The sequence below is a fragment of the Streptomyces canus genome, assembly GCF_030815415.1.
In the GTDB taxonomy this organism is placed as follows: Bacteria; Actinomycetota; Actinomycetes; order Streptomycetales; family Streptomycetaceae; genus Streptomyces; species Streptomyces canus_F.
On record NZ_JAUSWW010000001.1, the window covers coordinates 5,630,316 to 5,743,504 of the forward strand.

Genomic DNA, 113,189 nt, shown 5'->3' on the forward strand with positions numbered 1-113,189 from the left:
GCTCGACGGCCGGCGGCAGCGGTTCGGTGATCCGGTGCGCGAGCCCGCCGCGCAGATGCAGGGCCACCTCCCGCGGCAGTACGACCGTCCCGGGCGCCGTCGGCAGCAGCAGCCCCACGTCCAGGAGCCGCCGCAGCCGGACCGCGGGGTCCGCCGTGACCTGCCCGTACGGCGGCCCCCACACCAGGCGCCGCAGTACCTCCAGGGACTCCTCCGGGAGTTCGGCGAGCAGCGTCGCCATCCGCTCGCGGTCGGTGAACAGCCCGGTCAGCGCGGCGACGGCGGTCACCGAGTCGTGCGTCGACGGCAGCCCGGCCGCGGTCACGATCTCCTGGATCCGGCCCGGCGACATCCCTGCCGTGGCCTCCTGCACCGTCGGCCCGAGCCCTGTCGGCGACGGATGCTGCGGCGAGGGCGCCAGCAGCTCCCGCGCGGTCCGCACCAGCCGCAGCCGCTCGTCCTCGCCCCACACCAGCGCCTGCTCCCGCAGGGTCCCGAGGGCACGCGGCAGCGCTCCGGCGACGGCGGGCGCCCCGGCGTCCCCCGCCAGCAGCCCCAGCAACTCCGCGTACGACGCCGGTTCCCCCGCTACGGCCAGCGCCTCCGCGGTCTGCAACGCGAACCGGTCCAGGCGCTCCAGAGCACGCACGACCGAGGCACGGGTGCCGGCCCTCGTGGCGAGCTGGGTGAGGTCGGTGGGGACGGGGGTGACGAGATCGGGGCGGGCACGCAGGAGCGCGCCCAGTGAGGCGTCGTCCCGGACGCGGAGAGCCTCTGCGAGGGAGCGGGGCGGTGTGGCCGAGGTGCTCATCCGACCCACGTTAGCGGGTGGCTGCGACGGCGAGACCCGGGTCCGTGGGTCGGGAGCCGGCCGACGGCACGACCGCGCGTGGCTACGTCGGTCGCATCCCGCGCGATACGGTCATCCCCGGGGATTCAACGCGCCGCCCCCCGGAGGGACTTCGTGGGTATCGAGAGCGACCAGGTCGTCTACGAGTATCTGAGCCGCGTCGGGGACGTGGCCCAGCAGCGGCAGTTGCCGTCCGGCACCCGGATGCGCCTGGTCTCGGAGCTGCGCAACGAGATCGACCGGCGCCGGGCGAAGGTCCCCGTGGACAGTCCCGCGGCCGTGCGCCGGATCATCGCCCTTCTCGGCAGCCCCGACGACGTCGTCACCGCGGCCGGGGGCACCTCCTCCGGGGGAGACACGACCGGCACTGGTGCCCCGCAGGCCCGGACCGCCCCGGCCCCCACCGCCGTCCCCGCGCAGCGGGACCGGGACACCGGCATCCCCCGTCCCAAGGGGCTGCGCCGTATCGTCCCCGTGCCGAAGCCGCGTCCCGCCGAGACGGTGGACGAGGCACCTGTGCCGCCCCACCTCGCGAGCGAGGCCGAGATCGGGAACAGCGCGCTCCAGCCGGACTGGTGGCGCACGGACAGCACCCCGTTCGGGGTCGGGGAGAGCCTCCCGGCGGGGTTCGTGGGCGGTGTGGAGATCCCGGAGCTGCTCAAGCCCCCGCCGCGCGAGCAGGAGCCGAAGCCGGTCGTCGAGAAGGCGCCGGAAGCCGAGCCCGCGACCGACGCCGCCGTCGACGAGGTTCCCGTCACGCGCCGCCGCCGGCTGCCTTCCCTCCCCAAGGGCAAGTGGACCAACCCCCTCCTGCTGATCGCCGCGGGTCTCCTCGTCGTGGGGTCGGTCCTCGGAAACCTCGTCGTCCTTCTCCTCGGCTGGCTCATCGCCTACGCCTCACGGAGGCTGACCGAGGCGGAGACCAAGTGGGCGGTGATGTTCCTGCCCGGCCTGGCGCTCACCGCCGGGGTCGTGTGGCTGTGGGGCCGCACCGAGGGCCGCTGGGGCGACCCCATCGTCAAGGGGCACATGAGCGACGCGATCGCCGACACCTGGCCGTGGGTGATCAGGGGCGCGGCCGTCGCGTCGGCCCTCTTCCTCGTCTGGCGATCCCAGAGGCAGCGGTAGGACGGTCGTACCGGCTGGGCACAATGGCCCATATGGCCACTGCACCCATCTCCGCCCCGACCGTCGGCTTCGACCTCGACATGACCCTCATAGACTCCCGCCCCGGCATCCGCGCCTGCTACCTGGAGCTGTCCGAACGGACCGGGACGTACATCGACGCCGACCTCGCGGTCACCCGGCTCGGGCCCCCGCTGGCGGAGGAGCTGGCCCACTGGTTCCCGGCGGACGAGATCCCGGCCATGGCCGACCTCTACCGGTCGCTGTACCCGGCCATCGCGATCGCCGCGTCGCCCGCCATGGCCGGCGCCCGTGAGGCGATCGCCGCCGTGCGGGCGGCCGGTGGGCGGGCGATCGTCGTGACCGCGAAGTACGAGCCCAGCGCCAAGCTGCACGTGGAGCATCTCGGCCTCGCCCCCGACGCGGTGATCGGCGATCTGTGGGCCGAGCAGAAGGCGGTGGCGCTGCGCGAGCACGGCGCGAGCGTCTACGTCGGCGACCACCTCGGGGACGTACGCGGCGCCCGGACCGCCGAGGCGCTCTCGGTCGCCGTGGCCACCGGCCCGTGCAGCGCGGCGGAGTTGACCGCGGCCGGTGCGGACGTGGTCCTCGCCGACCTCACCGGGTTCCCGGACTGGCTCGCCGGCTACCGTCCGGCCCGCGCCTGACGCCGCCCCGCCGCGATCGACTGGAGCACGCCCGCGCCGGCGAGCAGGAAGCCGACGCCCATCAGCATGCTCAGTCCGAACATGTACGTCGGAAAGGGCGTCGTTCCGAGGAGCAGCGGGGCCACGGTGACGAGTGTGGCCACCGTACCGATGAAGAACACGATGGCTCCGGCACGGATCAGTCGGTCACCGGGCGCCGCGGAATTCGTTTGGGTTTTGTCACGCACCGGACCAGGGTAGTTCCCTGCCCGAAGGAACAACCGGGCGACGTCTTGTCACCGGCCTGAAGACCATTAGCCTTGGTACCGGCGGGTCCCGACGACCCGCCCCAGTGCTATCAAGAGCCGTTTCAGAAGCAGTTTTCCGACGAGTACGAGGACGAGGAACAGACGTGCCTACCGGCAAGGTCAAGTGGTTCAACAGCGAGAAGGGCTTCGGCTTTCTCTCCCGCGACGACGGCGGTGACGTCTTCGTCCATTCCTCGGTCCTCCCCGCCGGAGTCGAGGCCCTGAAGCCGGGCCAGCGAGTGGAGTTCGGGGTCGTCGCCGGGCAGCGCGGTGACCAGGCCCTTTCCGTGGTCGTCCTCGATCCGACCCCGTCGGTCGCGGCGGCGACCCGTAAGAAGCCGGACGAGCTGGCCTCCATCGTCCAGGATCTGACGACCCTTCTCGAGAACATCACGCCGATGCTCGAAAGGGGCCGTTACCCCGACAAGGCCGCCGGCGGGAAGATCGCGGGCCTGCTGCGGGCGGTCGCCGACCAGCTCGACGTATAGAACTGCTGGATTTCTAGGGGAAAGCCAGTGCATTCGGGCCGAGGGGCGGCACCAGCCCCTCGGCCGCCGCACGTGTGAGGAGCCCCCGCACCGCCGCATAGCCGTCGACGCCGAGATCATGGGTGAACTCGTTGACGTACAGCCCGATGTGCTGGTCGGCGACGGCAGGATCCATCTCCTGGGCGTGCTCCATGACGTACGGGCGGGAGATCTCGGGGTCGTCCCAGGCGGCGCGCACCGATGTACGAATGGAATCGGCCAGGTTCGTCAGCGTCCGCGCGCCCAGCGACCGCTTGGCGATGATGGCGCCCAGCGGGATCGGCAGCCCGGTGGTGTTCTCCCAGTGCTCGCCCATGTCCGCGAGCTTGTGCAACCCGTAGTTCTGGTACGTGAAGCGCGCCTCGTGGATGACGAGCCCCGCGTCGACCTTCCCGTCCCGCACGGCGGGCATGATCTCGTGGAACGGCATGACGACGATCTCGCCGACACCGCCGGGGATCGTGTCCGCGGCCCACAACCGGAACAGCAGATACGCCGTCGACCGCTCGCTGGGCACGGCGACGGTACGGCCCGTCAGATCCCCCGGTCCACGGGTCAGCACCAGCGGCCCGCAGCCCCGCCCCAGCGCGCCGCCGCACGGCAGCAGCGCGTACTCGTCGAGGACGTACGGCAGTACGGCGTAGGACACCTTCAGCACGTCGAACTCACCGCGTTCGGCCATGCCGTTGGTGATGTCGATGTCCGCGAACGTCACGTCGAGCGCGGGCGCGCCGGGGACGCGGCCGTGGGCGAGGGCGTCGAAGACGAAGGTGTCGTTGGGGCAGGGGGAGTACGCGATCTGCATCGGGTCACCGGTCATGTCGGTTCCAACTCTCCAGTACGGGCGCGAGCTTCCCGAAGCCGTCGGTCAGCGCGGCGAGGGCGTCCGGAATCCGCCAGGCGGCACGGTCACGGGGCCCCACCGGATTGGACACGGCCCGCACCTCCAGCACCGGCACCCCGTGCAGGGCGGCGGCCTCGGCGACCCCGAACCCCTCCATGGCCTCGGCGAGGGCGGTGGGGTGCCGCTCGCGGAGCGCGGCCGCGCGGGCGGCGGTGCCGGTCACGGTGGAGACGGTGAGCACGGCGCCGCGGCGGGCTCCGGTGGCGGCCACGGCGTCCCGTACGAGTGCTTCCGGGGGACGGTGGGTGACGGTCCCGAACCCCAGCTCGGTCACCGGCACAAAGCCCTCGGCGGTCTCGGCGCCCAGATCGGCCGCGGTGATCTCGTCGGCGACGACGAGAGAGCCCACGGGGGCCTCCGGTGGGAAACCGCCGGCGATCCCGGCGGAGACGACGAGGCCGTAGGGGGTGCCTGCCAGTGCGGTGGCCGTGGCGGCGGCGGCGCGGGCGGGACCGACCCCGACGGCGACGACGTCGACCGGCGCCCCCTCAAACGCCCGGGCCACCGCGTCCCGTTCGACCGGGACCGCGGTGGCCACCAGGATGCGCATCGACGTCGTAGCGCTTACGCGTTGTCGTTGACGAGCTTGAAGTTCCAGACGCCCTTGAAGTCCTTGCTGGCTCCCGCGGACCCGGGCTTGTCCTGCTGGACGACGCTGATGTACAGCTGCTTCGGCGCGGCCTGACCCTGCTGGCTGGCGAAGAGGTCGACGCCCTGGAAGGAGTAGTACGTCGACGTGTAGACGTCGGTGACCTGCTGGCCGTTGATCCACAGCGCCCAGCCGGTGTCCGCGATCTCCGGGTCGACACCGATGCGCAGGGTCTCGCTCTGCGGGACGTCGATCGAGTCGGACGCCTTCTTCAGGGCGCACTTGGTGGCCTTCTCCTGGCCCAGGTTGTCGCCGTCCTCCCAGCACTCGGCCTCGGCGCTCACCGAGTTCTTGCCGACCGTGACGGTGGCGCGCGGCGTCGGCTTGTCGCACGCCGACAGGACGAGCAGTCCGGCGGAAACGGCGCCGGCGGCGGCGACAACGCGGCGGCGTCGCACAGCGGATTGCATCGTGGTCATGGCGGAAGGCTATAGGGCGGTACCAGCCGTCCCGTTACGCGGGGTGCGGCGTGCCGTGCGTTAGGCCACGCGCGTGCGGGGAGCGCTGCCGTGGCGGGCCGAGCGCAGCAGGCCCTTCACCGTCGCCAGCCAGCCCACGGCGACGATCGCGGCGGCCACCGACAGGCCCAGGGAGCCGTTCAGGGGCATCACGATGCCGACGGCGCCGCCGAACACCCAGGACACCTGGAGCAGGGTCTCCGAGCGCGCGAAGGCCGATGTACGGACCTGCTCGGGCACGTCCCGCTGGATCAGCGCGTCCAGGCACAGCTTGGACAGCGCCTGCGCGAACCCGGCGACCGCGGCGAGGACCGCGACCAGGAACGCCCCGAAGAAGATCGCGGCGGTGATCGCGACACCCAGGACGAACGCGACGACCGTCACGATGATGATCTCCGGAGCCCGCTGGCGCAGCGCCGCCCCCACCGCCGTGCCGAGCGCGTTGCCCACACCGGCCGACACGACCACGATGCCCAGCGACACCGCGGCGCTCTCCCCGGACAGCGGGTGCTCGCGCAGCAGGAACGCCAGGAAGAAGGTCAGGAACCCGGACAGGAAGCGCAGACCGGCGTTGGCGCCCAGGGCGTGGGTGACGGCGATGCCGACCGTGCGCAGCCCGGGACGCTTGACCGGCTGCCGGTGCGGCCCGTGGAGGTGGTCCTCGTCGGCGGCGAGCAGGGCGATGTCCTCGCCCTTGGCCGAGTCGACCTTCGGCGGCAGGGTGAAGGACAGGAACGTCCCCGCGATGAAGATCACGAAGGCGCCGTAGAGAGGCCAGCGCGGGCCCAGCGACTGCAGTCCCGCGGCGATCGGCGCGGCGATGCCGGTCGCGAGGAGCCCGCCGAGGGTGACCCGGGAATTGGCCTTCACCAGGGAGAAGCCGGGTGGCAGGAGGCGGGGCACCACGGCACTTCTGACCACGCCGTACGCCTTGGAGGACACGAGGACCCCGAGCGCCGCCGGATACATCTCGATGCTGCCGGTGACGACCGCCCCGGACAGCACCAGCGCCAGCAGGGCCCGGGCGAGCATCGCGCCGGCCATCGCGGCGCGGCGGCCGTGCGGCAGGCGGTCCAGGAGCGGGCCGATCACCGGGGCGAGGACAGTGAAGGGCGCCATGGTGATCGCGAGGTAGAGCGCGACACGCCCGCGGGCCTCGTCCGTGGGAACCGAGAAGAAGACCGTGGAGGCGAGCGCGACCGTGATCATCACATCGCCCGCGCCGTTCACACCGTGCAGCTCGATCAGCTTGCCCAGACCGGACTCCCCGGCCCCGTGGGCGTGCGTGGCCTTGCGGATGCCCCGGGCGGGTCCGGTGACCGGGAAGTGCAGGGCGCGTCCGACCGAGCGGAAGGAGCCGCGCACCCGGCCCGTGCCGTTGCGTCGGCTGCTCCCCTTGATCCCTTTGGCCCCACCGATCCCGGTGGCTCCTTGGGGTGTCTTCGCGGCTGCCACGACGTCATAGTGCCCCGACTGAGGCGTTCGTAGTGCGGTTACCGCGCGTATGGCCGCGCATTCACGGACTTGCCGTGGCCATACCGAGACCGGTGCGGGGGTGCCAAACGTCCCGTCGGTGTAGGCCGAGCGCACGCGAGCAGGTAGCGTGCGTATCTCAGCCATCTTGCACAATGGATGGCACAGGTGCGCCCGAGCGTGAGCGGGCGCGGACGTTGACGCGGTCCCCGGGTCCGCTCCGTCCGCCACCCTCGCCCCCGGCGTACGCACCTACAGTGACGGCGTAGGAGAGAAGCGATACCTGTGAGCGCAGCGACCACGCGAAGCCGCACCCCCGACCGCCTGTGCGCCGAGGCCGTCGACCTCGCACGCACCGCAGCCGAGGAGGCGGCGGCGCCAGGCGTCGTCGGTGAGCACGCCGGACTCGAGTCCGAGGGCGACCGTGTCGTCACGCACTTCTTCGAGTGCAAGGAACTCGGCTACCGGGGCTGGCGCTGGGCCGTCACGGTGGCGCGGGCATCCCGCGCGAAGATCGTGACGCTCGACGAAGTCGTGCTGTTGCCGGGCCCGGACGCCCTGCTGGCCCCCGAGTGGGTGCCGTGGAGCGAGCGCCTGCGCCCGGGCGACATGGGCCCCGGCGACCTGCTCCCCACCGACGCCGAGGACCTCCGCCTGGAACCCGGCTACTCCGGCGAGGACGAGCCGGTCCCGAGTTCCGCCGTCTCCGAGGAGATGGCCGAGCTGGTGGAGGCGGAGGACGCGGAGGTCACGGCCGGCACGCCGTCGAGCCTCCCCATGGCACCGACCCGGGGTTCGATCGCCTCGGTCGCCGAGGAACTGGGCATGCGCCGGGCCCGGGTCCTGTCCCGCTACGGCCTGCACATCGCCGCGGACCGCTGGGACGAGTCCTACGGCGCCAAGACCCCGATGGCACAGGCGGCCCCCGCGACCTGCGTCAGCTGCGGCTTCCTCCAGCCGATCGGCGGCTCCCTCGGCCAGGCCTTCGGCGTCTGCGCCAACGAGTTCGCCCCGGCGGACGGCCGCGTGGTCTCCCTGTCGTACGGCTGCGGCGGCCACTCCGAGGCGGCGATCATGCCGAAGCCCCCGCGCCCGGCGGCCCCGGTGATCGACGAGACCAAGGTCGACCCCTTCCCCCTGCGCCCGGCACCGGACTCCGGCTCGGTCCCGGCGATCCCGGACGAGGAAACGGCGGAACTGGGCCACTCGTAAGGGGTGTGACGGGCTTCACTCGTCGGTTGGCTGGTCCTTGTACCGCGGGAGGTTGTCCGTCTGGATCGTCCAGTTGTCGATGGTCACGTCCTCGCCGTACACGAAGTCTTTGCGCGTGGCGTAGCGCGGGCCCTCAGGGGTGGAATGGATGTCAGTGAGGATGGCGCCGGTGCCGGTACGGGGGTCGAAGATCGCGTAGATGGGGATGCCCATCAGCGGGTAGTCGCGCACCTTGGCGACCCAGTCGTTGTCCGGGTTGGAGCGGGAGACGACCTCGATGGCGGCGATGAGCGATCGAGGATCGAAGGACCCTGGGACATCCATGTCCACCATGGCGATCACCATCACGTCAGGGCGGCGCATGATGCCTTCGGCCTCGTCCTCGACGTCGGGCTCGCCGGTGTGGGCCACCATCTCTTCCGGCATCACCTTTTCGAGGCGCCTCCGGAGGTGCACGGTGGTCAGCTCGTGCGGACCGACGGGCGCCACCATGTCGTGAACGATCCCTTCCTTGGTGACTTCGAGCTTGCCGGGCAGGGTGTCGTCCGTGGACTGAACGAAGTCCCGCATGGCGCGGTATCGATGGGAAGCGCCTTGTCGCGCGTTGTCCGGTGCGATGGTCATGGCGCTCGCTCCTCGTCTGTGCCCAGGGGCAAGGATCGTCGCTTTCATGCTAGGCGGCCTCCGGGACATCGGGTTCGGCAGTCGCGGCAGCGGCCGGGTGCGGGGGCGCGGAAGGGACGGTCGCAGCCGTCACAGGTCTGGAAGGGGTGTCTGGGCTCCGGGGCCGGTGGCGCCGGGGGCCGGAGCGGGGGCGGGGGTGGCAGCTGGTCGGCCAGGCGGTGGGCCAGCAGGGCCGCGGGGCGGCGTAGGCCTTCGGGCGGGAGGTCCTTGGTCAGGGCCTCTCGTACGAGGGTGGCGGGGACCTCGTATTGCAGCCAGACGGCGACCCCGGGCGCCAGGTGGGCCGTGTCGCAGGCCGACAGGAGGAGGCGCGGGTCGTCGCGGTGGAGGCGGGCGAGGAGATCTGTGGCCCGTTGGAGAAGCTCCGGGGTCGGGTACGACGGCTGCGGCACCGGCGGCAGCCGCGTCTTGCGGGGCGGCTGGATCTTCTGCCGCTGCCGCGGTGGGTGTGTCTCGCCGTCACCGGGGCGCCTGCCCGGCTGGTTGCAGGAGACCGTGCGCGTCACGAAGCGGCCCCTCTCGACCCGCTGACGCTCGCGGCGCAGATAGCCGTGGCTCTCCAGCTCGTTCAGGGCCGCCGCGATACGGGTCCTGCCCTCGGGGAAGCGGTTCGCCAGGGACTTGATGTCCACGTGGGCGTCCTGCGGCAGCGACTGGATGTGGGTGCCGAGTCCGATCGCGAGGAGCGACAACTCCGGGTGCTGCGCCAGGTGGTTGCCGATCACCACGAAGCGGGTGGTGTGGCGGGTGTTCTCGTGGACGAGACCACCGGATCGGGGGTGATTTTTGCCCGTCGCACGGGACCGGGCGCGCGAGGGCGCGCTAGGGTTTTGGGTATCCATCGGGAAGGTTGTTCTTCCTTGGTGGTCAGGCCCTCGCACTGGGATTGCCGTCCCGGCGAGGGCCGAAGCATGTGTGGGGTTGTGTTGCGCTGAGCGTAGAGCAAGCAACCTGGCGAAAAGCCAGCCGAGTTGGTGATGTTCACTCGCCGGAGTGAGTCGGGGCTCCGGGCGGGAGGGGCGGGCTTGGTGAGGGTCCTTTCACCTGAGTAGTTCTTGGGAAAGAGGGCCCACGTCACCGCGGTACCGCCCACCGGAGCCCGTTGGCCCGGGCTCCGGTGCGGGCAGGGCGACTTCGGCCCAGACCGTCTTGCGCGGGGCAGGCCCCTCGGCGACTCCCCAGCGCGACGCCAGCGCCGCTACGAGCGTCAGCCCGCGCCCCGACTCGGCCTCGGGGGAGGCGCGTTCGGGACGGGGTGGGCGGTCCGCGAGGGTGTCGGTGACCTCGATGCGCAGGGTGCCGCCGACGACGTAGAGCGTCAGCCGGAAGTCCCTGCCGGGGACGCGGCCGTGCGTTACGGCGTTCGCCGCCGGCTCCGCCACGATCTGCTCCGCCGGGTCCGACGGCAGTCCCCAGGAGCGGAGTTGCTCGGTGGCGAGCAGACGGGCGAGATGGGCACCCCGGGGTGTGGGGGAGAGCTGGATGCTGAGGCTGGGGATCACGTCACTCAGCGTGGTCGCGTGCGCTTACCGTGAACAGTGACGTCTCCGTTGCGTAGAGCGACTGTCCAGGACTTGTCCGGCGTTGTCCAGCGTCCAGCGGGGCGCAGAGGCGGGTGTCGACGAGTTGCTGGTCGACGAGTTCAGAGAGCTCCGCTCCGACCTCGGAAAATTCAAGGACCAGCTGTCCGACGGACAGCGGCCCCCGGGCGATGGCGTCGCGCAGTCGGAGCCCGAGCCGTCGGCGGGCGGCGACGTCAGGACGGCCGGTGAGCCGCCGCCCTGCGGCTACTGCATCTGGCGTTGCCCCCACGCGCCCGCCGGGACGGGTGCCCTTGGCGGATGACGTCCGCGTTGCGCGAGAAACGGTGACGGTGCGGCTCGGCTGACCCTGGGCCTGGCATGGCGGCGCTCCTGCCCTACCTCTGGTCAGCCCTTGGGTTGCCCAAGCGGTACCTTCGTCGCACGCCGACGAGGAGAGTGTTGAACGTGAGCAAGTTCGTGCGGCCCGCAGCCGAGGGAGCCGACCCGTTCGGGACCGCCCGTCTCAGGCGGGGAGTGCTCGACGCCTGGGCGACCAGCCCCGCCCGGTTCCGTGAGGACGCCAACGCCGAGGAGGACCTCGCCCTCGGCGGCTACCGGGACCGACTGGTCGTCGAGCTCGCCCAGAACGCCGCCGACGCCGCCGCCAGGGCCGGCGTGCCCGGCCGGCTCCGGCTCACCCTCCGCGACGGCGTCCTCGTCGCCGCCAACACCGGCGCCCCGCTGGACGCGACCGGCGTCGAGTCCCTCTCCACCCTGCGGGCCTCCGCGAAACGCGACACCGCCGCCATCGGCCGTTTCGGCGTCGGCTTCGCCGCCGTCCTCGCCGTCACCGACGAGCCCGCGGTCGTCGGCCGCCACGGCGGCGTCCGCTGGTCCCTCGCCGAGGGCCGGGAGCGGGCCGCCGACGTCGCCCGCCACAGCCCGGGACTCGGCGACGAGATCCGCCGGCGCGACGGTCACATCCCGCTCCTGCGTCTCCCGTTCGCCGCCGAGGGCACCGCCCCGGACCCGTACGACACGGCCGTCATCCTGCCCCTGCGCGACCCGGCCGCCGGCGACCTCGCCGAGCGCCTCCTGAACGCCGTCGACGACGCCCTGCTCCTCGCCCTGCCCGGGCTGGAGGAGGTGGTGATCGAGACGGACACCACCCGGACCCTGCGCCGCCGCACCGAGGACGCCTTCACCGTCGTGGAGGACTCGCGGGAGGGCGTGACCCGGTGGCGGGTCGCCGCCTCGAACGGGCCGCTGACCGCCGAGCTCCTCGCCGACCGTCCCGTCGAGGAGCGGCTGCGGCCGCACTGGTCGGTCACCTGGGCCGTCCCCGCCGACGCCGACGGCACGCCGGCCCGCCCCCGCACCACCCCTGTCGTGCACGCCCCCACGCCCAGTGACGAGCCGCTCGGTGTGCCCGCGCTGCTCATCGCCTCCTTCCCGCTGGACCCCACCCGCCGGCACGCGGCGCCCGGTCCGCTGACCGACTTCGTGGTGCAGCGCGCGGCGGACGCGTACGTCGAACTGCTCGCCGCGTGGCGGCCGGTGACCGTCGGCATCATCGACCTCGTGCCCGGCCCGCTCGGCAAGGGCGAGCTGGACGGGGCCCTGCGGCAGGCGATCCTGGAGCGGCTGCCCCGGACCGCCTTCCTGCCGCCGGCCCTGACCCCCGACCAGGACGACGACCTGCCCGAGGCCCTGCGCCCCAGGGACGCGGAGGTGGTGGAAGGCGCCGGCGCCGAGACCGTGCGCGTCCTCGCCGAGGTCCTCCCCACGCTCCTCCCCGCCGGTCTCGAACGCCGGGTCGAACTGCGCACCCTCGGCGTCGCCCGGCTCCCGCTCACCGACGCCGTCGACCGGCTGGCCGGGCTGGAGAAGGAGCCGGGCTGGTGGCGCAGCCTGTACGACAGCCTCGCGGGCGTGGACCCGGACCGGCTGTCCGGCCTTCCCGTCCCGCTCGCTGGGGGCACCTCCCAGGCTTTCGGCTCTGGGGGAGGCCGTACGACCATCGGCCCCCGGCAGGTCCTCCTCCCCACCGCCGACAGCGCCGTCATCGACCCGGAGGTGCTCGCCCGGCTCGGCCTCAAGGTCGCCCACCCGGACGCCGCGCACCCCCTGCTGGAGAAGCTCGGCGCGCTCCCCGCCTCCCCGCGTGCGGTGCTGACCACCCCGCAGGTGCGGGCCGCGGTCGCCGCGTCGCTCGACGACGACGGCGGGGCGTGGGAGGAGGACACCCTCGACGCGGAGGAGCTGGCCGACACCGTCCTCGCCCTGGTCCGCGACGCGGGCCTCGAGCCCGGCGACGAGCCCTGGCTCGGTGCGCTCGCCCTGCCCGACGAGGACGGCGAACCGGCGCCCGCCGGTGAACTCGTCCTCCCCGGCAGCCCGTTCGCGCAGATCATGCGCGAGGGCGAACTCGCCACCGTGGACGCCGAGCTGGCCGAGCGCTGGGGCGAACAGCCGCTGGCCGCCTGTGGCGTGCTCGCCACCTTCGCGCTGGTCCGCGCCACCGACGTGGTCCTGGACCCGGACGAACTGGAGCCGCGCGACGGGGACTTCGCCGAGCCGGACGACCCGGGCTTGCTGGACGCCGTGGACGTGTGGAGCGAGGACATCCTCGACCGCTTCCCCGACTCGCCGGTCCCGCCGGTCGCCACCGAACTGATCGCCGTACGCGATCTGGACCTGGTGGACGAGGAGTGCTGGCCGCAGGCGCTCGCCCTGCTCGCCCGGCCGCCGCTGCGGGACGCCCTCACCCAGCCGGTGCGGATCCTGCTGCCGGACGGCACCCATGAAGTCGTACGGCCCTACACCGCATGGTGGTTGCGGGGGCACCCGGTGCTCGACGGCCGCCGCCCGGCCGGTCTGCTCGCGGCCGGCGGGGACCCGCTGCTGCGAGGCCTGTACGAGGAGGCGGACGCGGCCGGATTCGACGACGAGCAGGTGCTGCGGGCGCTCGGCGTGCGGACATCGGTGGCCGCGCTGCTGGCGGAGCCGGGCGGGGCGGCGGAGCTGCTCGACCGCCTCGCCGACCCCTCGCGGGAGGTGACGGGGACCCAGCTGCACGCCCTCTACAGCGCGTTGGCCGACCTGGACCCCGAACAGGTGACCCTGCCCGACGAGCTGCGGGCCGTCGTCGACGGGCGGGTCCAGGTGGTGGAGGCGGCCGACGCCGTGGTCGTCGACTCACCCGACCTGCTGCCCTTCACCGCGGGCACGCCGCTGCTGCCGGTGCGTCCGGCGCGCGCCGCCGAGCTGGCGGAACTGTTCCAGGTGCGGCGGCTGAGCGAGTCGGTCACCGGGTCGGTGGACTCCGAGGGCGCCGAACACGACGTACCGGATCCGGTGCGGGTGCTGCTCGGGTCGCGGACGCCGACGACGTACGTCGAGCACGAGGAACTCGTCGTGGACGGAGTGGAGTTGGACTGGCGGCTGACCAACGACGGTGTCCTGCACGCCTCGACGCTCGAAGGCGTGGCCGCCGGTCTCGCCTGGGCGGCCGGGCAGTGGCCGCGTCGTTTCGAGGTCGCGGCGCTGCTGGAAGACCCGTCACGGACGGCGGAGTTGGCCCGCGACCGGTGGTTCGACTGACCTGTGCGGGTGATCTTTGAAAAGCTCGCACAAATTTCTCACCATCCGTACAACCATTCACTCCCGTCACGAATCTGATCACATGAGTCAACAGACTCCTTGATCACTTGGGCCCCGACGTGTAGGCGATCGCCGTGGGGGACGACGACCGTCGGGGCCCTTCTCCATACGGGGATCGCATGCGTATACGAGCCATCGGGGCTGCCGTCACCGGCGCCCTGGCCCTGTCCGCCTTCGCTGTGCCTGCCGCGCAGGCGGACGGCAGCCTGGGTGACACCAAGATCACCAAGGTTGTCGTCGACGGCGACAACAAGGTGTCTGTCGGCACCTCGGCCGCGAAGACCATCAAGGTCAGCGTGACGGCCACGGACAACTCGGGCATCGCCGGCGCCGAGGAGTTCGACCTGATCGGCCCCGGCACGGGCTACCTGTCGACCGGCAAGCCGACCTGCACGGCCGCCAGCGCCACCACCTCGACCTGCACCGCGTCGGTGACGGTGGACTCGCAGACGGACTACCTCAGCAACGCCAGCGCCGGCACGTGGTACGTCAACGCGTGGATCGACGCCAACGACGACGACTACGTCTGGAAGGACAAGGCCGGGTCCTTCAAGTTCCAGCGTGCCGCCAAGCTCACGGCGAACGCCTCGCCGGAGCCGGTGAAGAAGGGCAAGACCATCACGGTCACCGGCAAGCTGATCCGGGCCGACTGGGAGGCCTACCCGCTTCCCAAGTACGTCAACTACGCCAGTCAGTCGGTGAAGCTGCAGTTCCGTAAGAAGAGCTCCAGCACGTACACCACGGTCAAGACCATCAAGTCGAACGCGTCGGGCAACCTGAGCACCACGGTCAAGGCGTCGGTCGACGGCTACTTCCGCTACTCCTTCGCGGGCACGACGACCACCGTGGCGGTCAACGCCACCGGTGACCTCATCGACGTGAAGTAGGCGCAGCGGTCCCCGCACCATCCCACCGGGTCCCGGAGTGTCCGGGGCCTGGTACCTCCCACACTCTCTTCCTTGAGGAAACACATGCGTATTCGCGCCACCGTGGCCGCCGTCTCCGGCGCCCTGGCCCTGTCCGCCCTCGCTGTTCCGGCCGCGCAGGCGGACACGTCCCGGACCTCTGACGCCTCCGGCGTCCACGCCGTCGCCCAGGCCGCCTCGGGCAAGTCCACGTTCGCCGCCGCCGTGGACGGCACCCCCTACGCCCTCGACGCCTCCTTCTCCAACGTGAAGGTCAACAAGGGCAAGAACATCGTCGTCGGCACCACCAGCGTCGTGAAGGTGCCGGTCTCCTTCACGCTGACCCACGGCGCGGACGTCGACATCGACGCCGCGGACTTCTTCGCCGGCGTCGAGCTGTACAAGGGCGAGGACTTCTACACGTCCGAGTTCTGGTACGACAGCTCCGACGCGACCTGCACGGACTCCTCCGCCACGGTCGCCGCCTGCACGGCCACCATCGCCGTCGACCCGGCTCCGGGCGACCCGGAGTGGAGCCTGCTGAACTCGGACGCCGGCACCTGGAAGGCGGCCGGCTTCGCGGTCGCGTTCAACGGCGAGGACCCGGAGAACCCGAACCTGGACAACGTCGGTGTCGCCGTCACCGACAAGGCCGCCGCCCCCAAGGTGCAGCGCCTGTCGAAGCTGACGGTCAACGCCTCGCCGGAGCCGGTGAAGAAGGGCAAGACCATCACGGTCACCGGCAAGCTCTCCCGCGCCAACTGGGACACCGACAAGTACGCCGGCTACAGCAGCCAGTCGGTGAAGCTCCAGTTCCGCAAGAAGAGCTCCAGCACCTACACCACGGTCAAGACCATCAAGTCGAACTCGACCGGCAACCTGAGCACCACGGTCAAGGCCTCGGCCGACGGCTACTTCCGCTACTCCTTCGCGGGCACCACGACCACCCCGGCGGTCAACGCCACGGGTGACTTCGTCGACGTGAAGTAAGCAGAGCCCCTACGACACGCCGGTCCCGGAAGCCGTCCGGGGCCGGCGTTCGTGCTTGGTCATACGGAGCCCAACGGATTCCCTCGGAATCTCTCCAAGATTCAAGCATTGTGCAGGCTAGGACAAAATCCGGACCCACCCGTACAACCTCTCCCAGGGGTCACGGATCTGATCGCGTGAGTCAACAGACTCCTAGATCACTTCTCCCCCTGGGGAACGCACATGCGCAACAGAGCCACTCTGGCCGCCGTCTCCGCCGTGACCGGCGCCCTGGCGCTCACCGCCCTCGCCGTGCCGGCCGCGCAGGCCGCCACGACCGCCGGGCCCGCCGTCACCTTCTCCGAGCTCAAGGTGAACAGCGGAAAGAACATCGTGGTCGGCACCACGACCCAGGTCACGGTCTCCGCGACGTACACCGTGACCAAGCCCGCGGACCTGGCCGCCGACTCCTTCCAGACCGGTCCCGTCCTCTACCGTGGCGACACCCTCGGCCTGGACTCCGACGACCTCCTCCTCGGCGACGACCCCGGCACCTGCACGGCGTCCTCCTCGACGGTCCTGAAGTGCACGGCGAAGATCCAGTTCCGTCCCGACTCCACCGATGAGGAGGGCGACCTCGTCAACGCCGAGGCGGGCAGCTGGAAGCTGGGCGCCCTCGCGGCCGGCGACAACGGCGGGCTCACCTGGCAGGGAGGCCTCGGCACCACCAAGCTCCAGCGCAAGTCCACCCTCACCGTCAACGCCTCCCCTGAGCCGGTGAAGAAGGGCAAGACCATCACGGTCACCGGGAAGCTCTCCCGCGCCAACTGGGAGACCAACAAGTACGCGGGCTACGCGAGCCAGTACGTCAAGCTCCAGTTCCGCAAGGCGGGCACGACCACCTACACCACGGTCAAGACCATCAAGACCAGTTCCACCGGCACCCTCAGCACCACGGTCACGGCCTCGGCCGACGGCTACTACCGCTACAGCTTCGCGGGCACGACGACGACCCCGGCAGTGAGCGCAACGGGCGACTACATAGACGTCCAGTAGAGCGCCCCGTAAGGGGCGCGGGGCTGTATTCATTTGCGGCTACCGCCGCGCGGGCGCGACCAGCCACAACGGCGCCGCACCCGGCACACAACAGCAGCCCCCACCCATCCAGCCAAGCGCTAAGCGGGTACGCGGCGGTCGATCCACCTCCATGTGAACTCCAGGACGGCCGCCGCCACCACCGAGATGCCCACCGCGATCCACGGCATCGTCACCCCCACCAGCCGCAGCGCGAAGAAGTCCTGCAACGACGGCACCACCAGCACCAGCAGGAACCCCGCGCCCATCGACGCCACCAGCGCCACCCGCCACCACGTGTAGGGCCGGGCGATGATCGCCAGCACCCACATCGAGATCAGGAACAGGGTCAGCGTGGCGACGCTCGTCTCCGCGTCCAGCGCGTCCCTGCCCGTGTAGTAGTGACGGGCGATCAGATACGTCACGAAGGTCGCGATCCCGGCCAGCAGCCCGCCGGGGATGGCGTACCGCATGACCCGTCGCACGAAGTGGGGTTTCGCCCGTTCCGTGTTGGGCGCGAGGGCGAGGAAGAAGGCCGGGACACCGATCGTCAGGGTGGACAGCAGCGTCAGGTGCCTCGGCAGGAAGGGGTACTCCACCCGCCAGCACACCACCAGCACCGCCAGCAGTACCGAGTACACCGTCTTCACCAGGAACAGCGTCGCCACCCGCGTGATGTTCCCGATGACCCGGCGCCCCTCCGCGACCACCGAGGGCAGTGTCGCGAAGCTGTTGTTGAGCAGCACGATCTGCGCCACCGCCCGGGTCGCCTCGGAGCCGGAGCCCATCGACACCCCGATGTCGGCGTCCTTCAGCGCGAGGACGTCATTGACTCCGTCGCCCGTCATCGCGACCGTGTGTCCGTGGGACTGGAGCGCGCCCACCATGTCCCGCTTCTGCTGCGGGGTGACCCGCCCGAACACCGTGCCCTCGTCGAGGGCCTTCGCCATGCCCTCCTTGTCGGCGGGCAGGGCGCGCGCGTCGACGGTCGCCCCGGTCAGCCCGAGCTTCCCGGCCACCGCGCCCACCGACACCGCGTTGTCGCCGGAGATGACCTTGGCCCGCACGTTCTGCTCGGCGAAGTACCGCAGGGTGTCGGCAGCGTCGGGCCGCAGCCGCTGCTCCAAGGCGACGAGGGCGGTGGCCCGTGAGCCCTGGGCCACCTCCGCCTCGTCCAGGTTCCGCACGGCCCGTGTCAGGAGCAGTACCCGCAGGCCCTGCTCATTGAGCCGCTCGGTCTCGGCGAGGGCGGGGTCGTCCGCCGCGAGCAGCACGTCGGGCGCCCCCAGCAGCCATGTGCTCGACTCCCCGTTGCCCTCGCTGAGGGTCGCCCCGCTGAACTTGCGGGCGGAGGAGAAGGGCAGCGACTCGGTGCAGCGCCAGTCCTCGGCGTCCGGGTAGGCGTCGATGATCGCCTGGAGGGACGCGTTGGGCCGCGGATCCGATTCGCCGAGGGCGCCCAGCACCTTGCGCACATACGACTCGTCGCTGCCGTTCAGCGGCCGCAGCTCCGTGACGTCCATGCCGCCCTCGGTCAGCGTGCCCGTCTTGTCGAGGCAGACCGTGTCGACGCGGGCGAGACCCTCGATGGCCGGCAACTCCTGGACGAGGCACTGTTTTCGGCCAAGTCGGATGACCCCTATCGCGAAGGCGACGGACGTCAGCAGGACGAGCCCCTCGGGCACCATCGGGACGATGCCGCCGACCGTGCGGGCGATGGACTCCTTGAGGTCGTTGCTCTTGACGACGAGTTGGGTGATGACCAGGCCGGTCGCGGCCGGGATCATCATCCAGGTCACGTACTTGAGGATCGTGGAGATGCCGGAGCGCAGCTCGGAGTGGACGAGGGTGAACCGGGAGGCCTCCTCGGCGAGTTGGGCGGCGTACGCCTCGCGCCCCACCTTGGTCGCCCGGAACGCCCCGCCGCCCGCGACGACGAAGCTGCCGGACATGACCTTGTCCCCGGGCTGCTTGACCACGGGGTCGGCCTCGCCGGTGAGCAGTGACTCGTCGATCTCGAGACCGTCGGCCTCGACGCACACCCCGTCCACGACGGCCTTGTCGCCGGGCCCGATCTCGATGAGGTCGTCCAGCACGATGTCGGAGGTGCCGACCTCCAGGGCCACCCCGTCCCGCCGTACCGTCGGCCTGGCCTCGCCGATCACCGCGAGGGAGTCGAGGGTCTTCTTCGCCCGCCACTCCTGGATGATGCCGATACCGGTGTTGGCGATGATCACGTACCCGAACAGGCTGTCCTGGAACGGCGCGACGAACAGCATGACCAGCCAGAGCACGCCGATGATCGCGTTGAACCGGGTGAAGACATTGGCGCGGACGATGTCGGCCATCGACCGGCTGTTGCGCACCGGGACGTCGTTGACCTGACCGCTCGCGATCCGCTCGGCCACCTCGGCGGCGGAGAGCCCGGTCGCCGGCGTGGCGGGGACGGGAACGGGATGCACAGGATCGAGTTCGGCGCCCGCGTCGATGTGCGTCATGCGTTTGACGGTACGTGCGGATTTACGGCTTCACACGCCGAGTGGCCGGAAGATCCGACCTGGGGAGGACGGACCGGCGGGGGGAGTGGTGCCGTGGTCGTACGGGATGCCCCTCACTCCGCGGCAGGAGTCTCGGCGTCCTCGGCCGCTGCCGCCGCCCGCTTGATGGCGGTGTCGCGCTTCTTGACGAAGTAGACGCCGTACAGTCCCAGCCCGGTGCCGGCCAGGCAGGTCCACACCCACCAGGCGTGTCCGCGGTCGTCGAACCAGCCGTAGAAGGGGAGCTGGACGAGGAAGAGGACGAACCAGAGGATCGTGCCGCCGATGATGGTCGGCACGATGGGCCCCTCCAGGGGCTCGGGTGCCTCGTGCTTGGGGGTCCACTTCGCCATGGAGCACAGCTTACGAGGCGATCAGTTCTACGCGCGGAGATGGTGGAGCGGCGCCTTATATGTTCATACTGAAACGGTTTGCCTCTGACCACTTCTCATCGTAGGAAAAACCAAAACATGTCCACCTCGGCCCCCGCCAAGGTCCCCGCGCCCGATCAGCCGGGTGGTGCGCCCGCATACGGCGCCCTCGACCGTTTCTTCAAGATCTCCGAGCGGGGCAGCACGCTCCCCCGCGAGGTCCGCGGCGGTTTCGCCACCTTCTTCGCGATGGCCTACATCATCGTGCTGAACCCGATCATCCTGGGCAGCGCGAAGGACATGTACGGCAACCAGCTCGACAACGGTCAGCTGGTGACGGCCACCTGTGTGACGGCGGCGTTCACCACGCTCCTCATGGGCGTCATCGGCAACGTCCCGATCGCGCTGGCCGCCGGCCTCGGTGTGAACTCGGTCGTCGCGCTCCAGCTCGCGCCCCGGATGTCCTGGCCGGACGCCATGGGCATGGTGGTGCTCGCCGGCTTCATCGTGATGCTGCTGGTCGCCACGGGTCTGCGCGAGCGCGTCATGAACGCGGTCCCCTTCGGTCTGCGCAAGGCCATCAGCATCGGTATCGGCCTGTTCATCATGCTGATCGGTCTCGTCGACTCCGGCTTCGTCTCCCGCATCCCGGACGTCGCCCAGACCACCGTCCCGCTCCAGCTCGGCGGCGACGGCCACCTCGACGGCTGGCCGGTCCTGGTCTTCATCCTGGGCGCCCTGCTCACCCTGGCGCTCATCGTCCGCGAGGTCTCGGGCGCGATCCTCATCTCGATCGTCGCCATGACCGTCGTGGCGATGATCATCGAGGCCGTCGCCAAGGTCCCGTCCTGGGGTCTGACGACGCCGAAGTGGCCCGGCAACCCGGTCGCCACCCCCGACTTCGGGCTGCTGGGCAAGGTCAGTCTGTTCGGCGGCTTCGGCAAGGTCGGCGTGCTGACCGGCGTCCTGTTCGTCTTCACGGTCCTGCTGTCGTGCTTCTTCGACGCGATGGGCACGATCATGGGCGTCAGCGACGAGGCCAAGCTGACCGACGCCCAGGGCCAGATGCCGGGCATCAACAAGGTCCTGTTCGTCGACGGCCTCGCGGTCGCCGCGGGCGGTGCCAGCTCCTCCTCGGCCACCACCGCCTTCGTGGAGTCCACGGCGGGTGTCGGCGAGGGCGCGCGCACCGGATTCGCGAACGTCGTCACCGGCGGCCTCTTCACCGTGGCGCTGTTCCTGACGCCCGTGGCCACGATGGTCCCGTCCCAGGCGGCGACCCCGGCGCTGCTCGCGGTGGGCTTCCTGATCCTGTCCAACTCGGTCAGGGAGATCGACTGGGCGGACTACACGATCGCCATCCCGGCCTTCGTGACCATGGTGATGATGCCGTTCACGTACTCGATCACCAACGGCATCGGCATGGGCTTCATCACCTTCGTGGTGCTGCGGCTGGCCGCCGGGCGGGGCAAGGAGATCCCCGCCGCGATGTATGTCGTCGCCGCCGTCTTCGCCTTCTACTACCTGATGCCGGCCCTGGGCCTCACGTGACCCCGTAGAACTTCTCCGTCTCCTCGACGGCGGTCTGGAACCGCTCGTCGAAGTCATCCCGGATGAGCGTTCGGACGACATAGTCCTGGACGCTCATTCCCCTTTTCGCCGCATGGTCCCGGAGCCGTTCGAGCAGCTCCCCGTCTATCCGCAGGCTGAGCACGCTGGTCCCCATGAACACGAGGGTCGCGGGCGTCGGCGGACGGCGTTCACATTCCGCCGCCGTCTCACTCGTACGGGTGATGATCCTGTTTTAGTGGCCCGCCTCACGGGAATCCTCGCGCGCGCCATCTTGTTTAGCGAGAGTAATGAGTTACGCTAAAGAGATGCCGGACCTTACACATGGCGACGACGCTGCCGCCGTGAACTCCCTGCGCTCCGCCGTGATGCGACTGTCCCGTCGGCTCAAGCACCAGCGGGTCGACGAGTCGCTGAGCCCCACCGAGATGTCGGTCCTGGGCACCCTCTCCATCTGCGGCAAGGCCACCCCGGGCGAACTCGCCCGCAAGGAGCATGTGCAGCCGCCCTCGATGACCCGCATCGTGGCCCTGCTCGAGGGCAAGGGACTGGTCCGGCTCGAGCCGCACCCCGAGGACCGCCGCCAGAAGGTCGTCACGAAGACGGAACAGGCCGAGGCGATGCTCGCCGAGAGCCGCGCCAAGCGCAACGCCTTCCTGGCCACCCTGGTCGACGGCCTGGACGAGGACGAGTGGGCCAAACTGCGCGCCGCCGCCCCCGTGCTGGAGAAGCTCGCACACCTGTAATCCGTCTTGAGGAGGCGACCACTTTTGAGTACGGGATCCGGAGCAGACTCCGCCCCCGCACCGTCCACCTCTACCCCCGAGGATCCCGCCAGGTCCTCGAAGTCCTCGATGTTCAGCTCCCTGAAGAGCCGGAACTACCGGCTCTTCTTCGCCGGCCAGGTCGTCTCCAACACCGGCACCTGGATGCAGCGCATCGCCCAGGACTGGCTGGTCCTGAGCCTCACCGGCTCATCGACCGCCGTCGGCGTCACCACCGCACTCCAGTTCCTGCCGATGCTGCTCTTCGGGCTCTACGGCGGTGTCCTCGTCGACCGCCTCCCCAAGCGTCCGACGCTGCTGGTCACCCAGTCCGCGATGGCCGTCACCGGTCTCGCCCTCGCCTTCCTGACCCTCTCCGGGCACGTGGAGGTCTGGCACGTCTACCTGGCGGCCTTCGCCGTGGGTCTCGCCACGGTCGTCGACAACCCGGCCCGCCAGACCTTCGTCTCCGAGATGGTCGGACCCGACCAGCTGCAGAACGCGGTCAGCCTGAACTCCGCGAACTTCCAGTCCGCCCGTCTGATCGGCCCCGCCGTCGCGGGCCTGATGATCACCGGCGTCGGCACCGGCTGGGCGTTCCTCGCCAACGGCCTGTCCTTCGTCGCGCCCATCACCGGACTGCTGCTGATGCGGTCGCGCGAGTTGCACGCGGTCGAGCGGGCCCCGCGCGGCAAGGGCCAGCTGCGGGAGGGACTCCACTACGTCGCGGGCCGCCCGGACCTGATCTGGACCATCGTCCTGGTCGGGTTCGTCAGCACCTTCGGCTTCAACTTCCCGGTATACCTGTCGGCCTTCGCCGACGACGTCTTCCACGCGGGCGCCGGCTCCTACAGCCTCTTCAACACCCTGATGGCGGTCGGCTCCCTCGCAGGCGCCCTGCTCGCCGCCCGGCGCGGCACCGCCCGGATGCGGGTACTGGTCGCGGGTGCGGTGGCCTTCGGCACGCTGGAGATCGTGGCCGCGCTCGCCCCGTCCCTGTGGCTCTTCGCCCTGCTCATGGTCCCGATCGGCATGTTCGGCATGACGGTCAACGTCACCGCCAACAGCAGCGTCCAGCTGAGCACCGACCCGGCGATGCGGGGCCGGGTGATGTCCCTCTACATGATGGTGTTCATGGGCGGCGCCCCCCTGGGCGCCCCGATCGCCGGCTGGATCACCGACGCGTACGGCGTCCGGGCGGGCCTCGCGGCCGGCGGTGTGATCGCCGCCTCGGCGGCCGTGACGATCGGCCTGTTCCTGGCCCGGGTCGGCAACCTGCGCCTGTCGGTGGGCTGGCACCACGGGCACCCGCGGGTGGGCCTGGTCCCCCGGGAGCGGGAGCGGGAGCGGCTGGCGACGGCCGCGTAAGAAGTCCCGACCGGTCGGCCCGGAGGGCCGGAGCGCCTCGATACGGCTCCCTCCCTCCGGGCCGACGGCTGTCCGGGCCACCCCGGCTCCGCGTTCCCCGCCTGGTGACAGGCTGACCTCATGAGACTCTTCGCCGCCGTGCTGCCCCCGCGGGAAGTCGCTCGGGAACTCGCCGCGGAAGTGGACGAGCTGAGGAGACTCCCGGGCGCGGACGGACTGCGCTGGACGGGCCGGCCGGGATGGCACTTCACGCTCGCGTTCTACGGCGAGGTGGCGGACGACGTCGTCGCGGAACTGTCGGCGCGGCTGGAGCGGGCGGCCGCGCGCACCGCACCCTTCGAGCTGGCCGTGCGGGGCGGCGGGCAGTTCGGGCACGGGCGGGCGCTGTGGGTGGGCGCCTCGGGCGATGTGCCGGCGCTGCGGCTGCTGGCGGACCGTGCGGAGGCGGCGGCCCGGAAGGCGGGGGTGCCGATGGGGGAGCACCGGCGGTACAAGGCCCACCTGACGCTGGCGCGCAGCCGGTCGGACGTGGACGTACGGCCGTACGTCTCCGCCCTCGAGGGGTTCACGAGCCGTACGTGGACTGTGGGCGAGCTGGCGCTGGTCCGCAGCGACCTGCCGAAGTCGGGGGTGCCGGGGGAGCAGCCGCGGTACGAGGTGGTCGCCCGGTGGGCGCTCGGCGGGGCCGGTTAGGCTCGGGGGGTGGACCCGAAGACCCGGAACCGAATCATGGCCGTTGTGCTGGTGCTGATGTTCGTCGTCGTGGCGTTGGCATCGATGCTCGGGCGGTAGGGCCGGGGAGCTGCGGTCGGCTTTCGGCCGCGGGGCGAGTGCGGCTGGTCGCGCAGTTCCCCGCGCCCCTGACGGGACGCGCCCACCAGGCGAATGCCTCCGGCGACGGCTCCGGGCCCGGGAAGATCTCGCCAGGCCGGTCAGCAGCAGGTAGGGGAACTGCGCGCGGCTTTTCGGCTGCGGGCCGTATGCGGCTGGCCGCGCCCGCGGGGCGGAGTCGCGTATCGACTCCGCCCCGCGCCCCTGACGGGGGCTCCTACCAGGCGAATGCTTCAGGCGACGGGCCCGGGCCCGGGAAGATCTCGTCCAGGCCGGACAGCAGTTCCTCGCTCAGCTCCAGCTCCACGGCCCGGAGCGCCGACTCCAACTGCTCGGCCGTACGCGGTCCGACGATCGGGCCGGTCACGCCGGGGCGGGTGAGGAGCCAGGCCAGGGCGGCCTCGCCGGGGGCGAGACCGTGCTTCTCGAGGAGATCCTCGTACGACTGGATCTGGGCGCGGACGGCGGTGTTGGCGAGGGCGTCGGCGGCCCGGCCGCTCGCCCGGCGCCCGCCCTCGACCTCCTTCTTGATGACACCGCCGAGCAGCCCGCCGTGCAGCGGCGACCACGGGATGACGCCGAGCCCGTACTCCTGCGCGGCCGGGACGACCTCCATCTCGGCGCGGCGCTCGGCGAGGTTGTAGAGGCACTGCTCGCTGACGAGCCCGATGGTGCCGCCGCGCCGGGCGGCGATCTCGTTGGCCTGGGCGATCTTGTACCCGGGGAAGTTGCTGGACCCCACGTAGAGGATCTTGCCCTGCTGGACGAGGACGTCGATCGCCTGCCAGATCTCCTCGAAGGGGGTGTCGCGGTCGACGTGATGGAACTGGTAGACGTCGATGTAGTCGGTCTGCAGCCGCTTGAGGCTCGCGTCCACCGCCCGCCGGATGTTGAGGGCGGACAGCTTGTCGTGGTTCGGCCAGGAGGGGCCGTCGCCCGCCATGTTGCCGTAGACCTTGGTGGCGAGGACGGTCTTGTCGCGATGCGCGGGGCTCTTCGCGAACCAGTTGCCGATGATCTCCTCGGTACGGCCCTTGTTCTCGCCCCAGCCGTACACGTTGGCGGTGTCGAAGAAGTTGATGCCCGCGTCGAGGGCCGAATCCATGATCGCGTGGGAGTCGGCTTCATCGGTCTGCGGGCCGAAGTTCATGGTGCCGAGGACGAGTCGGCTGACCTTGAGTCCGGTGCGTCCGAGCTGCGTGTACTTCATGACTCCCTAGCCAACGGCGTGGAGCGCGCTCTAGGCAAGGGTGATCTTGAGTCTTGACGCTAACCAATGGTTAGTGCTTTCCTATGGAAAGTTAGAGCTTGAACTTTCAATATCTATCGCCTGGAGAGTCCTGTGTCCCCCACCACGCCTGTCCGCAAGGCAGTCGTCGCTTTCATGGCCGCCACCGCGGTACTGGCCGCGGCAGCCGCACCGGCCGTCGCGGCACCGCGCCCGGCGTCCCTCAGCCACCTCGACCCGGCCCGCCTCGGCTATCAGAAGGCGGTCGCCGAACGCGTCCTCAAGGGCGTCTTCGAGCGCGGCGACACCAAGGTCGTGGACCGTTTCGTCCGCCCCGACTACATCCAGCACAACCCCTTCGCGCCGGACGGGGCGGAGACGCTGAAGGGGCTGGCGACGTCGGTGCACGCCCAGTTCCCGGACGCGGTGTACGGCATCAAGCGGGTGCTCTCGGAGGGCGACCTGGTCCTGGTGCACTCGAACGTCGTCCTGACGCCGGGCGACCGCGGTCAGGCCGTCTTCGACATCTTCCGCTTCCAGGGCGGGAAGATCGCCGAGCACTGGGACGTGGGACAGGCCGTGCCGGAGTCGTCGGTGAACGGCAACGACATGTTCTCCACGGTGAGTTGGCCCCGGACGACCGAGCCGGGTCCCGGGTTCCTTACCGGGTACAACAAGAAGCTGGTGACGGCCGCCTTCGACCAACTGCTCGTGAAGAAGGACCTGTCGGCGATCGACCGCTACTGGGGTCCCGAGTACCACCAGCACAACCCCGGTATCGCGGATGGTGTGGCGGGCGTGAAGTCAGGGCTGGGCGGGTACTTCAAGGCCTTCCCCGAGCTGAAGGTGGAGCCCAAGCGGGTCATCGCCGAGGGGGATCTGGTCGCCGTCCACAGTCACTACATTCCGGCGCCGGGGGAGCGGGGGCAGGCGGTGGTGGATCTGTTCCGGGTGCGGGGCGGGAAGATCGTGGAGCACTGGGATGTGTTGCAGGATGTACCGGCCAGCTCCGCCAATGAGAACGGGATGTTCTAGGGGAGTGAGTTGAGGAAGGTCGTCCAGGTGGTGGGGGTGATCTGGACGGTCGGGGTGGTGGGGGTCTTGGAGTCGCGGATGTGGATGGTGGTGGGGGTGAGGGCGACCTCCAGGCATTCGCCGCCCTGGCCACTGCTGTAGCTGCTCTTGAACCAGTCCAGGTCCGTACTCATAGCCTGCCTGCCACCTCGCTGATCAACTGCGCCGACTCCTCGGGGTTGAGGGCCTGCGCCCGCAGAATGCCATACCGTGCGAACATCTGGCCCAACTCGGGCTGCTGGCTGACGAAGTAGCCGTTGTGCGGACCCTCGACATACGCGATGCGATCGGGGCTCTCGGTCTCCAGCAGGATCATGGGTCCGTCGAGGCCGGAGTGGTCCTGGCGGTCGGTGGGCATCACCTGGATCTCGATGTTGCGGCGCAGGCCAATGTCGAGGATGCGGCCGAGCTGCTCCTTGAGAGCCTGATCGCCCCCGAGCGGGCGATTGAGGATGTGCTCTTCCAGTACGAAGCCGACGACCGGCGCGGGTTTGCGCTCCAGGACCCGCTGCCGGTCCAGGCGGGCGGCCAGCCGGGTTTCGATCTCGTCGTCCTCCAGCGACGGGCGGTGGACTTCGAAGGTCGCCCGTGCGTAGGCCTCGGTCTGGAGCAGTCCCGGGATCACATGGGTGGTGTACATGTAGATCGCGGTGGCCCTTGCCTCCATCTCCGCATAGTCCTCGAACCACGACGGGAACCGGCTGCGCTTCAGCGTCCGCGCCGCCGCAATCAGTGCACCTTGTGCACCGAGCTGCTCGTCCGCGACCTCTACGAAGTGTCCCTTGGGTGCCCGCTCTCCCCGTTCCACCATGGCCACCTGGGACTTGGAGTACCCGACGCACTTGCCGAGCGCCTCCTGTGTCATCCCGGCCCGCTCCCGATAGAACCGCAGCAACGAGCCGAACATCTCCAGGTTCCCCGAACCCCGTTCACCGGAGTGCACACGAGCCTCCCCAAGTACACAGCCCCGCACGGACCTTGCGCCGCCCTGGTCACAGTATGTGAGCGTGCGGAAGCCTTTGCGTCATGAACGAGAGAATCGCCGCCCCCTGGATCCCCACCTGGATCCCCGCCTCCGGCCACGCCCTGCGCCACGCCGGTATCCACTTCGACGCCGTACGCATGAAGGAACCGCTGGCCGAGCGCGTCGCCTCGGAGCTGATGCGCTCTACGGACTTCGAGGCCGGCCCGATCGTGGTCGAGGCGACGGGCGACCGGAACATGTACTTCCTGTTGCCCCCGCAAACCGCTGCCTCCTTCCAATGGCCGCCCGGCGTGCGCGCCCTGACGCGGAGTGACCGGGGACTGGCGTACGTGGGCGTACCCGCGCTGACCGGAGTGACGTGGCCGCTGGGGTGGCGGTCGGTGCCGTCGGCCGGAGTGCCGTTCGTGGAAGGGGAGTTGCTGTGGGAGGTGGGGTGCCGGCTCAGTCCCGGGGGAACTCGTCGGTCTTGAGAGCCAGGCCGAGGGAGGGTCGTGGTCATGTCGATGGCTGATCCGAAAGCGACCGACAGCTCGGTGAGGTACTCGCCATCCTTCGGTTGGGTGTAGAGGTGGCACTTGCCCTGGTAGGGGTCGGCGATGAGGAGGACGGGTACCTCGGCGACCGCGTAGGCGGTCTTCTTCGGCCCGTAGTCGTTCGCGGCGGTGCCTTTCGAGATGACCTCGGCGACGAACTCGATGTCCTCGAAGCGCCAGAGTCCCTTGGGGTTCTTCTCGGCGTTCTCGGCCACGAGTGTGACGTCGGAGGCGAAGCCGTTCAGGTGGCCCGGGTAGTCGACACGCACGTCCGACTTCACGCGCTTGCGCGGGTACTTGGTGCGCAGTTGCTCGACGATGTCCAGGATGATCTCCCAGTGGGTGTCCCGCTGCGGCGACATGAAGATGGCCCCCTCGACGATCTCGACCTTGTATCCCTCGGGGGTGGTCCGCTCAATCGACTCGAACAGCTCGTCCAGAGTCAGCTCGCCGTCTGCGTCGGCCATCTCGATCCTGTCTTCAAGGACGGTCATCGTGGCGCTCCTCCCCGGCTGCCCCACGGACCGGTGCAGCCGCGCGGTACAACGATACGCACGGTGATCGAGGTACGCCGCTATTCGGTCAGTTTGTTCCAGCCGCGTACGTTTGTCCCCATCCCCACGCTTGGTGCATCGCCTCAGCGAACGCCTCCGCGATCTTGTGCTCACCGCTCGCGTTCGGATGCGTCCCGTCGTACGTGTCCACGGTGAAGTCGTACGACACCGGCGGCGACGCCAGCAGCAGCGGCGAGCGGGGCTCGTCCAGGTCGGCCACCGCCTTGGCGAGGAGTTCGTTGAAGAGGGTGACCTGCGCGCCGAAGGGGGCGTCGTCCTGGGCCCGGACGTTGGGGATGACCGGGAGGACGACCATGCGGACGCGGGGCTCCGCAGACCGCGCCTGCTCGACGAAGGCTCGTACGTTCTCCGCCGTCTGTTCCGCGTTCGTGTAGAAGCCCAGGTCGATGAGGCCCAGCGACACCAGCAGGACGTCGGCCCGGCAGGAGCGGACCGCGTCACCGATCAGCGGAGCCATGTGCAGCCACCCCTCGCCCCAGCCGGCGAGGTGGGCGCGGGGGAAGTCCGGGTCGGCGTACTCGTACGAGGTGGGTGTGTCCGTCGCCTTGTCGTGGAGCGTCTCGCGCGGGCCGACGAGGGCGAAGGGGCGGTCGTAGGTGTCGCGCAGGTGCTGCCACATCCGGTAACGCCATGTGTGTTCGCCCGCGCTTCCGATCGTCATGGAGTCGCCGACGGGCATGAACCTGAGCATCCGCTCATGATGAACGATCAGCGGGAGCGGTGGGGTGTGAGGCCGGACACGCGAACGCCCTTCCGGGGATGGCAAGCTTGGCCCCATGCGTGCGCTACTCGGTGTTGTCGGAGCCACTGCCCTGCTCGTTCTCACGGGCGCGAGCCCCGCGGCCGCCGCCGACGGGGACAACGGGTTCACCATCGAGGATCCGCGCATCACCGAGTCCAGCGGGCTCGCCGCGTCCCGTCAGCACCCGGGCATCTACTGGACCCACAACGACCAGGACACCGGCACGTACCTCTACGCCGTCGACAGCTCCACCGGGAAGACCGTCGCGAGGATCACCCTGAAGGGTGTCGGCACCCAGCGGGACGTCGAGGCCGTCGCCATCGGGCCCGACAACCAGATCTACGTCGGGGACATCGGCGACAACGACGGGGTGACCTGGCCCTACGTCTGGATCTACCAGCTGCCCGAGCCCAAGGAGCTCAAGGACCAGACGATCCGCGCCAAGCAGTACGTCGTGAAGTACTCCGACGGCTCCCGTGACGCGGAGTCGATGATCGTCCATCCGAAGACCGGGCGCGTCTACCTCATCGACAAGCAGGAGGACGGCGGGCATCTGTACGAGGGGCCCGCCAAGCTCTCCACCTCCGGCGCCAATGTCTTCAGGCCCGCCGCCGCCGTCGACCTCTGGGCCACCGACGCCGCCTTCTCGCCGAACGGCCGACAGCTCGCCGTACGCGGTTACTTCGGCGGCATCTGGTACGACTGGAACGGCGGCGACCTCAAGCGCGGCGGCCGGATCAGCGTGCCCATCGGGCAGGGGGAGTCCGTGAGTTACTCGCCGGACGGCACCAAGCTGATGCTCGGCAGCGAGGGCGCCGGCAGCGAGGTGGTGGCCGAGGACGCGCCCGGGGGCGACGGATCGTCCGACTCGCCGTCCGGCAGCGGGAGTTCGGGTCAGGCCGACGGCGACGGCGGCTCCGACAGCAAGAACGTCAAGGTCGGCGCCTTCGCCGTGGCCGTCGCCGCGGCCGTCGTGTTCGGGTTCCGGGTGCTGCGCCGCAGGTGAGCCGTCGGACCCGGATCACCGTTCCGTCCGGCGCCGCGACACGATGACTTGCAGGCCGTCCAGGATGCGTTGCAGGCCGAACTCGAAGTGGTCGAAGTCGGTGCCGAACGCGTCGTCCGAGAGGGCGGCGAGCACCGGGTAGCGGCCCGTCGCCATGACCTTCTCCAGCATCGGCACCTGTGCCTGCCAGAACTCCGCGTCCGTCAGGCCCGTTCGGCGCTCCACCTCCTGCTGGTACAGCTGGGTGCGGGCGGCGCCGACGACGTAACCGTCGATCATGATGATCGCCGAGACCAGCTCGGGGTCGGTCAGACCCATCGGCTTGATGAGGGTGAGGACCTTCTCCATGCCGTCCAGGGCGCTCGGGCCGAGGATCGGGCGGGACTGGTTGACCTGGAGCAGCCAGGGGTGCCGGCGGTAGAGGGCGAGGGTCGCGCGGCCCAGGGCCTCCAGGGCCGAGCGCCAGTCGCCGTCGCCCAGGTCCGCCGGGTTCTCGGACGGCCTCTGCACCCGGTCCAGCATCAGGTCGAGCAGCTCGGCCTTGCCGGGGACGTACCGGTACAGGGACATCGCGCCGGTGCCGAGCTCGCCGGCGACACGGCGCATCGACACCGCGTCCAGACCGTCGGCGTCCGCCACCTGGACGGCCGCTTCCACGATCCGGTCCAGGGTCAGGGCCGGTTTGGGCCCGCGGCTGGGGCGCCGGCCCGTGTCCCACAGCAGCTCGAGGGTGCGGACGATGTCCCCGCTGCCGCTGGTCTCCGAACTGCTCGTCATGGGTGCAGCTTAGTTCCCCGGAAATTAATTGGGTACGTCGTACGCGCAATCGAGTACGGTGTACTCAGTTACGGAGACCAAGGGGGAACCCATGACTGACGGATACGCGGTGCGCGCCGAGGCGCTGGAGAAGCGGTACGGCGAGAAGCGCGCCCTCGACGGCTTCGACCTGGCCGTCCGCGAAGGCACCGTGCACGGACTGCTCGGGCCGAACGGCGCCGGGAAGACCACGGCCGTCCGCATCCTGGCCACGCTGCTGCGGCTGGACGGCGGACAGGCGACCGTGGCCGGCCTGGACGTGGCCGGGCACGCGCGCGAGGTGCGCGCCCGCATCGGGCTGACCGGGCAGTACGCGGCCGTGGACGAGGTGCTCACCGGCCGGCAGAACCTGGAGATGTTCGGCCGGCTCTTCCACCTCGGCGGCCGGCGGGCCAAGGCGCGCGTCACCGACCTGCTGGAGCAGTTCGACCTCACCGACGCGGCGGACAAGGGCGTCGGCAAGTACAGCGGCGGCATGCGGCGCCGCCTCGACCTCGCCGCCTCGATGATCCTCGCCCCGGCTGTCCTCTTCCTGGACGAGCCGACCACCGGACTCGACCCCCGCAGCCGGGGCGAAGTCTGGGACTCCGTGCGGGCGTTGGTGGCGAGCGGCACCACCGTGCTGCTGACCACGCAGTACCTGGAGGAGGCCGACAAGCTGGCCTCCCGCATCACCGTCATCGACCAGGGGCGCTCCATCGCCGACGACACCCCGGACGGGCTGAAGAGCAGGGTCGGCGGCGACCGCATCGAGGTGGTGGTCGCCGAACGGGCCGACATCCCGCGGGTGGTGAAGGTCGTCGCACGCGTCTCGGACGGCGAACCCGAGGCGGAGGAGGGCGAGTTGCGCGTCCACGCCCCGGTCGTCGACCGCGTCTCGGCGCTCACCGAGGTGGCCCGCACCCTCCAGGACGAGGGCGTCCGCGTCGAGGACATCGGGCTGCGCAGGCCCAGCCTCGACGACGTGTTCCTGCGCCTGACCGGACACCGCACGGAGCAGGAGGAGACAGCCGCATGAGCACCGTCGACCTGACCGGCCAGTCCACCCACGGCCGCACCTACTGGATCCTCGCCGACGTCTGGAACATCGTCCGCCGAGGCCTCACCCACTACCAGCGCCAGCCCATCAACATCGCCTGGCAGCTGGGCTTCCCGATCCTCTCCGTCCTCCTCTACGGCTATGTCTTCGGCAGCGCCATGCAGGTGCCCGGCGGCGGGGACTACAAGGACTTCCTGATGCCCGGGATGTTCGTGATGACGATGGCGTTCGGCTTCATCAACACCGCGACGCTCGTGGTGTACGACGCCACGAAGGGCGTGATCGACCGGTTCCGTTCCATGCCGATGGCGTCCTCGGCGGTCGTGGCCGGGCGCGGGGTCACCGATCTGCTGGTCGCCTGCGCCGAGTTGGCCATCATGATGCTGACCGCGATCGCCATGGGCTGGCGGCCGGACGGGGGCCTGGGCTTCCTCGCCGCGTTCGGGCTGCTGCTGTGGCTGCGGTTCGCGCTGATCTGGATCGGTGTGTGGCTGGGGCTGATCGTGCCCAACCCGGAGGCGGCGGGCGGCCTGTTCGCGGTGGCCTTCCCCCTCACGATGATCTCCAGCATCTTCGTCGCACCCCAGCTGATGCCCGACTGGCTCGGCGCCGTGGCCTCCTGGAACCCGATCTCCTCCACGGCCGCCGCCACCCGCGACCTGTTCGGCACCCCGGTCGGCGGCGGGGACTCCTGGGTCGAGCAGCACGCGCTGCTCATGGCGTACGTGTGGCCGGTGATCCTGACGGCGATCTTCCTGCCCTTGGCGATACGCAGGTTTCAGAAGCTCAGCCGGTAGTGTCCAGCGTCTTGACGTGTCCATGTGACCTGACTTCCATGGGAGGTGCGGGTGTGGGAGCGCTCCCACCCAGTTCCGGGCCCGCGCCCCCTCCCCGAGAGGAAGCAGCTACATGTTCCGCAGCTTGCGAAGAGCGCTGTGCGCGGTGGCGGCGGCCCTGCTCCTACCGCTGGGCGCGCTGACGGCCCAGAGTGCCCAGGCCGCCGAGGCCGCGGCCGGCGCCGGCTACTGGCACACCAGCGGCCGCCAGATCCTGGACGAGGCCGGGCAGCCGGTCCGTATCGCCGGCATCAACTGGTTCGGCTTCGAGACCGGCAACTACGTCCTCCACGGCCTCTGGTCACGCGACTACAAGAGCATGATCGACCAGATGAAAACGCTGGGCTACAACACGATCCGCATCCCGTTCAGCGACGACATCTTCAAGTCGGGGACCGTCCCCAACAGCATCGACTTCTCCAGCGGCAAGAACGCCGACCTGCAAGGACTCAACTCCCTCCAGATCCTGGACAAGATCGTCTCGTACGCCGGTCAGGACGGCCTCAAGGTCATCCTCGACCGGCACCGCCCGGACTCCGGCGGCCAGTCGGCGCTCTGGTACACCTCGGCGGTCCCGGAGTCGACCTGGATCGCCAACCTCAAGAACCTGGCGACCCGTTACCTCGGCCAGGACACCGTCGTGGGCATCGACCTCCACAACGAGCCCCACGACCCGGCCTGCTGGGGCTGCGGCGACACGACGAGGGACTGGCGTCTGGCCGCCCAGCGGGCCGGCAACGCGGTCCTGGCCGTCAACCCCGAGCTGCTGATCTTCGTCGAGGGTGTCCAGACGTACAACGGTGTCTCCGGCTGGTGGGGCGGCAACCTGATGGGAGTGGCCGACCACCCGGTCCAGCTGAACGTGGCGAACCGGGTCGTCTACTCGGCGCACGACTACGCCACGTCCGTGGCCCAGCAGAGCTGGTTCAGCGATCCCACCTTCCCCGCCAACATGCCCGGCATCTGGGACAAGTACTGGGGCTACATCTTCAAGCAGAACATCGCGCCCGTGTGGGTGGGCGAGTTCGGCACGACCCTCCAGTCGACCGTGGACCAGCGGTGGCTGGCCGCGCTGGTGGACTATCTGCGGCCGACGTCGACGTACGGCTCGGACTCCTTCCACTGGACCTTCTGGTCCTGGAACCCCAACTCCGGTGACACGGGCGGGATCCTCAAGGACGACTGGCAGACCGTGGACACCGTGAAGGACGGCTACCTGGCGAGCGTCAAGGCGCCGGGCTTCCCGGCGGGCGGCGGCGACCCCGGTGATCCGGGCGACCCCGGCGGCGGCACGGCGGCCTGCACCGCCGCCTACACCGTCAGCAGCGACTGGGGCGGCGGCTTCAACGCCGAGGTGAAGGTGACCAACACCGGTACGACCGCGATCAGTTCGTGGAAGGTGACCTGGACCTGGAGCGGCTCACAGCGGGTGACGAGCATGTGGAACGCGTCGTACACGCAGAGCGGGTCGACCGTGACCGCGTCCAACGCCTCGCACAACGGCTCGGTCGCCGCGGGCGGTTCGGCGAGCTTCGGGTTCGGCGGCGCGCCCGGGGGCGGGGGTGTGCCGAGTGTGAGCTGTACGGCGGCCTAGGGGAGCGCCGTACGCGAGAAGGGCGTCCGGGTGTTCGCCCGGGCGCCCTTCATCGTCGTACGAACTTGGGCGACTACAGCTTCTCGATCACGTAGTCGACGCACTTCGTCAGCGCCTCGACGTCCGCCGGGTCGATCGCCGGGAACATGGCGACGCGGAGCTGGTTGCGGCCGAGCTTGCGGTAGGGCTCGGTGTCGACGATGCCGTTGGCGCGCAGGACCTTGGCGACCGCGGCGGCGTCGATCTCGTCGGAGAAGTCGATCGTGCCGATGACCTGCGAGCGCTTGGCGGCGTCGGCGACGAACGGGCTCGCGTACTTGCTCTCCTCGGCCCAGCCGTAGAGGCGGGTCGAGGAGTCCTTCGTACGGGCCGTGGACCAGGCCAGACCGCCCTGGCCGTTGAACCACTCCAGCTGCTGGTTGAGCAGGAAGAGGGTGGCGAGGGCCGGGGTGTTGTACGTCTGGTTCTTGCGGGAGTTGTCGATCGCCGTGGGGAGCGAGAAGAACTCCGGCACGTGGCGGCCGGACGCGTGGACGCGCTCGGCGCGCTCGATCGCGGCCGGGGAGAAGACGGCGATCCACAGGCCGCCGTCGGAGGCGAAGGACTTCTGCGGGGCGAAGTAGTAGACGTCCGTCTCGGCGATGTCGACGGGCAGACCGCCGGCGCCGCTCGTCGCGTCCACGAGGACGAGGGCGTCCTCGTCGGCACCGGCCACGCGCTTGATCGGGGCGGCGACACCGGTGGAGGTCTCGTTGTGGGTGAGGGCGTAGGTGTCGACGCCGAACACCGCCTCGGGCTCCGGGTGGGTGCCCGGCTCGGAGGAGATGACGACGGTCTCGGCGAGCCAGGGCGCGAGCTTGGCGGCCTTCGCGAACTTCGAGGAGAACTCGCCGAAGGTGAGGTGCTGCGACCGGTGCTCGATCAGGCCGTGGGTCGCCACGTCCCAGAACGCGGTCGAGCCGCCGTTGCCGAGGACGACCTCGTACCCCTCGGGCAGGGAGAACAGTGCACTGATGCCCTCACGGACCTGGCCGACTAGGTTCTTGACCGGGGCCTGGCGGTGTGAGGTGCCCAGCAGGGACGTACCGGTTGCGGCCAGCGCGTCCAGCGCTTCCGTCCGCACCTTGGAGGGGCCCGCGCCGAATCGACCGTCGGCGGGCTTGATGTCAGCGGGAATCTGGATCTCAGCCACGGAGTGAGGTTAGCCGGTACGGGAAACCTGGTCGAAACGCAGTCCGTCGGCTGAGACGCGGCGTTTGATTTGCTGGACACATGACGGATCTAGAGGCCGCTCTGCGTAAAGCCGTCCAGGGCGACGTCCGCTTCGACGTCACCTCCCGCGCGCTGACCACCATGGACGCGTCCAACTACCGGCGGGTCCCGCTCGGTGTCGTGGCCCCACGCGACGCCGACGACGTCGCCGCCGTCCTCGCCGTGTGCCGGGAGCACGCGGTACCGGTCGTCGCGCGGGGCGGCGGCACCTCCATCGCCGGCCAGGCGACCGGCACCGGGGTGGTGCTGGACTTCACCCGGCACATGAACCGGCTGCTGGCCCTCGACCCTGTGTCGCGCACCGCCGTCGTACAGCCCGGTCTCGTCCTCGACCGGCTCCAGGAGGCCGCCGCCCCGCACGGGCTGCGCTTCGGCCCCGACCCCTCCACCCACAGCCGCTGCACGCTCGGCGGGATGATCGGGAACAACTCGTGCGGCTCGCACTCGGTGGCGTGGGGAACGACCGCGGACAGTGTGCGGGAGCTGGACGTGGTCACCGCGCGCGGGCGGCGGTCGCGGCTGGGGCCGGGGTGGGCGGGCGCGCCGGAGGGGCTGCGGGAGCTGGTGGAGGGGGACCTGGCGCGGCTGCGGACCGGTTTCCCCGAGCTGCCCCGCCGGATCTCCGGGTATGCGCTGGACGCGCTGCTGCCGGAGCGGGGTGCGGATGTCGCCCGGTCCTTCTGCGGGAGCGAGGGCACGCTGGGGATCCTCACCGAAGCCGTCGTACGACTCGTCGCGTCACCACGCGCGCGTGCCCTCGCGGTGCTGGGATACCCGGACGAGGGCGCGGCCGCCGAGGCCGCGGCCGGACTGCTGCCGTACGGCCCCCTGACGGTGGAGGGCATGGCGGCCGACCTGGTGCCCGCGGCGGTGGCGCTGCCCCGTGGCGGGGCGTGGCTGTTCGTGGAGACGGGCGGCGACACCGAGGCCGAGGCACGCGCGCGTGCGGAGACGATCGTGCGGGCCGCCGATGTCATGGACGCGGTGGTCGTGACGGATCCGGCCGGCCAGCGCGCCCTGTGGCGCATCCGCGAGGACGCCAGCGGTACGGCGACCCGGATGCCGGACGGCTCCGAGGCCTGGCCCGGCTGGGAGGACTGCGCGGTGCCGCCCGCCCGGCTGGGCGCGTATCTGCGGGACTTCAGGGGGCTGCTGGGCGAGCACGGGCTGCGCGGGACGCCGTACGGCCATTTCGGGGACGGCTGCATCCACGTCCGTATCGACTTCGATCTGCTGACGGACGCGGGGGTCAGCCGCTTCCGGCGTTTCTCGCAGGAGCTCGCCGACCTGGTCGCGGCGCACGGCGGCTCGCTGTCCGGTGAGCACGGGGACGGGCAGGCGCGGGCGGAGCTGCTGCCCCGGATGTACGGCCCGGAGCTGGTGGGGCTCTTCGAGCGGGCGAAGGGCGTGTGGGACCCGGACGACCTGCTGAACCCCGGGATGCTGGTGCGCCCGGCGCCGCTGGACTCGAACCTCCGCTTCTCCGTCCTGCCCCGCGAGCCGGTCGACGTGGCCTTCGGCTACCCCGCCGACGGCGGTGACTTCTCCGCGGCGGTCCGCAGGTGCGTGGGCGTGGCGAAGTGCCGTACGACGTCCGCGCCCGGGTCCTCCGTCATGTGCCCGTCCTTCCGCGCGACCGGCGAGGAGGAGCACTCCACGCGCGGGCGGGCCCGGCTGCTGCACGAGATGCTCGCGGGTGAACTGGTCACCGACGGCTGGCGCTCCGAGGAGGTGCGGGACGCGCTGGATCTGTGCCTGTCCTGCAAGGGCTGCCGGTCGGACTGTCCGGTCGGGGTCGACATGGCCACGTACAAGGCGGAGTTCCTGCACCACCACTATGAGGGGCGGCGCCGCCCGGCCGCGCACTACGCGATGGGGTGGCTGCCGGTGTGGCTGCGGGCGGTGGCCCGTACGCGTGCGGCGCGGCTGGCCAATGCGCTGGCCGCGGTGCGCCCGCTGGCGGCCGTCGCGAAGAGGCTCGGCGGGCTCGCTCCCGAGCGGGACATTCCGCGGCTGGCGACCAGGACGTTCAGCCGGTCGTTCAGGCCGCGGGGCGAGGGGCCGCGCGGAAGGGTCGTGCTGTGGCCGGACACCTTCACCGAGCATCTGTCGCCCGAGGTGGGGCGGGCGGCGGTACGGGTCCTGGAGGCGGCGGGGATCGGGACCGTGCTGCCGCCGACCCTGCGCACGGCGTCCGGGGGCTTCCGTCCGCTCGCGGCGCGCCGCGGCCGGGTCTGCTGCGGTCTGACGTACGTCTCCACGGGCCAGCTCGACCGCGCCCGTACGGTCCTGCGCCGCACCCTCGACCTGATGGCACCGGTACTGGAGACGGACCTCCTGGTGGTGGTCCTGGAACCGAGCTGCGCGGCGGCGCTCCGCACGGACCTGCCGGAGCTGCTCCACGACGACGAGCGGGCCGCGCGTCTCGCCTCGCGGGTGGTGACCTTCGCGGAGGCGCTGGAGCGCCTGGCGCCGGACTGGCGGCCGCCTCGCGTGGACCGTCCGGCGGTCGGCCAGACCCACTGCCATCAGCACGCGGTCCTCGGAGACGCGGCCGAGCGGCGGCTGCGGGAAGCCGCGGGCCTGACCGGTGAGCTGGCGGGCGGCTGCTGCGGACTCGCGGGCAACTTCGGCTTCGAGAAGGGCCACTTCGAGGTGTCGCGGGCCTGCGCGGAGGAACAGCTCCTGCCGGCGGTGCGGGCGGCGGCCCACGGGGCGGTGGTCCTGGCGGACGGCTTCTCCTGCCGGACGCAGCTGGGGCAGCTGGCGGGGGTGCGGGGGCGGCATCTGGCGGAGGTGCTGGCGGAGGGGCTGGAGGGTCCTGGGGCGTGAGCCGAGTCATCCGGAAACAGTGGCAAAAAAGGTTCACGCGCCTGACGTAGTCCATTACTGTGGACTTGTAAGTCCATCAAGATGAACGAAATCCGCGCCAAGTCCTCTGGAAGGCCCCGTGAGCACGCCGACCCCGGTTTCCGAGACCCCCGTCGCCCAGACCGCTCCGGCAGGAGTCCCGCACCGCCGGGATTCCCTCGGTTCCATCGGTCTGGTGCTCTCCGCGGGCATCTCGGTGCAGTTCGGCGGCGCCCTCGCGGCGAGCCTGATGCCGCGGGCCGGGGCGTCCGGTGTGGTGACCCTGCGGCTGGTGGCGGCCGCGCTGGTCCTGCTCGTCGTCTGCCGGCCGAGGCTGCGCGGGTACACGCGTGCGGACTGGGGCACGGTCGTCGTCTTCGGCATCACGATGGCCGGGATGAACGGGCTCTTCTACCAGTCCATCGACCGCATCCCGCTGGGCCCGGCGGTCGCCCTGGAGGTGCTCGGCCCCCTGGCGCTCTCCGTCATCGCCTCCCGCCGGGCGGTCAACCTCGTCTGGGCCGCTCTCGCCCTCGGCGGCGTCTTCCTCCTCAGCGGCGGAGGCTTCGGCGGCCTCGACCCCGTCGGTGTCCTGTTCGCCCTGGGCGCCGGCGCCATGTGGGCGGCGTACATCGTCTTCAGCGCCCGTACGGGCCGCCGCTTCCCGCAGGCCGACGGGCTCGCCCTCGCCATGGTCGTCGCGGCGCTGGTGTTCCTCCCGCTGGGCGTCGCCGAATCCGGCGCGAAGCTCCTCGACCCCACGACGATCGCCCTCGGCTCGGCCGTGGCGATCCTCTCCTCGGTCCTGCCCTACACCCTCGAACTCGTCGCCCTGCGCCGCCTCCCCGCCTCCACCTTCGCGATCATGATGAGCCTCGAACCGGCCATCGCCGCGAGCGCCGGCTTCCTCATCCTGAACCAGGCTCTCTCCATGACCGAGGCCGCCGCGATCGCCCTGGTCATCGCGGCGAGCATGGGGGCGGTGCGGACCCAGGTGGGGCGGGGGAAGGCCAAGGTTCAGGAGGACGGTTCCTGAGGCCCGCGGGAAGCCCGGGCCGCCTTCCGGACAGCCGACTTCTCGTACATTCTGCGCATTGTCAGCAGCCGTCGGCAGCCTCACCCTGAGCTCTCATGGACAACGGAACACCGGGTGCGCCCGTCGGCGAACCACCCCCGCCGGAGCCGATCGAACTGATCGAACTGGTCATACCCGGCACCGGCGTCGTGGACCGCGAGGAGGTGCTCCGGCCGCCCGGTGTACGCCAGGTGAGCGGGGACGACAGCGCGGGGTGGTACCGGCCCGCCGAGGAGGACACGGACGGGCCGCGCCCCCTGCGGGAGGTGTACGACTGGCCCCGGCTGCTGATCGGCGGGGCCGGCCGGGCGGCCTGGCTCTTCCTGCTGCCCTTTCTCGTGATCAACCTGGTGACGTGGATGCAGCCACGCTTACCGGAACGCTCATGGCACGGCTCCCTGTACAGCTTCGGAGCGCGGCTGCTCGGACTCTCCCTGACGGTGATGCTGGTCGGCGTCTTCGGACAGGCGGCCATGGACCAGGTCGTCTGGCAGTGCGGAGCCGAGACCGCCGACTGCGTCTCGGGCAACTTCGCGGTGACCGCGGCCCGTGAGCCGGACACCGGGACGTGCCTGGCCCTCGCGGCCCTCGCGCCTCTGATCGTCGGCACCCTGATGGCGTTCAGCGCCCGGGACGCCAAACGCGAGTACCGCCCGGTGCTCAGGACCGCCGCGCGCGAGAACTACGAACGGGCCGAGGAGGAGGACCGGCACCGGCGCAACGGACACCGCACCCGTCGGCCCCTGGAGGTCCGCGGCTTCTGGGAGCACAACACGCGGGCGAAGGGCCTGACCACACGGCACCTGTGCGCGGGACTGCTCACGGTGGCCATGCTGCTCATCGTCCCGCCGCTCCAGTACGACCTGCGCGAGGGCGACGCCACCCTGGCCCTGACCCTGTTCGTGCTGATCCTGGTGATCGCCGTCCTCGTGGTGATCGACGGCCCGTACTTCCGCGCCAGCTACGTCCAGCGCGAGGGAACCATGGGCACTCCGCGGCACAGGCTCCGATGGCCCCTGCGGTACGCGAAAGGGGCTGTCGGCGGCTGCTTGGCGGTGACGGTCGGTGCCATGGTGTGCTGCGCGGTGCCGTCCCGGGACTGGGACGCCGCCCGCGAGCGCTCCACGATGCTGCCCGGCATGGGCGCGGAGGCGAACTACGTGGTCATCGCCCAGGGCGTCGGACTCGTGCTCATGGTCATCGCCTGTCTCGCGATGGTCCGCGGCGAGACCGGTTCGGCGTCGAGGACGACCCTGTACGGGCTGCTGGGACCCGTGGTGGGCGTGCTGGCCTGCTTCGTGGGCTGGCTGTACACCGCGGCGTTCTCCCTGTGGCTCCAGGGCTGGCTCACCCCCGACGGCGACCCGTACGCGGCCCTCATCCCGCGGGCCGTCCAGGTGGTCGCGGCGGCCTTCCCGCTGGTCGTGCTGCTCGGCGTGGCGGTGGGCGCGATCGCCGCCGCGTGCACGGCCCTGCGCCGGCCTTGGCTGCGGAACGTCTCGCCCCCCGCCCCCGATCCCGACGCGGACCCCGACGACATCCTCGACAACCAACGCCAGTGGAAAAGGCTGCGGTTCGCGGAGTACGCCGGAATCCGCGCCCTGATCTGGTACGACCGCGGCCTGGCCACCCTCGCGGTCCTGGTCGTCCTCCTGACCTGCGCCATGTACGGGGCCTACTGGGTCGGCGACGGCTCCTGGCTGGCCGGCGTACGGGACGTCATGGTCGATGTACTCCAGCAGCTGACGACGCTCGGGGCCGTCATCCTGGTGGGTCTCGTCGCGGTGGCCGTGTTCGCCGTACGCGCCATCGTGCTGCGGCCCGAGATGCGCCGGAACGCGGGGCTGGCCTGGGCGTTCGGCGCGTTCTGGCCGCGTGCGGCGCACCCGTTCACCCCGGCGGCCTGGGCGGTGCGCACCGTCCCCGAACTCGTGCACCGGATCGAGTACCTGCTGGACGAGAACGACCGCCGCCGCCTGCTGATCCAGGCACACTCCATGGGATCCGTGATCGCCGTGGCGGCCCTGTGGCAGGTACGGCCCGGACTGCGCCGGCGCATCGCCCTGCTGACCACGGGCAGCCCGGTCGGGGTGGTGTTCCGGCGCCACTACCCCGGCTACGCGCCCGCCGACTCGATCCACGCCCTGCGGAACCTGCACGCCTGGATCAACATCCACCGCACCACCGACGTACTGGCGGGACCCGTCGTCGAGGGCGCCGCGGAGAACGGCGCATTCGAGGACGTGGAATGGAAGGACGGGGTGGACCCAACAGCCGAACCCGCCACAACGGAACCAGGACGCACCGCGGGCCAGCCCGTCTTCTGGCCCCTGGAACGCCACCTCGGCTACCGACGCGCACCGCGGCTCCACCCGATCCGCAGGAACCTTCTCGACAGTCTGGCGGGGACGCGGCCGCCGTCGGCTCCGATCGTCCCGCCTTCACGCGCGCCGGACGGCGAGAACGGTGCGGCTGTGCTGCCCCGCGTCAGCGGATGACCTCCGACCGTGTCAGCCGCTCCACCCCAGGGACTGGACGTGCGCCGACTGCCCGCGCCTGGCGAGTGCCCACTGATCGTGCGTGGCCTTCGTGATGCTGCCCGCCCACCTGGACGACGCCTCGGCCGTCAGCTCCCGCTTCCGGGCCGCCCACGTCTCGCTGGAGTGCTCCAGGCCGTCAGCGCAACGCGCTTTGAGGTCCTTCGAGGCCAGCGAGCCCAGGTGCGCACCCACCAGGCGCAGAACCTTCTCATCCTCGGGCGTGAGGTGCTTGAGCCGGGTACGGATCGCCACACCAGAAGGGCCGAGAGCGACGAACGGCACCGACCACCTCGCGCAGCCCGCCCATTCCCCTCACCCCCCGCCCGATGCCGTAGCTCCCTCACCACGCCCAACGAACCCCTCCCGCAAAGGTCACGCATTCGATGCAAGAACTCCCGTTCCATCGAATTCGCGCACGGTAGCCGCAACGCTCACCCATACACGCTCAAACACACCCAAGCACCGTCAACTGACAGCAGTTCCCAACCCCGCCTTCGCCTCCATCTCCGCATACGGCTGGAACCAGTTCGGCAACTGACTCCGCAGCACCAGCCCCACCAGCCGCGAGAACATCCCGTCCGTCCCCATCGCCGCGTCCACCCGCTCGGAGAACTCGCGCTGCGGCACCTTCGTCGCCGTCTCGATCTGTCCGATCAGCGACCCGGTACAGAACACGATCGCCCCGAGCTGCGCCAGCGTCAGCCCCGCCTCCTCCCGTACGCGGCGCAGCTCGTAGCCGTAGTAGTCCAACGGCGATGCGCTGGGGTCGAGTTCACGGATCCGCATGCCGACCACCTCCCATGACTGAGAGTGGCCATGTGAATGCGCAGGGATCTCGGCTTGTGGAAAAGTCGGGCGTCGCCAGTGGCAGACAAAGGGGCCGCACATTTTCATGCAAGCACGCTTGCTTGTTTTTGTGGGCGCTGACATCCTCGCTCCATGGCAGACCCGACGCCCGTCATCGATGATCTGTGCGCCGAGAGCGAGGAGCTCGACCTGCTCGTGGCCGAGTTGAGCCCCGAGCAATGGCGGCTCGCGACGCCCGCCCCCGGCTGGAGCATCGCCCACCAGATCGCCCACCTCGCCTGGACCGACCACTCCTCCCTGCTGGCGGTGACCGATCAGGACGGCTTCTCCCGCGAGGTCGAGAAGGCGCTCGCCGCACCCGGGGACTTCGTGGACAACGGTGCCGAGGAGGGTGCCGGGAAGCCCCCGGCGCGGCTGCTCGCCTACTGGCGCGCGGGACGTGAGGACCTGGCCGACGCCCTGCGGGCCGCCCCCGACGGCGCCCGTTTCCCCTGGTACGGCCCGCCCATGTCCACCGCCTCCATGGCCACCGCCCGCCTCATGGAGACCTGGGCGCACGGCCTGGACGTGGCGGACGCACTGGGCGTGACCCGCGCCCCCACCGACCGGCTGAGCCATATCGCCCGGCTCGGTGTCCGCACCCGCGACTTCTCCTTCGGCGTGCACGGGCTCACCCCGCCGTTCGAGGAGTTCCGCATCGAACTCACCGCCCCTTCGGGCGAGTTGTGGATCTACGGCCCCGAGAACGCCACCGACCGCGTCACCGGCCCCGCCCTCGACTTCTGCCTCCTCGTCACCCACCGTGCCCACCGCGCCGACCTCGCCCTGCGCACCGAAGGCTCCGACGCCGACCGCTGGCTCGACATCGCCCAGGCCTTCGCGGGCCCACCGGGCGGTGGACGCCCGCCGAAGGGGGCGGCCGGGTGAGCACGCTGCGTATCGGCAACGCCTCCGGCTTCTACGGCGACCGGTTCGACGCCCTGCACGAGATGCTCACCGGCGGCGAACTCGACGTCCTCACCGGCGACTACCTCGCCGAACTGACCATGCTCATCCTCGGCCGCGACCGTCTGAAGGCCCCCGGCGCCGGTTACGCCCGCACCTTCCTGCGCCAACTCGAGGACTCGCTCGGTCTCGCCCATGAGCGGGGCGTCAAGCTCGTGGCCAATGCCGGCGGCCTCAACCCGGCCGGACTCGCCGACCGGGTGCGGGAGTTGGCGGGCCGGTTCGGCATCCCCGTCCGCGTCGCCCATGTCGAGGGCGACGACCTCACCGCACAGCACCCCGGCAGCCTCGCCGCCCACGCCTACCTCGGCGGCTTCGGTATCGCCGCCTGTCTGCGCGAGGGCGCCGACATCGTGGTCACCGGGCGTGTGACGGACGCGGCCCTGGTCACCGGGCCCGCCGCCGCGCACTTCGGGTGGGCGCCGGGGGAGTACGACCGGCTGGCGGGGGCCGTCGTCGCCGGGCATGTGCTGGAGTGCGGGACGCAGGCGACCGGCGGGAACTATTCCTTCTTCCGGGAGGGGGACGTCCGACGCCCCGGCTTCCCGCTCGCCGAGCTTCACGAGGACGGCTCGGCGGTCATCACCAAGCACCCCGGCACCGGCGGCTTCGTCGACGTCGGCACGGTGACCGCGCAGCTCCTGTACGAGACGGGCGGCGCCCGGTACGCGGGCCCCGATGTCACCGCCCGCCTCGACACGGTCCGCCTCACCCAGGACGGCCCCGACCGCGTCCGCGTCGACGGGGTCCACGGCGAACCCCCGCCCCCCGCCCTCAAGGTCGGCCTCAACCGGCTCGGCGGCTTCCGCAACGAGGTCTCCTTCGTGCTGACCGGGCTCGACATCGAGGCCAAGGCCGCGCTGGTGAAGGGGCAGTTGGAGGCGGCCCTCGGCAAGGTGAGCGAGGTGCGCTGGGACCTCGTCCGCACCGACCGCCCCGACGCCGACACCGAGGAGACCGCGAGCGCGCTGCTGCGGCTCGTCGTACGGGACCCGGACCAGGAGGCCGTGGGGCGGGCGCTCAGCGGGGCCGCCATCGAGCTCGCGCTGGCGAGCTACCCCGGCTTCCATGTGCTGGCACCACCTGGAAAGGGCGCGCCCTATGGGGTCTTCGAGGATGTGTACGTCCCCCATGGGGCCGTTCCCCATGTGGCGGTCCTCCATGACGGGCGGCGGGTGTCCGTGGCACCGGCCCAGGTCACCGTCGTACTGGAAGACGTGCCGGAGCCGCCGCTGCCCGAGCCCCTTCCGTCGGGGCCCACGCGCCGCGCTCCTCTCGGGCTCGTCGTCGGCGCCCGCAGCGGTGACAAGGGCGGGAACGCCAACGTGGGTGTCTGGGCCCGGACCGACGAGGCCTGGAGCTGGCTCGCGCACGCGCTGAGCGTCGACCGATTCCGCGAACTCCTCCCGGAGACCGCCGGCCTGCCCGTCACCCGCCACGCCCTCCCGGGCCTGCGCGCCCTCAACTTCGTCGTCGAGGGCATCCTCGGCGCCGGCGTCGCCGCCCAGCACCGCTTCGACCCGCAGGCCAAAGCCCTCGGCGAATGGCTGCGCTCCCGCCACCTGGACATCCCGGAGGAGCTGCTGTGACCGTCCTGTCGTCGGCGCTGGACCCCAACGGCCCCGACTACCGCGCCCACCGCGAGACCATGCTCGCCAAGCTCACCGCACTGGACGCCGAGCACGCCAAGGCCCTCGCGGGCGGCGGCGAGAAGTACGTCCAACGGCACCGCAAGCGCGGCAAGCTGCTCGCCCGTGAGCGCATCGAGCTGCTCCTCGACCCCGACACGCCGTTCCTGGAACTGTCCCCGCTCGCCGCCTGGGGCAGCGACTACACCGTCGGCGCCTCCCTGGTCACCGGGATCGGGGTCGTCGAGGGCGTGGAGTGCCTGATCACCGCGAACGACCCGACCGTGCGCGGAGGCGCCAGCAACCCCTGGTCGCTGAAGAAGGCGTTGCGCGCGAACGACATCGCGCTCGCCAACCGGCTGCCCTGCATCAGCCTGGTCGAGTCCGGGGGCGCCGATCTGCCGTCACAGAAGGAGATCTTCATTCCCGGCGGGGCCATCTTCCGGGATCTGACCCGCCTCTCCGCCGCCGGGATCCCGACGGTCGCCGTCGTCTTCGGGAACTCCACCGCCGGAGGCGCGTACATCCCCGGCATGTCCGACCACGTGATCATGGTCAAGGAGCGCGCGAAGGTGTTCCTGGGCGGTCCGCCGCTGGTGAAGATGGCCACGGGGGAGGAGAGCGACGACGAGTCCCTCGGCGGCGCGGAGATGCACGCGCGCGTGTCGGGCCTCGCCGACTACTTCGCCGTCGACGAGCAGGACGCTCTACGGCAGGCACGCCGGGTCGTGGCACGCCTCAACCACCGCAAGGCGTACGACGATCCGGGCCCGGCCGAGCCGCCCAAGTACGACGCGGAGGAGCTGCTGGGGATCGTCCCCGGCGATCTGAAGGTGCCCTTCGACCCCCGCGAGGTCATCGCCCGGATCGTCGATGCCTCCGACTTCGACGAGTTCAAGCCGTTGTACGGGACCAGCCTGACCACGGGGTGGGCCTCGCTGCACGGCTATCCGGTCGGCGTGCTGGCGAACGCGCAGGGAGTCCTGTTCAGCGAGGAGTCCCAGAAGGCGGCCCAGTTCATCCAGCTGGCCAATCAGCGGGACATCCCGCTCCTCTTCCTGCACAACACCACCGGCTACATGGTCGGCAAGGAGTACGAGCAGGGCGGCATCATCAAGCACGGCGCGATGATGATCAACGCGGTCTCCAACTCCCGTGTCCCGCACCTGTCCGTGCTGATGGGAGCCTCGTACGGCGCCGGGCACTACGGCATGTGCGGGCGGGCCTACGAGCCCCGCTTCCTCTTCGCCTGGCCCAGCGCCAAGTCGGCCGTGATGGGCCCGCAGCAGCTCGCCGGCGTCCTCTCGATCGTGGCCCGGCAGTCGGCGGCGGCGAAGGGGCAGTCGTACGACGAGGAGGGCGACGCGGCTCTGCGGGCCCTGGTGGAGCAGCAGATCGAGTCCGAGTCGCTGCCGATGTTCCTGTCCGGGCGGCTCTACGACGACGGCGTCATCGACCCCCGCGACACCCGCACCGTCCTCGGCCTGTGCCTGTCGGCCATCCACACGGCGCCCTACGAGGGCGCGCGTGGCGGCTTCGGCATCTTCCGGATGTGAGGGCCCCCCTTTGCGGCTGAACCGCCGCCGCTCTCGCGGACCTGGTTGCTCGCCGTCGTGGTTCCTCGATTGATGGTTGCGGTGATCTAGTGGAAAGAGAATCTTTCGTGATCGGAACCGTTCTGGTCGCCAACCGCGGCGAGATCGCCTGCCGCGTCTTCCGCACCTGCCGTGAGCTGGGAATCCGGACGGTCGCCGTGCACTCGGACGCCGACGCGAACGCCCTCCACGCGCGCGTGGCCGACACGGCGGTACGGCTGCCGGGGGCGACCCCTGCGGAGACGTATCTGCGCGGCGACCTGATCGTGAAGGCGGCGGTCGCGGCGGGCGCGGACGCCGTGCACCCCGGCTACGGCTTCCTCTCCGAGAACGCGGACTTCGCCCGCGCCGTCCTGGACGCGGGACTGGTGTGGATCGGTCCGAGCCCCGCGTCGATCGAGGCGATGGCGTCCAAGACGCGCGCGAAGGAGCTGATGGGCCTCGCGCCGCTGGGGGAGCCCACCGAGGCCGATCTGCCCCTGCTGGTGAAGGCGGCCGCGGGCGGCGGGGGACGCGGGATGCGGATCGTGCGCCGCATGGAGGAGCTGAGCGCCGCGCTGGAGGGCGCCCGCGCCGAGGCCGCGAGCGCCTTCGGGGACGGCGAGGTCTTCCTGGAGCCGTATATCGAGAACGGCCGCCACGTAGAGGTCCAGGTCCTCGCCGACACCCACGGCACGGTCTGGGCGCTCGGCACCCGCGACTGCTCCCTCCAGCGCCGCCACCAGAAGGTCATCGAGGAGTCCCCGGCCCCCGGACTCTCCGAGGGACTCGTGGCCGAGCTGCACGCGCTGTCCGTACGCGCCGCCCGCGCGGTCGACTACGTGGGCGCCGGCACCGTCGAGTTCCTGGTCACCGACGACAAGGCGCAGTTCCTGGAGATGAACACCCGCCTCCAGGTCGAACACCCGGTGACGGAGGCGGTGTTCGACGTGGACCTGGTGGCTCTCCAGATCGCGGTTGCGGAGGGCCGCGCGCTGGACGCGGACCAACCTCCACGCGCGCGTGGCCACGCCATCGAGGCCCGCCTCTACGCCGAGGACCCGTCGACCGACTGGACCCCCCAGACGGGCACCCTCCACCGCCTGACCGTCCCGGAATCCGTCCGCCTCGACACCGGCTACGACGACGGCACCGAGATCGGCGTCCACTACGACCCCCTGCTCGCCAAGGTCATCGCCCACGCCCCCACCCGCACGGAGGCACTCCGCAAACTGGCGGGCGCGCTGCAACGGGCCACGATCCACGGCCCGACCACCAACAGGGACCTGCTGGTCCGCAGCCTGCGCCACGACGACTTCACGACGAAGGCGATGACCACGGCGTTCTACGACCGCCATCTCCCGTCCCTGACGGTGACGCTCCCCGACCCGTACGCCCCCCTGGCCGCAGCCCTCGCCGACGCCCGGAGCCGCCCGTCCCGCTTCGGCGGAGGCTGGCGCAACGTTCCTTCCCAGCCCCAGACCAAGCGCTACGAGCACGCGGGCGAGGAGCACGAGGTCCGCTACCGCCACACACGCGACGGCCTGGAAGCGGACGGCGTGCGGGTCGTGCACGCGGACGCGCGTCTGGTCGTACTCGAAGTGGAGGGCGTGCAGCGGAAGTTCGAGGTGACGAGGTACGCCGACGAGGTGCACGTCAACGCGACGAGGCTGCGGGCACTGCCCCGCTTCCCGGACCCCACGGCCCAGCTGGCCCCGGGTTCCCTGGTGGCCCCCATGCCGGGAACGGTGGTCAGGATCGCGGAGGGCTTGGCCGTAGGAGCGCCCGTGAAGGCCGGAGAGTCCCTCCTATGGCTGGAGGCGATGAAGATGGAACACAAGATCACGGCACCCGTCACAGGAGTACTGAGCGCTCTCCAGGTACTGCCCGGCCAACAGGTGACGGTCGGCTCTCTACTGGCGGTAGTGGAACCCACCTAAGGGGCGCGGGGAACTGCGCGACCACCCACAGACAACTCGCACCCGGGAGGAGCCCCATGCCATCCACGATCGAATCCGACGAACACGAAGCCCTCCGAGCAGCGGTAGCCGCCCTCGGCAAACGCCACGGCCGCACCTACGACCGCGAACAACTCTGGTCCGAGGCGGCCAAACTCGGCTACCTCGGCGTCAACCTCCCCGAGGAGTACGGAGGCGGAGGCGGCGGCATCTCCGAACTCTCCATCGTCCTCGAAGAACTCGGCGCCGCAGGATGCCCCCTGCTCATGATGGTCGTCTCCCCGGCCATCTGCGGCACAGTGATCGCCAGGTTCGGCACGGAAGCCCAGAAGCAGGATTGGCTCCCCGCCTTGGCGGACGGCACCCGCACCATGGCCTTCGGCATCACCGAACCCGACGCCGGCTCCAACAGCCACCGCATCACCACCACGGCCCGCAAAGACGGCACCGACTGGCTCCTCACCGGCCGCAAGGTCTTCATCTCCGGCGTCGACATAGCCGACGCCACCCTCATAGTCGGCCGCGCCGAAGACTCCCGTACCGGCCGCCTCAAGCCCTGCCTCTTCATCGTCCCCCGGGACGCGGAAGGCTTCACCCGCCGTCAGATCGACATGGAACTCCAGGCAGTGGAGAAGCAGTTCGAGCTGACCCTCGACGACGTACGCCTCCCCGCCGACGCACTCGTCGGTGGGGGCCCCTCCCACGCTTTCGGCAGTGGGGGAGAGGACGCGGGCCTGCTCCAGCTCTTCGCCGGCCTGAACCCCGAACGCGTCATGACGGCCGCCTTCGCGATCGGCATGGGCCGCTACGCGCTCTCCAAAGCCATCGAGTACGCCCGCGACCGCACCGTCTGGAACGCCCCCATCGGCGCCCACCAGGCCATAGCGCACCCCTTGGCGCAGGCGCACATCGACCTCGAACTGGCCCGCCTGATGATGCAGAAGGCGGCCCATCTCTACGACACCGGCGACGACGTCGGCGCGGGCGAGGCCGCCAACATGGCGAAGTACGCGGCGGGGGAGGCCTGCGTGAAGGCGGTCGACCAGGCCGTGCACACCCTCGGCGGAAACGGCCTCACCCGGGAGTTCGGGCTCGCCTCGTTGATAACGGCCTCGCGCGTGGCTCGTATTGCCCCGGTGAGCCGGGAGATGATTCTCAACTACGTCTCCCACCAGACCCTGGGCCTGCCCAAGTCGTACTAGGCCGTCTTGGAGGAACCGTGTTCCGCAGCGAGTACGCAGACGTCCCACCCGTCGAACTCCCCATCCACGAAGCCGTCCTGGGCCGGGCCGCCGAGTTCGGCGACACCCCCGCCCTCGTCGACGGCACGAACGGCACCACCCTCACCTACGCCCAACTGGACGTGTTCCACCGGCGCGTCGCCGCCGGGCTCGCCGAGGCGGGGGTGGCCAAGGGAGACGTCCTCGCGCTGCACAGCCCCAACACGATCGCGTTCCCCACGGCGTTCTACGCCGCCACGCGCGCGGGGGCCACCGTCACCACCGTGCACCCGCTCGCCACGCCGGAGGAGTTCGCCAAGCAGCTGGGGGACTCCGCCTCCCGCTGGATCGTCACCGTCTCCCCGCTGCTGGAGACGGCCCGCCGGGCGGCCGAACTCGCGGGCGGCGTCGAGGAGATCTTCGTCTGCGACAACGCGCCGGGACACCGCTCGCTCCTCGACATGCTGGGCTCGACCGCCCCGGAACCGGCCATCGACATCGACCCCGTGGAGGACGTGGCGGCACTGCCGTACTCCTCGGGCACGACCGGCATCCCCAAGGGCGTCATGCTCACCCACCGCCAGCTCGCCACCAACCTCGCACAGCTCTCACCCGCCCTCGCGGTGGGCCCCGGCGACCGCATCCTCGCCGTACTGCCCTTCTTCCACATCTACGGTCTGACGGCCCTCATGAACGGGCCCCTGCGCAACGGCGCCACCGTCGTCGTCCTGCCCCGCTTCGACCTGGAGACCTTCCTCGCGGCCATCCAGAACCATCGCATCACCGGCCTGTACGTCGCCCCGCCCATCGTCCTGGCCCTCGCCAAGCACCCGCTGGTCACCCAGTACGACCTGTCGACGCTGCGCTACATCATCAGCGCCGCCGCCCCCCTGGACGCCAAGCTCGCCGAGGCCTGCTCGCAACGCCTGAACCTGCCGCCCGTGGGCCAGGCGTACGGCATGACGGAACTCTCGCCCGGCACCCACGTCGTCCCCCTGGCCGCCATGCGCCACGCACCCCCCGGCACGGTCGGCCGCCTCATCGCCGGCACCGAGATGCGCATCGTCTCCCTCGACGACCCCGACAAGGACGTCGGCGTCGGCGAGGACGGCGAGATCCTCATCCGCGGCCCCCAGGTCATGAAGGGCTACCTGGGCCGCCCCGACGCCACCGCCGCCATGATCGACACCGACGGCTGGCTGCACACCGGCGACGTCGGCCACACCGACGCCGGCGGGTGGCTGTTCGTCGTCGACCGGGTCAAGGAACTCATCAAGTACAAGGGCTTCCAGGTCGCCCCGGCCGAACTCGAAGCCCTCCTCCTCACCCACCCCGGCATCGCCGACGCCGCCGTCATCGGCGTCTACAACGACGACGGCAACGAGGTCCCGCACGCGTACGTGGTCCGCGGGCCCACCGCCACCGACCTCTCCGAAGGAGAGGTCATGATGTACGTCGCCGAACGCGTCGCCCCCTACAAACGCGTCCGCCAGGTCACCTTCATCGACGGGGTACCGCGGGCCGCCTCCGGGAAGATCCTGCGCCGCCGACTGAAGGAGCTCCAGTGACACTGATCGGCCGCACGCGCGCGCGGGGAATCGAGACCCTCACCCTCGACTCGCCCCACAACCGCAACGCCCTGTCGGCCGCGCTGGTGGGCGAGCTGGCGACCGCCCTGGCCGAAGGGGAGAAGGACGGGGACGTACGCGCGATCGTCCTCACCCACACCGGGAACACGTTCAGCGCGGGCGCCGACCTGAAGGACCCTCCCGACCCGGACGCGCTGGTGGGGCTGCTGCGGCAGATCATCGAGCTGCCCAAACCGGTCCTGGCCCGGGTCACCGGCCACGTCCGCGCGGGCGGACTGGGCCTGCTGGCGACCTGCGACATCGGGGTGGCGGCCACCGGGTCGAGCTTCGCCTTCACCGAGGTACGGATCGGGGTCGCCCCCGCGGTGATCTCCCTGCCGCTGCTGCCCCGCACCGACCCCCGCGCCCTCGCCCGCTACTACCTCACCGGCGAACGCTTCGACGCCGCCGAGGCCGCCCGCATCGGCCTCCTGACGGCGACCGGCGACGCCGTGGACGACGTACTGGAACCCCTCCTGGACGGCCTGCGCAAGGCGGCCCCCGAAGCCCTGGCGGAGACGAAACGGCTGCTCACCGCTAGGGTGCTGGAAGCCTTCGACCGGGACGCGGCCGACCTCACCGCACTCTCGGCCCGCCTGTTCGCCTCCGCACAGGCCCGTGAGGGCATGACGGCCTTTCTGGAACGACGGGATCCCGCATGGGCGCTGTGAGCACGGTCGGCGACCGTGTGGAACGTACTCCCAAACAGGACCGCAGCCGGGCCACCCGGCAGCGGCTCCTGGAAGCCGCCGTGGCCTGCCTCGCCGAACACGGCTGGGCGGGCTCCACGGTGTCCGTCGTCGCCGAACGCGCGGGCGTCTCCCGAGGCGCCGCCCAGCACCACTTCCCGACCCGGGAGGACCTGTTCACGGCGGCGGTGGAGTACGTGGCGGAGGAACGCTCGACGGCTCTGCGGGCGCTCTTCCCGCAAGGCACGACGGCCGACCGGCGGACCGTGGTGGCAGCCCTCGTCGACCTCTACACCGGCCCCCTCTTCCGCGCCGCCCTGCACCTGTGGGTCGCCGCCTCCAACGAGGACCAGCTCCGCCCCAACGTGACGGAACTGGAGGCCCGCGTCGGCCGCGAGACCCACCGCATCGCCGTGGAGCTCCTGGGCGCGGACGAGTCCATGCCCGGGGTACGGGAGACGGTCCAGGGCCTGCTGGACATGGCCCGGGGCCTGGGGCTGGCCAACCTGCTCACGGACGACGCGGGGCGCCGGGAACGCGTCGTCGCCCAGTGGGCCGTACTGCTGGACGACGCACTGGGCTGAGCGCCCGTCGTCCTCAGGGGCTGAGCCGCTCCACCCGCCAGCTCCCGTCCGGCTCCGCCACGTACCGCAGCCGGTCGTGCAGCCGGTTCTCCCGGCCCTGCCAGAACTCCACCGCCTGCGGAGCCACCCGGAACCCACCCCAGTTCGGCGGCACCGGCACCTGCTCGCCCTCCGGATAGCGGGCCTCGAGCTCGGCGTACGCCGCCTCCAGGTCCGCCCGTGTCGCGATCACCGACGACTGGGCACTGGCCCACGCCCCGAGCTGCGAACCGTGCGGGCGGGTCCGGAAGTACGCGGCGGTCTCGTCCCGCCCCGTACGGCGCGCGACACCCGTGACGACGACCTGCCGGGCCATGGGATGCCACGGAAAGAGCAGCGAGACGTACGGATTCTCGGAGAGGTCACGCGCCTTGCGGGAGTCGTAGTTCGTGTAGAACACGAACCCCTGCTCGTCGAACTGCTTCAGCAGCACCGTACGAGAGGTGGGCCGGCCCTCCGCGCCCGCCGTGGAGACCACCATGGCGTTCGGCTCGAACAGCTGGGCCTCCGTCGCGGCCTGCTTGAACCAGCGCGCGAACTGCCCCACGGGCGTGGCGGCGAGGTCGCTCTCGGCGAGCCCCTCGGCCCGGTACTGCTTGCGCATGGCGGCGGGATCGGGGAACGGAACGGGGTCGCGGGAGACGGCGTCTGCGTCGGTCACGCCGTCATCTTGCCGTATGGAATCCGCCGGAGAGCCGGTCGGGGCCCACCGCACAAGGGTGGCACTCAGTGCCGCAAGGGCTCCCCAAAGGTGGCACTCGGGGATATGGTGCAGATGCCGCCGCGGTGGGGTGACCACCCGCCGTACGGGCATCACAGGGCCGACCGACCATCCGGAGCCGTCCCCTCCGCAGGTCGCCCCCACACCGCCCGACAGGACCTGTCGCACACATCATGAGGAGCCGCCTGATGTCCGACCTCGACCCCGGCTTTGTACCTGGCCTCGAAGGAGTCGTCGCGTTCGAGACGGAGATCGCCGAACCGGACAAGGAAGGCGGCGCCCTGCGATACCGGGGCGTCGACATCGAGGACCTGGTCGGCAACGTCTCGTTCGGCAACGTCTGGGGCCTGCTCGTCGACGGCGCCTTCCGCCCCGGCCTGCCGCCCGCCGAGCCCTTCCCGATCCCCGTGCACTCCGGCGACATCCGCGTGGACGTCCAGTCCGCACTCGCGATGCTCGCCCCCGTCTGGGGCCTGAAACCCCTCCTCGACATCGACGAGGCCCAGGCCCGCGACGACCTCGCCAGGGCGGCCGTCATGGCCCTGTCGTACGTCGCCCAGTCCGCCCGCGGCCAGGGCCGCCCGATGGTCCCCCAGAGCGAGATCGACAAGGCCCAGTCCGTCGTCGAACGCTTCATGATCCGCTGGCGCGGCGAACCCGACCCCAAGCACGTCGCCGCGGTCGACGCCTACTGGACGTCCGCCGCCGAGCACGGCATGAACGCGTCCACCTTCACGGCCCGCGTCATCGCCTCCACCGGCGCGGACGTCGCCGCCGCCCTCTCGGGCGCCGTGGGAGCCATGTCCGGCCCGCTGCACGGCGGCGCCCCCTCCCGCGTCCTGCACATGATCGAGGAGATCGAACGCACCGGCGACGCCGACGCGTACGTCAAGCAGGCCCTCGACAAGGGCGAGCGCCTGATGGGCTTCGGCCACCGCGTCTACCGCGCCGAGGACCCCCGCGCACGCGTGCTGCGGCGCACGGCCCGTGAGCTGGGCGCGCCCCGCTTCGAGGTCGCCGAAGCCCTGGAGAAGGCGGCCCTGGCCGAACTCCACGCGCGCCGCCCCGACCGGGTGCTCGCGACCAACGTCGAGTTCTGGGCGGCCATCGTCCTCGACTTCGCCGAGGTGCCGGCCCACATGTTCACGTCGATGTTCACGTGCGCGCGCACGGCAGGCTGGTCGGCGCACATCCTGGAACAGAAGCGGACGGGGCGGCTCGTGCGGCCCTCCGCGCGGTATGTGGGGCCGGGGTCGCGTACGCCGCAGGACGTCTCGGGGTACGAGGACATCGCCCACTGAGAGGGGTGCCTGGGGGGCGCGGGCGACTGCGGGCCGTATGCGGCCGGTCGCCCGCGCTCCTCGGGTGAGTGATCAGGCCGGAGTCAGCAAGTCGCCGTGATGGCGCTCCGCCACCAGCGGGTGCGCCCGCAGCTTGCCCTTGAGCTCGTTGTAGCCGTACTCCGCGAACAGCGGGTTGGTGGGGTCGTCGGAGACACCGGGTGCGGCCGAGGCGTACGGGAAGGTCAGGGGCTCCACGCGCGCGTCGAGGCGCGGGTTGTAGAAGAACGGGACGGAGAACCGCTCGGTCGCCCCGGGCGGGGAGACGACCCGGTGATGCGTGGCGACGAGATACCCGTTGGTGGCCACCTCCAGCAGCTCACCGAGATTCACCACGAACGCCCCGTCCAGCGGCGGCACATCATGGAACAGCCCGTCCTCGCGCTGCACCTGGAGCCCCCCGACCTGGTCCTGAAGCAGCAGGGTGAGGAACCCGTAGTCCTTGTGGGCACCGACTCCCTGATCGGCCCCGTCCCCCGCACTCCCCGGGTACCGCACGAGCTTCAGGTGCGGATGGGCGTGCGCCCCGAAGATCGGGTCGTAGAAGTCGGCGGGCGCCCCGATGGAGGCGAGCAGCTCGTGCAGCAGCCGCTCGGCGACCGAGCTGAGCCGCTCGACCCACCCCAGCGCGGCGGTCCGCAGCTCGGGCAGTGAGCCGGGCCACTGGTTGGGCCCCTGGAGCCACCAGTAGGCAGGCTCGTCAGCGCCCGGTGTGCGAGCCTCCCGCTCGGCCCCGATGTCGAGCTGATCCCGCCAGTCCCTGCTGCCCCCCGTCCGCTCGTCGCCGGTCCGCGTGTACCCACGGAAGTGCGGCGAGCGCACGTTGTCGATGGCGAGTCGCTCCGCTTCGGGAAGCGCGAAGAACTTCCGCATGGCGGAGAGCAGGGAGCTCACCTCCTCCCGGCTGACCCCATGCCCGACGAGCTGGAAGAACCCCACGTCATGGGCGGCGCTGTGCAGCTGGGCATGAAGCAGCGCACGGGCCTGGGGACCGCGATCGGCGGCGGAGAGATCGATGATCGGGAGCTGCTGGTACGACGGATGCGTCGACACGTTCGTCATGGAGTTCGTCCACAGAAAGAGGAGGGGGAGCAAAGCAGGGAACGGCAGCGGGTGGCTGCGTCAGAAAGGGGCCGGAAGCTCAGATGGAGCGTCGACAGCCCATGCTCGTGACGCGGACGTAGTCCACGTGGCGTCGTCGAACGAGCGAAAGCATGAGGTCAGAGTACTGCGCGCCGCAAGAAACGCGGGTGTCGCAGATCACTCCCGAAAATCCTCCAGGAACGCAGACGACCCGCAAGCTCGGGTCCCACCGCCGGAGCGGGGGAGCCGGCCGGACGTACCGGCGAGCTTGCGGGTCGGGTGACTGCTTGGGATTGGGCCGGCTGCACGCTTCTTTCGCGTACTGGTCCGGCACCGCACTGAATGTGGTGTCGGGCTGCTAGCCCGCAGCCACCTCTTCTGTCCGGTTCGAATACATCTGCCGAACCACCTCCCTTCTGAAGTAGCAGCAGCCTAAGAACTCATCGGCGTCCGATCAACCGCTTTTTCGGAAAGGAAGAGCAAGGCGAGTAGCGGCAGCCGTCGCCGCATCTCGTCATCGTCGTCGAAGTCGAAGTCCTCGCCCATGTCGGTCTCGGCGCGGGTAGCGGGACGATCCGCCGCGTACTGCCTCCAGGCCTCGTAGAAGGCCTCGCAGTCCCCGGTGATCCGCTCGTACGCGTCCGAGGCGCAGTAGTTGGCGTCCTCGTAGAAGACCGTCCGGTCCGCGAAGTCGGCGGCCGCGCCGACGACCTCGGCATGATCCGCGAGGCTGTCCGGTACGGCGGCCGCCCGCTCGTACCATTCGCGCCCCTGGGCGATCAGCCCCGCACGGAAGTCCGTGAAGCTGTCGTCGGAGCAGCCCCCACCGATGAGGTAGGCGGCGGCCCACACGTCCCAGCGGTAGATGGCACCGTGGAGCACGTCGAAGCGCTCCTGGTACCGCAGGATGTCCTGCGGCGAGCGGCGGGCCAGCAGGTCGACCAGTGCCTCGTGGAAGGGCAGGTCTTCCGTCGTCTTCGAGCGCGCTGTCTCGACGATGCTCCAGAACTCGTTCGTGTCCATGGCGGGAACTGTGCCAGGAGGGACTGACAACGGCTCCTCAGAGCTTGCTCGTCCGCCCGTCCTCGAAGTAGTGCCCCTCCGCCAGGTCCGCGAGCAGCCCCGGCTCCTCCGGCTTCCAGCCCAGCCGCTGCCGTGTCAGTGCGCTGGACGCCTGGAGGTTCAGGGAGACGAAGTGGCTGATCCAGCCGAAGTGGGCGGCGGCTTCGGCGGGGGGTATCCGGACGACCGGGAGGTCCAGTCCGTGACCTATGGCGGTCGCGACAGCGTGGAGGGGCACGCCCTCGTCGTCGATCGCGTGCAGGCGGACGCCCGCCGGGGCCTTCTCCAGGGCCAGCCGGAACAGACGGGCGGCGTCGAGGCGGTGGACGGCGGGCCAGTGGTTCGTGCCGTCGCCGACCATGGCCGACACGCCCCGGTCGCGGGCGATGTCGATCAGCTGGGGGACGAACGCCCCGTCGCCGCGGCCGTGGACGGACGGGGGGAGGCGGACGAGCGTGGCGCGTACGCCGCGTTCGGCGAGGGCGAGGGTGGCTTCCTCGGAGGGCACGCGGAAGGGTGCCACGGACACCGGGTCGGCCGGGTCCTCCTCCGTGGCGAACACACCAGGCGGGACCAGGAACACCGAGGTCGTCACGAGGGGCTTGCCGGTGCCTTCGAGTGCCGCGCCCATCGCCTCGATGGCGTGCAGGTCGATCGCGCCCGAGGCGGCGATGTCGGAGAAGTCGTGCTTGAAGGCCGTGTGGATGACCCCGTCCGCCGCCGCTGCGCCACGGCGGAGGCTGTCGAGATCGTCGAGGTCGCCGCGGTGCACCTCGGCCCCCGCGGCCGTCAGCGCCGCGGCGGAGGAGTCGGAGCGGGCGAGGCCGACGACCTGGTGCCCGGCGCCGAGGAGCTCGCGTACGACGGCGGAACCGACGAACCCGCTGGCGCCGGTGACGAAAACGCGCATGGTGATGCCTCCGAACAGAGGGATGGTGTCTGGGGTGCCCTCATCGTCCGGAGCAGGTGCCGTCCGCGTCCAAAGCCTGTTTCTCATCGGGCAATACGGTTTGAGCATCACCACAGCTCAAGCGTCGATAGGCTCCCCGTATGACCGACCTCGACCTCCGCCTGGTCCGGTACTTCACGGTCGTCGCCGAGCACCGGCACTTCGGCCGTGCCGCCGCGGCCCTGCACATCACGCAGCCGTCACTGAGCCGGCAGGTGCAGCGGCTGGAGCAGCAGTTGGGCACCCGACTCCTCGACCGGACCCCGCAGGGGACGAGGCTGACGGAGGCCGGGGAGACCTTCCTGCCCCATGCCGAAGCGCTGCTCCGCGCGGCGGCGCAGGCGGCCGCACACACGCGTGCCGCCGCCCGTCCGAACCGCATGACGGTCGGCTTCACCTCGGGCCTCATCGTCACTCCGGCGGTACGGGCGGTTCGTCACCGCTACCCGGACGCCGACGTGCAGACCGCACACCTGAACTGGGACGACGTATGCCCGGCCCTCCTCGACCACCGGGTCGACGCGGTCGTGACCCGGCTGCCGTTCCCCACCGACGGCCTGCATGTGACGGTCCTCTACGACGAGCCGCGCGTCCTCGTCGTCCCGCTGGACCACCGGCTGGCCGGCAAGGACTCCGTCACCCTCGACGACATCGCCGACGAGCCGCTGCCCCGGACCGCGGATCCGGTGCGCAGCGCCTTCTGGCGGTTCGAGCCCCGGCCGGACGGCCGCCCGGCACCCGACGGGCCGCTCATCGGGGCGATCGAGGACAAACTGGAACTCGTCGCCGCCGGCGAGACCCTGGCGGTCTCCGTCGTCTCCGTCGGAAGGGCCCTGCGCCACGACCTCACCACGGTCCCCCTGGACGGCGTCGAGCCGAGCCATGTCGTCGTCGCGACCCGGGCCGGGGACCGAGGCCGCGTGCTGACAGCCTTCCGCAAGGCCGCGAGAGAGCGCCTCACGGCCCCGGAATTCTCGTATGAAGATCGAGATTGCGGTGTCCGCGCGGCGGGGAGGTGGACCTCGTGCCTGATGTCCGAATAGAGCCCGCCGTGGGCGACGCCATGCTCGAGCAGTGGCGATACGTCCACAACGTGATCATCCCGGCCGACGAGCTGGACCTCGCCACGGTGCGGGAGCGCGGCGCGCGGTACCGGCTGGAGAACGCGTACGTCGGTGACGTGCTCGTCGGCTGCTCGACGGTACGGCCCCCGGAGGGCGGGGCGGCGACGGTCATCGCGCGCGTGCTGCCCGAGCACCGGCGGCAGGGGTTCGGAACGGCGCTGTACGAGAACGGGCTCGCCCACGCGCGCGTGCTGGGCGCCACCACGATCGAGACCTGTGTCCTGGCCGTCAACGAGGACGGTCTGCGCTTCGCCGAGAAGCACGGATTCACCGAGGTCGAACGCTATGTGCTGCCGCCCGAGACCGACCTGTGGGTCGACCTCAGGCTGGATCGGGCACCGTAGAGACAGAAGCGGCGTACAACGATTCCCCCAACTTGCGGGAACCCGGTGTGTGCTGCGTCACGTTCCAGTTAGATGATTGCAAGTGAGCGAACCGACGTGCCGTACGGACGGACGCAGCCTGCAGGGGGTCCAGGTGAGTGCTTCGCGGCGTAGTGGGACCACCGACGAGCTGGGGCCGAACGAGCCCGAACAGCCCGACGGTGCGGATCTGCTCGCCGCCCTGCTCGACGGCATGGACGCGGCACTGTGCGCCTTCGACGCCGACGGCGTCGTCACCCACTGGAACCGCGAGGCCGAACGGATCCTGGGCTGGACCGCGGCGGAGGCGGTGGGACGGCAGGGATTCGCCGGGTGGGCAGTGCGCAGCGCGGACGCCCAGGAGGTCGAGGGGTGGCTGCGGTCCGCCATGCGGGCCCCCGGACGGCAGGTGCACGAGTTCGCCCTGCTGACCAAGGAGGGCGGGCGGGTCCTCGTACGGACCCAGTCGGCCGCCGTACACGGACCCGACGGGAAGCCGGCCGGGGTGTACTGCGCCTTCAGCGAGGTGCACGCGCAGATCGACCTGGAGCGGTCCATCGCACTGAGCGAGGCCCTGTTCGACGACGCCAGCTGGGGTGTCGTGCTGGTCGACGCCGATCTACGGCCCGCGGTGGTGAACGCGCACGCGGCCCGGGCCCTCGGTGTCGGCCGTACCTCCGTCCTGGGACGGCCCCTCGGGGAACTGCTCGCACAGGGCGTCGAGGAACTGGAGAGCGCGCTCACCCATGTGCTGGCTGAGGGCGCGCCGCCCGCACCCGCCGAGATCTGGGTGAGCGTACGCACGCCCGAGGGCGAACAGCGGCGCTGCTGGCGCTGCGGCTTCGTACGCCTGGCCTCGCCGCTCGCCGAGGAGCCGGTGCCGCTGGGCGTCGGATGGCTCTTCAACGACGTCACCGAGGCCAAGCAGGCCGAGCAGGAGGCGTCGATGCTGCGCTTCCGCACCAACCAGCTGCACCGGGCGGCCCGGGCGGGCGCCGAGTGCGAGGACCCGGCCGAGGCCGCGACGATCCACCTGGACTTCGCGCTCGCCGGCTTCGCCGACCACGCGCTGATCGACCGGGTGGCGGGGGAACCGGCCGCCGAGTCGGACACACCGGTACGGCTGGTACGGGTCGCCTCGACGCCTTCCGGGGCGCCCGGCCCGAGCCTGCTGACCGGACAGGCCGGGCTGCCCGTGCGCTACGCCGAGGGACATCCGGCGCTCCAGTGCGTGGACCGGACGGGCGCCGTACGGGCCAGCGTGGGGGCCGTGCCGCCCGAGAAGGCACGCGAGTGGGCCCTGGCCCGGCAGTGGCCGGGAGACGCGGTACACGCGCTGTGCGCGGTCCTGCGGAGCCGGGGACGGACGCTGGGGGTCGTGACGTTCCTGCGGGGCGCCGGGCGGAGCCAGTTCGAGCGGTCCGACGCGGTGTACGCGGAGGACGTGGCGGTGCGGATCGCTTCGGCGCTCGATCTGGCGGCGGTTCTGCGGCGGTGAGGTGACGGGCCGTCCTCCAGCCGCCCGCTAGTGCCGGTAGAAGATCCGGTCCCCGTACTCCTCGAACACCCGCGCGTTCCACGCCAGCCCCCCGTCCACGTTCCCCGACCGCAGCATCGGGGGTTCGATGCCGCGTGCCGCCAGGTCGGCCGCCGCCGTTGCCACCGTGGCCTGGAGGAGGGCCGAGGTGACGACCGTGGAGGCGGGGGCGAAGGGAGCGGGGACGGTGTCGAGGGTGAGTTCCGCGTCGCCGATGGCGATCTTGGAGTCGAGGACGACGTCGCAGTGGTCCTTGAGGTAGGTGCCGGAGGAATGGCGGGGGGTCGTCTCCGAGGCGTACGCCACCGAGGTCACGCCGATGACCTTCACGCCACGCGCGCGTGCGGTCATCGCCATCTCGACGGGGAGGGCGTTGCGGCCGGAGAGGGAGATGATCACGAGGGTGTCGCCCGCGCGGAGCGGGGAGGAGTCGAGGACGGCGGTCGCGAGGCCGTCGACGCGCTCCAGGGCGGAGCCGAGCGTGGCGGGCATGACGTCGACGCCGACGACACCGGGGACGGTGAGCAGGTTCATCAGTGCGAGTCCGCCGGCGCGGTAGACGACGTCCTGCGCGGCGAGCGAGGAGTGCCCGGCGCCGAAGGCGAACAGCCTGCCGCCGGCGGCGACGGTGTCGGCGAGGAGTGCCCCGGCCGCGTCGATGTGCTCGGCCTCCTCCTCGCGGACCCGCTGCAGCAGGCCGATCGCAGCGTCGAAGAAACGGTCGGCGGGCGTGCCGTCGCTCATACGGGCCCCTTCGGGTCGGCTGTGTCGCGGATCACCGTGCGGTCTGGACCAGTGCGGTGTCAATACGGCGGGGCCGAGCCGTGGCGGCCGTGTGCGAACCCGCCTCCGTCCGGTGTCGAAGCCACCGCATCGCCGGCGCCAAGGGCGCCGCACCGTCGTACGGCCTCCCGCGCGGCCCCCGGACAGCCCCTCGGATCGCTGGCGAAACCAGCTCGTTTCACCGGCGCGGCACGGTTGTCAGTGCTATGCGTCAGAATTGAGGCCAGGGCCAGCGCACGCGCCGCGAAGTCGTTGCGCTTCCGGCAGATCTCATCGAGGGGCACGTATGTCCGGACTGATCGACACCACGGAGATGTATCTCCGCACCATCCTCGAGCTGGAGGAGGAAGGTGTGGTCCCCATGCGCGCCCGGATCGCCGAGCGGCTCGACCAGAGCGGGCCGACCGTCAGCCAGACGGTGGCGCGGATGGAGCGCGACGGGCTGGTGTCCGTGGCGAGCGACCGGCACCTGGAGTTCACCGACGAGGGGCGCCGGCTGGCGACGCGCGTGATGCGCAAGCACCGGCTGGCGGAGTGTCTGCTCGTCGACGTCATCGGGCTGGAGTGGGAGCAGGTGCACGCCGAGGCGTGTCGCTGGGAGCACGTGATGAGCGAGGCCGTGGAGCGGCGGGTGCTCGAGCTGCTGCGCCACCCCACCGAGTCGCCGTACGGCAACCCGATCCCCGGTCTGGAGGAGCTCGGCGAGAAGGACGGCGCCGACCCGTTCCTGGACGAGGGCATGGTGTCGCTGGCCGACCTGGACCCGGGCCCGGAGGGCAAGACGGTCGTCGTCCGGCGTATCGGCGAGCCGATCCAGACGGACGCGCAGCTGATGTACACGTTGCGCCGGGCGGGCGTGCAGCCCGGTTCGGTGGTGAGCGTGACGGAGTCGGCCGGTGGTGTGCTGGTGGGCAGCGGGGGTGAGGCGGCCGAGCTGGAGGCGGACGTCGCGTCGCATGTGTTCGTCGCCAAGCGCTGACTGTCGTACGCCTTCTGTCGAGTGTTCAACTGCCGGGACAGCAGAGGCAGTTGCGGCATCTCGATGATCTCGTCGATTCCAAGATTCACTGTGCCGAATCGCAGCGCTCGGACGCCCCGCGTGCAAGGCTGTCGCGTGAGGCATATGACCTGAGGGGGGCGGGGAGGATGCGCCGCAGACGTGTGGAGGGCCCCGGCGCCGTGTGGCGCCGGGGCCTGTCCTCCCCTGTGCTGACCCGGAGCCCCGAGCTCCCAGGGTCAATCCCCTCGGACCGGTTTCCCCGACCGGTCCGCCTCCCGCTGAAGATCTCCCCTCAGCGGCGACGATCAATCCTCGAGCAAGGTCACTCAAACGAGGGGTGTTGTCGGCGGAAACCGCATACTCGAATGGGCTTTCGATAGCCTTCGGGTGACACGTCGGGCGGAACGTGCGCTTCAGGGAGGGGGCGCACGACAGCAGGCACGTCAGGCAGGGGCAGGCAGCACACGGTTCACAGGACCGGCCGGCTCGGCGTCCTTCGGGGTGCGGTGCCGGATCGGACTTCGACGAACCCGTTGAGGGGGGTGCCAGGACCAATGGCGCGGCGCATCGACGTGACCGGGGCGGGCGGCGTACGTCTCGCGGCCTGGGAGTTCGGCGACCCTCCCAAGCCCGACCCGGCGAGGGACGCGACGGAGCACGGCCTCCGCGAGAACGGTGAGACAGCCGGGCGGCGCGTCGGTCAGCGGGCCGCACAAGGCGCCCTGGACCCTTCGCCCGGCGTGCTCTTACTGCACGGCCTCATGGGCCGCGCCTCCCACTGGGCCTCCACCGCCCGCTGGCTCTCCGCACGCCACCGGGCCGTCGCCCTCGACCAGCGCGGCCACGGCCGCAGCGACAAGCCCCCGCACGCCTCCTTCACCCGCGAGGCCTACGTCGAGGACGCCGAAGCGGCCCTCGAACAGCTCGGCCTCGGCCCCGCCGTCCTCATCGGCCACGCCATGGGCGCGCTGACCGCCTGGCAGCTCGCCGCGAAACGGCCGGACCTGGTGTCCGGAGTGATCATCTGCGACATGCGGGCCTCCGCGCTCGGCGCGGCCTCGCAGCGGGAGTGGGCGGACTGGTTCAAGGCCTGGCCCGTCCCCTTCGCCACCCTCGCCGACGTACGCAAGTGGTTCGGGGAGGACGATCCGTGGGTGGAGCGGCCCAATCCGGCGCGGGGGGAGTTCTACGCCGAGGTGATGGCCGAGTCGCCGGACGGGTGGCGGCCGGTGTTCGAGCACGAGCAGATGCTGAAGTCCCGGGAGCCGTGGGTGTTCGACGCGCACTGGGAGGAGCTGGCGCAGGTGCGGTGCCCCGCGTTGGTCGTGCGGGGGCTCGACGGGGAGTTGGGGCGGGCGGAAGCGCAGGAGATGGTGCGGGTGCTGCCTCGGGGGGAGTACGCGGAGGTCGCTGACGCGGGGCATCTTGTTCATTACGATCAGCCGGATGCGTGGCGGGCGGCGATCGAGCCGTTCATCGACGGGCTGACGGGGTGATCGGTGCCTAAGAGCTCGGGGGGTTCTGCCGGGGGGCGGGTGCGGGTTCGTCGTGGCTGGTCGCGCAGTTCCCCGCGCCCCTGAGGGCGTTGCAGGCAGCCTGCGTCCACAGCGGTCGCCCGAACACCCCGGCCTGAAAGTACCTCAGCCCTTGCTCACCGCCGCCAGGATCTCCGGGAGCCGTGCCGCCGTCCTCGGTGCCGCCAGGCGAAGCCCCAGCAGGGTGATGCCCGCCCCGTACACCGCCCCCACCGGGAGCAGCACCCAGGTCCAGTCGTCCCCGTTCTCGCTGACGTTCAGCCAGATCGTCAGGACGATGACCGGGGCGCACAGCAGGGCCGCGCCCACCATGCCGCCGAAGATCGAGATCCAGGCGAGTCCGGCCTGGCCGGGGGCCACGTTCTTGTAGCCCTCCTGCGGGATGGAGTACGGGAAGCGGGCGGAGGCCCACGCGCCCGTGGCCAGCATCGCGCCGAGCAGGGCGAAGGACAGGCCGAGCGCCTCGGGCAGTCGCGCCCAGTCGCCGAGCATCGCGGTGGTCAGGACGGTCACGAGGGTGGCGTACGGCAGGGTGATCAGCAGCAGGGCAAGCGCACGGCCGCGCAGTTCGACGTAGGCGTCCCGGGTCGAGGAGATGGTCAGGGCGACGATCCAGAACGCGGAGGTGTCCTGGCCGAACTGGTTGTACATCTGGATGCCGAGCATCCCTGCGGCGAAGCAGGCGAAGTAGATCGAGCCGGTGCCCTGAAGCGCGTTGAACACGGGCACGATCAGGCCGATCGCGAGCGAGGTCACCCAGGCCGCCTTGGTCTTCGGGTCGCGCCAGATGTACCGCAGGCTGCGCTCCACGACCGTCCCCGTGCGCCCGGTGGGCAGCAGCCGCCCGAGCCCGGTCGACGTCCGCTCGCGCGAGGCCGACTCGCCGGCGGACTGCAGGGTGGAACCGTCGGGAGCGGTCATCAGCCGGGTCAGATGCCTGGCCCATACGGCGATCAGGCCCGCCAGCGCCCCCGCGCTCAGCGCGAGTTGGACGACCGCGGCCCCGTACGACCCCTCGCTCACCGACTCCACCGCCCCGATCGCGGAAGCCGGCGGCACCCACCTCAACACCTCGCCCGCCGGATCGAGCTCCGCGAGCCCGCTCGAACCCAGCCGCTGCGCACCGAAGTTGACGAGCTGCGCCCCGATCGCGATGACCAGTCCGCTCAGTACGGCCAGATCCCGGCCCTTACGGCTGGTCAGCAGCCGGACATTGGCGGCGGCGACGGCCCGCGCGAGTGCCACGCACACCAACAGCGCCAGCACGACGGCGACGACGCCGACGGCGTACGCGAGTCCGCCGTGCGCCACCGAGATCGCGGACCCGACGAGCAGGCAGAGGGTGAACAGCGGCCCGATCCCCACCAGCGAGGCCGCGAGGAGCGCCCGCACCAGTGGCCGGGGGCGCAGCGGGAGCATCACCAGGCGCGTCGGGTCGAGCGTCTCGTCCCCGCCGGGAAAGAAGAGCGGCATCACCGCCCACCCCAGCGCCAGCACCGCCACCAGCAGCACGACGACGGACACGGCGTGCTCGTTCCCGCGCAGGGCGATCAGCCCGAGGAGCTGGAGCGCGGCGAACAGCAGGGTGACGACCGCCGACGCGATGTACGCGGCCCGCCGCCCGCCGGACTGCTTCAGCCCGTTCCGCAACAGTGACAGCTTCAGCCGTACGACGACGGCGGTGACGTCGGCGCTCATCGTGCCGCCCCGCCGCCCAGCCAGTCGAGATCGGACCCGGTGTTCCGCCCGCCCGCCCCGACGAGTTCCAGGAAGGCCTGTTGGAGCGAGGGCGCGGCGCCGCGTACGTCGGCGAGGGGGCCGTGTGCCCGGATGCGTCCCGCGGCCATCACGGCCACCCAGTCGCACAGCGACTCGACGAGCTCCATGACGTGGGAGGAGAAGACGACGGTCGCGCCCGACGCCGTGTAGCGCTCCAGCACCCCGCGGATGGTCTGTGCGGACACCGGGTCGACGCCCTCGAACGGCTCGTCCAGGAACAGCACTTCGGGATTGTGGAGCAGGGCCGCCGCGAGCCCGATCTTCTTCCGCATCCCGGTCGAGTAGTCGACGACCAGTTTGTGCTGCGCGCCCGCCAGGTCGAGGACGTCGAGGAGCTGGGTGGCCCGCTTGTCGACCTCGGCGCCGGGCAGTCCGCGCAACCGCCCGGAGTAGGCGAGCAGTTCCCGCCCGGAGAGGCGTTCGAAGAGGCGCAGCCCTTCGGGGAGGACGCCGATCCGGGCCTTCACCTCGACGGGATCCCGCCAGACGTCGTGCCCGACGACCTCGACGGAGCCCTGGTCGGGCCGCAACAGCCCGGTGATCATGGAGAGGGTGGTGGTCTTCCCGGCCCCGTTGGGTCCGACGAGCCCGATGAACTTCCCGGCGGGCAACTCCAGATCGATCCCGGCAACGGCGACCTGCTGGCCGAACCGCTTCCAGAGTCCACGCACACTCACAGCCGACGTCATGGAAGCCAACCTAAGGGGCGCGGAGAGCTTTCAGCGGTCCCGCCCGCACGCGTAGGCGAGCGGAGAGATCAACTCCTCCGCGTCCGGCAGCCACCTGTTGGCGGGCGTGGGCCTGCACGCCCACTGCACGGCCCCGCTGGATCCGTACCGCGTGGGGGGCGCCGCCACGAACGCGCCCTCGCCCAGCGCGACCAGATCGAGCGACGACGGCGTCCAGCCGAGCTTGCGCACCAGGTCCGGCACCTTCACCGAAGCACCCGGCAGCACGAGGAAGTGCATCCGGCGATCCGGCGACAAGGTCACCGGCCCCAGCGTCAGCTCCATCCGCTCCATCCGCGCCAGCGCCAGGAACCCGGCGGTCTCCGGAACGGAGATCGCGTCGAAGGCCCGCCCGGTCGGCAGCAGGATCGACGCCCGCGGCTGCTTCGACCACAACCGGCGCGCGACGGTCGCACTGCCCGTGGCCTGCGTCGCCCAGTCCTCCCGCGAGGGGTGCGCGCCGGGAGCGGCGCACGCCGCGTCGCCGCAGGAGCAGTGCTGCACCCCGTCGACGGCTTCCAGCCAGGTGCCGGGGAACACGTCCCAGTGGCGCTCCTCGGCGTAGCGTACGGCGGTCTCCAGCAGCGATTCCCCGCGCTGCCTCGGAATCTGGGCGGTTTCGGTGCTCGCGATCGTCTCTTCCACGCCCAACACAACTCCCCCCGCCACCTCGGGTTACGGCCGTACCGCGCGCGGGGGAAGCGCATCGATTCCGCATCTGGGGCGCATGGATGCATGTGTGGGGGCGCGCAGGAGGATCTGCGGGGGGAGGTGGGTAGCCACATGCGGGGTGGCTTCCGTCTTTTACCCCGGCAATCCTCGCATGCCTCGCATTTTCGGTATCTCGTCGGGGCATTGATCTTCACGGCCGGAAATCTTCGCTCACCTCGGCGGGATCCGGTCGTGGAAGACACGTCAACTCGGTGCGTGGGCAGGCACCGCAGCCACAGGGGGTACGCCAATGGCCGCAAGGCCTCTCGTCGCGCGGCAGCCGAACGAACGGTTGCAGGCGCTCATCCAGGAAGCGGGTTGCTCGAACGCCGGGCTGGCCCGCCGGGTCAACATGTGCGGCGCCGAGCACGGTCTCGACCTGCGCTACGACAAGACGTCCGTGGCGCGTTGGCTGCGCGGACAGCAGCCGAGGGGACGCGCCCCGGCGATCATCGCGGAGGCGCTGGGCCGCAAACTCGGCCGGACGGTCACGATCGACGAGATCGGCATGGCCAACGGCAAGAACCTCGCGTCGGGCGTCGGCCTCCAGTTCTCGCCGACCGTGCTGGGGGCCATCGAGCAGGTCTGCGAGCTGTGGCGCAGTGACGTGGGGCGCCGGGACTTCCTGTCCGGCTCCTCGGTCGCCGCGTCCGCGCTCGTCGAACCGAGCCGCGACTGGCTGATCTCCTCGCCGGACTCGCAGGTGGCGCGGCAGGCGGGACCGCGGGTGGGCCAGTCCGACGTGGCGGCCGTGCGGGCGATGACCCAGGCCCTCGTGGAACTCGACCACCAGTACGGCAGCGGTCATGTGCGGCCGGTCGTCGTGCACTACCTCAACAGTGTCGTCAGCGGGCTGCTCGCCGGGTCGTACCGCGAGGCCGTGGGGCGGGAACTGTTCGCGACGGTCGCGCGGTTGACGGAGCTCGCCGGGTACATGGCGATCGACACCGGACAACCGGGGCTGGCGCAGCGGTACTACATCCAGGCGCTGCGGCTCGCGCAGGCGGCGGGGGACCGTGGCTACGGCGGGTACGTGCTCGCCGCGTCCATGAGCCATCTCGCCGCGCAGCTCGGAAACCCGCGAGAGATCGCGCAGCTGGCGCGCGCGGCGCAGGAAGGGGCGCGGGGGCGCGTGACACCGCGGGCGGAGGCGATGTTCTACGCGGCCGAGGCGCGCGGGCACGCGTTGATGGGCGATGCGCGGGCGGCGCAGCTGGCGTCCGGGCGGGCGGTGGGCGCGCTGGAGGCGGCGGATCCTTCCGCCGGGGACGACCCGGCGTGGATCGCGCACTTCGACGAGGCCTATCTCGCCGACGAGCTGGCGCACTGCCACCGGGACCTCGGACAGGCCGAGGCGGCGGCACGGCGGGCCCAGGAGTCGCTGGACGGGCTTCCCGAGACGAAGGCGCGGCGCCGGGCCATCGGCTATGTGCTGCTCGCCACCGCGCAGGTGCAGCAGCGCGAGATCGAACAGGCCTGCCACACCGGGCTGAAGGCCGTGGAGTTGCTGGAGACCGTCCGCTCCAACCGGGGCGCCGACTACCTGGAGGACTTCCAGCAACGGCTGGAGCCGTTCCAGGACGAGGCCGTGGTAAGGGAGTTCGGGGCACGACTGGATTTGCAGGCGGCGGCGTGAAACCCCGGGGTACGGGGGCGTGAACACGCGGGAAACGAAGGCTCCGGAGGCGGAAGGAGCGTCTGTGTAGCGGATGCGGGCCCGGTTTGTTACCGCGGTCACAGGGACACCGGTCCAGTCCTGTGCTGCGTGGCGCCGGGCTCGGGGGACCCGGTAGCGTGAGCCGACGATTCACAAGGTCCCCCATTCGTAGGAGTCCCGGTGACGCAGAGTGGACAGGGCGAGGAGCCCTCGCCACGCGTGGCGCGCGAAGGCATCGTGCTGCCCTCCGACGGCGGCGAACCGCTGCTGCCGGGCCAGACGGGCGGACCCGGCGGCTACCAGTCCGCCCCGCACCCCCCGAACCCGACCCCCGCGCCGCCGCCCGGCGGTCAGGCCTGGGGCACCCCGTGGGGGCCCGAGCAGCAGGCGCCCGCCCCGCAGCAGGGCGAGGGCTGGGGTGCGCCGCAGGAGCAGCAGTGGAGTGCGCCGCCGTACCAGGCGCAGTCCCAGCAGTGGGGCGCCCAGGACGCGTCACAGCCGCTGCCGCAGCCCGGCGGCTACGACAACGACCAGCCCACCTCGTACTACCTGCCGCCGGTGAATCAGAACCCCCAGCAGGGCGCCGGCCACGACAGTGACCAGCCCACCTCGTACTACCTGCCGCCGGTGAACCAGAACACCGCGGGAGGGTACGGCGCTCCCGGCGCCCCGCTGCCGCCCGCCACCGACGGGTACGGCACGTCCGGCGGGCACGGCGGCGCCACCGGCATACCCCTGCCCCAGGCGGACGAGGGCGCCACGCAGTACATTCCGCCGGTCGCCGCGTCCCCGGACGAGGGTGTGACGCAGTACATCCCGCCCGTCGCGCCCGGCGCGCTGCCGCCCGAGGTGCCCGCGCCGGGGGGCTCGGAGCAGACGCAGTTCCTGGGGCGTGCCCCGCAGGGCGGCGGGCCGCTGCCGCCCGTGTCCGGGCCCGATGCCGAGGCCACGCAGTACATCGCGCCCGTGCCCGGGCAGCACGGTGGGGAGCGGCAGCCGCCCGCCGAGTTCGACAACCTCTTCCGCAGCGGGCCGGGCGCAGAGAGCCCGGCCGGGGCCACGCAGCAGCTCCCGCGCTTCGAGCAGGCGCCGCCGCCGCACACGGGCCACCAGCAGCCGTCGTACGGACACCGTGACCGCCACCACGACGGTGGCGGCCGCGGCGGCCGTAACCGCTCGCGCGTGCCGGTCATCGCCGCCGTCGGTATCGGTATCGCCGTCCTCGGCATCGGCGCGGGCGCGCTGCTGGCCGGTGGGGGCGGGGACGACGGTGACGGCAACAAGACCGTCGCCGCGACCGCGCCGGCGAGCGAGTCCGCCTCGCCGTCCGCCGACCCGGCCGAGGCGCAGGCCGTCGAGCTGGACAAGCTGCTGGCCGACAGCGGTGACAGCCGGGCCTCGGTGATCAGCGCGGTGGAGAACGTGAAGGCCTGCAAGAACCTCGGCCAGGCGGCCAAGGACCTGCGGGACGCGGCCGCCCAGCGCAACGACCTGGTGACCCGGCTGTCCGCCCTCTCCGTCGACCAGCTGCCGAACCACGCCCAGCTGACCACCGCCCTCACCAAGGCGTGGCAGGCGTCCGCGTCGGCCGACAACCACTACGCGGCGTGGGCCGACCAGACCGCAGGCAAGAAGGGCTGCAAGAAGGGCCAGGCGCGCACCACCCCCCAGACCCAGGCCGGCAACACCGCGAGCGGCGAGGCCAGCACGCAGAAGATCACGGCGGCCAAGCTGTGGAACGCGATCGCGAAGACGTACGGCCTGACCGAACGCAACCGCACCCAGCTGTGACCGACGGGGGCCGCCCCTCGCGGCCCCCGCCGTCCGCTCCCGGGCACTAGGCCCTGTCGGGCCTAGTGCCGCGGCAGGCAACGTTTGCCCCGTCGCGACGCCCGGCACGCTCCCCCACTGCCTTGAGGGCGTGGGAGGGGCCCCCACTCGCCGCACCGGCCGAAAGCCCAAGTACGTCCAGTACGAGGGCTTCCGGCCGGCACGCCGAGAGCACGCTCCCCCACCCTCGAACCGCGCTTCGCACGGCTCGGGCGGGAGGGACCCCCACGACGCCGCTCCTTGACGGGCAAACGTTGCCTGCCGCGGCACTAGCTCACGTCGGCGTTCGCCAGCGTCTCGCGTACGTCCGTGAAGCCCTTGCGCGCCGCCACCAGCCGGCCCTTGCGTACGGCTTGCAGCGTCACCTCGGTGTTGACCAGGCGTGGCAGGCCGATGGCCCCGAGACCGTTCTTGTAGTCCCAGTCGAGGGTCGGGGTCAGTCCGCCCGTGTCGACCTTCAGACCGTCGTCGAGCGCCTTGCGCACGGCGGTCGAGGTGAGCTCGCCGTTGCCGAGCGAGTCGACGGCGGCCTTGAACACGGTGTACGCGAGCCAGGTGGTCTGCACTCCGGCGTCCGCGGGATCGATGCGGTTGTCGTCGAAGGCCTGCTCCTTGATGACCTTCTTCATCGGATCCCAGCGCCGATCGGTCACGACCGGGTACCACCCGGTGATGTACGAGCCCTCGTAGGGCCCCGACGTCCCGCCGGAGGCGTCTATCACCGTCTGGTCGACGCTGCCGAGGACCGTGCCGGTGCGTACGTCGGGAAAGTCCTCGCGGGCGCGCCGGAAGGAGTCCATGAAGGTGCTGGTGCGGTCCCCGAGCGCGGGCAGCACACACCCCTTCTTCACCGGGTCGCCGGTCGTGCGGGCGAGCGCGCGCTCGGACTGCGCCGAGTACTCGGTGGCGTCCTCCGCGGCCAGCTGGTCGTCCGCCACGGCGTGGCCGGAGGCCTTCAGGCCGGAATCCAGCATGACGTGGAGTTCGTCGCCCGCGATGCTGTCGGGGCGGACCAGCGCCACGGGCCCGCAGCTGCCGCCGAGTTCCTTGCCGAGGCCGGCGAGCAGGCTGGGCTGGCCGCCGTTGACGGGGAAGGAGGCCACGCTGTCGAACTCGGCGTTGGTGATGCCGTAGCCGCCTATGTAGGGGATGTCGGCGCCCTCGAGCGTCGGGAAGAACGCGTCGCCGTACTGGCTGTAGGAGCCGACCACCGCGACGACCCCCTCGTCGACCGCGCGCTGGGCGCACTTCGCGGCGGAGACGGCGTCGTTGTGGTCGTTGCAGACCAGGACGGAGAGCTTGCGGCCGGCGATGCCGCCGTGTGAGTTGATCCACCGGGCGTACGCCTGCGCGAAGGCGGGCATACCGGGCTTGTTGGTCGCGCCGGTGTTCATCGGGGCCCAGGTCATGACCTTGATCGGGTCGTCCCCGGAGCCCCCCGTGGCACCGGGGACGACCCCGCAACCGACGGTCAGCGACGCACACGCGGCCAGTGCCGTCGCCGCGAGGGCGGTGGCTCTGACGGGCGGGTGGAGCCTGGGGAGGAAGGTGCTGCGGATGCGTCGCCTGCCGGTCATGGGCACACACGCTTTCGCCACATGACCAACCCGGGAGTGACTTACGGTCAACAGTCGGTGACGCGAAGGTGAATTGCGGGGGGTTGGTGAGGCGGGTGTGACAAGGAACGTACGATCGATGACCGTGCAAGGTTCGGAGAACTCTTCCCGTCGCGGCCGTCGCTCATCCACCATGGGCGACATGCCACTGAATGACATGCCGTGGTGGCGCTGGCGCAGCAATGTGCGCTCCGCGCTGCACATGCTCTCCGACCCAGGGTTCCAGCGGGACGTCTGGCTGGCCGGTGTCGAGGGGTACGGGGACGTCACCGACGCCGTGTACCGCCTCGTCGAGGACACCTGGCTGGACAACTGGTCCGCCGAGAAATACGTCGGCACGATCTTCCGGGACTCCCAGGAGTCGGCCCTCGTCGACACCGCGGTCCTGCGGGTGTTGCGGATCATGCACCAGGTCGGCCCGGACGCACCCGTCTCCGCCTACGTCGACCACCCCGGGTGGCCGGAGGCGGTACGGGCCGCGCGCGACGCCCATGTGCGGATGGCGACGGCCGACGGGGACGACCCGGACCAGCCGCCGAGCTCGCTGCACGTGCTGCAGCTCATGACCCGGTCCGCGTGACGGACGCGTTCTCTGCGGTGCCGGCGGATATGGGACCCTGTCCCGCATGAACGAGCAGTCCACCCGAGCCGCGGCGCCCGCCGAGCAGTACGTCCTTATCCTGTCCTGCCCCGACAAGCAGGGCATCGTGCACGCCGTGTCGAGCTACCTCTTCATGACCGGCTGCAACATCGAGGACAGTCAGCAGTTCGGCGACCACGACACGGGTCTGTTCTTCATGCGCGTCCACTTCTCGGCGGAGGCTCCGGTGACGGTGGAGAAGCTGCGGGCCAGCTTCGCGGCGATCGGTGACGCCTTCCACATGGACTGGCAGATCCACCAGCCCGAGGAGAAGATGCGGGTCGTCCTCATGGTCAGCAAGTTCGGGCACTGCCTGAACGACCTGCTGTTCCGGGCCCGTATCGGCGCGCTGCCGGTGGAGATCGCCGCCGTGGTCTCCAACCACACCGACTTCGCGGAGCTCGTGGGGTCGTACGACGTTCCCTTCCACCACATTCCGGTGACGCGGGAGAACAAGGCGGAGGCGGAGGCGCGGCTGCTGGAGCTGGTGCGTGAGCAGGGCGTGGAGCTCGTGGTGCTCGCCCGGTACATGCAGGTGCTCTCGGACGACCTCTGCAAGCAGCTCAGCGGGCGGATCATCAACATCCACCACTCGTTCCTGCCGAGCTTCAAGGGCGCGAAGCCGTATCACCAGGCGCACGCCCGGGGGGTCAAGCTGATCGGTGCGACCGCGCACTATGTGACGGCCGACCTCGACGAGGGGCCGATCATCGAGCAGGAGGTCGAGCGGGTCGGGCATGACGTGACCCCGGACCAGCTGGTCGCGATCGGGCGGGATGTGGAGTGCCAGGCGCTGGCGCGGGCGGTGAAGTGGCATGCGGAGCGGCGGATTCTGCTGAACGGGCGCCGGACGGTCGTGTTCGCCTAGGAGCTCGGGGGGGGGTTCGGTCGCAGGGCGGCTGCGGGTGCGTGGGGGCCGTTCGCGCAGTTCCCCGCGCCCCTGAAAGCAGGCCGGTTCACTGGACGCACCTCTTAGGGGCGCGGGGAACTGCGCGACCAGCCACAACCGGCCCGCGGCCGCCGACGAATCCGCAACCCGCCCCTAGATCCGGCTCAACGACGCGACCGCGAACAGTACGTCCCTGATCGCCTCCCGGTCACCCACCTGCCCTGCCGCCGCTTCAGCCGGAGGCACATGGCCCGCGGCCAGCTGGCAGAACTCCACGTCGTCCAGCGCCACGTGCGCGACCTCGTAGTCCGCGGAGCCCACCGCCGCCGGGGAGTCCAGCGGGATCAGCCACTCGCCGCCACCCGAACCCTCGATCTCCAGCCGCAGACTGCGCCCCGGCTCGCCCGCGGGGACGAGGTGGCGCCCATGGGCCGGCCCGGCCAACCCGGTCCGGCGCCGCACGGCCAGCACCGCGGGGAGCATGCGGGCGGCCAGGTCGATCATGCGGTTCAGATGGCGGGGGGACGGAGGGCCGTACGGGTAGTCGACCGCCTCGGCGATGTCCTCCGCGTGGACCCAGCACTCGAAGGCCCGGTCCAGCATGGCGTCGTGCAGGGGGAGTTCGAAGTCGCCGTACGACACCGAGAGCTTGCCGGAACCGCCGCCGGTGAAGGAGACCGTGCGGACCAGGTCGTGGCTCTGTTCGCGCCAGGGGCCCCGGACGGAGCGGGTCGGCGGGAAGTGGGAGCCGCGCCAGAACGCCTCGGTGCGGGCCGCGGGGGTCTGTGAGCCCGTGGTGATGTCGCCGAGGGGGTCGTCCAGGCCGAGGGTGAGGGCGACGAGGCCGTCGACCGTGAGCAGGTGGGCGATGACGCCGGCGACCGTCGTGCGGCGGCTCGTCGCCTTGTCGGCCTCGAACCAGCGCAGCCGCACGGGCGCGTGCCACTCGGCGTCGCCCATGTCCCGCAGCAGCGCGTCCAGGCGTGCGGTCTCGGCGTCGTAGGGCGCCGCCCAGTCGGGTACCGGGATGCGCGGCGGGCGGCGGTCCAGGCAGCCCGCCAGGACGCGGGTGCGCAGTCCGGGGTCGAGGTCGAGGCTCTCCTGCGGGTGGAGCAGGCCGACGGCCCCGCGCAGCCGCAGCGCCTCGTCCGCGCAGGAGCCGCAGTCGCCGAGGTGCTCCTCGACGGCTGCTGTCTCCTCGGGCGAGCAGGCGGCCAGCGCCCAGGCGCCGAGGAGCGCCTTCAGTACGGGGTGCTCCAGGACGAGGGGCGGCGGGGGCGGTGGTGTCTCCAGCGGGGGCAGGGGGTGCCCGGTGTCCTCGACGGACGCGCGCGGGAGCGGTATGCGGGGCGGTTCGGCGGCGGGGCCGGGGGTGGGACCGTCGCCGTCGGCCGGGCCGCCGGTGCCGTCGTCGCCCGGCGGGGGCGGGGGCTCGCCCTGCCGGTCCGCGCCGCTGTGGGACTCGTACTCCTTGCCGTCCTGACCGTCCTGACCGTCCTGACCGTCCTGGCCGTTCTCCCCCTCCTGGCCTTCGTGCTCGTCGTACGCCTCGAAGCGGTTCGCCTCGTTCACGCCGCACCTCCGTAGCCGGGAGGCGCTCCGGGGGCGGCGCCGGTGTCATGGGCCGTGGCGAGGAGCTGCAGGCCCAGGCGGAGGCGGCGGCGGGCCTCGTCCTCGGTGACCCCGAGGTCGGCGGCGGTCTGGCGGTAGTCGCGGCGCTGGAAGTACGCCAGCTCGAGGGCGGCGCGCAGCGGGGACGGCATGGACTGGGCGATGTAGTCGGCGCGGGCGGCGACGGAGGCGTGGCGGACCTTGCGCTCCAGTTCCTCGGTGGAGCCGCGGCCGCCCTGGGCGAGGGCCTCGGTCTCGGTGGCATGCAGGCGCTGCACGGCGAGGCGGTGGGTCAGTGTGGCGACCCAGGAGCGCAGGGGGCCCTGTTTGGGGTCGTAGGCGTCGGGGTGCTCCCAGACGTGGGCGAAGACCTCGCGGGTGATGCCGTCGGCGGCGCGCTCGTCGCCGAGCACGCGGTGGGCGAGGCCGTGCACGAGTGAGGCGAACCGGTCGTAGAGCTCGCCGAGGGCGGCCGCCTCACCGCGTGCGAGCCGCTGCTGCATCTTGCGGTCCCAGCGGGGAGGTGCGTCCTTCTTCGCCATGCCGCCCCTTCGCTGTCGTTCGCGACTCGTCAAGCCTGGACCCACCGTCTCCCCGAATGTAGTCGGCACGTCTGACAGCGCACGCCCCTTTGCAGCAATGTGCGCCCCTGGGAGAGCGGTCGATGGTAGTGGACCTTCGTCTTCCTTCCACTCTGCGTCCATCCACGATCGAACAGGATCGAAAGCGGTTAAAACAAGCCTCTTCTGATCGGTTTCCGTTTCCTGGCTTGAGTTTCAGGGAACCGCCGCTGGGCAGCCGCGCTGCAAGGAAGCGTAGGAACGGCTTCCGTTTGCGGGCCGTTCCGGGAAGTCCCGGCGAGCGAAGGGCGTGGTGGTGGGGTTCAACGTGACCGGCGGCGAGCACGGCGACTGGGCCGTGCTCCATGTGTCGGGCGAACTGGATCTGGTGACGTCGCCGGTGCTGCGGCAGCGGGTGCACGACGTCGTGGCCGAGGGCCGCCACAGTCTTGTCCTCGATCTCTCCGAGGTCTTCTTCTGCGACTCCAGCGGCGTCGGCGTCCTCATCGCCTCCCGGCGCCTCATCCGCTCCTGCCAGGGGCAGCTGCGGCTGATACTGCCGGCCCAGGGCGCGGTGGACGGCTCCCACGTCAACAGGGTGCTGGGGGCGCTGGGGGTACGGCGGCTGTTCGACGTCCACGTGGACGTGGATTCGGCGACGGAGGACGAAGCGGGGCCGTTGTCGGCGTGAACCACAGCTGCCACCGCTTCTGCCACACCGTTGTCCCAAAATTCCCCCGGTCTTGGCACAACCGCCGCTTTCCCGCTCCCCGCCCCGCCCCGGCGTCGTACGCTCCGAACCAGATGCACCCCACGTGACGTAAGGCGGCACGAGAAGACATGGTCAGCAGCGAGTACGAGCGCAGGATCGCCGGCCGGTTCGCCACCTTCGACCAGGACGGCAACGGCTACATCGACCGGGCGGACTTCAACGTGGCGGCCAAGGCGCTGCTCGCGGAGTTCGGTACGGCGGCACGGTCCGACAAGGGACAGGCCCTGTATGTCGGCGCGGAGGCGTTCTGGCAGGGCATGGCGGGCATCGCGGACCGGGACGGCGACCAGCGGATCACCCGCGAGGAGTTCGTGAACGGCGCGGTGAAGCGGCTGCGCGACAATCCCGACCGGTTCGCCGAGATCGCCCGTCCCTTCCTGCACGCGGCCCTCGCCGTCGCCGATCCGGACGGCGACGGATCGGCCACCGTCGAGGACACCGCGCGCGTGCTCCGGAGCCTCGGCGCGGCGCAGGAGATCGCCGGCACCGCCGCCGCCGCGCTCGACACCGACGGTGACGGCAGGATCGGCGAGGAGGAGATCGTCGCCGCCTTCGCCCGTTACTTCACCGTCCCCGAATAGCGCTCCCGCAGCTTGTACTTGAGCACCTTCCGGAGCGTCTCGTTGCGCGGAAGGGCGTCCACCACCTCCAGCTGCTCCGGCAGCTTGTGGACCGAGAGCCCTTCCGCGCGGAGATAGGACGTCATCGCCGCCAGGGTCAGCTCCTCGGCCCCGGAGGGCTGTTCCACCACCGCGCACACCCGCTCCCCGCGATCCTCGTCCGGCAGCCCGATCACCGCCACGTCCCCGACCGCCGGGTGCGCGGCCAGCAGGTCCTCGATCTCCTTCGCCGAGATGTTCTCGCCCTTGCGGATGATCACGTCCTTGAGCCGCCCGGTGAGCACCAGATGCCCGGTGTCCGTGAGCGTCCCCAGGTCACCGGTGCGCAGGAACCCGTCCTCGTCGAAGGCGTCCGCCGTCTGCCCGGCGTCCAGATACCCCTGGCACACGGCCTCCCCGCGCAGCCGCACCTCCCCGTCCACGATCCGTATCTCCATCCCCTCCGGCGGCCGCCCCTCGGTCGTCGCGAGGTTCTCCACGGTGTCGTCCGGCGAGCCCATCGTGATCATCGGTACCTCGGTCATGCCGTACCCGTGCGTGAGCTGCACCCCCATCTCCCGCACGACCGCGTGGTACACCTCCGGCGGCTTGGGCGCACCGCCACCGGCCAGCAGCCGCAGGGTGGGTATCACCTTGGTCTCCGGCCGCTTGCGCTGCTCGGCCAGGAACATCGAGTAGAACGCGGTCGATCCGCCCGCCACCGTCACCCCGTGCCGGCGATACCCTTCCAGCGCGTCCGGCAGCGCGAACTGCTCGAACATCACCGCCGGGAAGCCGTACAGGAGCAGCATCACCGTGTAGTCGGGGCCGGCGATGTGGGCGTACGGGAAGGCCATCGAGCCCACGTCGTCGGGCCGCAGACAGAGCGCGTGGGCCAGGCACGAGCCGCCCGCGATCAGCGAACGGTCCGTGTGCAGCACGCCCTTGGGGTCGGAGGTCGTGCCCGAGGTCCAGTAGATCCAGCGGACCGCGGTGCCCGAGGAGGGCGGCGCGGGCAGCAGCCCGGGATCGCCGTCGGGCAGCCGGTCGTACGCCTCGAAGACGCCCTTCGCGCCGAGCCGCCGCGCCATCCCCGTGTAGTCGAAGCCCCGCCACTCGCCGGGCACCGCGAAGTACTCGGCCTTCGACTCCCGTAGCGCGAAGCCGACTTCGCGGTCCCGGTAGAACGGGATGACCGGCGACTGGACCGCGCCCAGGCGGGCCAGCGCGAAGGACAGCACCGCTGTCTCGATCCGCGTGGGCAGCTGCCAGGCGACCACCGTGCCGGGGCGTACGCCCATGTCGTACAGCCCCGCCGCCACCCGCTCGGCACGCGCGTGCAGCTCCCCGAAGCTCAGGGAGCGGTCGTCCTGGAGGAGGACCGGGCGGTCGGGGGTGAGGCCGGCGCGGCGGGTGACCAGTTCCCAGAGGGTGCGGGAGGAGCTCAGGGAGTGCGGGGTCTCGTTCATGGGTGCCCCCTGCTTGGCTGACGACTCGTCAGGTGACATGCTATCTGACGCTCCATCAGATCGTGCCTGTCACGTGAACACCGTCCGGCGGAGGAGATCATGCCGACCGAACTGCCCCGCATCATCAGCGTCGACGACCATGTGATCGAGCCCGCGCACCTGTTCAAGACCTGGCTGCCCGCCAAGTACCAGGACCGCGGACCGCAGCCGCTCACCGCCGGGATCGGTGAACTCGCCTACGTCGGCGGCAAGTACCAGATCACGATGGACCCGGATGGCCCGCCCACCGACTGGTGGATCTACGAGGACCTGAAGTTCCCGTACAAGCGCAACATCGCAGCCGTCGGCTTCGATCGCGACGAGATGACCCTGGAGGGCATCACGCGCGAGGAGATGCGACGCGGCTGCTGGGACCCCGTCGCACGGCTGAAGGACATGGATCTCAACCACGTCGAGGGCAGCCTGTGCTTCCCGACCTTCCCGCGCTTCTGCGGGCAGACCTTCGCCGAGGCGCACGACAAGGAAGTGGCGCTCGCGTGCGTGCGGGCCTACAACGACTGGATGGTCGAGGAGTGGTGCGGGGACAGCGGCGGACGGCTCATCCCGCTGTGCCTGATCCCGCTGTGGGACGTGGAGCTGGCGGTTGCGGAGATCCGGCGCAACGCCGCACGCGGGGTGCGGGCCGTGACCTTCTCCGAGATCCCCACCTACCTCGGCCTGCCCTCCATCCACTCCGGCCACTGGGACCCGTTCTTCGCGGTCTGCCAGGAGACCGGCACGGTCGTCAACATGCACATCGGCAGCAGCTCCCAGATGCCGGCCGCCTCACCCGACGCCCCGCCCGCCGTCCAGGCCGCCCTCAGCTTCAACAACGCCATGGCCTCGATGATGGACTTCCTCTTCAGCGGCGTGCTGGTGAAGTTCCCGCGCCTCAAACTCGCCTACAGCGAGGGCCAGATGGGCTGGATCCCGTACGCCCTCGAACGCGCCGACGACGTGTGGGAGGAGCACCGCGCCTGGGGCGGGGTGCGCGACATCGTCCCGGAGCCGCCGTCGACGTACTACTACCGGCAGATCTTCTGCTGCTTCTTCCGCGACAAGCACGGCGTCGCCTCGCTGGACGTGGTGGGCCGGGACAACGCCACCTTCGAGACCGACTACCCGCACGTCGACTCGACCTTCCCGCACACCAAGGAGGTCGCCCTCGACCATGTGAAGGGCCTCGACGACGAGACCGTCTACAAGCTGATGCGCGGCAACGCCATCCGCATGCTCGGTCTCGACCTGGACCGGGACCGGTAGGCGGGCCCGTGGACCTCTCCCACTCTCCCGAAGAGGAGGAGTTCCGGGCCCGGTTGAGGCAGTGGCTCGGCCGGGTGCTGCCCACGCTCCCGCCCAAGCCGTCCCCGGACGACTGGCCCGGGCGCCGCGCCTACGACATGGGCTGGCAGCGGATGCTGTACGACGCCGGGTACGCGGACGTGCACTGGGACGCCTCGCCGACCACGCGGCTGATCTTCCTGGAGGAGACCGAGAAGGCGGGGGCGCCCTACGTGGGCGCGGGGTTCGTCGGCCTGCTGCACGCCGGGCCCACGATCGCCGCGGAGGGCTCCGACGGGCAGCGGGCGCGGTGGCTGCCGCCGATCCTGCGCGGGGAGGAGGTCTGGTGCCAGGGCTTCAGCGAGCCCGACGCCGGGTCCGACCTCGCCGCGTTGCGGACACGGGCGCGCAGGGACGGCGACGAGTACGTGGTGAGCGGGTCCAAGATCTGGACCTCGCACGCCGAAGTCGCCGACTGGTGCGAACTGCTGGTGCGCACCGACCCCGCGGCCGCGAAGCACCGGGGCATCACCTGGCTCGCCCTGCCCATGGACGCTCCGGGGATCACCGTGCGGCCGCTGAAGACCCTCGCCGGGTCCGCCGAGTTCGCCGAGGTGTTCCTGGACGAGGTCCGGGTGCCGGTCGGCAACCGGGTCGGGGACGAGAACGACGGCTGGCGCGTGACCATGGTGACGCTGTCCTTCGAGCGCGGCACCGCCTTCGTGGGCGAAGTCGTCGCGTGCAGGCGGGTGTTGCGCGAACTCGCCGGTGAGGCGCGCAAGAACGGGCGGTGGGACGAGCCGGAACTCAGACGGCGGCTCGGGCGGCTGAATGCCGAGTTCCGGGCGCTGTGGCGACTGACGCAGTGGAACGTGAGCGAGGCGGAGGCATCCGGGGGCGTCCCCGGCGTCGGGGGTTCGGTTTTCAAACTGAGGTATTCGCAGGCGCGGCAGGAGCTCTACGACACCGCCGCCGAGGTCCTGGGGCCCGACGCCCTCGACCTCGACCGGCCATGGGTCCTGGACCGGCTGTCCTCGCTGTCGTACACCATCGCCGCCGGCACCTCGCAGATCCAGCAGAACATCGTGGCCGAACGGATCCTGGGGCTGCCGAAGGGGCGGTGACTGTTCCCGTGCGTTTCCAACTCACCGATGATCAACGTGCGTTGCGGGACGGCGTACGGGCGCTGCTGGCCCGGCGTTTCGACCGCGAGGCGCTGTGGGCCGCCGTCGACTCGCCCGGCCGCCTGGACCGGGCGCTGTGGCGGGAGCTGGGGGAGGCCGGGTTCTTCGCGCTCCGGGTGCCGGAGGGCGACGGAGGGGTCGGACTCGGGCTGCCCGAGGCCGTGTTGGCCTTCGAGGAGGCGGGGCGGGTACTGCTGCCCGGGCCGCTGGTGGCCACACATCTCGCGGCGGGCGCGGTGCCCGGGGCGGCCGACGGGTCGGTGGTCGTGGCGGGCGTGGACGGCGCACTGGTGGAGTGGCTGGACGCCGCCGACGTCGTACGGGGAGATGCCGCCGGCGCCGTGGCACTGCGGTCGGTCGATCCGCTGACGCCCCTGCATCGCACGCCCGCGGCCGCCGTGACCGATCCCGTCGCCGTGCTCCTCACCGCCGCCGAGCAGCTCGGCACCGCCACGCGCGCGTGCGAGCTGGCGGTGCAACACGCCCGGACGCGTGAGCAGTTCGGGCAGCCGATCGGGGCGTTCCAGGCCGTCAAGCATCTGTGCGCGCAGCTCCTGGTGCGGGCCGAGGTGGCCCGTGCGGCGGTCTACGCGGCCGCCGTCACCGGGGACCCGGCCGACATCGCCGCGGCCCGGCTGCTCGCCGACGAGGCCGCCGTACGCGGCGCCCGCGACTGCCTCCAGGTGCACGGCGGCATGGGCTTCACCTGGGAGTCCGAGGTGCATCTGCATCTGAAGCGGGCCTGGGTGCGGGCACAGCGTGGCGGCGGACGCACGGAGAGTGAGGAGCTGCTCGCGGCCGAGCTGACGGCCTGACAAGGGCGTGGGTCGCGGCACCGGCGGGAGCGCTCCCGTGAATGTCGCGGATTGTGGCATACCGGAATTACGGAGCGTTGATATCGGGTTGTGTCCTATGCGTGACCCGTCACGGCCTGGAGTCGGGGACCCGCTCCGGTACCTTCTGTGGGATGCGAGTGGTTCCGAGCACGAGCCGTGCCGGTGTTGCCTCTGTGGCGGCTCCGGATGCGGAGGTGCGCGCCGCTTCTCGCACGGTCGGTGGGCCTTTGGCCGCCACCTGTTCGACTCCCCGCAACGAGCGTCGCACAGTATGCCACCCGGGTACTCCTTCGCGCTGGAATATGCCCGAAGCGCTTGTTGAGGTGACTGTACGTCAACCATGCTGTCTCGTAAGGGATTCACGTTCTGTGATCCCGGCTGTGGCTGTTGTTCTGGCCATGCAAAAAATGGCTACGATCGTGGCCCTCGTGAGGCGCGAGGCTATGTGTCTGCCGGTTCGGATGGTGTGAGCGGTGCAGGTGCTTCAAGTGCAGCTGGAGATCCGACCCGACCCCGCCGAGGTGGGGCGAGCCCGGCGGTGGGCCCGCTCGCGGCTCGCCGGGTCCGGGATAGGGGCCGACGAGGGGCTTGCCGAGACGCTGATCCTGCTGGTGTCCGAACTGGTCACCAACGCCGTGGTGCACACCGGCTGTCCGGCCGTGGTGCGTCTGTCGCTGCCCTGTACCGCGGCCGAACAGGCAACGGTGCGTCTTGAGGTGGCCGACGCCAGCGGCCGCGCCCCCGTGCCGCGCTGTGTCGACGGTGACGCCACGGGCGGTCGCGGACTCGCCCTGGTCGACGGCCTCGCCGACCGGTGGGGCTGGAGCCCCGAAGGGGCCGGCAAGCGCATCTGGTGCGAACTCGACCGCTGTGCGGCGAAGGGCCGTGAAGGAGCGGCGTCCCTCGGAGGCGGTGCCTCGGCGTTCGAGGGGTACGAGGGGCTGGCGTACGAGGCGGTCTGAGGCCGCTGTCCCGAGGCGGTGCGATCGGCGCGGTCGGTGCGCGGTCGCGGCCGTGCCCCCTGTCCTCCCTGTCGCCGTAGGTGGTGCGCCGTGATGTGCTTCCGTGCGCGCCCATATCAAATGGTGCGTAAGTCATAAATCCCCGAGCAGGTGTTGACGCCGCGTGTCCGTTTGCTCACGCTTGTGGTCAGCGATTCGCCGCGAGGGGACGACGAGGGCTCCGGTGACGGGGGCCCTCGGCGAGTGTGGGTCGTGATTCGGCGCCGGGTTCCTTCAGGGCCAGGGGACACAGGGCGGGTGCGCCGGAGTCGGACGGCGGAGTGCGATGCCGTGCTCGGGGCGGGCGTTGGGGCGCCGCCGTCCGACCTTGCCCGGATCCGTGGTGTCAGAGAATGGCGACCGGAGCCACCGGAGTGCCCGTCGCGCCGACGAACGGCTCGGGCATCGCCGACAGCAGGAACGTGTAGCGGCCCGCTTCTCCACAGGCTGTGGACAACTTTTCGAGATTCCAGTTCTGGCCCTGGAGCATCCCCATCTCCACGAGGTCGAGCGCGTGCACGGGCAGCCACAGATCCTCGATCTCGGGCGGAAATATCTCGAAGGTCAGCGTGTCGTTCGCGACCGCGGCGACATCGTGTGCGTGGAACCACTCCGGCGTACGGATCGACAGTCCCGGCGACGGATAGCCGTACGCGTGCTTGTCGCCCGCCAGATACGCCTGGATCTGCCCCGTCCGTACGAGCACGATGTCCCCGGCCCGCACGCGCGTGCCCGCGAGTTCCTCGGCGGCCTCCAGGTCCTCCGGTGTGACGGCGTACCCGCCGTCCAGCCGGTCCGTGCCGCGTGCGCGGGCCACGTCCAGCAGGACCCCGCGCGAGACGATGTGCCGCACCTTGTCGATGCCGCTGAACCGGGCGCCGCCGTGCGCGGTGACGGTGTCGGCGGGGCGCCCGTTGTAGAGCACGCCCGAGTGCGAGACATGGGTGAGCGCGTCCCAGTGCGTGGCCGCCTGAAGGCCCATCGTCACGGTGTCGTCGCTGCACGCGACCGTGCCCGGGCCGAAGATCTCCTGGTTGATCTGCACCATCGCGTGCAAGGGGTTGACCCGGCCCGGTATCAGTCCCGTCTGCACGCCGTCCTCCTTGAGCGGGAGGGAGAGCGGGACGCGGTGACCGGACCTGACCTCCGCCGCGGCCCCGCGTACGACCTCGTCGGTGATCAGGTTCAGGGTGCCGATCTCGTCGTCGGCGCCCCAACGGCCCCAGTTGTTCACGCGCTTGGCGATGTCGTGAAACGCCGGATGCATCGCGGGCAGTGGCATCGGTGCTCCCCCGGGGCTTGTCTACAGGTGTCTGACGGGACATAAAATCTAACGGTCCGTCAGAAACCGCGGGAAGGGGCCGGGCATGGGGAACTTCTTGGCAGGCAAGGTGGTCGCCGTGACGGGGGCGGGACGCGGGATCGGGCGGGCGGTGGCGCTCTGCGCGGCGGCCGAAGGGGCGTCCGTCGTCGTCAACGACTACGGGGTCTCGGTGGACGGCGAGTCGCCGACCAGCGAGGTCGCCTCGGGCGTGGTCAAGGAGATCGAGGCGGCCGGCGGGGAGGCCGTCGCGGTCGCCGACGACGTGTCGACCATGGCGGGCGGACAGCGGGTCGTCGACGTGGCCCTGTCGTCGTACGGGCGGCTGGACGGCGTCGTGTGCGTCGCCGGGATCCTGCGCGAGCGGATGCTGTTCAACATGACCGAGGAGGAATGGGATCCGGTCGTCGCCACTCACCTCAAGGGCACGTTCACCGTGTTCCGGGCCGCCTCCGCCGTCATGCGGAAACAGCGGACCGGGACCCTGATCGGGTTCACCAGCGGCAACCATCAAGGGTCCGTCTCGCAGGCCAACTACAGCGCCGCGAAGGGCGGGATCATCTCGCTGGTCCGGAGTGCGGCGCTGGGGCTCAACAAGTACGGGGTGACCGCGAACGCGGTCGCGCCGGTGGCTCGTACGCGGATGTCCGCCGGGGTGCCCATGGAGCTGGCGGAGATCGGGGAGCCGGAGGATGTGGCCGCGCTCGTCGTGTATCTGCTGTCGGAGCGGGCCCGGGAGGTCACCGGGCAGGTCTACACGGTCGCCGGGCCGAAGATCGCGGTGTGGGCGCAGCCGCGGGAGCTGCGGGCGGCGTATGCCTCCGGCGGTTGGACGCCGGAAACGATCGCGGAGTTCTTGCCGGGGTCGGTGGGGGTGGATCCGATGCCGATGCTGGAGCGGCTTGCTGCCGTGGAAAGGGCCGCGCGTGAGGGGGAACGTCCTAACGCCTAATGGGGCGGACGGAACGGTGGGTTGGCGGTTGCGGGCTCGTTGTGGCTGGCCGCGCAGTTCCCCGCGCCCTTAGGTGACTCCAGTCAGCGGTGTTCAGAGGAGAGGTCCGTGGACTTTGGATTCAGCGCCCAGGATCAGGCTTTCCGGGCGGAGGCTCGGGCTTGGCTCACTGAACATGCCTCCGGTGGGCTCGATCGTCGGTCCTGGGAGCGTGCCCTGGGGAAAGGCGGGTGGATCGGGCTGGGATGGGCCGAGGGCGGGTACGGGAATCGGACCGCCACGCTCACGCAACAGGTCGCCTGGGCCGAGGAGTATGCGCGGTCCTGTGCGCCGCCGCGCTCCGGGCACATCGGGGAGAACCTGCTGGCGCCCACGCTGCTCGCGCACGGCACGCCCGAGCAGAAGGGGCGGTTTCTTCCCGCGATCGCGGCCGGGGACGAACTGTGGTGTCAGGGGTACAGCGAACCCGGGGCCGGCTCCGATCTCGCGGGGATCCGTACGAAGGCCGAGCGGGCCGGGGACGGTACGTATCGCGTCACCGGGCAGAAGATCTGGACGTCCCTGGCGCGGGAAGCGGACTGGTGTTTCGTCCTGGCCCGCACCGACCCCGGGTCCAGCCGCCATCGTGGCCTGTCCTTCCTGCTCGTTCCCATGGACCAGCCGGGGCGGATCGAGGTGCGGCCCATTCGGCAGATGACCGGCACCAGTGAGTTCAACGAGGTGTTCTTCGACGGTGCGCACGCGCGCGTGGAGCATGTCGTCGGAGGTGAGGGGGCCGGGTGGCGGGTCGCGATGAGTCTGCTCGGGTTCGAGCGGGGGGTGTCCACGCTCGCCCAGCAGATCGGGTTCGCCGCCGAGCTGGGGCGGGTGGTGCGGGCGGCCGTCGACAGCGGGGCGGTGGGTGATCCCGTCGTACGGGACCGGCTGGTCCGGCAGTGGGCCGAGCTGCGGGTGATGCGGTGGAACGCCCTGCGGACGCTGGGGAGTTCGGGCGACGCCGGCGCCTCCAGTGTCGCCAAGCTGCTGTGGGGCGGGTGGCATCAGCGGCTCGGGGAGCTGGCCCTGCAGGTGCGGGGTGCGGCGGCGGGGGTCGGGCCCGTCGACTGGTCGGTCACGGCGCCGTACGAACTCGACGCGTTTCAGAATCTGTTCCTGTTCTCCCGGGCCGACACGATCTACGGCGGCTCGGACCAGGTCCAGCGCACGATCATCGCCGAGCGGGTGCTCGGGCTGCCGAAGGAACCCAAGGGGGTTGTGTGATGCGCGGCGTGGTGTTCGACGGGAAGCGGGTCGAGGTCGTCGACGACCTGGAGGTACGGGGACCGGGGCCGGGGGAGGTGCTGGTCGCCATCGCGGCGGCGGGGTTGTGCCACAGCGATCTGTCCGTGGTGGACGGGACCATTCCCTTTCCGGTGCCCGTGGTGCTGGGGCATGAGGGGGCCGGGGTCGTCGAGGCCGTGGGGGAGGGGGTGTCGCATGTCTCGGCCGGGGACCATGTGTCCCTTTCCACGCTGGCCAACTGCGGTACCTGCGCGGACTGCGACCGGGGGCGGCCGACCATGTGCCGCAAGGCGATCGGGCGGCCGGGGCAGCCGTTTGCGAGGGGCGGGCGGCCGGTCTTCCAGTTCGCGTCCAACTCCGCCTTCGCCGAGCGGACCGTGGTGAAGGCCGTGCAGGTGGTGCGTATCCCCCGGGACATCCCGCTGCCCTCCGCCGCGCTCATCGGGTGCGGGGTGCTGACCGGCGTCGGAGCCGTGCTCAACCGGGCGAAGGTGGATCGCGGGGACAGCGTCGTCGTGATCGGCACCGGGGGCATCGGGCTCAACGTCCTCCAGGGGGCACGGATCGCGGGGGCGCTGCGGATCGTCGCCGTCGATGCGAACCCCGCAAAGGAGGCGGTGGCGCGGCAGTTCGGGGCGACCGACTTCCTGACCTCCACGGAGGGGGTGCGGGAGCTGTTGCCGACGGGGGCGGACCATGTCTTCGAGTGCGTCGGGCGGGTGGAACTCGTCCGGCAGGCCGTCGATCTGCTGGACCGGCACGGTCAGGCCGTGCTGCTCGGAATGCCGGCGGCGGGGGCCGAGGCGTCCTTCGTCGTGGCGTCCATGTTCCTGGACAAGTCGATCCTGGGATGCCGGTACGGGTCGTCCAGGCCGCAGCGGGACATCGCGCTGTACGCCCAGCTGTATCGCGAAGGGCGGCTGCTGCTCGACGAGCTGGTGACACAGACGTATCCGGTCGAGGAGTTCGAGCGGGCGGTGGCGGACGCGGAGGCGGGGAAGGTGGCCAGAGGGGTGCTGACCTTCTGAACGAAGGGCTCCTTGCCCGTGGTCACGGGGAGAGGGGCGGCTCTCCGTCCGGGTACTGGTATGCGTCGTGCTCGGCGTAGTGGATGACTGCCTCGCAGGCTTCTCGAGGGGAGGGAACGGCGCCGCCGCGGTGCGCCCGCCAGGTCTCCAGGACGTCGCGGATCAGGAAGACTTCCAGGAGGTAGGTGCGGCCCTCCGCGTCCGGCCGGCTCGAACCGCCCGGGTTGGGGACAGCCGTCGCGTCGCTCTGCGCCGTCCAGGGCTCGGCGGCGAAGACGGTCAGGCCGTCATCCGCCTCAGCCAGCCGGCTGACCAGTTCCTCGAGTGTCACGGGTTGCTCCCACCGGGCTCGTCTGCTGACGCAGAGTCCCATGTGCCGTCAGGGCTCAGCGCGTTGCCCGGCGTTCTGGACATGCCAGGGGTTTTCCACAGGCGCCGGAAAACTCCTGGGGCGCTGTCGGTGGCGGGCCGTAGCTTCGGCTCATGACCTACCGAGACGTCGCCACCAGACCGGTCCTCATCTGGGCCTGCACCGCCGTCGCCGCCCGTATGCCGGTCGCCATGGCCCCGTTGGCGCTGGTCTTCCTGGTGCGCGAGCGCCCCGGCGGCTACACGCTGGGGGCGGCGCTCGCGGCGGCGTATGTGATCGGCGAGATCATCGGGGCGCCGGTGCTCGGGATGCGGATGGACCCGGCGCGGGGCCGGCGGCACCTGGTGCTCGGACTCGCGGGCGGGGCGGCCGGGTTCGCGGGGCTCGGGGTGCTGGCCGGGGCGCATCCCGTGGTGCTGGGCGTGTTCGCGTTCCTGGCCGGGGCGGCTCCGGCCGCTGCCGCCGGAGGGCAGCGGGCGCTGCTGACCTCGCTGGTCCCGGAGAGGGCCGTGGCACAGGCGCTGTCCGCCGAGTCGATGCTGATGTCCGGGGTGTGGGCCGTCTCCCCGGTCGCGGTCGCCGGACTCGCCCTCGGGGTCGCGCCGCGCCTCCCGCTGCTGCTCGGGGCCGCGCTGATGGCGCTGTCGATCGCGGGGCACCGGTGGCTGCCGGCCCGTTGGGACACGGGCGAGCGGGGCGGGGAGTCGGGCCGGATCAGAGTGCTGCTGCGCGCCTGGCCGGTGTACGTCACGGGCGCGGCGAGCCTCACGCTGCTCGGTCTGGCGGAACTGACGTTGCCCGCGTTGCTGGAACAGCGCGGCATCGGGGTCGGCTGGTCCGGGCCGATGCTGGCGGGGCTGGCGGTCGGGGCGGGGCTCGGGGCGTTCGTGTACGGGCTGCGGTCGTGGCCCGGGCGGCTCCGGGGGCGCAGTGTCGTGCTGATGTGCGGGATGTCGGTCTTCGTGAGCCTCGCCGCGCTGATACCGGGGGCGGCCGGGATCGCGGTCGCCCTCGTCCTGGCGGGCACGCTCCAGTCGGGCGCGCTGATCACCCGCAACCTGTCCCTGCGGGAGGCGCTGCCGCCGGGCGCGCTGGCCGCGGGGTACTCCGTGATGTACGCGGCCGCGGGCGCGGGGTACGCGGCGACCGGGTCCCTCGCCGGTGGACTGCTCCAGGTGGTGACCCCGTCCACGGCGATCCTGGCGGGCGTGGCGCTGACGTTGCTGCTGACGGCGCTCGGGTGGTGGGGAGAGGTACGGCGGGAGGGCGCGGGGAGAGCAGGGACGCGGCGGGAGGACGCGGGGTCGGCCGCCGATGTCGCGAGCCCGGGTGCCGTGGCGGGCCTGACTGCCGCGACCGCCGAGTCGGCCGCTCCTGACGCTGCCGCGGGCTCAGGGGCCGTGGCGGACCTGACCGACGATGCCGCTGGGCCTGGCTGCTGCCGGTGATGGCGTCCTGCCGGGACCGTGTGGTGTCGTTGACCTGTCGGTCGGTGTCGGTCGGTGTCGGTCGGTGTCGGCTCGGGCTCTGCCGCTGGGCCGTCTGCCGCCGGTGATGCCGTCCTGCCGGGCCCGCGTGCCGCCGCTGAGCTGTCGGTCGATGCCGCCTGCGAGGGCTCGGGCTCTGCCGCGGGCCTGCCCGTCGCTGCCGCTGGGCCGGCTGCTGCCGCTGACGGCATCCTGCCGGAACCGCGTGACGCCGTTGACCTGTCGGTCGGTGTCGGCCGCGAGGGCTCGTGCCCTGCCGCGGGCCTGCCCGTCGCTGCCGCTGGGCCGGCTGCCGCCGATGACGGCGTCCTGCCGCGACCGCGTGGCGCCGCGAACCCGTCCCTCGGTGCCGTCGTGCCGGGCTCGCAGGGCGCCGCTGAGCTGTCCGTCGGTGTCGGCCGCGAGGGCTCGTGCCCTGCCGCGGGCCTGCCCGTCGCTGCCGCTGGGCCGGCTGCCGCCGATGACGGCGTCCTGCCGCGACCGCGTGGCGCCGCGAACCCGTCTCCCTCGATGCCGTCCGGCCGGGCTCGCGTGACGTCGCTGAGCTGTCCGTCGATGGCGTCCGCGAGGCTCGAGCGCCACCGCGGACCTAGCCGGTGATCCCGCTCCCCGTGCGGAAGGTGCGCCGGTAGCTGGTGGGTGTGACGCCGAGGGCCGCCTGTAGGTGCTGGCGCATGGACTGGGCCGTGCCGAAACCGGCGTCGCGGGCGATCTGGTCGACGGAGAGGTCGGTGGACTCCAGCAGGTGCCGGGCGTGTTCCACCCGCTGCTGGGTGAGCCACTGTCCGGGGCTGATGCCGACCTCCTCGCGGAAGCGGCGCGTGAAGGTCCGTACGGACATCGACTCCTGCTCGGCCATGTCCCGCAGCTGGATCGGCTCGTGGAGGCGGCCCAGGGCCCAGGCGCGGGCGGTGGTCGTGGTGGCCAGCTGGGGCTCCGGCACGGGGCGCCGGATGTACTGCGCCTGGCCGCCCTCGCGGTGCGGCGGTACGACCGTGCGCCGGGCCACCGCGTTGGCGACGGCGCTGCCGTGGTCGCGGCGGAGCATGTGCAGGCACAGGTCGATGCCGGCGGCGACGCCCGCGGAGGTGAGGACGTCGCCGTCGTCGACGTACAGGACGTTCGGGTCGACCGCGATCTGCGGGAAGAGCCGCTGGAGACGCTCGGCGTCAGCCCAGTGCGTGGTGGCGGGGCGGCCGTCGAGGTAGCCCGCGGCGGCGAGGACGTAGACGCCGGTGCAGATGGAGGCGAGCCGGGTGCCGGGCCGGATGTGGGCGAGCGCGGCGGCCAGCTCGGGGGTGAGGACACCGTCCTCGTAGACCGGGCCGAACTCGTAGGACGCCGGGACGATCACGGTGTCCGCGGTGGCCAGGGTCTCCGGGCCGTTGGTGACCATGACGTCGAAGTCGGAGTCCGTGCGGACCGGGCCCGGCGGCCGGATCGAGCAGGTGACGACCTCGTACAGACGCCGTCCCAGACGGTCCCTGGGGCGGCCGAAGATGCGGTGCGGGATGCCCAGCTCGAAGGGGAGCAGACCGTCCATGGCGAGGACGGCGACGCGGTGCGGGCGGAACGGTTCCTCGGACGTGGCCATGGCCCGATCCTAACGAATGCTGTCCTTCGGGCCAGTGGATCGGCGGGCGGCCAGGCCGGAAGCTCTATGTCGTGACCCAGACAACCGAAGCCGCCGCACAGGCACCCCGCACGGGAAAGAAGCGCACCCGCATCCATCGCGCCTGGTTCGTCGCCGCCGTCACGTTCGTGACGATCATCGGCGCGGCCGCTTTCCGCTCGCTGCCCGGACTGCTCATCGACCCGTTGCACGAGGACTTCGGCTGGTCACGCGGCACGATCGGCGCGGCCGTCTCGATCAACCTCGCGCTGTACGGGCTCACCGCCCCCTTCGCGGCCGCGCTGATGGACCGCTACGGCATCCGCCGGGTCGTCGCCGTGGCGCTGACCGTGATCGCGTTGGGCTCGGGGCTGACGGTGTGGATGACGGCGGCCTGGCAGCTGCTGCTGTGCTGGGGCCTGCTGGTCGGTCTGGGCTCCGGCTCGATGGCGCTGGCGTTCGCGGCGACGGTCACCAACCGCTGGTTCACCGAACGGCGCGGCCTGGTCACCGGCATCCTGACCGCCGCCTCCGCCTCCGGCCAGCTGATCTTCCTGCCCGTGCTGTCCTGGATGGTCGAGAAGCACGACTGGCGCCCGGCGGCCGTCACCGTGGCTCTGGCCGCCCTCGCGGTCGTCCCCTTCGTCTGGCTGCTGCTGCGCGACCACCCGGCCGACGTGGGCCTGAAGCCGTACGGCGCGAAGGAGTTCGTGCCCAAGCCGGAGCCCGTGTGCCGGGCGCCGCCCGCCGCGCGGTCACCGTGCTCTTCAAGGCCGCCCGCACCGGCCCGTTCTGGCTGCTCGCCGGCACCTTCGCGATCTGCGGCGCCTCCACCAACGGCCTGATCCAGACCCACTTCGTGCCGGCCGCCCACGACCACGGCATGCCCATCACGGCGGCGGCCTCGCTGCTCGCGGTCATCGGGGTGTTCGACGTGGTCGGCACCATCGCCTCGGGCTGGTTCACCGACCGTTTCGACGCGCGCCGGCTGCTCGCGGTGTACTACGCCCTGCGCGGCATCTCGCTGCTGTTCCTGCCCATGCTGCTCGGGCCGAGCGTCCACCCGCCGATGCTCTTCTTCATCGTCTTCTACGGCCTCGACTGGGTCGCCACCGTCCCGCCCACCGTCGCCCTGTGCCGTGAGCACTACGGCGACGACAGCGCGATCGTCTTCGGCTGGGTCCTCGCCTCGCACCAGGTGGGGGCGGCGCTCGTCGCGTTCGTCGGCGGTGTGGTGCGGGACGTCTTCGGTGAGTACGACATGACCTGGTACGCGTCCGGGGCGCTGTGCGCGGCGGCGGCGCTGATGGCGCTGGTGATCCGGCGCAGGCCGACAGCGCTGGTCCCGGCCGTGGTCTAGTGCCGCGGCAGGCAACGTTTGCCCCGTCGCGACGCCCGGCACGCACTCTCGCCGCACCGGCCGAAAGCCCAAGTACGTCCAGTACGAGGGCTTCCGGCCGGCACGCCGAGAGCACGCACCGGACGCCGCTCCTTGACGGGCAAACGTTGCCTGCCGCGGCACTAGCTAGACGAACCGTCCCTTGTGGAAGAGCAGGGGCGCCCGGTCCTCGTCGCCCGTCCCCAGCGCGTCCACCCGCCCCACCACGATGAGGTGGTCGCCGCCCGTGTGCACGGCGTGGATCGTGCAGTCGATCCACGCGAGCGTGTCCGCCAGCCGCGGTGAGCCGGACGCCGGTGCCGCGTCGAAGGCGATGCCCGCGAACTTGTCCGCACCGCTCACCGCGAAGCCACGGCACAGTTCGCCCTGGTGGGCGGCGAGGACGTTGACGCAGAACACCCCGGCGCGGGCGATACGGGGCCAGGTCGTCGACGTACGGCCGACCATGAAGGCGACGAGGGGCGGGTCGAGGGACAGGGCGGCGAAGGACTGGCAGGCGAAGCCGGCGGGGCTGTCCTCGCCCTCGGCGGCGGGTGCGGTGACGACGGCCACGCCGGAGGCGAAGCTCCCGAGCACCCGCCGGAACTCGGTCGGTCCGACCGGCGCTCGCTCGTCCTCGCGGACACAGCGCAGCTCGGGCCGCGGCAACGCGTCCACGGGCGCCGCGCCGGCCGACCGGAGATAGCGGACGGCGGCCTCGGCCATACCTGCTTGTCCCATCACACTCCCATTGAAGCTGACGGTTCGTCAGATAGGAAGGGGTGTGCGAAGGCGGCGAAGGCGGCTGCGTACGCTGCGCGCATGGGGTGGGGAGACATACGGCACGAGCTCGGGCGTGCCCGGCGGGCCGGGGATTCGGTCGCGGTCAACGCGGCCGCGGCGGTGGGGGCGGCACAGCTGCCGGCGGCCGTGCTGATCGCGTACGTCGACGTCACGACGGGCGACGACTACGGCGGCTCGGGCGCCGCGTACGGGCTGGCCTGTCTGCTTCTCCTCGCGCCGCTGTGGCTGCCGTTCTCGGGACTGCTGCACGCGTGCGCGCAGACCCTGCCGGCCGCTGTGCTCGCCCGGGCCACCGTCCGCCGCGTCCGCGGACCCGAGTGGGCGTGGCACCTGACGTGGGCGGCGGTGCTCGGGGTGATCTGGGCGGGCGCTGTCGCCGTGCCGGGCGGCCTGCCGTTCGCCGCCACGGCCGCCGTCTTCGTGGCCCTCGGGATCCTCCCGGTGCTCGGTGTGGCGTACTTCGGGCGCAGTGGCCGGTCCCGTGGGCGGGCGTGGGGGTGCGCGGGGACGTGGATCCTGTCGGCGGGGGTTTCCTTCGTGCTGTTCATGGTCGTCTTCGGGGGCGCCGTGCTGGCCACCGAGACCGGGATCGTCGAGGAGTACGAGCCCCCGAAGCTGTCCGCCGGGCAGCTCGCCGGCGTATGGCGTGGCGAGGACGGCTCGGTCCTGCGGCTGCACCCGGGCGGCCGGGCCGAACTCACCGCGCTGCCCACCGTGTCGGAGCACGACGACTGGTCCGCCGACCCGCCCTACACCGTGTGCGAGGGCACCGGCGCCTGGGAACCGGTGCGGGCGGACAAGGGCGAGGACGCGGACCGTGACGGCGTCGGACTGCGCGTCGACGGCGGATGCGGGGTGCCGACGCTCTGGACGATCGGCGGCACCGAGCGCGAGCCCGAGCTGTTCGTCCTGTTCGGCGACCCGGACGCGGGGGCCCTGCGGATCCTCACGCGGGACTGAGTCACCGCCCCCGGAACTCCGGGCTCCGCCGCTCGACGAAGCTCGCCACCCCCTCCTGGGCGTCCTCGGTCGTCATGTTGATCTCCTGCGCGGCCGCCTCCGCGGCGAACGCGGTGGCGCGGTCGCTGTCGAGGGAGGCGTTGACGAGCTGCTTGGTCAGGACGAGGGCACGGGTCGGCCCCGCGGCGAGGCGGGCCGCCCATTCACGGGCCGTCTTGTCCAGCTCCCCGTCCGGCACGACCCGGTTGACCAGGCCGAGGCGCTCGGCGTCGGCGGCGCTCAGCGCGTCGCCGAAGAACATCAGCTCCTTGGCGCGTTGCGGGCCGATCAGCCGGGTCAGCAGATAGGCGCCACCTCCGTCCGGTACGAGTCCCCGGCGCACGAACACCTCGATGAACCGGGCCGATTCGGCCGCGAGGACGAGGTCGCAGGCGAGCGCGAGGTGTGCGCCGATGCCCGCCGCCGTCCCGTTCACCGCGGCGATCACGGGTTTCTCGCAGTCGAGGACGGCCGTGATCAGCCGCTGGGCGCCGAGCCGGATCGTGCGGGCGACGTCACCGGGGACCCGGTCGCCTCCCGCGGGCGCCCCTCGCAGATCCGCGCCCGCACAGAACCCCCGCCCCGTGCCGGTCAGCACCACGGCCCGCACCTGAGGGTCGCCGGAGGCGTCGCCGAGCAGCCCGATGAGGTGGCCCCGCTGTGCGGGGGTGAGGGCGTTGAGGGCCTCGGGCCGGTCGAGCGTGATGTGCGAGACCTGGTCGCGTGTCTCCTGGCGCACCCCTGCCGACGGCATCAGCGGCACACCGCCAGCGCGTCCAGCGCCACGGCGCCCTGCCCGCGGGGCAGCACCATCAGCGGATTGATGTCCAGTTCGGCCAGTTCGTCCCCGAGCTCCAGCGCCATGCGCTGCACCCGCAGGATGACCTCGACGAGCGCGTCGAGGTCCGCCGGGGGGCGCCCCCGGACCCCGTCCAGCAGGGCTCGCCCGCGCAGCTCACCGCACATGTCCCGGGCCTGTTCCTCCCCGAAGGGGGGCACGCGTACGGCGGTGTCGCGCAGCACCTCGACCAGCACCCCGCCGAGCCCGACCGTGACGGTCGGTCCGAAGAGGTCGTCGTGGGTGACGCCGACGACCATCTCGACACCCCGCTCGACCATCTGGCAGACCAGGACGCCGTCCAGGCAGACGCCCTCGTAGCGGGCGATGTCGGTCAACTCCCGGTAGGCGTCCCGGACCTGGCTGGCGGAGGTGAGCTCGATCTTCACCAGGCCGAGTTCGGTCTTGTGGGCGATCTGCGCGCCGGACGCCTTCATCACCACCGGGTAGCCCACCTGACCCGCCGCCCGTACGGCCGCCGCCGCGCTGGTCACCAGCTGCTCGCGCGGTACGCGGATGCCGTACGCCCGCAGCAGTTGCTTCGCCGCGTGCTCGCTCAGCTGCTGGCCCGGCCGCATCAGGGCCTGTGCCTTGCGGAAGGACGGGGACGTGGTGCGCGGGGCCTCGTCGAGGGGGGAGCGGTAGGCGGCGACGAAGCGGTGGTGGTCGAGGTAGGCGCGGACCGCGGTGATGCAGTTCCCGACCGTGCGGAAGGTGGCCACCCGGGAGGAGCCGAGGAGGACCTCGCGGTAGGCCGGCTCGGTGCCGACCGGCGAGCCCCACACCACGCAGACCAGCTTGTCCGTCCGCTCGGCCGCGTCCACCAGGTCCTGGACGAGCTTGTCGCTCAGGGGCGGGAAGGGGCCGGTGACCGGGCAGATCAGCACCCCGACCGCCGGGTCGTCGAGGATCGCGTCGATGATCTTCCGGCCGCGCCAGTCGCCGACGGGATGGCCGCCGTTGTCCACGGGGTTGGCCACGTTCAGGTACTCGGGTATCCACTGGTGCAGCTCCACCTGCTTGGTGTCCGAGAGCGTGGGCAGCCTCAGCCCCGCCTCCGTCGCCAGGTCGGCGAAGTGCGCGCCCGTGCCGCCCGAGATCGAATAGACGACGACCCCCTCGGCGTGCGGTGGGCGGGCCCGGGCCAACAGGGCGGCGGTGTCCTGGAGTTCGTCGAGACCGTCGACCCGGATCACTCCGTACTGCCGCATCGCCGCGTCCACCACCGCGTCCGCGCCGGTCAGCTTGCCGGTGTGGGAGGCGGCCGTGCGGGCTCCGGTCTCGGTGCGGCCCACCTTGACCGCGACCACCGGCACCTTGCGGCGGGCGGCCCGGTCGGCGGCGAGCAGGAAGGAGCGGCCGTCCTTCAGTCCTTCGAGGTAGCAGGCGATCGCGCCGACCTCGGGCCGCTCGGCGAAGTAGGAGAGGAAGTCGGCGGTCTCCAGGTCGGCCTCGTTGCCGGTCGGCGCCCAGTGGGAGAGGCGGATGCCGAGCTCCTGGAGGGCGAAGACGGGGCGGCCCTGGTGGCCGGACTGGGTGATGAGGGCGATCGCCGGTCCGTCGAGGTCGTCACGGAACCGCTCGAAGGCGTTGAGGTTGGTGTTGGGCCCCAGCAGCCGGAGCCCCGACCGTCGCACGGCCGCGGCGAGCCGGGCCTGGGCGGCGGCGCCCTCCTCGCCGGTCTCCGCGAACCCGGAGGCGAAGACGACGGCGAACTTCACCTTGGCCTCGGCCAGTTCCTCGACCACGGGAAGCGGGTCGGCGACCAGCAGCACGGCGAGATCGACCTGTTCGGGCAGGTCGGCTACGGAAGGGGAGCAGGGGATGCCGAAGACGGACGGGCGGGTGGGATGCACCGGGTGCAGCCGGGCCCCGACCCGCTCGGCCCAGGCCACCAACTGCCGGGTGACACCGGTGTTCGGGCGCCCCTCGGTGTCGGAGGCGCCGATGACGGCGACCGACTCCGGCCGGAAGAACCGGTCCAGATCGGGGACGTCGCAGTACAGCGGCCGGCCGCTGACGTCGAGGTCGTCGACCTCGGCCGGCCTGCCGTGGACGGCGGGCCCGGGTTGCTCGCCGCAAGCGATGACCCGGGCCCGGCGGGAGTCGGTGGTGAGGGTGCCGTGGGTTGATCCAAGCATCGGTCCGCCCGCTCCTGTGTGACAGCGATTAACTGACGCAGTGTCAGATTAAAGGAACTGACGCTGTGTCAGGAATGGCTGTGCACACAAAGTTGGGCAGAGCACGCCGACGGAACCGCTCACACGGCGCCGCGAGCACCGCTCACAGCACCGCCAGCACCTCCTTCGCCACCCGCTCGCCCGACCGCACCGCACCGTCCATGAACCCCATCCAGTGGACGGAGGTCTCCGTGCCGGCCCAGTGGATGCCGCCGACGGGAGTACGCAGGGAGGGGCCGTACTGGGTCAGGACGCCCGGGGCGGCGATGGAGACGGGGCCGCCGCGGGTGTAGGTCTCGTTGTTCCAGCGTTGCAGGACGAAGGAGGTGGGGGAGGCCGCTTTCGCGCCGAAGTAGGTCGTGTAGTCCTTCAGGACGGCCGCCTTGACCTCCGCCTCGCTCGCCCCGTCGTACTTGCGGGCCTCGTCGGCCTCGATGAAGCCCATCAGGGCGCCGTAGGAGGCGTCGGGCGGGGAGTTGTCGAAGGTGGAGCTGACCACCCCGGTGTCGCTGACGACCTGGCCGTTGAGGCCGTCGGCACGCCAGAACGGCGTGTCGTAGATCGCGATGGCCTTGCCGACCGAGGCCATCGGCAGCCGCTGGGTGAGCTGGTCGCGGGAGGCCGGGAGCAGCGGGTCGTAGGTGATGCGGGCGGCAATCGGCGGGGGCACGGCGACGACGACCTTCTTGGCGGTGACGGTGGTGCCGTCGGCCGTCACGACGTACTTGCCGCCGGACTTGGCGATGGTGCGCACCGGGGCGTTCAGCACCACCCGGTCGCCGAGGGTGGCGGCGAGCTTGATCGGCACCAGCTGGGAGCCGCCGACGAAGCGCAGCTCCTGGGCGCCGTTCGCGGTCTCGGTGAGGCGCTCCAGGGTGCCGACGTTGGTCTCGTTGCCCGCGGCGGCGATGTAGAAGAGCACGAACAGGAAGGAGAGTTCACGGGGTTCGGCCGAGAAGATCGAGGTGCAGGCCACGTCGAAGAGGAACTTGGCCGACGGGATGACGGCGTTGGCGCGCAGCCAGGTCTCGAAGGTCTGCCGGTCCCATTCGTCGGCCTTCGCGGCGGTCCAGGGCGCGTCGACCGGTATCTGCTTGGCCAGGTCGTCCAGGGTGGCCTGCACGATCGCGGCGTTGGCGAGGCCGGCCGCGTCGATGGGCGGAACCGAGCCCAGGAGACCGTCGGTGGCGTACGCGGTCTTCTTGCCGTCCTTGTAGAGGAGGTTCTTGCCGGTGTTGTAGGTGGCGAAGGTGCCCACGCCGAGGGAGTCCGCGAGGGCCTTGATGCGGTCCTGGGTGGGGCCGATGAACTCGCCGCCGCCCTCGGTGACCCCGCCGTTCGCGAGCGGGAGGTTCACGACCCGGCCGCCGACGCGGTCACGGGCCTCCAGGACGATCACGGACTTGCCGGCCGCCACCAGGTCGCGGGCCGCGGTGAGGCCGGCGAGCCCGGCGCCGATGACGACCACGTCGGCCTCGCGGGTGGCCGCGGCGGCGGGCGAGGCCGCGGTGCCGGCGAGGGCGGCGGCACCGGCGGTGGCGGCGGCACCGCCCAGCAGGGTGCGGCGCGAGAGCCGGGAGGGCCGGGGGAGTTGGGCGGGCTGGGGGAGCTGTCTTTCACGTGCCACGTGCATCCTCCGTCGGGTGCGAGAGGTTGGAGTGGAGCCAGAACATGAACAGTGCTCACATTCTGGCCCCATGCGGTGGCGCCGTACAGCTCTCCGGGCACTTCTGACCCATGAGTAACGGAAGCGGTACGTCAGTGAGTTGAGGGATTCCGCGTCAGACGGGAAGTCTGGAGACCTGCCGGGCCCCGTCCTTGGCGACCGCCTTCGCGATCTTCACCGCGTCGATCGCCAGTTCCCGGAACGTGCCGCTGATCGGAGTGACGTAGCCGCTGAAGAAGAGGCCCGGGGCGTCGGCGGGGCAGCGGGCGCCGTTGACCACCGGCAGCCCCCGCGCGTCGAGGACGTCGAGGTGGCCGACGAGGTCCTCCAGGGAGCGGGCGTAGCCGGTGGCCGCGATCACGGTGTCCGGGGTGATGCGGGTGCCGTCGGCGAGGAGCACCTCGTCCTTCTCGAAGCCGTCGACGGCGGCCACGACCTCGACCTTGCCCTTGCGCACGGCGTCGATGAGGCCGACGTCCTGGACGGGGATGGCGCCCTGGCGGACCCGGGTGTAGAGGCCGGTGTCGGGGCGGGGCAGACCGTGCTCGGACAGGTCGGGCACGCTGAGCTTCGCCAGGGGCCGGGCGAGCCGGTCGACGAGCCCGACCGGCAGCCGTCGTACGAGCACCCCCGTGTACTGGGCGGCCCAGCCCGCCGTCGAGCGGCGGACGATGTGCGGGGCGGTGCGCACGGACAGCCGGACACGCCCGGCCCCGCCCTCCACCAGGTCCACGGCGATCTCGGCACCGGTGTTGCCGGCGCCGACGACCAGGACGTCCCGGCCGGCGTAGGGGTCGGCGTTGCGGTAGTCGGCGGCGTGCACGAGCTCACCGGCGTACGAGGTGAGGCCCGGCCAGTCCGGCACCAGCGGTGTGTGGTTGTAGCCGGTCGCCACGACCACCGCGGCGCCGGTCAGTTCGCGGCCGCCGGTGGCGTGCAGAAGCCAGCCGGTGCCGTCGGGGGAACGTTCGACGCGGGAGACCTCCACGCCGGTGACGATCTCCAGCTCATGGTGCTCGGCGTACTTCTCCAGGTAGCGGACGACGTCGTCGCGTGACACCCAGCGCCCGAACCGGCGCGGCATCGCGAGCCCCGGGAGCGCCGAGAGGCGGCGGGTGGTGTGCAGGTGGAGCCGGTCGTAGTGGCGCCGCCAGGACGCCCCGACACGGTCGGACTTCTCCAGCACCACGGCACGTATGCCCTGGGCCCGCAGCGCGTGGGCGACGGCGAGCCCGCCCGGACCGCCGCCGATGACGTACACGGGGCGGGCGGTGGAGGGCGCGGGGGGCGCTGCGGAGTCGGCCATGTGCGCGAGCGTAATCAGGGTTCCGGTTGATGGGTCTCGGTCAAGACCGGAATTGGTTTCGGATTGATCACGCCTGTAGGAGGAGTGGGTGGGGCTCGTGGCGTACGTCACCTGGTTGTGCGGGCGGAGTGCGCGAAAGCCGCGGCGCCGAGCGCCCGTACGTGGGGCTCGGCGCCGTGGTGGGCGGTGGCCGGGAACTCATGACGGGAAACCGGCACCGCATCCTGTGGACCTGTACGGCCGGGGGCTACCGCCTCGGGGTGGCTTAGCCGCGGTCTTCCCCGCGGGGCTTTATCTGACGTACCGTCAGATCCATGGACTCCATCTGGCTCACCGGCGCGCAATGGCTGGCCCTGCTGCGGATCGGGCTCGGGCTGTGGTGGCTGGAGAGCTGGCGGCACAAGGACAAGAAGGGCTGGTTCGAGCGGGGGACCGGCATCGCGTGGGCGGCGGACGTCGCCGCCAAGCACCGCTGGAACGCGGTCCGTTCGGGCTTCGAGACGGTGGTCGCGCCCCGGCCGCGAACGATGGCGTACATCGTCGTGTACGCGGAGTTGGCGGTGGGGCTGGGGCTGGTGGTGGGCCTGCTGACACCAGTGGCTCTGGTGGGCGGGCTGCTGCTCAACGTCCTCTACTTCACGCTGATGATCCATGACTGGGCCGAGCAGGGGCAGAACGCCATGATGGGGCTGATATCGGTGGTCGCGCTGTTCGCGATGTCCTGGCAGAAGTGGTCGCTGGACGCGGCGCTGGGCCTTTTCTGAGGGAGGGGGCTCCTGATGGACGCGCGCTTCGATGTGCCGGAGCCGGACGCTTTCACGCGCACCTACTGGGACGCGGCAGAAGAAGGACGGCTGCTCGTACGCCGCTGCGGGGCGTGCGGACGCACCCACCACTACCCCCGCGAGTTCTGCCCGCACTGCTGGAGCGAGGACGTGACGTGGGAGGCGGCGAGCGGCCGGGCCGAGCTCTACACCTGGTCCGTCGTCCACCGCAACGACCTGCCGCCCTTCGGTCAGCGCACGCCCTACGTCGCCGCGGTCGTCCAACTCGCCGAAGGACCACGGATGATGACGGAACTCGTGGACGCCCCGCCGCGGACACTGCGGGCCGGCATGGCGCTGGAGGTCGATTTCCGGCAGGGGATCCCGGTGTTCCGGCCGAGAGGATGAGATGTTCCGCCGGAGAGGGGTGATCGGCGGCCCTCCTTCCGTATTCAATGGCCCGATGGCCCATACACGTGAACGGTCCCCGAGCCACCCCGCTCCCGAACTGCTCGGCCACGGGCTGCGCCTGCGCCACTGGGACGCGGACTCCGACGCCGACGCCGAGACCTGGCTGCGCGGCCGCTCCGACCCCGAGTTCCGGCGCTGGAACACCCCCCTGAAGGCGATCGCCGACCTCGACGACGCCCGCGCCTCGCTCCGCGCGGCCGCAAAGGCCGCGGCGGACGGCGTCAGCGTCGCCTTCCGCGTCACGGACGCGAACAGCGACACGACACTGGGGCACGTCGGCGTCCACGAGATCGACCACGTCGTACGTGTCGCCCGCATCGGCTACTGGGTCCTCCCCGAGGCCCGCGGCCACCGCGTCACCGCCCGCGCCCTCACCCTCGTCGCCCGCTGGACCTTCACCGACCTCGGCCTCCACCGTCTCGAACTCGGCCACGCCCTCGGCCACGACGCGTCCTGCCGGATAGCGGAGCGCTGCGGCTTCCCCTACGAGGGGACGCTCCGGGGCGCGATGTTCGAGGCGGGACGGCAGGACGCCTTCCGGGATGTCCATCTGCACGCCCGGCTGGCCACGGATCCGGAGGTGGCGGGTCGATGAGGTGGGTGGTGATCGAGGATCTCGGTGAGTTCCTCGGCGTTGCCGGAACCTTCCTGCACTCGCGGCCGGTGCTGCACACCGTCCCGCTGACGGTGACCGAGACGCTGCGGGTGCGGGGGCCGCAGGCGTACGGGGCCGAGGCGCCGGTCTTCGGGGTGCTGGAGGGCGGGGGCGCGGTCCGGGGAGCGTGGTTCCGTACGCCGCCGTACCGGCTGACCCTCACGCCGCTCGCGGTGGCGGAGGCGGAGGAGGGGGCGATGCTGGAGGCGCTGGCCGAGCAGCTGGCGGGGCTCGGGCACGCCCTGCCGGGGATGTCCGCCGAGCAGGCGACGGCCGGTGCCTTCGCAGAGGCGTGGCAGCGGCGCACGGGCGCCAAGGCCGAGCTGCGTCAGCGCCAACAGCTCTACCGCCTGGGTGAGTTGACGCCACCGTCACCGATGCCCCAGGGGCGGGCCAGGGTCGCGGGGGCACGGGACCGCGAGCTGCTGGTGCGCTGGCACGAGGAGTTCGCGGAGGCCGTCGGGAATGTCGCCGCCGGTGACGCCGAGTCCTGGGCCGACGCCCGGATCCGCTCCGGGGGCGTGGTGCTCTGGGAGACCCCGGACGGGGCGCCCGTGTCCATGGCCGGAACGCATCCCATGGTCGCCGGGCAGGTACGGGTGGCGCCCGTCTACACGCCGGCCGGTTTCCGGGGGCAGGGGTACGCGGGAGCCGCGACGGTGGCGGCGAGCCGGGGGGCGCTGGCGGCCGGGGCCGAGGACGTACTGCTGTTCACGGACCTGGCGAACAGCACGAGCAACGGGCTGTACCGGAGGGTGGGGTACCGGGGGGTGGCCGAGTTCGAGGTGTACGACTTCCTGGGCTGACCCCGGCGCGTTCTCTCACGGCCAGAGCAGAGTCGACGTCCATCCCTGCTCTCCCGTACGGCGGTACGTCAGCCGCACATGGCGTCGCCGGGCGTCTCCCTGGAAGAACTCCACCTCCTGTGGGGCCAGGCGGTACAGGGTCCACGTCGGGACCGGGGCGTCCGGTCGGGACTGGGCCTCGGTCCAGGCTGTCTCGGAGGCCTCGGCCAACTCCTCCAGGGAGCCCAGGACCTCGCTCTGGTGGCCGGTGAGCGCGGCGGCCAGGGCGCCCGTCGAGCGGGCGTGGAGGTCGGCCTGGCCCTCCTGGGCGGGGGCCGCGGTGACCGGGCCGCGGACGCGGACCTGGCGGCCCAGAGTCGGCCAGTAGAAGCCGAGGGCGGCGTAGGGGCGGGCGGCGAGGTGGTGGCCCTTGCGGCTGGTGACGTGGGTGGCGAAGGTCCAGCCCGTGGTGTCGGCGCCGTGCAGCATCACCGTGCGCACGTCCGGGTGGCCGGCCTCGTCCGAGGTGGCCAGGGACATCGTGTGCGGTTCGGGCTGGCCCGCCGCCACCGCCTCCGCGAACCACTCCGTGAAGAGGGGGAGCGGTTCGGCGGGGGCGGTGGCCGGGTCGAAGGGGGGCAGGGTGGTGGCCTCGGGGGCCCATACCCGCAGTGATCTCAGGAGTGCGTGAAGATCTGTTCCCATAACCCGATTCTCACCCGGGGTGCCGTCTACAACGAACCGATGTCGGATGACACCCAGCGCTCCGGGCGCAGCCGGATGATCACCTGCTCGCCGTGGTTCTTCCAGGCGAAGTCGACGTACGCCTCCACCTTCTCGGGCGGCAGGTAGCGCGCGGAGATCTCCCGGAGCAGTTCGATCGTGGCGGGGGTGGTGTCGAGGACCGGGCCCTCCACCGACACGTACTTCAGCTTCGGCTCGACCGTGTCCACCATGAGGGAGAAGCGGCCCGCCGCCTCGATCAGCCGCTGCTTGCGGGAGCCGAGGCCGGTGAGGATCCAGATGTCGCCGCCGGGCTCGTACTGGTACCAGATCGGCACGGAGAGCGGCGCCCGTCCCTCTCCGGCGTCCACCGACAGCGCGGCCACATGGGGTTCGGCCAGGAATTGCTCGCGTTCCAACCGGGTCAGGGCGGTCATACGGTCTCCTCCAGAGGTGTGCGGCTGCCTCACGACGTCACCGTTCCGGTACGCCACAACACCGGCTGCGGGGGCGGATGTTCCCGTCCGGTGCGGGTACGTCGAAGGGCGCGGCGGCAGTACGTTGATCTCCGGACCGGAGAGGGAGAGCGGGAACGCTGTGCACACCGAACTGACGTGGTTCACGTCGAGCGACAGCGCCGACGAAGGCGCCGCCTGCCTCGGCACGGCCCCCGCCCCCACCGTCCGTTGAGGCGCCTGGCCGCGGCGGTCCTCCTCGCCGCCTCCCTCACCGCGTGCGCCGGCGACGGCGAAGAGCCGCCGTCCCTCACCGCACCCGCGGTCTTCTACCTCCGCCCTCAGGGCGACAAGGCCGGCGTGCAGGACAAGATGCCGTACGAGCTCAAGGCCGAGGACGGTGACGAGCCCGGCGTCCGGACGCTCGCCGCGGATGTGCCCAAGGACGCGCGGGACACGGTCGTGATCCGCAAGTACGGGGGGTGTAAAGGCAGTTCGGCACATGTGACGTGTGAGGTCGACGGCGACTACAGCAACTGGGCCGACGCGCCCCGCGCCAAGGTGGTGGCGGCCGAGGGGGCCGAGGTCGGGGACTCGGCGATCGTGACCTACACGTACACCACGAAGGACGGGAAGAAGCTCACCGCGAGGACCCGGTTCGTCGTGGGGGAGCCGGTGGTGGAGGCGCTGGCGCCCGAGTACGAGAAGGACGGGCCGCGGCCCGGGGCCGAGCTGACCGACTCCGTCGTCGTGCGGAACACCGGTGAGGTGCCGGTGCGCGGGCTGGGGCTGGAACTGTCCGCGAGTAACGGGGGGTTCGCGGAGAAGTACTCCAACTGCCGTTACCCGAGCTTCAGTCGTGGGTACCGTGCCGTCTGCGAATTCCCCGGGTTGACCATCGACCCCGGGCAGACCGTCACCCTCCGGCCCGCGATACGGCTGCGTACGAAGAAGTCGGACATGTACGTCTCCTACGGCAAGGATGTCTGGGCGCTGGACATGGGGCCGGGGCACTACAAGACCTCCCCGAAGGGCGGCGACTTCGGCGACGGCCCGGAGCTCCGGCCCGAGACGGTCGAGGCCGTCAAGGGGCCCTACGTCGGGGGCGGCGGGAGTACGTACGTCGTGCTCGACTCCTACGCCGACTACGAGGTCTCCGATGTGACCCTGGTCGGCGAACCCGGCGACCGGCGCACCTTCGAGATCACGGTCCGCAACAACGGCCCCGCCGACGCCGGTGCCGCGGCCGAGCTGGTGTTCAGCCCGCCCTTCGGGACGGCCATGGTGAAGCAGCCCATGGAGGAGATCGACGAAGACGTCTACCAGGAGTACTGCGAGAGCAACGGGTTCGCGTACACCTGCGCAGTCGGAGATCTCGACCCCGGCGACTCCCGCTCCTTCGAGTTCACCATGACCCTCGGCGAACCGGGCGAGGGCACCCTGTCCCTGGAGGAGCCGGACCCGACCGGCCCCTGGGACGTCGGCCGCCGGGACCCGGATCCGGACAACGACGAGGCCGTCATCAGGGTCCCGGGCGAGCGGTAGGCGGTGTCCGGCGCCCGGCTCACCCCCGGCCCAGGATCACCGTCCCCGACGAGCAGAACCAGCCTCCCGTGCCGGATGCCACGGCCAGCCGGGGCAAGCCGCCATCCCTGGCCCGTACTTGGCGTGCGCCTGTCTCGCCGCGCAGCTGTCGCACCGCCTCGACCAGGAGGAACAGGCCCCGCATCCCCGGGTGCTGGGCCGACAGGCCGCCCCCGTCCGTGTTCACCGGCAGCGTGCGGGACTGCACGAACGCCCCGCCTTCCCCCTTCTTGCAGAAGCCCAGGTCCTCCAGCGTCACCAGCGTCATGTAGGTGAAGGCGTCGTAGATCTCGGCGAGGTCGATCTCCTCCGGGCGCACCCCCGCCCTCTCGAACGCCAGACGTCCGCTCACCGCCGCCGGCGACACCGTGAAGTCGGGCCACTCCGACATCGTGGCGTGCGAGAGGTGTTCCCCGGTGCCGAGGACCCAGACGGGGGCGGTGCGGCAGTCGGGTACGTACTCCTCCGCCGCCAGCAGGACCGCCGCCCCGCCGTCCGAGCGGATGCAGCAGTGCAGCTTGGTGAAGGGGTCCGCGATCATCGGGCCGGACATCACGTCGTCCACGGTGATCGGGGTGCGGAACATCGCCTCCGGGTTGAGGGCCGCGTTCGCCCTTGCCTGGACCGCGACCTCCGCCAACTGCTCGATCGTCGTGCCGTGTTCGATCATGTGGCGACGGGCTGCCATCGCGTACTTGGCGATCAGCGTGTGGCCGTAGGGGACTTCGAACTGGAGGGGGCCGCGGGCGCCGAAGGAGAGGTTGCCGGTGCGCCTGCCCGCCTTGATGTCCGCCCGCGCCGTCGAGCCGTAGACCAGGAGGACCGCGTTCGCATGGCCCGCCGCTATCGCGTCCGTGGCGTGGGCCGCCATGACCTCCCAGGTCGAGCCGCCCACCGAGGTGGAGTCCGTCCAGGTGGGGCGCAGGCCCAGATACTCCGCCACCTCCACCGGGGCCAGCACCCCCGTGCCCGCCGAGGCGAGGCCGTCCACCAGCGACCTGTCGAGTCCCGCGTCCGCCAGGGCCCGGCGGGCGGCCTGGGCGTGCAGGGTGTACGGCGTCGCGTCGTCCACGCGGCCGCAGTCGGAGAGGGACACACCGACCACTGCGACTTTCCGGGTTCCGGCCGTCATCGGGACTCCTTCGTGGATACCCCCACCTTTAGGTGGGGGAGGAAACGAAGCTCCTGCGGAGCAGGGCAACGGGCTGCGATTCGCCCCTTGGGCGGACCGCAGTGCTCTGACCCGCAGGTTTGATCTTTACAGGACTGCGGTCTAGTTTGTGACCGTGACCACGACCGGCGTGAAGCGGGCGTTCAAGTGCCGCTTCTATCCGACCGATGCGCAGGCAGCCGAGCTGTCGCGCACGTTCGGGTGCGTCCGGAAGGTCTACAACCTTGCCCTGGCCGCGAGGTCGGAGGCGTTCACGCGTCAGGAGCGGGTCAACTACAACCAGACCTCGGCAATGCTCACGGCGTGGAAGAAGACCGAGGAGCTGGCCTTCCTCTGCGAGGTCTCCAGCGTCCCGTTGCAGCAGACACTTCGGCACTTGCAGACGGCGTACTCCAACTTCTTCGCCAGGCGGGCCAAGTACCCACGCTTCAAGTCGAAGAAGAAGTCCCGCAAGTCCGCCGAGTACACGTCCTCCGCATTCCGGTTCCGGGATGGCAAGCTCACCCTCGCCAAGATGACGGAACCGCTGGACATTGTCTGGTCCCGGCCTCTTCCCGAGGGCACGGTGCCATCCACGGTAACGGTGTCGCAGGACGCGGCCGGGCGCTGGTTCGTGTCGATGCTGTGCGACGACATGTCCGTCGAGCCGCTGCCCGTACTGGACACCGCTGTCGGCATCGACGCCGGTATCACCAGCCTCCTGACCCTCTCGACCGGCGAGAAGATCACCAACCTCAAATGCGAGCGGGTCGACCGACGCCGCCTGGCCAAAGCTCAGAAGAACCTGGCCCGCAAGGCCAAGGGTGACGGCACGAACCGGCGCAAGGCCCGCATCAAGGTCGCGAAGGTCTATGCCCGGATCGCCGACCGGCGCCGGGACCACCTGCACAAGATCACCACTCGGCTCGTTCGTGAAAACCAAACGATCGTGATCGAGGACCTGACCGTGCGCAACATGGTCAAGAACCACAGTCTGGCCCGCGCCATCAGTGACGCGGCCTGGCGCGAGATGCGCACCATGCTGGAGTACAAGGCCCAGTGGTACGGACGGGAACTGATCACCATCGACCGGTGGTTCCCATCGTCCAAACTGTGCTCCGCCTGCGGCACCATCGCATCGAAGATGCCCCTGCATGTCCGTGAGTGGACGTGCGACTGCGGCACGACCCACGACCGGGACGTGAACGCGGCGAAGAATATTCTGGCGGTCGGGCTGACCGCATCTGTCTGTGGAGCTGGTGTAAGACCTCAACGGAGTTCTCCGGGCGGGCAGTCGGCGACGAAGCAGAAACACCCACGGCGCGAGCCGTAGGAATCCCCTCCCTTTAGGGAGGGGAGGATGTCAAGAATGGTCTCTCCCTCTGTCTGTCTGTCCATATCGACCCGCCGCTCCTAATATGACGGACCGTCAGATCCGGAGGGAAGGGGTCGCCATGGACGCCGGCTTCACCACCGAGCAGGAGGAGATCCGCCGTACCCTGCGCGAACTCCTGCACAAGCGGTGCGGGGCCCAGGAGGCGCGGGCCGCCGTCGACCGTCCGCAGGGGTACGACGCCGGGTTGTGGGCCACCCTCTCCGAGCAGCTCGGACTGCCCGGACTCGCCCTTCCCGAGCGGTACGGGGGCGCGGGCTGCTCCGCCACCGAACTCGCCCTCGCGGGAGAGGAGACGGGACGGGTCCTGGCTCCCTCCCCCCTGCTCGCCACCGCCGTCCTCGCCGCCCCGCTCGTCCTCGCGACCGGGACAAAGGCCCAGCGGGCCGAACTGCTGCCCCGGATCGCCGACGGCACGCTCACCGCCGCCCTCGCCGCGCCCGCCGCCGGTCTCGCACTCACCGGGGACAACGGCGGGGACTGGGCGGGGGGCGGGCGCGCGGGGGGCGTACAGGCTCGACGGGGCCATGGCGGAGGTGCTGACGGAGAGGGGGGCGGCTGGCGGTTGTACGGGGAGATCGAGCACGTTCTCGACGGGCACTCGGCCGGGATGCTGCTCGTCGCCGCGCACACCGGCGGGTTCGCCCGGTCCCGCACCCTTGTCTTCCTCGTCCCCGCGGACGCCGACGGGCTCGTGCGGGTACGGCAGACCGCCCTCGACGCCACCCGCCCGCTCGCCCGGCTCCAACTGCGGAACGTGCAGGCCCGGTTGCTGGGCGACGAGAGTGGCGACGGGCTGGGCGCGCTGGCCCGGCTCGGGGACTTCGCCGCCGCCTTCCTCGCCTGCGAGGCCGTCGGGGCGGCCGACCGGGTGCTGGAGCGGACCGTCGAGTACGTGAAGCAGCGGGAGCAGTTCGGGCGGGCCATCGGATCGTTCCAGGCGGTCAAGCATCGGCTGGCCGATGTGTATGTGCAGGTGCAGGCGGCGCGTTCGGCGGCGTACTACGCGGCCTGGGCCACCGTGCACGGGGAGCGGGTGGGCGGGCTCGCCCTGGCTCAGGGGCTGGAGGCGCTGCGCGCGGCCGCCGGTGAAGCAATCCAGTTGCACGGGGGCATCGGCTTCACCTGGGAGCACGACGTCCAGCGGTATTTCAAGCGGGCCGCCGGCGACGAGCTGCTGTTCGGGCCGGTGCACCGGCTGCGGGCGCACGCGGCCGACGCGGCGCGGCTCTTCGAGGTGGCCGGGCAGCCGGAGGTGGCGGTGTGATCGGGGAACGCGCGGTACAGAGGATCTCGTCCACGCGGGGGTTCGCCAAGGTCGCCCCGCATGTCATTCCGGTGCTGGACCGGGCCGTGCACCGGCTCACGCGCGGGAAGATCATCCTCAGCGCGCAGATGCTGCCGGGCGTGATCCTGACGTCCGTCGGCGCGCGCAGTGGGCTGACGCGTCGTACGCCGCTTGCCTGTATGCCCGAGGAGGGCGGGCGGAGCTGGATTCTCATCGGGTCCAACTTCGGGCGGGACGGGCATCCCGCCTGGACCGCCAACCTGATGGCCCGTCCCGACGCCCGGATCAGCTGGAAGGGCGCCGACATCGCCGTGACGGCCCATCTGCTGGAAGGGGAGGAGAGGGCCGCCGTATGGAAGGCGGCGCTGGCCTTCTGGCCGCCGTACGCGACGTATCAGGCCCGGATCGAGCGGGAGATACGGCTGTTCCGGATCGTACGGAAGTGATCTCCTAGAGCGTCGCCAGGCGCTGGACCAGCAGGAACGCGCCGATTCCCAGCATCGCGGCGCCCGAGGTACGGGTGACCGCGCGGGCCGCTGCCGGGCGGGCGCCCAGGACCGCGCGGGCCGCGAGGCCGACCGTCAGATAGACGGCGGCGCAGCACGCCATGTGCAGGACGCCGAGGGCGGCGGTCTGGACGGGTACGGGGGCGCCCGTCGGGTCAAGGAACTGCGGCAGGACCGAGAGGTAGAGCAGCAGCCCCTTGGGGTTCAGGCCGCTGATCGTCGCGCCCCGCAGGAAGACACGGGCGTCGGAGGCCGCCACGGGCCCTTCCGTGGCGCCGGGGACGCCCGGCCTGCGCAGCACGCTCCACCCCAGCCACACCAGGTACCCGGCCCCGGCCACCGTCAGCGCGGTCAGCAGACCGGGCTCCCCGGCCATCAGCACCGCCAGGCCCGCCACCGCGAGTGCCGTGTGCAGCGCGTACCCGGACACCAGGCCGCCCACCGCCCACGCCACCGAGCGTCCACGCAGACCCGCGGATATCGCGTACGCCCAGTCGGCGCCCGGCACGCAGACCAGCAGGAGGTCCACGGCGAGGAAGGAGATGACGGTTCCCGAGTTCATGGAGGGGACATTAGGCGTGAATGGCCCGAAAGTGTTTCTGAAGTTTGCCCTTGATCGGATGTTCTGGGGGAAGATCTCCCTCATGGACGACGTGGACCGGAAAATTCTTGCCGAGCTCCAGCAGGACGGGCGGCTGACCGTGACCGAGCTGGCGGCACGGGTGCGGCTCAGCGTCTCGCCCTGCCATCGGCGGCTGCGGGAGCTGGAGCGGGCCGGCGCCATCAGCGGGTACCGGGCGGTCGTGGAGCCCTCGGCCGTCGGGCTGAACTTCGAGGCGCTCGTCTTCGTCACCATGCGGCAGGAGGACCGGGACACCGTCGCCGGGTTCGAGCGGGCGCTGACGGAGGTGGAGGGCGTGCAGGAGGCGCAGCGGCTGTTCGGGGAGCCGGACTATCTGCTGCGGGTGGTCGCGGCGGACCTCACGGCCTATCAACGGCTGTACGACGAGCGGCTGGCCACGCTGCCGGGGGTGCAGCGGCTGACGTCCACGCTGGTGATGAAGCACGTCGTGAAGGACCGGCCCCTACCGGCATGAAAACACGGCAGGCGGCGGCTCACCCGTGTGAACCACCGCCCGCCTGACAGGACTTGGTGCCTGGAAAAAGATTGCCGGTTACTTGGTCGGCTTCTTTCCGGTCACACCCAGATGCACCAACAGCGCCAGGTTCGGCTTCAGTTCAGCCTGTTTGACGCCCCATGTCTGGAAGCCCTTCTGGTGCGAGGCGACCGCCGCGAGCATCGCGACCAGTGAACCGGCGACCGCCGCCGGGTTCACGTCCTTGTCGACCTTGCCCTTGGCCTGCAACTCGGCGACCGAGTCGGACAGGGAGTTGTTCACGGAGTTCAGGATCTTCATACGGAGCTTGTAGAACCGCTTGTCGCCCTCGGCGGCGCCGAGGTCGACGACCCTGAGAATCGCGTCGTTCCTGCGCCAGAACTCGAGAAAACCGTCCACAAGTTCCTGCGCCGTCTGCCAGCCCGCCTTGCCGACCCAGGATCTGCCCTCGAGCAGCTGGGTCAACTGGCCGCCCTCGGTGGCCATTTGCTCGGCGATCTCCAGGACGGCGCCCTCGACGTCCGGGAAGTACTGGTAGAAGGTCGCGGGCGAAGTGCCCGCTTTCCGGGCGACATCGATGACTTTGACGTCCCGGTAAGGGGAGGAGCTGAGCATCTCGCTGAGGCAGTCGAGCAGCTTCTGCCGGGTCGCCTGCCCACGCCGGCCGGC

Annotated in this window: 103 protein-coding genes and 4 pseudogenes (2 of these 107 cut by a window edge); 61 read left to right on the forward strand and 46 right to left on the reverse strand. The window is 71.2% G+C overall.

What is annotated here, in order from left to right:
• Positions 1-811: the 5' end (the start) of a helicase C-terminal domain-containing protein gene (locus QF037_RS26185; RefSeq protein WP_307029185.1), read on the reverse strand. The gene continues 1,709 nt to the left of window position 1, outside the view; the window shows 811 of its 2,520 coding nt (coding positions 1-811); the start codon lies at positions 809-811; its stop codon lies beyond the left edge, outside the window.
• 153 nt (positions 812-964) lie between these two features.
• Between QF037_RS26185 and QF037_RS26190 the strand changes: the two genes are divergently transcribed.
• Both QF037_RS26190 and QF037_RS26195 read left to right on the forward strand, forming a co-directional pair.
• Positions 965-1,978 carry a hypothetical protein gene (locus QF037_RS26190; protein WP_307029187.1) on the forward strand — a complete coding sequence of 338 codons (1,014 nt, stop codon included), beginning with the start codon at positions 965-967 and terminating at the stop codon, positions 1,976-1,978.
• Positions 1,979-2,001: 23 nt separating this feature from the next.
• A complete protein-coding gene (locus QF037_RS26195; protein WP_307029189.1) occupies positions 2,002-2,643 on the forward strand; it encodes an HAD family hydrolase in 642 nt (213 codons plus the stop codon).
• Here QF037_RS26195 and QF037_RS26200 read toward each other — a convergent pair.
• Positions 2,622-2,870 (reverse strand): hypothetical protein, encoded by a 249-nt coding sequence (locus QF037_RS26200; protein ID WP_307029191.1) that lies wholly within the window; start codon positions 2,868-2,870, stop codon positions 2,622-2,624. The genes QF037_RS26195 and QF037_RS26200 overlap by 22 nt on opposite strands.
• Before the next feature lie 164 nt (positions 2,871-3,034).
• Between QF037_RS26200 and QF037_RS26205 the strand changes: the two genes are divergently transcribed.
• Entirely contained in the window at positions 3,035-3,418 is a 384-nt protein-coding gene (locus tag QF037_RS26205; protein ID WP_046259101.1) for a cold-shock protein, read from the forward strand.
• Positions 3,419-3,431: 13 nt separating this feature from the next.
• On the opposite strand, the gene QF037_RS26210 is transcribed toward QF037_RS26205, so the two are convergent.
• The 4 genes from QF037_RS26210 to QF037_RS26225 are packed head-to-tail and all read right to left on the reverse strand — an operon-like array spanning position 3,432 to position 6,923.
• Positions 3,432-4,277 (reverse strand): 1,4-dihydroxy-6-naphthoate synthase, encoded by an 846-nt coding sequence (locus QF037_RS26210; RefSeq protein ID WP_307029193.1) that lies wholly within the window; start codon positions 4,275-4,277, stop codon positions 3,432-3,434.
• A complete protein-coding gene (locus QF037_RS26215; protein WP_307029195.1) occupies positions 4,267-4,911 on the reverse strand; it encodes a futalosine hydrolase in 645 nt (214 codons plus the stop codon). Before QF037_RS26215 ends, QF037_RS26210 begins: the two co-directional genes overlap by 11 nt.
• 14 nt (positions 4,912-4,925) lie before the next feature.
• Positions 4,926-5,429, reverse strand: a complete 504-nt coding sequence (locus tag QF037_RS26220; RefSeq protein ID WP_307029197.1) for a hypothetical protein — start codon at positions 5,427-5,429, stop codon at positions 4,926-4,928.
• Between the two features lie 60 nt (positions 5,430-5,489).
• Positions 5,490-6,923 (reverse strand): MFS transporter, encoded by a 1,434-nt coding sequence (locus QF037_RS26225; RefSeq protein WP_307029198.1) that lies wholly within the window; start codon positions 6,921-6,923, stop codon positions 5,490-5,492.
• A 303-nt stretch (positions 6,924-7,226) separates the two neighbouring features.
• On the opposite strand from QF037_RS26225, the gene QF037_RS26230 reads away from it, so the two are divergent.
• Positions 7,227-8,153, forward strand: coding sequence for a DUF3027 domain-containing protein (locus QF037_RS26230; RefSeq protein WP_307029200.1), 927 nt, complete (start codon positions 7,227-7,229; stop codon positions 8,151-8,153).
• A gap of 15 nt (positions 8,154-8,168) precedes the next feature.
• Here the strand turns inward: QF037_RS26230 and QF037_RS26235 are convergent, their stop codons facing one another.
• The 3 genes from QF037_RS26235 to QF037_RS26245 form a co-directional block, all read right to left on the reverse strand.
• On the reverse strand, positions 8,169-8,777 hold the full coding sequence (locus QF037_RS26235; RefSeq protein WP_307029202.1) for a Uma2 family endonuclease: 609 nt from the start codon (positions 8,775-8,777) through the stop codon (positions 8,169-8,171).
• Between the two features lie 44 nt (positions 8,778-8,821).
• Positions 8,822-9,679: a helix-turn-helix domain-containing protein gene (locus QF037_RS26240; RefSeq protein ID WP_307029204.1), complete on the reverse strand. Its 858-nt coding sequence runs from the start codon at positions 9,677-9,679 to the stop codon at positions 8,822-8,824.
• A 198-nt stretch (positions 9,680-9,877) separates the two neighbouring features.
• Positions 9,878-10,339, reverse strand: coding sequence for an ATP-binding protein (locus QF037_RS26245; protein WP_373463819.1), 462 nt, complete (start codon positions 10,337-10,339; stop codon positions 9,878-9,880).
• Between the two features lie 82 nt (positions 10,340-10,421).
• Between QF037_RS26245 and QF037_RS26250 the strand changes: the two genes are divergently transcribed.
• The 5 genes from QF037_RS26250 to QF037_RS26270 all read left to right on the forward strand — a co-directional run bounded on the left by QF037_RS26250 (position 10,422) and on the right by QF037_RS26270 (position 16,953).
• A complete protein-coding gene (locus tag QF037_RS26250) occupies positions 10,422-10,682 on the forward strand; it encodes a hypothetical protein (RefSeq protein ID WP_307029206.1) in 261 nt (86 codons plus the stop codon).
• Positions 10,683-10,825: 143 nt separating this feature from the next.
• Positions 10,826-13,963, forward strand: coding sequence for a sacsin N-terminal ATP-binding-like domain-containing protein (locus tag QF037_RS26255; RefSeq protein WP_307029208.1), 3,138 nt, complete (start codon positions 10,826-10,828; stop codon positions 13,961-13,963).
• A 179-nt stretch (positions 13,964-14,142) separates the two neighbouring features.
• Positions 14,143-14,910, forward strand: coding sequence for a calcium-binding protein (locus tag QF037_RS26260; protein WP_307029210.1), 768 nt, complete (start codon positions 14,143-14,145; stop codon positions 14,908-14,910).
• Positions 14,911-14,994: 84 nt separating this feature from the next.
• The gene (locus tag QF037_RS26265; RefSeq protein WP_307029212.1) at positions 14,995-15,918 is read left to right on the forward strand and encodes a hypothetical protein; all 924 of its coding nucleotides are present in this window, start codon (positions 14,995-14,997) and stop codon (positions 15,916-15,918) included.
• 222 nt (positions 15,919-16,140) lie between these two features.
• Positions 16,141-16,953, forward strand: a complete 813-nt coding sequence (locus QF037_RS26270) for a hypothetical protein (protein WP_307029214.1) — start codon at positions 16,141-16,143, stop codon at positions 16,951-16,953.
• A 119-nt stretch (positions 16,954-17,072) separates the two neighbouring features.
• Here the strand turns inward: QF037_RS26270 and QF037_RS26275 are convergent, their stop codons facing one another.
• Complete coding sequence (locus QF037_RS26275) at positions 17,073-19,469, reverse strand: cation-translocating P-type ATPase (protein WP_307029216.1); 2,397 nt, start codon at positions 19,467-19,469, stop codon at positions 17,073-17,075.
• A 113-nt stretch (positions 19,470-19,582) separates the two neighbouring features.
• Positions 19,583-19,861, reverse strand: coding sequence for a DUF2530 domain-containing protein (locus QF037_RS26280; RefSeq protein WP_307029218.1), 279 nt, complete (start codon positions 19,859-19,861; stop codon positions 19,583-19,585).
• Positions 19,862-19,978: 117 nt separating this feature from the next.
• On the opposite strand from QF037_RS26280, the gene QF037_RS26285 reads away from it, so the two are divergent.
• Positions 19,979-21,430, forward strand: coding sequence for an NCS2 family permease (locus QF037_RS26285; RefSeq protein WP_307029219.1), 1,452 nt, complete (start codon positions 19,979-19,981; stop codon positions 21,428-21,430).
• Here the strand turns inward: QF037_RS26285 and QF037_RS26290 are convergent.
• Positions 21,423-21,611, reverse strand: a complete 189-nt coding sequence (locus QF037_RS26290; RefSeq protein WP_046259088.1) for a hypothetical protein — start codon at positions 21,609-21,611, stop codon at positions 21,423-21,425. The genes QF037_RS26285 and QF037_RS26290 overlap by 8 nt on opposite strands.
• 145 nt (positions 21,612-21,756) lie before the next feature.
• On the opposite strand from QF037_RS26290, the gene QF037_RS26295 reads away from it, so the two are divergent.
• The 3 genes from QF037_RS26295 to thpR all read left to right on the forward strand — a co-directional run bounded on the left by QF037_RS26295 (position 21,757) and on the right by thpR (position 24,273).
• On the forward strand, positions 21,757-22,194 hold the full coding sequence (locus tag QF037_RS26295; RefSeq protein WP_046259087.1) for a MarR family winged helix-turn-helix transcriptional regulator: 438 nt from the start codon (positions 21,757-21,759) through the stop codon (positions 22,192-22,194).
• A gap of 24 nt (positions 22,195-22,218) precedes the next feature.
• Complete coding sequence (locus QF037_RS26300) at positions 22,219-23,580, forward strand: MFS transporter (protein WP_307029221.1); 1,362 nt, start codon at positions 22,219-22,221, stop codon at positions 23,578-23,580.
• Positions 23,581-23,700: 120 nt separating this feature from the next.
• Positions 23,701-24,273: an RNA 2',3'-cyclic phosphodiesterase gene (gene thpR / locus QF037_RS26305; RefSeq protein ID WP_307029223.1), complete on the forward strand. Its 573-nt coding sequence runs from the start codon at positions 23,701-23,703 to the stop codon at positions 24,271-24,273.
• A 355-nt stretch (positions 24,274-24,628) separates the two neighbouring features.
• On the opposite strand, the gene QF037_RS26310 is transcribed toward thpR, so the two are convergent.
• Positions 24,629-25,621: an aldo/keto reductase gene (locus tag QF037_RS26310; RefSeq protein ID WP_307029224.1), complete on the reverse strand. Its 993-nt coding sequence runs from the start codon at positions 25,619-25,621 to the stop codon at positions 24,629-24,631.
• 132 nt (positions 25,622-25,753) lie between these two features.
• On the opposite strand from QF037_RS26310, the gene QF037_RS26315 reads away from it, so the two are divergent.
• Positions 25,754-26,674: a nuclear transport factor 2 family protein gene (locus tag QF037_RS26315; RefSeq protein WP_307029226.1), complete on the forward strand. Its 921-nt coding sequence runs from the start codon at positions 25,754-25,756 to the stop codon at positions 26,672-26,674.
• Here QF037_RS26315 and QF037_RS26320 read toward each other — a convergent pair.
• Together QF037_RS26320 and QF037_RS26325 are read right to left on the reverse strand one after the other, a co-directional pair.
• Positions 26,671-26,847, reverse strand: a complete 177-nt coding sequence (locus tag QF037_RS26320) for a DUF397 domain-containing protein (RefSeq protein WP_307029228.1) — start codon at positions 26,845-26,847, stop codon at positions 26,671-26,673. The two genes, QF037_RS26315 and QF037_RS26320, sit on opposite strands and share 4 nt — an antisense overlap.
• Positions 26,844-27,656, reverse strand: a complete 813-nt coding sequence (locus QF037_RS26325) for a helix-turn-helix domain-containing protein (protein ID WP_307029230.1) — start codon at positions 27,654-27,656, stop codon at positions 26,844-26,846. The genes QF037_RS26320 and QF037_RS26325 overlap by 4 nt, the downstream gene beginning before the upstream one ends.
• An 83-nt stretch (positions 27,657-27,739) precedes the next feature.
• On the opposite strand from QF037_RS26325, the gene QF037_RS26330 reads away from it, so the two are divergent.
• Positions 27,740-28,168 (forward strand): hypothetical protein, encoded by a 429-nt coding sequence (locus tag QF037_RS26330; protein ID WP_307029232.1) that lies wholly within the window; start codon positions 27,740-27,742, stop codon positions 28,166-28,168.
• Here the strand turns inward: QF037_RS26330 and QF037_RS26335 are convergent.
• Together QF037_RS26335 and QF037_RS26340 are read right to left on the reverse strand one after the other, a co-directional pair.
• Positions 28,140-28,725: pseudogene (locus QF037_RS26335) on the reverse strand (Uma2 family endonuclease). The gene QF037_RS26330 and the pseudogene QF037_RS26335 overlap by 29 nt on opposite strands.
• A gap of 88 nt (positions 28,726-28,813) precedes the next feature.
• Positions 28,814-29,497, reverse strand: a complete 684-nt coding sequence (locus QF037_RS26340; protein WP_307029234.1) for an SGNH/GDSL hydrolase family protein — start codon at positions 29,495-29,497, stop codon at positions 28,814-28,816.
• An 85-nt stretch (positions 29,498-29,582) separates the two neighbouring features.
• Here QF037_RS26340 and QF037_RS26345 point away from each other — a divergent pair, with 85 nt between their 5' ends.
• Positions 29,583-30,554 carry a WD40 repeat domain-containing protein gene (locus tag QF037_RS26345; protein WP_307029236.1) on the forward strand — a complete coding sequence of 324 codons (972 nt, stop codon included), beginning with the start codon at positions 29,583-29,585 and terminating at the stop codon, positions 30,552-30,554.
• Between the two features lie 15 nt (positions 30,555-30,569).
• Here QF037_RS26345 and QF037_RS26350 read toward each other — a convergent pair whose 3' ends face one another.
• The gene (locus tag QF037_RS26350; RefSeq protein ID WP_307029237.1) at positions 30,570-31,331 is read right to left on the reverse strand and encodes a TetR/AcrR family transcriptional regulator; all 762 of its coding nucleotides are present in this window, start codon (positions 31,329-31,331) and stop codon (positions 30,570-30,572) included.
• Between the two features lie 91 nt (positions 31,332-31,422).
• Here QF037_RS26350 and QF037_RS26355 point away from each other — a divergent pair, with 91 nt between their 5' ends.
• From QF037_RS26355 to QF037_RS26365, 3 genes are all read left to right on the forward strand, one after another.
• Entirely contained in the window at positions 31,423-32,388 is a 966-nt protein-coding gene (locus QF037_RS26355) for an ATP-binding cassette domain-containing protein (protein ID WP_307029239.1), read from the forward strand.
• Positions 32,385-33,206 carry an ABC transporter permease gene (locus QF037_RS26360; RefSeq protein ID WP_307029241.1) on the forward strand — a complete coding sequence of 274 codons (822 nt, stop codon included), beginning with the start codon at positions 32,385-32,387 and terminating at the stop codon, positions 33,204-33,206. Before QF037_RS26355 ends, QF037_RS26360 begins: the two co-directional genes overlap by 4 nt.
• Positions 33,207-33,318: 112 nt before the next feature.
• On the forward strand, positions 33,319-34,839 hold the full coding sequence (locus QF037_RS26365; protein ID WP_307029243.1) for a cellulase family glycosylhydrolase: 1,521 nt from the start codon (positions 33,319-33,321) through the stop codon (positions 34,837-34,839).
• Between the two features lie 73 nt (positions 34,840-34,912).
• Here QF037_RS26365 and serC read toward each other — a convergent pair whose 3' ends face one another.
• On the reverse strand, positions 34,913-36,031 hold the full coding sequence (gene serC / locus QF037_RS26370; protein ID WP_307029245.1) for a phosphoserine transaminase: 1,119 nt from the start codon (positions 36,029-36,031) through the stop codon (positions 34,913-34,915).
• 80 nt (positions 36,032-36,111) lie between these two features.
• Between serC and QF037_RS26375 the strand changes: the two genes are divergently transcribed.
• The 3 genes from QF037_RS26375 (at position 36,112) to QF037_RS26385 (ending at position 42,534) form a co-directional block, all read left to right on the forward strand.
• A complete protein-coding gene (locus tag QF037_RS26375; protein WP_307029247.1) occupies positions 36,112-38,943 on the forward strand; it encodes an FAD-binding and (Fe-S)-binding domain-containing protein in 2,832 nt (943 codons plus the stop codon).
• Positions 38,944-39,061: 118 nt separating this feature from the next.
• Positions 39,062-39,997 (forward strand): EamA family transporter, encoded by a 936-nt coding sequence (locus QF037_RS26380; RefSeq protein WP_307029249.1) that lies wholly within the window; start codon positions 39,062-39,064, stop codon positions 39,995-39,997.
• Positions 39,998-40,092: 95 nt separating this feature from the next.
• The gene (locus QF037_RS26385) at positions 40,093-42,534 is read left to right on the forward strand and encodes a hypothetical protein (protein WP_307029251.1); all 2,442 of its coding nucleotides are present in this window, start codon (positions 40,093-40,095) and stop codon (positions 42,532-42,534) included.
• A 27-nt stretch (positions 42,535-42,561) separates the two neighbouring features.
• Here QF037_RS26385 and QF037_RS26390 read toward each other — a convergent pair.
• Together QF037_RS26390 and QF037_RS26395 are read right to left on the reverse strand one after the other, a co-directional pair.
• A pseudogene (locus QF037_RS26390) lies at positions 42,562-42,883 on the reverse strand (IS200/IS605 family accessory protein TnpB-related protein); the annotation flags it as partial.
• A 182-nt stretch (positions 42,884-43,065) separates the two neighbouring features.
• A pseudogene (locus QF037_RS26395) lies at positions 43,066-43,362 on the reverse strand (helix-turn-helix domain-containing protein); the annotation flags it as partial.
• A gap of 153 nt (positions 43,363-43,515) precedes the next feature.
• On the opposite strand from QF037_RS26395, the gene QF037_RS26400 reads away from it, so the two are divergent.
• From QF037_RS26400 to QF037_RS26435, 8 genes are all read left to right on the forward strand, one after another.
• The gene (locus tag QF037_RS26400; protein ID WP_307029253.1) at positions 43,516-44,310 is read left to right on the forward strand and encodes a TIGR03084 family metal-binding protein; all 795 of its coding nucleotides are present in this window, start codon (positions 43,516-43,518) and stop codon (positions 44,308-44,310) included.
• Positions 44,307-45,977, forward strand: coding sequence for an acyclic terpene utilization AtuA family protein (locus QF037_RS26405; protein WP_307029255.1), 1,671 nt, complete (start codon positions 44,307-44,309; stop codon positions 45,975-45,977). The genes QF037_RS26400 and QF037_RS26405 overlap by 4 nt, the downstream gene beginning before the upstream one ends.
• The gene (locus QF037_RS26410) at positions 45,974-47,572 is read left to right on the forward strand and encodes an acyl-CoA carboxylase subunit beta (protein WP_307029256.1); all 1,599 of its coding nucleotides are present in this window, start codon (positions 45,974-45,976) and stop codon (positions 47,570-47,572) included. Before QF037_RS26405 ends, QF037_RS26410 begins: the two co-directional genes overlap by 4 nt.
• Positions 47,573-47,679: 107 nt before the next feature.
• Positions 47,680-49,530, forward strand: a complete 1,851-nt coding sequence (locus QF037_RS26415) for an acetyl/propionyl/methylcrotonyl-CoA carboxylase subunit alpha (RefSeq protein WP_307029258.1) — start codon at positions 47,680-47,682, stop codon at positions 49,528-49,530.
• A 56-nt stretch (positions 49,531-49,586) separates the two neighbouring features.
• Positions 49,587-50,750 carry an acyl-CoA dehydrogenase family protein gene (locus QF037_RS26420; protein WP_307029260.1) on the forward strand — a complete coding sequence of 388 codons (1,164 nt, stop codon included), beginning with the start codon at positions 49,587-49,589 and terminating at the stop codon, positions 50,748-50,750.
• Between the two features lie 17 nt (positions 50,751-50,767).
• A complete protein-coding gene (locus QF037_RS26425; RefSeq protein WP_307029262.1) occupies positions 50,768-52,336 on the forward strand; it encodes a 4-coumarate--CoA ligase family protein in 1,569 nt (522 codons plus the stop codon).
• The gene (locus tag QF037_RS26430) at positions 52,333-53,067 is read left to right on the forward strand and encodes an enoyl-CoA hydratase family protein (RefSeq protein WP_307029264.1); all 735 of its coding nucleotides are present in this window, start codon (positions 52,333-52,335) and stop codon (positions 53,065-53,067) included. The genes QF037_RS26425 and QF037_RS26430 overlap by 4 nt, the downstream gene beginning before the upstream one ends.
• A complete protein-coding gene (locus QF037_RS26435) occupies positions 53,055-53,669 on the forward strand; it encodes a TetR/AcrR family transcriptional regulator (RefSeq protein WP_307029266.1) in 615 nt (204 codons plus the stop codon). Before QF037_RS26430 ends, QF037_RS26435 begins: the two co-directional genes overlap by 13 nt.
• Before the next feature lie 13 nt (positions 53,670-53,682).
• On the opposite strand, the gene pdxH is transcribed toward QF037_RS26435, so the two are convergent.
• Positions 53,683-54,312 (reverse strand): pyridoxamine 5'-phosphate oxidase, encoded by a 630-nt coding sequence (pdxH, locus tag QF037_RS26440; protein WP_307037377.1) that lies wholly within the window; start codon positions 54,310-54,312, stop codon positions 53,683-53,685.
• A gap of 305 nt (positions 54,313-54,617) precedes the next feature.
• Here pdxH and QF037_RS26445 point away from each other — a divergent pair, with 305 nt between their 5' ends.
• A complete protein-coding gene (locus QF037_RS26445; RefSeq protein WP_307029268.1) occupies positions 54,618-55,730 on the forward strand; it encodes a citrate synthase 2 in 1,113 nt (370 codons plus the stop codon).
• A 72-nt stretch (positions 55,731-55,802) separates the two neighbouring features.
• Here the strand turns inward: QF037_RS26445 and QF037_RS26450 are convergent, their stop codons facing one another.
• From QF037_RS26450 to QF037_RS26460, 3 genes are all read right to left on the reverse strand, one after another.
• Positions 55,803-56,831, reverse strand: coding sequence for an isopenicillin N synthase family dioxygenase (locus QF037_RS26450; RefSeq protein WP_307029270.1), 1,029 nt, complete (start codon positions 56,829-56,831; stop codon positions 55,803-55,805).
• Between the two features lie 453 nt (positions 56,832-57,284).
• A complete protein-coding gene (locus tag QF037_RS26455; RefSeq protein WP_307029272.1) occupies positions 57,285-57,875 on the reverse strand; it encodes a DUF4240 domain-containing protein in 591 nt (196 codons plus the stop codon).
• 37 nt (positions 57,876-57,912) lie between these two features.
• A complete protein-coding gene (locus QF037_RS26460; RefSeq protein ID WP_307029274.1) occupies positions 57,913-58,824 on the reverse strand; it encodes an SDR family oxidoreductase in 912 nt (303 codons plus the stop codon).
• A gap of 140 nt (positions 58,825-58,964) precedes the next feature.
• Here QF037_RS26460 and QF037_RS26465 point away from each other — a divergent pair, with 140 nt between their 5' ends.
• The 3 genes from QF037_RS26465 to QF037_RS26475 all read left to right on the forward strand — a co-directional run bounded on the left by QF037_RS26465 (position 58,965) and on the right by QF037_RS26475 (position 61,847).
• Positions 58,965-59,906, forward strand: coding sequence for a LysR family transcriptional regulator (locus QF037_RS26465; protein WP_307029276.1), 942 nt, complete (start codon positions 58,965-58,967; stop codon positions 59,904-59,906).
• Positions 59,888-60,331, forward strand: a complete 444-nt coding sequence (locus QF037_RS26470; RefSeq protein ID WP_307029278.1) for a GNAT family N-acetyltransferase — start codon at positions 59,888-59,890, stop codon at positions 60,329-60,331. The genes QF037_RS26465 and QF037_RS26470 overlap by 19 nt, the downstream gene beginning before the upstream one ends.
• 133 nt (positions 60,332-60,464) lie before the next feature.
• Positions 60,465-61,847, forward strand: coding sequence for a PAS domain-containing protein (locus QF037_RS26475; RefSeq protein ID WP_307029279.1), 1,383 nt, complete (start codon positions 60,465-60,467; stop codon positions 61,845-61,847).
• 27 nt (positions 61,848-61,874) lie between these two features.
• Here the strand turns inward: QF037_RS26475 and QF037_RS26480 are convergent, their stop codons facing one another.
• Complete coding sequence (locus QF037_RS26480) at positions 61,875-62,630, reverse strand: SIS domain-containing protein (RefSeq protein ID WP_307029281.1); 756 nt, start codon at positions 62,628-62,630, stop codon at positions 61,875-61,877.
• A 325-nt stretch (positions 62,631-62,955) separates the two neighbouring features.
• Between QF037_RS26480 and QF037_RS26485 the strand changes: the two genes are divergently transcribed.
• Both QF037_RS26485 and QF037_RS26490 read left to right on the forward strand, forming a co-directional pair.
• A complete protein-coding gene (locus QF037_RS26485) occupies positions 62,956-63,648 on the forward strand; it encodes a metal-dependent transcriptional regulator (protein ID WP_307029283.1) in 693 nt (230 codons plus the stop codon).
• A gap of 575 nt (positions 63,649-64,223) precedes the next feature.
• Positions 64,224-65,165, forward strand: a complete 942-nt coding sequence (locus tag QF037_RS26490; protein ID WP_307029284.1) for an alpha/beta fold hydrolase — start codon at positions 64,224-64,226, stop codon at positions 65,163-65,165.
• Between the two features lie 144 nt (positions 65,166-65,309).
• Here QF037_RS26490 and QF037_RS26495 read toward each other — a convergent pair whose 3' ends face one another.
• The 3 genes from QF037_RS26495 to QF037_RS26505 are packed head-to-tail and all read right to left on the reverse strand — an operon-like array spanning position 65,310 to position 68,365.
• The gene (locus tag QF037_RS26495) at positions 65,310-66,902 is read right to left on the reverse strand and encodes a transporter (RefSeq protein WP_307029287.1); all 1,593 of its coding nucleotides are present in this window, start codon (positions 66,900-66,902) and stop codon (positions 65,310-65,312) included.
• Complete coding sequence (locus tag QF037_RS26500; protein ID WP_307029289.1) at positions 66,899-67,672, reverse strand: ABC transporter ATP-binding protein; 774 nt, start codon at positions 67,670-67,672, stop codon at positions 66,899-66,901. Before QF037_RS26500 ends, QF037_RS26495 begins: the two co-directional genes overlap by 4 nt.
• A 30-nt stretch (positions 67,673-67,702) precedes the next feature.
• Positions 67,703-68,365 carry a bifunctional DNA primase/polymerase gene (locus QF037_RS26505; RefSeq protein ID WP_307029290.1) on the reverse strand — a complete coding sequence of 221 codons (663 nt, stop codon included), beginning with the start codon at positions 68,363-68,365 and terminating at the stop codon, positions 67,703-67,705.
• Positions 68,366-68,672: 307 nt separating this feature from the next.
• Here QF037_RS26505 and QF037_RS26510 point away from each other — a divergent pair, with 307 nt between their 5' ends.
• Both QF037_RS26510 and QF037_RS26515 read left to right on the forward strand, forming a co-directional pair.
• Positions 68,673-70,058 (forward strand): transcriptional regulator, encoded by a 1,386-nt coding sequence (locus QF037_RS26510; protein WP_307029292.1) that lies wholly within the window; start codon positions 68,673-68,675, stop codon positions 70,056-70,058.
• A gap of 201 nt (positions 70,059-70,259) precedes the next feature.
• Positions 70,260-71,870, forward strand: a complete 1,611-nt coding sequence (locus tag QF037_RS26515) for a hypothetical protein (RefSeq protein ID WP_307029294.1) — start codon at positions 70,260-70,262, stop codon at positions 71,868-71,870.
• Between the two features lie 308 nt (positions 71,871-72,178).
• Here QF037_RS26515 and QF037_RS26520 read toward each other — a convergent pair whose 3' ends face one another.
• The gene (locus tag QF037_RS26520; protein ID WP_307029296.1) at positions 72,179-73,486 is read right to left on the reverse strand and encodes an ABC transporter substrate-binding protein; all 1,308 of its coding nucleotides are present in this window, start codon (positions 73,484-73,486) and stop codon (positions 72,179-72,181) included.
• A gap of 118 nt (positions 73,487-73,604) precedes the next feature.
• Here QF037_RS26520 and QF037_RS26525 point away from each other — a divergent pair, with 118 nt between their 5' ends.
• The gene (locus tag QF037_RS26525) at positions 73,605-74,105 is read left to right on the forward strand and encodes an SCO4402 family protein (protein ID WP_307029298.1); all 501 of its coding nucleotides are present in this window, start codon (positions 73,605-73,607) and stop codon (positions 74,103-74,105) included.
• Between the two features lie 46 nt (positions 74,106-74,151).
• On the forward strand, positions 74,152-75,033 hold the full coding sequence (purU, locus tag QF037_RS26530) for a formyltetrahydrofolate deformylase (RefSeq protein WP_307029300.1): 882 nt from the start codon (positions 74,152-74,154) through the stop codon (positions 75,031-75,033).
• Between the two features lie 174 nt (positions 75,034-75,207).
• On the opposite strand, the gene QF037_RS26535 is transcribed toward purU, so the two are convergent.
• The gene (locus tag QF037_RS26535; protein ID WP_307029302.1) at positions 75,208-76,626 is read right to left on the reverse strand and encodes a zf-HC2 domain-containing protein; all 1,419 of its coding nucleotides are present in this window, start codon (positions 76,624-76,626) and stop codon (positions 75,208-75,210) included.
• On the reverse strand, positions 76,623-77,207 hold the full coding sequence (locus QF037_RS26540) for a sigma-70 family RNA polymerase sigma factor (protein WP_307029304.1): 585 nt from the start codon (positions 77,205-77,207) through the stop codon (positions 76,623-76,625). Before QF037_RS26540 ends, QF037_RS26535 begins: the two co-directional genes overlap by 4 nt.
• A 328-nt stretch (positions 77,208-77,535) precedes the next feature.
• Here QF037_RS26540 and QF037_RS26545 point away from each other — a divergent pair, with 328 nt between their 5' ends.
• Positions 77,536-77,916 (forward strand): STAS domain-containing protein, encoded by a 381-nt coding sequence (locus tag QF037_RS26545; protein ID WP_046259043.1) that lies wholly within the window; start codon positions 77,536-77,538, stop codon positions 77,914-77,916.
• Between the two features lie 149 nt (positions 77,917-78,065).
• On the forward strand, positions 78,066-78,578 hold the full coding sequence (locus QF037_RS26550; RefSeq protein ID WP_307029307.1) for an EF-hand domain-containing protein: 513 nt from the start codon (positions 78,066-78,068) through the stop codon (positions 78,576-78,578).
• Here QF037_RS26550 and QF037_RS26555 read toward each other — a convergent pair.
• A complete protein-coding gene (locus QF037_RS26555; protein ID WP_307029309.1) occupies positions 78,557-80,065 on the reverse strand; it encodes a class I adenylate-forming enzyme family protein in 1,509 nt (502 codons plus the stop codon). The two genes, QF037_RS26550 and QF037_RS26555, sit on opposite strands and share 22 nt — an antisense overlap.
• A 99-nt stretch (positions 80,066-80,164) precedes the next feature.
• On the opposite strand from QF037_RS26555, the gene QF037_RS26560 reads away from it, so the two are divergent.
• From QF037_RS26560 to QF037_RS26575, 4 genes are all read left to right on the forward strand, one after another.
• Positions 80,165-81,367 (forward strand): amidohydrolase family protein, encoded by a 1,203-nt coding sequence (locus QF037_RS26560; RefSeq protein ID WP_307029310.1) that lies wholly within the window; start codon positions 80,165-80,167, stop codon positions 81,365-81,367.
• Positions 81,368-81,375: 8 nt separating this feature from the next.
• Positions 81,376-82,509 (forward strand): acyl-CoA dehydrogenase family protein, encoded by a 1,134-nt coding sequence (locus tag QF037_RS26565; protein ID WP_307029312.1) that lies wholly within the window; start codon positions 81,376-81,378, stop codon positions 82,507-82,509.
• Between the two features lie 8 nt (positions 82,510-82,517).
• Complete coding sequence (locus tag QF037_RS26570) at positions 82,518-83,384, forward strand: acyl-CoA dehydrogenase family protein (RefSeq protein WP_307037379.1); 867 nt, start codon at positions 82,518-82,520, stop codon at positions 83,382-83,384.
• Between the two features lie 509 nt (positions 83,385-83,893).
• Positions 83,894-84,367: an ATP-binding protein gene (locus tag QF037_RS26575; protein WP_307029313.1), complete on the forward strand. Its 474-nt coding sequence runs from the start codon at positions 83,894-83,896 to the stop codon at positions 84,365-84,367.
• Between the two features lie 385 nt (positions 84,368-84,752).
• On the opposite strand, the gene QF037_RS26580 is transcribed toward QF037_RS26575, so the two are convergent.
• Positions 84,753-85,688 (reverse strand): cyclase family protein, encoded by a 936-nt coding sequence (locus tag QF037_RS26580; protein WP_307029315.1) that lies wholly within the window; start codon positions 85,686-85,688, stop codon positions 84,753-84,755.
• 85 nt (positions 85,689-85,773) lie between these two features.
• Between QF037_RS26580 and QF037_RS26585 the strand changes: the two genes are divergently transcribed.
• From QF037_RS26585 to QF037_RS26595, 3 genes are all read left to right on the forward strand, one after another.
• Positions 85,774-86,679, forward strand: a complete 906-nt coding sequence (locus QF037_RS26585) for an SDR family oxidoreductase (RefSeq protein WP_307029317.1) — start codon at positions 85,774-85,776, stop codon at positions 86,677-86,679.
• Positions 86,680-86,787: 108 nt separating this feature from the next.
• The gene (locus QF037_RS26590; RefSeq protein ID WP_307029319.1) at positions 86,788-87,939 is read left to right on the forward strand and encodes an acyl-CoA dehydrogenase family protein; all 1,152 of its coding nucleotides are present in this window, start codon (positions 86,788-86,790) and stop codon (positions 87,937-87,939) included.
• Entirely contained in the window at positions 87,939-88,988 is a 1,050-nt protein-coding gene (locus QF037_RS26595; RefSeq protein ID WP_307029321.1) for a Zn-dependent alcohol dehydrogenase, read from the forward strand. The genes QF037_RS26590 and QF037_RS26595 overlap by 1 nt, the downstream gene beginning before the upstream one ends.
• A 22-nt stretch (positions 88,989-89,010) precedes the next feature.
• Here QF037_RS26595 and QF037_RS26600 read toward each other — a convergent pair whose 3' ends face one another.
• Entirely contained in the window at positions 89,011-89,319 is a 309-nt protein-coding gene (locus QF037_RS26600; protein WP_307029324.1) for a hypothetical protein, read from the reverse strand.
• 152 nt (positions 89,320-89,471) lie between these two features.
• On the opposite strand from QF037_RS26600, the gene QF037_RS26605 reads away from it, so the two are divergent.
• Entirely contained in the window at positions 89,472-90,806 is a 1,335-nt protein-coding gene (locus QF037_RS26605) for an MFS transporter (protein WP_307029325.1), read from the forward strand.
• Between the two features lie 628 nt (positions 90,807-91,434).
• Here QF037_RS26605 and QF037_RS26610 read toward each other — a convergent pair.
• The gene (locus tag QF037_RS26610) at positions 91,435-92,439 is read right to left on the reverse strand and encodes a GlxA family transcriptional regulator (RefSeq protein ID WP_307029327.1); all 1,005 of its coding nucleotides are present in this window, start codon (positions 92,437-92,439) and stop codon (positions 91,435-91,437) included.
• A 71-nt stretch (positions 92,440-92,510) separates the two neighbouring features.
• Between QF037_RS26610 and QF037_RS26615 the strand changes: the two are divergent.
• Positions 92,511-93,817 (forward strand): annotated as a pseudogene (locus tag QF037_RS26615) (MFS transporter).
• Positions 93,818-93,982: 165 nt separating this feature from the next.
• Here QF037_RS26615 and QF037_RS26620 read toward each other — a convergent pair.
• Positions 93,983-94,576 (reverse strand): flavin reductase family protein, encoded by a 594-nt coding sequence (locus QF037_RS26620; RefSeq protein WP_307029329.1) that lies wholly within the window; start codon positions 94,574-94,576, stop codon positions 93,983-93,985.
• 81 nt (positions 94,577-94,657) lie between these two features.
• On the opposite strand from QF037_RS26620, the gene QF037_RS26625 reads away from it, so the two are divergent.
• The gene (locus QF037_RS26625) at positions 94,658-95,599 is read left to right on the forward strand and encodes a hypothetical protein (protein ID WP_307029331.1); all 942 of its coding nucleotides are present in this window, start codon (positions 94,658-94,660) and stop codon (positions 95,597-95,599) included.
• 1 nt (position 95,600) lies between these two features.
• On the opposite strand, the gene QF037_RS26630 is transcribed toward QF037_RS26625, so the two are convergent.
• From QF037_RS26630 to QF037_RS26645, 4 genes are all read right to left on the reverse strand, one after another.
• Entirely contained in the window at positions 95,601-96,392 is a 792-nt protein-coding gene (locus tag QF037_RS26630) for an enoyl-CoA hydratase/isomerase family protein (RefSeq protein WP_307029333.1), read from the reverse strand.
• Entirely contained in the window at positions 96,392-98,617 is a 2,226-nt protein-coding gene (locus QF037_RS26635; RefSeq protein ID WP_307029335.1) for an acetate--CoA ligase family protein, read from the reverse strand. Before QF037_RS26635 ends, QF037_RS26630 begins: the two co-directional genes overlap by 1 nt.
• 142 nt (positions 98,618-98,759) lie before the next feature.
• A complete protein-coding gene (locus tag QF037_RS26640) occupies positions 98,760-100,283 on the reverse strand; it encodes a flavin monoamine oxidase family protein (RefSeq protein WP_307029337.1) in 1,524 nt (507 codons plus the stop codon).
• A gap of 154 nt (positions 100,284-100,437) precedes the next feature.
• Positions 100,438-101,628, reverse strand: coding sequence for a flavin-containing monooxygenase (locus QF037_RS26645; RefSeq protein WP_307029339.1), 1,191 nt, complete (start codon positions 101,626-101,628; stop codon positions 100,438-100,440).
• Between the two features lie 314 nt (positions 101,629-101,942).
• Between QF037_RS26645 and QF037_RS26650 the strand changes: the two genes are divergently transcribed.
• The 4 genes from QF037_RS26650 to QF037_RS26665 are packed head-to-tail and all read left to right on the forward strand — an operon-like array spanning position 101,943 to position 104,324.
• Positions 101,943-102,392, forward strand: a complete 450-nt coding sequence (locus QF037_RS26650) for a DoxX family protein (protein WP_307029341.1) — start codon at positions 101,943-101,945, stop codon at positions 102,390-102,392.
• Positions 102,393-102,407: 15 nt separating this feature from the next.
• The gene (locus QF037_RS26655; protein ID WP_307029343.1) at positions 102,408-102,800 is read left to right on the forward strand and encodes a Zn-ribbon domain-containing OB-fold protein; all 393 of its coding nucleotides are present in this window, start codon (positions 102,408-102,410) and stop codon (positions 102,798-102,800) included.
• A 55-nt stretch (positions 102,801-102,855) separates the two neighbouring features.
• Positions 102,856-103,458 (forward strand): GNAT family N-acetyltransferase, encoded by a 603-nt coding sequence (locus QF037_RS26660; protein ID WP_307029345.1) that lies wholly within the window; start codon positions 102,856-102,858, stop codon positions 103,456-103,458.
• Positions 103,455-104,324, forward strand: coding sequence for a GNAT family N-acetyltransferase (locus QF037_RS26665; protein ID WP_307029347.1), 870 nt, complete (start codon positions 103,455-103,457; stop codon positions 104,322-104,324). Before QF037_RS26660 ends, QF037_RS26665 begins: the two co-directional genes overlap by 4 nt.
• 15 nt (positions 104,325-104,339) lie before the next feature.
• On the opposite strand, the gene QF037_RS26670 is transcribed toward QF037_RS26665, so the two are convergent.
• Positions 104,340-105,008: a pyridoxine/pyridoxamine 5'-phosphate oxidase gene (locus QF037_RS26670; protein ID WP_307029349.1), complete on the reverse strand. Its 669-nt coding sequence runs from the start codon at positions 105,006-105,008 to the stop codon at positions 104,340-104,342.
• Positions 105,009-105,034: 26 nt separating this feature from the next.
• Complete coding sequence (locus QF037_RS26675; RefSeq protein ID WP_307029351.1) at positions 105,035-105,463, reverse strand: pyridoxamine 5'-phosphate oxidase family protein; 429 nt, start codon at positions 105,461-105,463, stop codon at positions 105,035-105,037.
• A gap of 249 nt (positions 105,464-105,712) precedes the next feature.
• Between QF037_RS26675 and QF037_RS26680 the strand changes: the two genes are divergently transcribed.
• A complete protein-coding gene (locus tag QF037_RS26680; protein WP_307029353.1) occupies positions 105,713-107,026 on the forward strand; it encodes a hypothetical protein in 1,314 nt (437 codons plus the stop codon).
• Positions 107,027-107,045: 19 nt separating this feature from the next.
• Here QF037_RS26680 and QF037_RS26685 read toward each other — a convergent pair whose 3' ends face one another.
• On the reverse strand, positions 107,046-108,197 hold the full coding sequence (locus tag QF037_RS26685) for a thiolase C-terminal domain-containing protein (protein WP_307029356.1): 1,152 nt from the start codon (positions 108,195-108,197) through the stop codon (positions 107,046-107,048).
• A gap of 154 nt (positions 108,198-108,351) precedes the next feature.
• Between QF037_RS26685 and QF037_RS26690 the strand changes: the two genes are divergently transcribed.
• The 3 genes from QF037_RS26690 (at position 108,352) to QF037_RS26700 (ending at position 111,342) form a co-directional block, all read left to right on the forward strand.
• Entirely contained in the window at positions 108,352-109,548 is a 1,197-nt protein-coding gene (locus QF037_RS26690) for an RNA-guided endonuclease InsQ/TnpB family protein (protein WP_307029358.1), read from the forward strand.
• 121 nt (positions 109,549-109,669) lie between these two features.
• Positions 109,670-110,875 carry an acyl-CoA dehydrogenase family protein gene (locus QF037_RS26695; RefSeq protein WP_307029359.1) on the forward strand — a complete coding sequence of 402 codons (1,206 nt, stop codon included), beginning with the start codon at positions 109,670-109,672 and terminating at the stop codon, positions 110,873-110,875.
• Positions 110,872-111,342 (forward strand): nitroreductase/quinone reductase family protein, encoded by a 471-nt coding sequence (locus tag QF037_RS26700; RefSeq protein WP_307029362.1) that lies wholly within the window; start codon positions 110,872-110,874, stop codon positions 111,340-111,342. Before QF037_RS26695 ends, QF037_RS26700 begins: the two co-directional genes overlap by 4 nt.
• Before the next feature lie 4 nt (positions 111,343-111,346).
• On the opposite strand, the gene QF037_RS26705 is transcribed toward QF037_RS26700, so the two are convergent.
• A complete protein-coding gene (locus tag QF037_RS26705; RefSeq protein ID WP_307029364.1) occupies positions 111,347-111,964 on the reverse strand; it encodes a LysE family translocator in 618 nt (205 codons plus the stop codon).
• A gap of 82 nt (positions 111,965-112,046) precedes the next feature.
• On the opposite strand from QF037_RS26705, the gene QF037_RS26710 reads away from it, so the two are divergent.
• Positions 112,047-112,499, forward strand: coding sequence for an Lrp/AsnC family transcriptional regulator (locus QF037_RS26710; RefSeq protein WP_307037381.1), 453 nt, complete (start codon positions 112,047-112,049; stop codon positions 112,497-112,499).
• Between the two features lie 78 nt (positions 112,500-112,577).
• Here the strand turns inward: QF037_RS26710 and QF037_RS26715 are convergent, their stop codons facing one another.
• Positions 112,578-113,189, reverse strand: the 3' portion of a protein-coding gene (locus tag QF037_RS26715; protein ID WP_046262934.1) for a TetR family transcriptional regulator. It continues 24 nt past the right edge of the window; the window shows 612 of its 636 coding nt (coding positions 25-636); the start codon falls outside the window, past its right edge; it ends in the stop codon at positions 112,578-112,580.

What these genes read in the sequence shown, in the direction of transcription:
- QF037_RS26195 (WP_307029189.1), top strand. Translation starts at nt 2,002, where the DNA reads ATGGCCCATATGGCCACTGCACCCATCTCCGCCCCGACCGTCGGCTTC.
- QF037_RS26210 (WP_307029193.1), bottom strand. Translation starts at nt 4,277, where the DNA reads ATGACCGGTGACCCGATGCAGATCGCGTACTCCCCCTGCCCCAACGAC.
- QF037_RS26215 (WP_307029195.1), bottom strand. Translation starts at nt 4,911, where the DNA reads ATGCGCATCCTGGTGGCCACCGCGGTCCCGGTCGAACGGGACGCGGTG.
- QF037_RS26220 (WP_307029197.1), bottom strand. Translation starts at nt 5,429, where the DNA reads ATGACCACGATGCAATCCGCTGTGCGACGCCGCCGCGTTGTCGCCGCC.
- QF037_RS26235 (WP_307029202.1), bottom strand. Translation starts at nt 8,777, where the DNA reads ATGACCATCGCACCGGACAACGCGCGACAAGGCGCTTCCCATCGATAC.
- QF037_RS26240 (WP_307029204.1), bottom strand. Translation starts at nt 9,679, where the DNA reads ATGGATACCCAAAACCCTAGCGCGCCCTCGCGCGCCCGGTCCCGTGCG.
- QF037_RS26260 (WP_307029210.1), top strand. Translation starts at nt 14,143, where the DNA reads ATGCGTATACGAGCCATCGGGGCTGCCGTCACCGGCGCCCTGGCCCTG.
- QF037_RS26265 (WP_307029212.1), top strand. Translation starts at nt 14,995, where the DNA reads ATGCGTATTCGCGCCACCGTGGCCGCCGTCTCCGGCGCCCTGGCCCTG.
- QF037_RS26270 (WP_307029214.1), top strand. Translation starts at nt 16,141, where the DNA reads ATGCGCAACAGAGCCACTCTGGCCGCCGTCTCCGCCGTGACCGGCGCC.
- QF037_RS26275 (WP_307029216.1), bottom strand. Translation starts at nt 19,469, where the DNA reads ATGACGCACATCGACGCGGGCGCCGAACTCGATCCTGTGCATCCCGTT.
- QF037_RS26280 (WP_307029218.1), bottom strand. Translation starts at nt 19,861, where the DNA reads ATGGCGAAGTGGACCCCCAAGCACGAGGCACCCGAGCCCCTGGAGGGG.
- QF037_RS26285 (WP_307029219.1), top strand. Translation starts at nt 19,979, where the DNA reads ATGTCCACCTCGGCCCCCGCCAAGGTCCCCGCGCCCGATCAGCCGGGT.
- QF037_RS26295 (WP_046259087.1), top strand. Translation starts at nt 21,757, where the DNA reads ATGCCGGACCTTACACATGGCGACGACGCTGCCGCCGTGAACTCCCTG.
- thpR (WP_307029223.1), top strand. Translation starts at nt 23,701, where the DNA reads ATGAGACTCTTCGCCGCCGTGCTGCCCCCGCGGGAAGTCGCTCGGGAA.
- QF037_RS26310 (WP_307029224.1), bottom strand. Translation starts at nt 25,621, where the DNA reads ATGAAGTACACGCAGCTCGGACGCACCGGACTCAAGGTCAGCCGACTC.
- QF037_RS26320 (WP_307029228.1), bottom strand. Translation starts at nt 26,847, where the DNA reads ATGAGTACGGACCTGGACTGGTTCAAGAGCAGCTACAGCAGTGGCCAG.
- QF037_RS26330 (WP_307029232.1), top strand. Translation starts at nt 27,740, where the DNA reads ATGAACGAGAGAATCGCCGCCCCCTGGATCCCCACCTGGATCCCCGCC.
- QF037_RS26340 (WP_307029234.1), bottom strand. Translation starts at nt 29,497, where the DNA reads ATGCTCAGGTTCATGCCCGTCGGCGACTCCATGACGATCGGAAGCGCG.
- QF037_RS26345 (WP_307029236.1), top strand. Translation starts at nt 29,583, where the DNA reads ATGCGTGCGCTACTCGGTGTTGTCGGAGCCACTGCCCTGCTCGTTCTC.
- QF037_RS26350 (WP_307029237.1), bottom strand. Translation starts at nt 31,331, where the DNA reads ATGACGAGCAGTTCGGAGACCAGCGGCAGCGGGGACATCGTCCGCACC.
- QF037_RS26355 (WP_307029239.1), top strand. Translation starts at nt 31,423, where the DNA reads ATGACTGACGGATACGCGGTGCGCGCCGAGGCGCTGGAGAAGCGGTAC.
- QF037_RS26360 (WP_307029241.1), top strand. Translation starts at nt 32,385, where the DNA reads ATGAGCACCGTCGACCTGACCGGCCAGTCCACCCACGGCCGCACCTAC.
- QF037_RS26365 (WP_307029243.1), top strand. Translation starts at nt 33,319, where the DNA reads ATGTTCCGCAGCTTGCGAAGAGCGCTGTGCGCGGTGGCGGCGGCCCTG.
- QF037_RS26375 (WP_307029247.1), top strand. Translation starts at nt 36,112, where the DNA reads ATGACGGATCTAGAGGCCGCTCTGCGTAAAGCCGTCCAGGGCGACGTC.
- QF037_RS26385 (WP_307029251.1), top strand. Translation starts at nt 40,093, where the DNA reads ATGGACAACGGAACACCGGGTGCGCCCGTCGGCGAACCACCCCCGCCG.
- QF037_RS26400 (WP_307029253.1), top strand. Translation starts at nt 43,516, where the DNA reads ATGGCAGACCCGACGCCCGTCATCGATGATCTGTGCGCCGAGAGCGAG.
- QF037_RS26420 (WP_307029260.1), top strand. Translation starts at nt 49,587, where the DNA reads ATGCCATCCACGATCGAATCCGACGAACACGAAGCCCTCCGAGCAGCG.
- QF037_RS26435 (WP_307029266.1), top strand. Translation starts at nt 53,055, where the DNA reads ATGGGCGCTGTGAGCACGGTCGGCGACCGTGTGGAACGTACTCCCAAA.
- pdxH (WP_307037377.1), bottom strand. Translation starts at nt 54,312, where the DNA reads ATGCGCAAGCAGTACCGGGCCGAGGGGCTCGCCGAGAGCGACCTCGCC.
- QF037_RS26445 (WP_307029268.1), top strand. Translation starts at nt 54,618, where the DNA reads ATGTCCGACCTCGACCCCGGCTTTGTACCTGGCCTCGAAGGAGTCGTC.
- QF037_RS26450 (WP_307029270.1), bottom strand. Translation starts at nt 56,831, where the DNA reads ATGACGAACGTGTCGACGCATCCGTCGTACCAGCAGCTCCCGATCATC.
- QF037_RS26455 (WP_307029272.1), bottom strand. Translation starts at nt 57,875, where the DNA reads ATGGACACGAACGAGTTCTGGAGCATCGTCGAGACAGCGCGCTCGAAG.
- QF037_RS26460 (WP_307029274.1), bottom strand. Translation starts at nt 58,824, where the DNA reads ATGCGCGTTTTCGTCACCGGCGCCAGCGGGTTCGTCGGTTCCGCCGTC.
- QF037_RS26465 (WP_307029276.1), top strand. Translation starts at nt 58,965, where the DNA reads ATGACCGACCTCGACCTCCGCCTGGTCCGGTACTTCACGGTCGTCGCC.
- QF037_RS26480 (WP_307029281.1), bottom strand. Translation starts at nt 62,630, where the DNA reads ATGAGCGACGGCACGCCCGCCGACCGTTTCTTCGACGCTGCGATCGGC.
- QF037_RS26485 (WP_307029283.1), top strand. Translation starts at nt 62,956, where the DNA reads ATGTCCGGACTGATCGACACCACGGAGATGTATCTCCGCACCATCCTC.
- QF037_RS26490 (WP_307029284.1), top strand. Translation starts at nt 64,224, where the DNA reads ATGGCGCGGCGCATCGACGTGACCGGGGCGGGCGGCGTACGTCTCGCG.
- QF037_RS26495 (WP_307029287.1), bottom strand. Translation starts at nt 66,902, where the DNA reads ATGAGCGCCGACGTCACCGCCGTCGTCGTACGGCTGAAGCTGTCACTG.
- QF037_RS26500 (WP_307029289.1), bottom strand. Translation starts at nt 67,672, where the DNA reads ATGACGTCGGCTGTGAGTGTGCGTGGACTCTGGAAGCGGTTCGGCCAG.
- QF037_RS26510 (WP_307029292.1), top strand. Translation starts at nt 68,673, where the DNA reads ATGGCCGCAAGGCCTCTCGTCGCGCGGCAGCCGAACGAACGGTTGCAG.
- QF037_RS26520 (WP_307029296.1), bottom strand. Translation starts at nt 73,486, where the DNA reads ATGACCGGCAGGCGACGCATCCGCAGCACCTTCCTCCCCAGGCTCCAC.
- QF037_RS26525 (WP_307029298.1), top strand. Translation starts at nt 73,605, where the DNA reads ATGACCGTGCAAGGTTCGGAGAACTCTTCCCGTCGCGGCCGTCGCTCA.
- purU (WP_307029300.1), top strand. Translation starts at nt 74,152, where the DNA reads ATGAACGAGCAGTCCACCCGAGCCGCGGCGCCCGCCGAGCAGTACGTC.
- QF037_RS26540 (WP_307029304.1), bottom strand. Translation starts at nt 77,207, where the DNA reads ATGGCGAAGAAGGACGCACCTCCCCGCTGGGACCGCAAGATGCAGCAG.
- QF037_RS26550 (WP_307029307.1), top strand. Translation starts at nt 78,066, where the DNA reads ATGGTCAGCAGCGAGTACGAGCGCAGGATCGCCGGCCGGTTCGCCACC.
- QF037_RS26555 (WP_307029309.1), bottom strand. Translation starts at nt 80,065, where the DNA reads ATGAACGAGACCCCGCACTCCCTGAGCTCCTCCCGCACCCTCTGGGAA.
- QF037_RS26560 (WP_307029310.1), top strand. Translation starts at nt 80,165, where the DNA reads ATGCCGACCGAACTGCCCCGCATCATCAGCGTCGACGACCATGTGATC.
- QF037_RS26580 (WP_307029315.1), bottom strand. Translation starts at nt 85,688, where the DNA reads ATGCCACTGCCCGCGATGCATCCGGCGTTTCACGACATCGCCAAGCGC.
- QF037_RS26585 (WP_307029317.1), top strand. Translation starts at nt 85,774, where the DNA reads ATGGGGAACTTCTTGGCAGGCAAGGTGGTCGCCGTGACGGGGGCGGGA.
- QF037_RS26595 (WP_307029321.1), top strand. Translation starts at nt 87,939, where the DNA reads ATGCGCGGCGTGGTGTTCGACGGGAAGCGGGTCGAGGTCGTCGACGAC.
- QF037_RS26605 (WP_307029325.1), top strand. Translation starts at nt 89,472, where the DNA reads ATGACCTACCGAGACGTCGCCACCAGACCGGTCCTCATCTGGGCCTGC.
- QF037_RS26610 (WP_307029327.1), bottom strand. Translation starts at nt 92,439, where the DNA reads ATGGCCACGTCCGAGGAACCGTTCCGCCCGCACCGCGTCGCCGTCCTC.
- QF037_RS26620 (WP_307029329.1), bottom strand. Translation starts at nt 94,576, where the DNA reads ATGGGACAAGCAGGTATGGCCGAGGCCGCCGTCCGCTATCTCCGGTCG.
- QF037_RS26625 (WP_307029331.1), top strand. Translation starts at nt 94,658, where the DNA reads ATGGGGTGGGGAGACATACGGCACGAGCTCGGGCGTGCCCGGCGGGCC.
- QF037_RS26630 (WP_307029333.1), bottom strand. Translation starts at nt 96,392, where the DNA reads ATGCCGTCGGCAGGGGTGCGCCAGGAGACACGCGACCAGGTCTCGCAC.
- QF037_RS26635 (WP_307029335.1), bottom strand. Translation starts at nt 98,617, where the DNA reads ATGCTTGGATCAACCCACGGCACCCTCACCACCGACTCCCGCCGGGCC.
- QF037_RS26645 (WP_307029339.1), bottom strand. Translation starts at nt 101,628, where the DNA reads ATGGCCGACTCCGCAGCGCCCCCCGCGCCCTCCACCGCCCGCCCCGTG.
- QF037_RS26650 (WP_307029341.1), top strand. Translation starts at nt 101,943, where the DNA reads ATGGACTCCATCTGGCTCACCGGCGCGCAATGGCTGGCCCTGCTGCGG.
- QF037_RS26655 (WP_307029343.1), top strand. Translation starts at nt 102,408, where the DNA reads ATGGACGCGCGCTTCGATGTGCCGGAGCCGGACGCTTTCACGCGCACC.
- QF037_RS26660 (WP_307029345.1), top strand. Translation starts at nt 102,856, where the DNA reads ATGGCCCATACACGTGAACGGTCCCCGAGCCACCCCGCTCCCGAACTG.
- QF037_RS26665 (WP_307029347.1), top strand. Translation starts at nt 103,455, where the DNA reads ATGAGGTGGGTGGTGATCGAGGATCTCGGTGAGTTCCTCGGCGTTGCC.
- QF037_RS26670 (WP_307029349.1), bottom strand. Translation starts at nt 105,008, where the DNA reads ATGGGAACAGATCTTCACGCACTCCTGAGATCACTGCGGGTATGGGCC.
- QF037_RS26675 (WP_307029351.1), bottom strand. Translation starts at nt 105,463, where the DNA reads ATGACCGCCCTGACCCGGTTGGAACGCGAGCAATTCCTGGCCGAACCC.
- QF037_RS26685 (WP_307029356.1), bottom strand. Translation starts at nt 108,197, where the DNA reads ATGACGGCCGGAACCCGGAAAGTCGCAGTGGTCGGTGTGTCCCTCTCC.
- QF037_RS26695 (WP_307029359.1), top strand. Translation starts at nt 109,670, where the DNA reads ATGGACGCCGGCTTCACCACCGAGCAGGAGGAGATCCGCCGTACCCTG.
- QF037_RS26705 (WP_307029364.1), bottom strand. Translation starts at nt 111,964, where the DNA reads ATGAACTCGGGAACCGTCATCTCCTTCCTCGCCGTGGACCTCCTGCTG.
- QF037_RS26710 (WP_307037381.1), top strand. Translation starts at nt 112,047, where the DNA reads ATGGACGACGTGGACCGGAAAATTCTTGCCGAGCTCCAGCAGGACGGG.